The sequence below is a fragment of the Bradyrhizobium yuanmingense genome, from assembly GCF_025200905.1.
Lineage (GTDB): Bacteria > Pseudomonadota > Alphaproteobacteria > Rhizobiales > Xanthobacteraceae > Bradyrhizobium > Bradyrhizobium yuanmingense.
This window is the reverse complement of record NZ_CP104173.1, coordinates 901975-1016061: the sequence shown is the minus strand read 5'-3', so window position 1 is coordinate 1016061 and position 114087 is coordinate 901975. Positions and strand designations below refer to the sequence as shown.

Below are 114087 nucleotides of genomic sequence, written 5' to 3'. Positions count from 1 at the left end.
ACCAGAACGCCGGTAAAGAAGCCGAACAGGGTGCGAACAGCACCTCCGAAAAAAGTAGTCCACGTAGCCCCAAGATCGGCGGTACCGTGTTTAAGGATCGTTAGGGCAAGGAGTCCACCAGTGACAGCGGTGATCACCCAGGCGCACTTCGTATCTACCCGCAATATCAGCGCCGCCCAAAGTAAGTTGACGGCGATTTCAAATGACAACGACCACATCGGGGTGTTGGTGGGGAATGTCGTGTCTGTGGGAGCCTGACTTACCCAGGGCTTAGGCAGCAAAGCCGCGTTGAAGGCCGTCCCGCCGAGGATGTCAGAAAGTGCGTACTGCGAATGTTTCTGAAACGCCAAACGGAGTAAGAAATACCCTGTTCCCAATAAGAGTCCCAACAGACTAAGCGGCAATAACCTCTTCATGCGAATTTGCAGGAATTTGGCAACTGTTAGCCTGCCAGACTGAAGACGCATCGCATACGAGTGCGAAAGTACGAACCCGCTAAGCATGAAGAAGAAATCCACCGCCAGATAGCCATGAGGTGCCAACTGCGGCGCACCGACGATTGAAAGGTGAAAGAACAGGACGCCAATGGCTGCGAAGCCGCGAAGCGCGTCTAGCACTTCAAACCTCTCTTCTGGCAATCGACACCTAAGTATTTTGCGTGACTATGCGCGCCCGCGGTCAATTAACGGAATTAAGCGATTAAAATCGAGGCAGCGTGAGACCCGACGTCGGGGTCAAGAAGGCATCTTCAACTCGGACAGTATGCATCCGCTCCCCCGAAGGGGCCACGCGATATAGTAGGCGCTCACGCACAAAATTGAACCATCTCCTCGGCGGTGGTCCAGACACCACGCTGCTGCCCCCCGTAACAAGCAGCCCTCCTTCTTGCTCCGACCGCATAACGACTGCGCACTGAAAGGGACGAGGGAGTGGACAGTCATTTCAGGCTGTGGTTGGCTGCGCGCTTTGGACCAAAAAAAGACATTCCCGGTTATGAATAGCGTAAACTCAAGTCGCACGTGGGCGCCCGAAGATGATAACGCGCTGAGATCGGCAATCATCAATGGCCAGTCCATCCTAGAAATCGCCGCGACCCTCTGCCGAACTGAAAACGCCGTGCGGCGGCGGCTCTATCAGCTTGGCCTTTCAACCGCTCGGCTTGGCTCTAGGCGTCGTCCAAGTCAAAGGTTCGGATAAGCCTCTACTTGAAGGGACGCTGGCCGAAGCTCCCTGAGGAGCGGACGGGGCTCGACTTTTGGTTGCGGAAGGTCAGAATGACCGGGAATTTTGCGAATCCGATATTAAGCCTTTCGGACCCGTAGTACGGACGCTGCAACATGATCTACGAAGCATTTTTAGCGCCTACCGAATGTCCGAATTCCTCTCATGAACTGAGGCGAGCACTTCTTACTTTTTGATAAGATTTACGTTGCTGATCCTAACGACCGCGATCTATTTCCACCCCAAGCCTTTTTGATGGCGATCGGCATGCCCCCAATATTTGGATTCAAATCGGGCTCGGTTAGGCCGCTTGGTAAGCTACCCGGCTACGACGATGGCTTCGATAAACTGATGACCCCGACGTCAAGGCTTGATCGACGTGGTGTCGTCCTATGATCTTAGTACGAGCCAGCAATTACGCTCGGGGCTGTACAACTTGGCGACTATCCCTTGAACTTCGGTTTTCTACTTCAGGGACCGAAACATTGGTCGCGACATCGATACCCTTCGTGTTGCCGTCAAGGGAGACGCAGCGCTTTCTCGATTCGGAGATGAAACAATCGCCGCTACAGCATCAAATCAAGCTGCTGCGGATGGTAGCATACATGATGGCCCCGCACTGCCGTTCTTTGACGAAGAACTCGCCCGCGATCATTTGCGGTTACAAATCTCCCATATCGCCCGGGCGCGGATTGCTTCTGTCATGAAAACAATTGGTTTCAGCGTGTCCAAACAGATGGTTCCGCTATTGGGAATGCATGTTACGGCGCGGTCGCTAAGCAAATTGCCACGAGAGCGAACGCGGTCATAGACGCTTCTTCAGTCTCGGCGAACTGATAGTTTCGAGGGAAATTTCGAAGCAGCTGCGATCTTTCGCACTTGCGATCTACGGCAATCATCTTACTGTCGTTTCATAGGCCCAACCGGCTGCGCAAATGGTCACGCTCCTCGAGCAGTTCTCGGAGTCTTTGAGCATTGTCAGATTGTATCTCCTGCCACTCGATGCGATCCTCTGCAGTCCACAAGTAAGACTCGCGATTGAAACGATCTTTCTCGTTTGCATCAAACTCCATGTATAACTTTATGTCGCGTTCGACCTGATCCAGTTGTTCTTGGAGAGTAGTTGGCATCAGCCGTTCCTTCGGCTCGCCTCCAGCCCGCTCCGATCTACGACGCAATCGGTATGGCGATCAATAGGCGTTGTCCCTCGCGGCTGATATATCCATCCCATTTGAACTCGTTCGCCTCAAAGTGCCGCGTCAGCAATTTTACAAAAGTACGTAGCTCAGATCGACTGGTCTCCCTCCATGAGATTATGCAGACAAGCTAAACTCCCGGAGGAAGCGGCAAAGCACCCTCCAGTGCGTCAACTGCACTCTCGGAGAAGTTGTGGCCGCAATCAACCGTTGAGTTTTTCCTATCAATCCACGCACGAACTTTGGGAGCGCCTGGTCCGGTGCCGACCGGCACCGTCGGTCTCGTTACCACCACGGTCGCCGGTGTGAGGCTGCGCTATCGAGAGAGCGTGCCGACCGCGATGAAAACGGCATCGGTCGCGGCGGTCGGCTTAGTCAGGTCAATGGTCAAGGCGCTTAGCTTTGACAGTGTCCGCCACCATCTCGTCGAGACCCATGTTAGCAGATCGGGATCGCGGCGATCTCCTCGTCCTTGTGGACGCAGATCACGTACTGACCGAAATCCGCAAACAGTCGCGGGACATCAGACTCACATACTCGGGCCGATCATCGCAATGCGCACTTCGGGTGTTGCTTAGGTTCTTTGATAGTCGTCTTCAATCCGGATGATGTCGTCTTCCCCCAGGCTGAAGCTCCAGGCCAACTTCAATTCACAAATCGTACAACATTCATAAGGCCAGAACTTCACCGTTGAGAACACAAATTCGAAATAGCCTTAGCAGGACTCTGTTGCCTATTGCGCAGACGTCAACGCTGTTAATCTAAGCTTGCTTTTTTGACCCAGCCCATCTCCCTATTCTCTTCGTTTTCGAGTACGAACGGCCTACCGAACCTTGAGATTATTATGACAAAGAAACGAGCACTTATTACCGGCGTCACCGGGCAGGACGGCGCCTATTTGGCTGAACTTCTTCTGCAGAAGGGATACGAGGTCCACGGCATCAAGCGCCGGACCTCCCTCTTCAATACCGACCGCATCGATCATCTCTATCTCGACCCGCACGAGCCCGACCCGCCCTTCCGGCTTCACTACGGCGATCTGACCGATTCTTCGAGCCTGATCCGGATCGTTGGCCAAGTGCAGCCAGACGAAATCTATAATCTTGCGGCGCAGAGCCACGTTGCCGTTTCGTTCGAAGAGCCCGAATACACAGCCAATTCCGACGGTCTCGGCACCCTGCGCATCCTCGAGGCCATGCGTATTACCGGCCTGGAGAGGAAGGCGCGCTTCTATCAAGCGTCAACATCCGAGCTTTACGGATTGGTCCAGGAGATCCCACAAAGGGAGACGACGCCGTTCTATCCGCGCTCACCGTACGCGGTCGCCAAGCTGTATGCTTACTGGATCACGGTCAATTACCGCGAAGCCTATGGGATGTATGCCTGCAACGGCATCCTCTTCAACCACGAATCTCCGGTCCGCGGCGAGACCTTCGTGACCAGAAAGATCACGCGTGCTTTGGCGCGCATCCATTTGGGACTGCAGGAAAGGCTTTATCTGGGTAATCTGGATGCCTTGCGCGATTGGGGACACGCGCGGGATTACGTCGAAATGCAATGGCTAATGCTGCAGCAGGACAAGCCTGAAGATTTCGTGATCGCTACTGGCGTGCAGCATTCTGTCCGAGACTTTGTCAATGTCGCTGCAAACGAAGTCGGCATGACGGTCCGCTGGGAAGGAAGTGGCGTCGACGAGAAAGGATATGACGCCAAGACCGGCAAGTGTGTCGTCTCGGTCGATCCCCGCTATTTCCGCCCCACCGAGGTCGCGACGCTTCTTGGTGACCCGTCAAAGGCCAAGCAGAAACTTGGTTGGGAGCCCAAGACCTCGTTCGAAAGCCTGGTTCGAGAAATGATGAAGGAAGATCTCGAGTCCGCAAAACGCGACGAACTCATCAAGCAGCACGGGTTTAGATACTATCCGCGCCACGAGTAGTTCTTGTGGGACGGCCAGCAAGGCGACCAAGCCTGGCCAAATGAGCGCCCATCAGGGCGCTCACGCCTTTCGGACCGCATCCAACTGCTGTCGAATGCCTCAGGGCTGCCCGTCACTACCTTGGGGGTGCGGACAGGCGCAGGGTGCTCGTTCTCGCCGACGATCAGGACAGCGACGTCGACGGCATGGACGGCAGAAGGTCCCGACTTCACGCCGCAGCAGGTCATCGCCGTACCTTACAATCCGATATTCGACCTCACGAGCTTTATGCTGGTGGCCGTAGTTAAGCTCGACAGCATCTCAGGCACCCGGCAAATCATCACGCGCAGCGACGCGATCGGATCGCCGCAGCATTTCCAATTTCGTCAGACTGCCGGAGTGTTGCAGTTCGTCAACGGCAATGGAAATCAGGTGCTAGCTGCATCGTCCGCGACGCTGACGGCGGGCGCTTGGGCTCTGGTCGTGGCCAAGATGGACGGCATCGCTGCAACTGCGCCAAGCAGGGGCATCGGTCGGGACCGGAACCCTGACGTCGTCCATCAACTCGTACAACCCCACTAGGACGATGCTCGGAGCTAGGTGGACAACGACCGTGGCCGATGGCCTTGACGGAAAAATCGCTTACGCTGCCATCTATTCGCAGATCGACGACAGCCTGATCCCTGCGGCCGAACAGAGGGCTCGAACAGCAGTCGCGGCCAAGGGAATAACGGTCTAGATCATCTTGCGCCTTCCGGCAGGAAACGTTCGCTCTTGCGGAAAAAACGGCCGATGGCGTTCTTTAGGATCGGCTCAAGATAGATCGCGATGGCCCAACTCACCCCGACCATCGTTACGCTGACATAAAATATCGCCGCTGGATAAGAAAGCCCCGCGCTGATTAGACGGCCCAGGAGATAACCTCCGACGACGCTGTGGATTAGGTAGAGCGGATACGTCATCAGGCCGATCGGCCGCAGAGCTTTATGTTCGAGCCGGCGCGTCATCAGCGTCCAACAAATGAACGCGACGGCCGAAAAGAACGTGACAAGCGGGACGACGTAGCTGATCTGCATGGACACTTTAGAGGCCATCACGCTCGCGGCATTAATGATTTCGAGTGCGCATCCCAGCGAGAAGAATGCGAATAGCAAGAGGCGCATCAAATTGCGGCTCTGGAAACGCAACAGCCAAATCGTTACGCCCAGCCCGAAAAAGCAGCCGTGGTGGATGAGGAGTAGATCCAGCAACCTACTTTCCGCTCCGATCTTTAGACCGAAGGTAAAAAGCGTGATCCAGTAAATGCAGCTCAGCAAGCCAATGCCTGAGGCAACGACCTCGATTTTGCTGAAGCGTCCGAGGAGCAGCAAAAGCCAGATGATACCATAGAAGGCGATCTCAATGCCTAGGGTCCAATAAACTGAATCGATCCATGGCCCGAAGGGCCAAAAAACTAACGTTCGAAACAGGACGAATAGGTTGTGCTGAATGGTTTCGATCCCGCAAAATGCGATCACCGCAAACGTCACCGGCGCACAAATGATGACGGCCGGAACCAGCCTCTTCACCCGGGCTTCGAAAAACTTAGTCGGCGTGGAGTATTGAGCGCTGAAGGCGATGATAAAGCCGCTGATTACGAAGAAGATTTCAACGCCAATCCAACCATAGCTGAAGAAGGAATTCGTCGATGGCACCGAACCCGCGGCTTTCGCAATTTGGCCTTTTGGATAAGCCCATACCCAAAAGCCATAGTGGAAAAGCATCACCATCGCTGCCGAAAGGAACCTGACGAGGTCGACGCCGCCAAAAGTGCGGGGTTTGGAAATTTCCATAGGTCTACCGTTAATTCGAAATTCAACCGATCCTAAGGTAATGCCGGGCTCGGTCCCAGATTTCCGGGGTACGTTCTGGAATTAGGGTAACTCAGATGCGAGAGCGTTGAAGCCTCTGTCGCCTGCGGCGGTACCGCCCTCTGGCGCCACCCACAGCGAAACCGACCCCAAAAATGCAAGAAGTATAAGCAGTGCAGATATCGTCCAGAATTGATATCTCATGGCTGACGTCTCGGCAATGTAGTCGCATAGCATCGGAGATTCAGTGTTAATGTCCACTCCTCTTAGGCGGGCCGCCGCTCCCGGCTACTTCTCTCACGCTAAGGAGGATACGGCTCCGACCATTCAGCCTTCGCCAAAACGACTCCCGTCCTAGATTTCGCGATGACTTCGTAAGTATAGAGATCCGGATTGCATGGTCCCCACGTCCGCAAGCTCTCTGCCTTTACGATCCCATTTTCTGGAAGCGGGATCTCCTGACCGCCCAACTCGGAACTCGTCCCTCTGCGAAATCTGACGAGAATCGAGCGCGTATCCGCCGGAATATGCGTCAGTTTGATTTCTGGATTGGGAAAAACGGTGCTGCAGGCGCGGGGCGGTGCGAACGAGAAGCGGACCTGCATTTCCTCGGCCTCGCTGGTTGAGGTACGGGTCAGTGTGAAGAATGAAATGGCTAATATGAAGGGCAGTCTGAACACGCGGTCTGCTCCCCTAAAAGACGCGAGATATCGGCGGGGCGGGCCGATGCCAAGATGCCAGAGGCGATCGTCCACTCCCTCAGGGCGACCGAACGGCATCCTCCACCGGAAGCCCAATGTCCTTGGCAGCGCCCGTCAGGCCGGCATTCGTCTGCCCTGCCGCAATACCCTGCCCTGTCATGGCCTCCGACCACCGACGGACGATCGTGCGTCGATCCCAGCGATCAAGAGCTCGCCTTCTTCCTTCTTCGCCGTAATGCTCACGCAGGGCGGGCGCGTCGCTGAGCTGGCAAATTGCGATTTCGAGAGCCGACGAATCTCCTGGCGGAATCACGAGGCCCGCGTTCGTGACTTCCGCCGCGAGGCCGGTGCCTTCTTCGGCCATCGCAATGACCGGCCGAGCGGATGCGAAGATCGCCCCGAGCTTCGAGGGCAACACTAGATCGGCGGCCTCGGCCTTCTGCGGAATCAGATGGAAATCGGCCGTGGCCATCAATTGATTGAAGCTGTCATTGGGCTGAAGCCCCAGGAAGTAGATATTGCGATGCCCGGCTGCAAGCTGCTCGAGCCTCATCTTGTGAGGCCCTTCGCCTGCAAGGATGAAGTGGATATGCGGATGACTTCGCTCCAGGCCAATCGCGGCTTCGATCACGAGTTCAAGGCCCTGCTTGTTGGACATCGTGCCGGAATAAAGTCCAACGATATCGCCCTCGGCCAGGTTCAGCTGTTGACGGTATTTGGTCGCTCGAGATCCCGGGCAGATCGCAGTGGTGTCGATCCAGTTTCTCACTTCCGCGGTTTTGTCGGGCCGCAATCCCTTGATCCTCAACCGCTCTACCATCGCTTGAGAGATGGTTGAAACGTTGTCGAACGATTTGAGGATCGCCGCTTCGATTCGAAGCATCCATTTTCGCAAAGAGGGATTGCGCAGCAAACCAAGATCGAACGCCGCATCCACCTCGAAATCCTGCACGTGAAGCCATGATTTGGCGCCGACGCGACGAGCGACGAAAGAGACGAAGGCTGCCGACATCAGCGACGGCGCGACAGCGATCATGACGTCGGGCCGCCAGGATAGCGCCTCAAGAAGAACCGGGGCCGAGCTCGTGAGCGCGAATGAAGCGTGATGAACCAGCCGTCTGACGCCAGAGGGATGTTCGGGCACATAAATCGGCGTACGCGTTACTCGAACTCCATTGATATCTCTCGATCTGAAGTACGACGATTTGAATGCAGGAGGGATCTTCCAGGCGGGGTAATAGGGAGGCGCCGTAATCACTCTGACTTCATGGCCTTCGGCGACCAGACTTTCGCAGAGCTCGGCGTTGTATTTCGCCACACCGATCAGATCGGGAGCATAATTGATGCCGACCAAGAGAACACGCATAAAGCCCGCCCCAGTTCAAACTTCAGAATAAAAAAATCTCTAGCAATCTAACTAGTCTACTCAGCGCGTTGCGCCGACTTCCAGATGACGCCCGTAGCCATGAAGATAATCTGCGTAGGCGGCTGCAAGGCCGGTCCGCAAGGCAACTTTCGGCTGCCAACCAAGTGCTCGGATTCTCGAGCTATCCAGCAGCTTGCGTGGTGCCCCGTCAGGTTTGGATGTATCGAACGCGAGCTTGCCCCCGTAGCCCACCACCTCCGCGACTGTGGTCGCGAATTCGGCAATCGACAATTCGTCGCCCGTGCCGACATTGATGGGCTGGTCACTCGAATAGTTCTTCAGAAGGAAAACGCAGGCATCCGCAAAATCATCGACATTGAGGAATTCGCGCAGCGGCGTGCCGGTGCCCCACACCGAAACGCTGGGTGCATTGGCGAGCTTGGCTTCGTGGAAACGTCGGATCAATGCGGCCGGCACATGACTATGGTCCGGATGATAATTGTCGCCGCGGCCGTAGAGATTGGTCGGCATTACCGAGATGAAATCGTCGCCATATTGCCGACGATACGCCTGGCACATCTTGAGGCCGGCAATCTTGGCGATTGCGTACCACTCATTGGTCGGCTCTAGCGGCCCGGTCAGCAATTCGCTTTCGGCGATCGGCTGCTTGGCGTGCTTGGGATAGATGCAGGACGAGCCGAGAAACAGCAGGCGCCGAACACCAACCGCGTGACTTGCGCGGATCACGCTCAATTCCAGCGCAAGGTTGTCGCAGAGAAAGTCGACCGGGAAATTGTTGTTGGCTGCGATACCGCCAACCTTTGCGGCGGCATGAACCACGACGTCCGGGCGATTGGCCTCGAGCCATCTGAGCGTGGGCTCTTCCTTCGTCAGGTCCAGCTCGCGCCGATCAGCCGTGAGCACGGTGCAATTCTCCGACGTCAGCCGGCGGACGACAGCTGATCCCACCATGCCGCGGTGACCCGCGACGAAGACACGTTTGCCCGTGAGATCGTAGGTTGAAACCCCTGTCATCGTAATCCTCAGTCAGTATCCGGTTGGCCGGATCACCATTGCTCTGGAAGATCCGGTGACCCGATCACATTACGCAATCACGCTGCCAATGCAGCCGCGCCAATCTGCTAACACAATCTTCACCATGCGACAGCCTGCCCCGGCCCGACAAAGATATTCATGGTGAACCTGCGTTGCGCGCACAAATGATCAGCACAAAATGAACCAAAAACGAGCAAGGCAGCCGCATCACGGCTGCCTTGAAGAATCGTTGAAAAACGGCAGCCGCCGCCCGATTTAAGTCGACCTCAGTATGCTCGGCGCAGGACCGGTCCGACAGGCGCGCAAACGCGATCCATGTACCAGCCATAGGGCGTCTCGACCCGCACCAATGGACATTGGCGCCGCGGCACATATCGATAGGGATACGGCTGCGCCCAGAACGTAACGGGCGTCACCTGGCTCTCGCCTGCGAGCAGGGCGGCCGGCGCGGGCATCTGCATGGCGGCGCTCGCTCCGCTCGCTGCGCAGAAGGTAACAGTTGCAGCCAAAAGACCTGCTCGCATCAATGTGTTAAACATCCAAAAAGCTCCTCGCCCCTGCGGATTTGATCCCCGACCCGCGCTCGTCAGACCCCAGCCGACCAACGTCACGATCCGTAAAGCCACTCCGCGACTAGCCCAAATAGTGAACCGAACTTTACCAAGCCCACCGGCGGAAATGCAACCGATGCCGGGGCGGCCGGGCGCCTTTTGGGGCGATATAGCGCGCAAGTGTGGCTTCTTGGTCCTATTTTTTTATCCTATTTGTCCTGGCTCCACGCGCCTGGAGCCGCGAGGTCGGGTGAACGGCGGTACACATCCCGCAGGAACTGGTAGCTGACCGTCTGAGCCAAAGGCACGTCTTCCTCGCCCAGCTTGGCGAAGAGAAGGATATCCCGGAGCGTCCGCCAGCGGCTTTCGTCGTAGTCGCCGATGCGGCCGCCCGTTGGCAATACCAGCGGGCGCTGCTGCTGCAGCTCGAATTTCAGCCGCTCCGGGTTCAGGCCAGCCGGTCCGGTACCCGTAAGAACGGGCACGCTCCGTGCATAGTCCGCGTAGGTGAATTGCCATCCTCGAATGAGGCCCTGGAGGACATCGGCAATCATGGATGGCTGTTCATGGACGAGAGTATTGCTCGCGAAGTAGACTAGGCCAGGAACATGGATACCATAGTCTTGCGGTTTGATGACGTTCAGCTTCACGAAGGTCGAGCTGGTGGGATCCGGTTGCGCGTCGATGACGGCAATGATCGCATCCACCTCCCCGGCCCGCAGGGCTTCGAAGCTGTCGCGGTCAGGGACCTTGGTAATCTGGCTTCGCGGCAGGCCGAGCTGTGCCATCATGGCATCGAAGACGACGTCTCCCTCACTCGCCCTGCGGTATCCGACCCGCTTTCCGACCAGATCGGCCGGCCGCCGCAAGCCGGAGTTTTCGAGCGTGAAGATCGCGACAGAGGTATCGAGGAAGCTTGCGGCAAACGCAGTCACGGGGATGCCGCGCCAGCTCGCCAGCAGGAAGTTCTGGCCGCTCGTCACGCCGATGGCATGTTGGCGTGCAATGGTTTGGACGAAGTCAGGACCTTCGGGCTGAGCCGACACCTCGATGCGGGAGGAGAAATATCCCTGCCTGGATGCAGCGAGCTCGCCGGCAAACCGCGCGCCATAGGGCCCATCAAGGAGGAGCTTGATGGCGACGGGCCTGGACGCTGTTGGAGCTCGGATGGGCGCCGCATCGGGGCGCAGAAGGAGAAGCACGAGTCCCACCAAAGCGACGGCCGCAAGGCCAATGGCGAGGTAGCGCTTCCCTCTCGGCCGGGTCCGCCGCCGGGACTGGGTGCGAGGCAACGAGGACTTCCTAACGGGTTGCGAAATTTAGCATATCAGTCGAGGCGAGATGGGCTACAATGCAGGCTTGTGCGGTAAGGTTAATTTTTCCTTCGCCTTGTTCTAACAGCGATTTTGCCCGATAGCACGGCTTGTTTGGGCTAAATAAATTTTGCGTCAATGGGTTTGGCAGGATGACAATTGTTTCCACTCGGCCGGTGCCCGTCGCTGATTCTGCGACGGAAATTCGTGTGGTCGAGCCGGTCGCGCCCACATCCGGAGGCTTTGCGCCGAGCTGGCTGCGACCTGTGGTGGTCGAACGGCTGCTGGCGGTGGTGGATGCGGCGCTGATCGTGGTCAGCGGCATCGGCTGCGCGGTCGGGTATCACGTCGTCACGGCGGGCACGCTCGGCAAGGCGGACGTGTATGCGGCCGCCAGCGTGCTGGTGGCGATCAACTTCGTCCTGCTGACCATCGTGCAGCAGGGTTATCGCCTCAAGACGGTCACCCACCTGCCCCGCACGTTCCGGATGACGCTGGCGACGTGGACCGGCCTGTTCGGCGCGCTGCTGGCGATCGCCTTCACGATGAAGGTTAGCGACGAGTTCTCCCGCGGCACCACGATCTCGTTCTATTTGGTGGGCCTTGCCGCCCTGCTCGCCTGGAAGATCGTGGCGGCGCGCTGGACCGCGCATGCCTTGCGCACCGGCGCCTTCGCCAACGGACGGGCGCTGCTGATCGCCGAGTTCGGCCTTGCCACCTCGTCCAACGCGGTCGAGGACCTCGGCCAGCACGGCTACCGCCTGATGCGCGTGATGGAGATCCCGGCCAAGGAGCTGGCTTCGCCCCTGCTGCTGTCCTCGCTGGCGCCGCGCTTCGAGGAGCTGATCAATTACGCCCGCGAGCACCGGATCGAGCATGTCTTCCTCTTGATCAACTGGAGCAGGCAGCATGCGATCGACAGCATTCTGGATGTGCTGAAGATCCTCCCCCTCCCGGTGCATCTGGTGCCGGACCCCAACACCGCGCGCTTCTTGCGCTATCCGCTTGTCGGCACCGGCAACACCTTCACCGCCGAGCTGCGCCGGGCCCCGCTCACCTGGCGCGAACGCGCGCTCAAGCGCGCGCTGGACCTTGCCGGCGCCAGCCTTGCGCTGCTCGTGTTCGCGCCAGTGATGCTGGTGACCGCGCTGCTGATCAAGCTGACTTCGCCGGGGCCGGTGTTCTTCCGCCAGACCCGCCACGGCTTTGGCGGGCGCGCGTTCAGGATCTTCAAGTTCCGCACCATGCGCGTGCTCGAGGACGGCCCGACAATCCTGCAGGCGCAGAAGAACGACCCGCGCGTCACGCCCATCGGCAAATGGCTGCGCAAGACCTCGATCGACGAGCTGCCGCAGCTCCTCAACGTGCTCAAGGGCGACATGTCGCTGGTCGGCCCCCGCCCGCACGCGGCCGCCCACAACACCGAATATGAGCAGATCATCGGCAACTACGCCTTCCGCCACCACGTCAAGCCCGGCATCACCGGCTGGGCCCAGGTTAATGGTTATCGCGGAGAAACCCGCACGCTCGACCTGATGCAGAAGCGCGTGGAGTATGATCTGTGGTACATCAATAATTGGAGCTTGTGGTTGGATGTGAGGATCATGCTGGGGACGATCGTGCTTACTCTCGCCAAACCCACCGCGTATTGAGAAATCGTGCGCCAACACAAGCCCTACTTCAGCGGGAAAAAGCAGGCCGGATTAGATTATAAGAATCCGTCCTCCAGCAACTCCCGGGATACCTGATCTGCGGGAGTATGAATGAAGACTCTTCGTTGCGCCGCTAAGCTACTTCTGATGGCCGTGACAACGGTTGCGTTGAGTGGTTCGGCCGCCAGGAGTGCAGAGCACCACGTAAGCGTTCAGCTTGATGCTAACAGCGATTTCTCGGCGGCATTTTCAGACGCTTTGCTGCGTGCTCGCCAGCACAGGTCAAATCATCCTGACGATACGATAATAGTTGATATGCCGCCGGGAGTGTTTCGATTACAAAATTCGATAAGTTTGGATAATCGAGATTCGGGCAAAGACGACGCCCCGTTAATCATTCGTGGAGCTGAACGACCGGCAACGACAACGCTGCGGGGATCAATAGTTGTTTCGGACGAGAAATTGCCCCAAGCAGACACGCTCGAATATTTTAGCGATCAGATCCAAACTCAAGTCCGTCAAATTTCCACCGACCTACCTGGCATCGACATAGGCATTACCCCTCGTGGAATGCTCCACGTAGGCGCCTCTAGTCGGATTGATCTATATAGAAATGGAAAAAGATTAAGACTGGCTAGATGGCCAAAGAAGGGATTCAGTCGCGATATATTGGGATTCAGGAGAGCGAACTCCTCATCTCGCGACTTCCGAATAAAGCTCTCAAACGAACTTTTTGATCACATAAAAAGAGAGCCCGAAGCCTGGATAGGTGGCTTTTGGAGCGCAGACTATAAATACGAAACATCCGCTATAAAACTTGCATCGGAGCAGCTTGGTGAACTCGCGCTGGCCGTCGAAGTGAGTTCAAAAAAATCCGATGCCTTTCGCTATTTTCTCTTCAACATTTACAGCGAATTGAATGACACCGAGAGCTACGCAATTGACAGCCGCAACAAGCGATTGTTCCTATTGAATGGGAGATCGAGCGATGTATTCGAACTTGCAGTGGCGAAGGGCCTACTCAAGATCGAAGACGCGCGAAACATTCGAGTAGAGCGCCTCGCCCTAGAACAGACCCTTTCAAATACCGTAGAAGTATTGAACTCCACAAACATTACCTTAGAAGATTGTTTTGTCGGTCATTCGGGCTCGACGGGCATAGTCGTGAAGGACGGCGGCGACGTTTCTATAAAGCGATGCTTGGTAACAGACAGCTCAGAAATTGGCGTCTCGTTGATTGGAGGCGACCTTGCTGACTTAAGGAGAGCGAATCATCAAATTGACAACTCTCTCATAGCGAACTTCGGAGTGGATAGCTTGAGCTATCGACCGGGTGTACAGGTACGCGGCGTCGGAAATATAGTGCAAAATTCAATTATTTCGAACGGACCGCATTCGGCGATTTCTCTTCAAGGAATAGAACACAAGCTGTTAGGGAACCACATCCGAAATGTCGTTCGCGCAACGGACGATGCTGGCGCCATTTACATGGGGCGCAATTGGGCCAACCGAGGAAATCTCATCGAAGGCAACTATCTACACGATATTGGCGATCCCAATGTTGCCCAACGCTTAGCAGCAGGCATTTACTTGGACGACCAATTCAGTGGTGTCACGATCCGAGGAAATTTGTTCAGCCGGTGCAGCATCCCTGTGTTGATTGGAGGAGGTCGCGATAACTTAGTTCAAGGAAACAAATTCTTCTTGGATGGTAACGTCGCTATACGAATTGACGACAGGGGCGCGACTTGGCAAGGCCCGTCTTCCGAAGCGGGCCGAAGTCTCATTTCCAGCTATGAAGAAGCTTTATCTCATCCCAAAATCCGGGAAACGTATCCAGAAATCCAGAGAGCAGCTGATCCGCCATGGCTTCCGAGAGGTAACGTATTCGAAGCAAATGTTGCTTTTGGTGGGCAGCTTCTCTTCGGCTCGTCCGCAGCCGCCTTGGCCTCTTCAGTTGTCAAAGAGAACGAAGAATTGGTGACAAATACCTCCTCGTCACACGACTTAGGAGAGATTCTACAGATGGTACGTACGGTTGACAGCAAATTCGTTGCGCTAAAACCTGAAGGCGAAATACTCAACCGGCTGCATTACAAGGCAGTAGCCGAATAGTGATTGCGCTTACGCCGCGTTCCTTTTCAGCTCCTAGTTGCAGATGAAATCAAAGTCGTCATGTATGAAACCGGATGTAAAGAAGCTCCCGAAGGCTGTGGTTCACGTGGTTCCGTCGCTTGACGTGAGTTATGGAGGGCCAGCGGTTTCTGTACCATCGTTAGCGGCCGCGTTAGATAGGAGGGGGATAAGGGGGATCTTGGTTAGCATTGACGCGAACCCATTGAATGCGCTTATCGAGTCCACAACGCTCCCATGGCTGAAGGCACGGCCTGGTCCAATCAAAAAGGGCTATTACTCCCCAAATCTTACCTCAATGATCTCGGCTGCCGTTCAGGAAATAGAAGCTGACACAATACACGTCCACACTGTATGGGGTTATCCACTCGTGGCGGCGCATCGTGTCGCACGAAAAACCGGCTGCCGCTTGGTGGTATCTCCCCGCTCAGAGCTCTACGTCGAGTCAATGAGAAAAAGCCGGCTGCTTAAGGCACTTGTTTGGCCTCTTGGCATCAGCGCAGCGCTCGCAAAAGCCAACCTCCTACATGCGACTGAATCTCGGGAAGAGTCCGCCATCTCCTCACTTGGACTGCCCAGCCCCGTTGCCACCGCTGCAAACGGAATCGACCTCTCGATCTCCGAAAAACTTATAGATCGCCACACGGCGTGTGAGAGCATTGGTATTGACCCCCAGCGCTATTGGGTTCTGTTTCTGTCACGTTTGCATCCCCGGAAGGGTCCCGATCTATTGATCGAAGCATGGGCAAAAGCCAAAATTTACGAGTTGGGCTGGGGATGTCTTATTGCTGGCGCATCCGACGATTCAAGGTACGAACGACAATTGCGCGATCGAGCGTCGGCGCTGGGTTTGGAACCGTCAATCGTGTGGCTTGGACATATTGAAGGCGGGCGCAAAATCGATACTCTTGCGGCCTCCGATGCTTTTGTCTTGCCTACTCAATTCGAGAACTTTGGCATGTCGATCGCGGAAGCCATGGCATGCTCGCTTCCAATCATAACCACCGATCAGACACCTTGGCAGTCTATCGCTTCGGCTTGCGCTGGCTGGATCATTCCAGCCAACGACGTAAACGCCATTGAAAAAGCACTGGCTAAGATGGCGAAGACTCCCAGTGAAATGCTTCGGACGATGGGAACGAACGCTAAGCAGCTCGTCCAGCCGTTCAGTTGGGAAATGGCTGCTGAGCAAATGATAGTCGCCTATGGGATGATGTCGCCCCTCAATGAGCAGATGACAAAGCCCATCCGGTATGACGCTCGACTCAGATGAAATCTACAAATCACCCTATCGGTGTGCTTCTCGATCTCGGTGCGGCTTACCTAGGCTATGCTTTCCGGTTTGTTTCGCCACTTATTCTGTATCCATTCCTGACCCGAAGCCTTGGGCTTGAGAGTTTTGGAATATATGCAACCGCCTACTCCGCCGCTCTAGTGCTCTCAGTAATCACAGAGTACGGCTTTGCTCTCACGGCCGCTAGAGAGGTTGCGGCTGCCCCAGATGTGAAGGCTCGCGGAACATTGGTCATGCGGGTTATCTTCGCGAAGGCGCTGCTTGTCCCGATAGCAGTTGCTGTCGGGATATTCTTGACAGCCACAAGTCCGATACTTCGATCAAACCTTGCGGTCGCGGCGGCTGCAATCTTACTCGGCCTCGGCCAAGGGGCGACCGTCTCCTGGTTCTTCCAAGGCCTGAGAAAGATTGGCCTATCGGTTGCACTTGAAATTACGGGCCAAGTGATCGCCATGGTGGTCATCATCCTAGCCGTACGACAGCCGTCGGATGTAGTGCTGGCAATATCGTTGCAAGCAACCGGCATCTGGAGCGCCGTTCTGGTTGGCCACCTCTTGATGTTTCGGAACGTACCTATCGTGCCCTCCAGCATGAGCGCTGCTATCCGTACGTTGCAGGAAGGATTCTCGATATTTCTCTCCCGCAGTGCCATTGCAATTTACACTAGCGCCTCGGTTTTGTTGGTTTCGGCTCTTGCAGGAACAGCCGAAGCGGCGCTTTACAGCGCGGCCGAAAGAGTATCTTCGGCGTCAACAATGTTGTTTAGGCCCCTCGGGTCGGTAATCATGCCTCGAATTGCCGAGCAGCTTACTCGAGATCGGGTTTCTGCCTTCAGACTGTCGCGCATTGCACTTATTCTCACGACCTCCATTTTTTCGGTCTTTGCGTTCGCTCTAATCTTCTGGGCTCCATGGATTGTTATCCACGCCTTCGGAGACCGGTTCTTTCAATCGACGCCAATCCTGCAGACGTTATCAATAATGCTACCCGTCATTGCGGTGAGTCAGGTATTGGGGAACAATCTGATGGTGCCATTAAGGTTAGATCGGCACATCGCTTTCATATTCATACTGGGCGCCATAGTAAATCTTGCACTGGCGGCAGCTTCGATCCCGATATTTGGCGCACTTGGCATGGCACTATCAAGAGTAGGAACGGAGCTTGTCATCTCCGCTGCTCACGTTATCCTCCTTCGGCCCTACTGGACTGAGATTTTAGGCAGATCGAGCAGATCGAACAGTCGTGCCAACACCGAATAGCTGAGCAACACTGCCTGCCTATTATTCGGGATCGAACGAAATGTGCTTCGATTGCATATCTTGTTGCCTGGTGCGCTAAAGGAGAAAGTCGTGCAGTTTCGATCAGTGTCAGATCTTCAGAAGCTAATTGTGTCTTCATTGCACAGACTGCCAGACGATCTGGACATCGTCGTCGGTATTCCACGTAGCGGATTGATGGCGGCTGCCCTCGTTGCCCTAGCTAAACAGTTGCCTCTGGCAGATGTACAGGGTTTCTGCGAAGGTAGAGTACTTTCCGCTGGACGTACCCGCCGCGTGCCATCATTGGACATAACCGTCGCGGACTGCCGTCACGCTCTCGTTTTCGATGATAGCGTTGCATCTGGCGGCTCGATGGCAGAAGCTAGGGTGCTTCTTGAGCGGGCTTGGCCCAACAAGCGTTTTACCTATTGTGCAGCTTATGGTGAAGCGGGATTGGATTTTTCCGTCACAATCCTTGAGCAGGTTCCTCAACCCCGCTTCTTTGAATGGAATATTATGAATCACCCGCTGCTCGCTGAAGCATGTGTCGATATCGATGGGGTGCTATGTCACGATCCAACCGATAGACAGAATGACGATGGCGCTAACTACATCGAGTTTTTGCTTTCAGCGCCCGCATTGCATACGCCGCGTAAGCGTATCGGAGCATTGGTCACAAGCCGGCTTGAAAAGTACAGGAGCCAAACGGAGACTTGGCTAGCCCGGCATGGAATACAGTACGATAGGCTGATCATGTTGGATTTGCCGGACATGAAGACGCGGCAGCTTCTCGCCTCTCACGGCTCGTTTAAGGGCAACTTCTATAAAGAATCCAGTGCTCGGCTATTTATTGAAAGTGAGTTCAGCCAAGCAGTTCAGATCGCTCGGATCAGCGGCAAACCCGTTTTCTCAATTGAGCAAATGCAACTGGTCCGCCCGGATCAATTGTCGATCACAAGCCTGACCAACAATGCTCGCTCGCAGTTTCGCAGCATAACGCGTCAGAACTTGCTCAGACTATTGGGCAGGAAGCGGTTTGAACAGCTGAAGCGGTTTGTGCGGGGTCAGGAGCTCTCAAGGAACTGATTATCTTTTTGAGCATATGACTAATTGGAAGATGTTTGACGTCACTTAGTTCTGCCCTCGAGCCAGAAAACGGCTCGTGGCCATTGATCGAAATGGGGATGGCGCAGCGCGACGCGAACGCACAAAGCTGAACTCGACAACCGAAAATAGAATGCCGATATATGGGCTACTAAAATAGGTAATCGATGCCGAGCTCGAGTAAGTGATGCAGACAAACAGATAGATGAAGCCAAACGTGGGAAACCGACCCATCCGGTGAAGCGACAGGTGAAACAAGTACCGCGCCACCATAGCCCACATGAATGCGTGAGCCATGATCCCGACGACTCCGAATTTATGAAGAAGCGCAAACAATAGGAAATGAATATTGTTTACCTTGTCGGCGCCGGTGATGGACGCTCCCTGCACAGATTCGTCAAGCGAAGAGGACATGTTGATTGTCCGACCCAGTCCAAGTCCGAATATATAGGATGGATCTCCTTGATCATCGAGATCTTCGAGCACCTTATCAACTTCGTAGAAGCGCTGCAGAGTAGCAACATGGTGTGATATGTCATCCCCTTGGATCAAAAGGATTGCTTCTCTAATATTGCGCGAAGAGATCCCATTGACCACGGAGCGGTCGAGCGACAAAGCCGCGATATAGAAGACAACTGGAATTAAGGCCAGGGGCACTAAACGCAGATGCTTTCCTCGACACAAAGCCGCGACTGTCAGTCCGACGTAGATCGCTAAGAAGCCGGCTCGATTGCCTTCGAGACGAAAGTTGCCTTCGCTCGTGAAGCCAACCAGCGAGGAAACCAGCAACAAAATTCCAAAAAGCCGATAGGATAAGGGTACCGATGCGGCAAGAAAAAAAACCGCCATGGTCAGCAGCATCACGTTATCGACTGATGCCGACATATCCAAAAACTTAGTGGAAAGCTTTCCAGCTACAATGAGAAGTGAAACGATGCAAAGAACATTAAGAAAGTGACGTTCGGAGACTTCGTAACGATTCATAGATCCTTGAATCAGCAATGACACCACATTGATGAGGAAATAGCATGTCCAGGCTAAAATATGTATCAGACTGTTTTCGTAGAGTAGCCCGATGATCAGCGCTAGGATCACGAAGGCAAAATTGAGAACATAGACGAAGCCCAAAGGGCCATGCAGGTTACCGCTTAGCCGACGAAAATAGTACGCCTGCACGAGGATCGCTGCGAATGTCGTGCTCAGATTGACATATGGTATCGCCGCAAAACCTTTTATGCTGGTTCCCACAGTAAGAACCACGTTTGCTGCTAATCCAGAGAGGGTAACACTCAAAAGCATGACCAGAAGATAGGATGCACCGTCAAAGCTTCTAGTTGGGGAGCGAGCGTTCGGATGATGCATTTATCTAAACCATACTAGATCGGCGCTGAGACTCACTCACGACGAGTGAGTTGAAGCATTCCCTTCTTCAAATCCGATAGAGCTATTTCTGCGAGATCGTGTATCTGAAGAAACCAACCTTAGACATCGTGCCTAATATGGTGTCTACCCTCTGGTAAGGTCCGACATTAAGCTCATTGCAGCGGTCCGAACCGGCATAGCACGCTCGAACGGTTATCGATCTCGAACATTCGTTCTTAACACTCACTATGTGGTCAATCATGTTCGGATTGACCACATGCGCCTTCCCCGCAGCCTGTATTCGCAGACACACGCGTCCTAGAGAGTCACGAACTACCGGGCTATTTGATCTCTCGGCCGGCCCAACATTCGTGATCCTTGAGAAATCACTCTGAGCTCGGCATTGGCTGTTGCCGACTAAGAACACCGCCAAACCAAGCATGAAACACCTGAAAAACTTCCTTCGATAGATTAGATCTGGCTCGTTCATCTCAACTGCTTGCGCAATCACCGCCAAGGCCGGTACTCCTCTTCAGGAACGCCGGGAACGGTGATCTGAACACCCTCTCGGCTGAATTGCCTCGACAGAGCCTGCCGAGATGCCAGATCGACTTGAGCTAGCCCGGCCAACAACCGATCCTTCGTTACCCAACCCGGACCAGCCAAGTTAAGAGCGGCGGTACGGAAGAACCCTGCATCTACCATTCCAGCGTATTCTGCTACGATCGTATTTTGGATATTTTCACTGAGCTGATCGAACACCATCAATGCCATCCGATTGCGCCGGAGCGAGATCCAACCCTCGCGCGGACCTGCAGCATACGACCGCTCCAAGAAGGCAAGATGTGAATGTTCGTATCCTTTGCGATCGTTGTCTAGCCGAAACAGCCATAGCCAAAGCAGGGCGTCCGCCGGATTACGTGTCAACGAGAAGCGAACCGCATCATCCGCCGCAGCGAGTTCGCGATCGCCGCTCGCTGTTGCGGCACGCTGCAACGACTCTTCGCTATCGCGCAGCTTAATGATCGCCGTCGCACGGGCAAGAGTTGCGAGGACGGTCGGCCGGTCAGCCGAGAAGTCTTGCATTGTTGGCAAGTTAGCCAGGATCCCCGACTTGAACTTATCGTCGCGGAGGATTCGGTTAGCCGCGCTGCTCAAGGGGTGGGCCCTCGCGATCTCTGGCCAGACCGTCGCAGCCCACCACGAAGCGGTTATCCCACACAGCAGCAGGGCGAAACGCAGGCAGAAATTCCACGCCCGCCAATCGCTATTCCAGTCACTCCACATACCCATACCGGGCATAGTATTTCTGGTAGTAGTAACGCCCGTGATAGGACTCGTAGCGCGACAGCGCCTTAGTATCGGCCTTATTCAAGACGACGCCAAGAAGCTTATCGTGAATCTCAGGCGCGCTCATCAGATTGTGCTTCACAACGTCAATACCCGTCTTGCCCCACTCCACAACAAAGATATAGGAATCGACGAACAATGAGGTAACGCGTACATCCACGACCGGGGCCATCGGTGGCATGTCCAGCACGACGTAGTCATATTGCGACCGAAGCAGCGTCACCAACGCATGCATTGCCTTTGACGCCAAGATCTCATTCGTGTGCAGCAACTTGGAGGTGCCGCCCGCAGGCAACACGGCAAGTCCGGTCTGCGGATCGACAGTAATGGCATCTATAAGCCGCGCCTTCTGTGCGATCACGTCGACCAAGCCCACCGCACCTGTCGGCACCAGCGCGCGCGAGAGTGACGGGTTGCGCAAGTCGGAGTCGATGAGAATCACCTTAGAGCCGGAATGCGCGATCAGCTGCGCGAGATTGGTGGAGAGCGTGCTCTTGCCCTCATTGGGGAGCGTGGAGGTAACCGCCAGCACTCGGTTCTCGCGCACGACGGAATTAAGGTCAACTGCGACCTTCAGGGAGCGTATGCCTTCAGCAAACCGCGACAATGGATGCTCGACGACGTGTCGCAGAAGATCAGGCTGGGGATTGCCTTTGCGACGGCCTAGCTTAGCGCCAGCAGGTACGGTCGCCCCGAGGGCCGGCAGGATGCCGATGCAGTTGGCACGCAATAGATCTTCAACCTGACTAGTGGTGCGAAACACTCTGTCGGTGAACTCGCGCACAATGGCAACGCCGAAGCTCAACATCAACCCACCGAGTAGGCTAGCCGCGAGGATGATCAGAGGCTTTGGATAAGTGCTCTTGAGTGGCGTCGTTGCCGCGCTGATCACCCGCGCTTCCGTGATCGGAAAAGACTGCTGCTGCACGCTCTCCATGTAGCGCTGCAAGAAGTTGTCGTACATGGCTTGATAGGATTGCGCGTTGCTTTCCAGTTCACGGAGCTGGACCTGCGCCTGACTCGTAAGCTGAGATTCTGAGACAACGTTGGCGAGACTTCCCTTGACACTTTCCTCGCGTGTTACGGCGATATCATAATCGCTTTTGTAGGACTCCTGGATTCGCTTCAGTTCGTCCGTAATATTCTTCTTGATCTCGGCCATCATGCGTCGCAGGTTGACGGCTGCCAAGTGGTCATGGCCGTACTTCGCTGCCCAGATCGACTCCTTAGAGGCCATATCGACATATTGCGCGCGCAGCTTGACAATCGTTTCGTTCTTCAGCGCGTCTGCAACGTTTGCATCAGGAATCTCTTGCTTCAAGATGTCGTTCATGCGGTCAAGCCGTGCCTTGGCCTCAGCGGTGGCCGCACGCGCTATTACGAGCTGACTGTTGACCTCAGCTAGCTGCTGTTCATTCATCAGCCGCCCGCCGCTGTCCACGATGTTGTTAGCAATCTTGAAATCCACGACTGCTTTCTGCGCAGCGGAGGCTTGGGTACGCAGCTCCTTGATGCGGTCCTGCAGCCAGACACTGGCACGGCGAGTTGCCTGGTATTTCGCCTCAAGTTGGTCAACGATATATGCATCTGCGATCGCGTTGGAGATCCTGGCAGCCTTCACCGGATCAAGAGATGTGAAACCGATCTCCATTACGTAGGTCATACCCAGTCGTTTTATGGTACGGTTCTTTTCAAATCGCTCCAACGCTTTGCGAGTCAGTTCAAACTCAGAGAGTGGGCGGCCATCGGATATCAGAGCCGAGACGAAATCGAGAGTGGCACCGAGCACCCCCCCGCCGTTACGTGTGAATTCGGGATCCTCGATCAAACGAAGGTCGCGGATCACAGCGAGACTGATGTTCTCTGATTTGAGAATCTCGACCTGAGTCTCAACAGTGGCCGCATCAACCGCAATGTCTCCGAGCACGGATTGTTGTTGGAACAGCTGTACCTTACGAGTGTCGATCACCATCGAGGCGTCGGAGGTGAACTGCGGCGCGGCGGTGAAGAGATAGAGTAGCGCCAGGATCACGCAGGCCGAGACGATCGCGACCATGGTCGGAAACTGGCGGCGGATGATGTCGAGATAGGAGGTCAGCGTCTCCGACGCAGAGCCGTCGGCCTCGGCGAAATCATGGTTGATCTCCGAGGTCGGCTTGTTCACCTGCAACATCTATCGATTCCTGAAATCAATCCGGCGATCTGCATATTTAGGAATAGAGGCTTGATTGGAGGCTTGGCCATTGCCTCCAGGCCTCGGAAGCAAGCCCCCTGCTCCGTCGCTGTACGTAAAGTAGCACAGGGTCATCTGAACTTGAACGCCGTTGATGCAGCGCAACGCGGCTTTCACCGGACAATTCGCGTGAACGTTAACGACCCCGAACGTAAAAGCGGCGCTCGATGGCGCCGCTCTGCTACAGGAAGTTTCACAAGGACTTCACTGATCCACGGCTCAGCGTGGACTTACCTGATTGACAGTGGTGCCGCCAACGGACCCACTGCCGATGCCGGAGCCGTTGTTGGGCGTCGTGTTGTTGCCGAACACGACAATACCGCCGCCCCCACCGCCGGTGGGGAAGCCGTTGCCCGTCGGTCCGCCTGAACCGCTGCCACCGCCTGCGCCGCCGCCGGCTGCGGCGATTGCGACGTCGCCGGTCGCTGCCTGGTAGGCGGCAATCACGTCGGGGTTGCCGGTACCGGCAATCGCCGTCTGGATCTCATTGGCATAGGCTTGGTCCTGCTGCGCGGCCATACGGGCGACCTGTGCAAGGCCGGCGACGATCGCGTTCATCTGGTCCTTGGTGGTCGCAGGATCCTTCAGAAGAGCGATCAGGCCGGGCAGCGTGGTCGGATCGGAGGCGCCGAGGTCGCGCACGCGCGAGATCAGCTGCGGGCCGCCGGTCGGATATTGCTGCAGCAGGCTATTGGGGGAAGCCTTGAACTCGGAAATTACGATGGCCGGCAGTTGGCGCTGCGGCGGGTAAATGGCGGCGTTGGCGGCCGATGTGATCGTGGCGGCAAGCGCCGCGGCGGCAGCCATGCGAAGCGCATTTCTGATAACGCTCATAAAACAACCTCCAAAAAATCAGCTGCCCCGATCTGCTTCCTCGGCCCGGGCAAAATGGCTGTGCAGTGCAAGAACCTAGCGAAAGAAAGAAGGGCTGTCTATTTATACTAAAAACTTCGTAAACAGCGCAACTGCTTCAAATCTAGACAGTTTTGTAAAGCTCGGGCTGAGCGCGCGGGGCTGGAGGCACGGTTGCGGAGCGGCCCTCGCCTCGCGGCGCCACGGCGCCGGCGTCCGCAATGGCAGGGGCCTCCCGGCTTGAGAAAGACTGGGCCAAGCCGACGCCGAAAAGCGCAAAGAACGGAATGCTGTAGCCGGGCACCTGGAGCGTGAAGTCGAGGCACGAGTGCAGCAGGGATAGCGTCGCGGTCGCCGCTGCCGCTAGCGGGATGATGGCATCGCGCCGCCTCCCGAACACGCCCATGGCCAGAACGAGCAGCATGATGACCCAGCCGAGCGCCACGAGCAGCGCCATGGGGATGCCTACCTCGGAGGCAAGCTCCAGCGGCGTCGAATGCGCGGCATCCCAGACACCGCGAATCGAGATGTTGGGGCTGCGGTACGGCGGGAAGGCCCATTGGAAGGTGCCCATGCCGGTGCCGAACCAGGGATTGTCGGCGATGATCCGCAGCGTCGATTTCCAGGCCTCGATGCGGCCCTCGTCGACCAGGCCCTGGCTGTCGAAGCGGCTGGAAACGCGGCCGCCGAGCAGCTGCAACAGGCCGAGCGCGACGGCGGCGCCGGAGCTGAGCGAGATCCAGATGCCCGTGCGCGGCGGCAGGTCCTTGCGCAGGAACAGCGTGAAGGCGACGATCATCGCCAGCAGCGACAGGCCGACGCCGGCGCGCGAGGTCGTCATGAACATCGCCATCAGGCAGATCAGCAGGCAGCTAAGCTGCGGCAGGATCTCTCTTGGCGGGATCGCGCGCAGGTCGAGCGACAGGCGCCGCCACTCGATGTGCCGCTCCGGCAGGCGGCGACGGACGTCCTCCAGGATCAGCAGCATCCAGATCACCGCGCAGGAGCCGAAATAGGCCGCCGCCGTGTTGCGGTTGATGAAGGTGCCGGTGACGCTGCCGAGATAGGCCGTCTTGTCCCGCCACAGGATCATGGTCGGCTCGATCAGGAACGAGGCTACGCCATAGAGCGCGTAGGCCGCGCCCGAGATCGCGATCACCCAGAGCAGGCGGCGCGCGCGCATCCGATCGGCGCCGACGGTGATGCCGAGCACGATGGCGAGGATGTTGGCAAGCGGCGCGCCGAGCGCGAAGAACGCCTCGTTCTTGACGATGGAAGCGGACGGGGCGATCGGCACGCCGAGCAGATCCGAGGCCTGCTTCCAGATCGGCTGGAACGGCGCGAGGAAGGGATGATCGGAAAGCTGCTCGTGCAGCACGAAGGCATAGGCGGCAACGATCACGCCGATGCCCGCAAGCAGCCAGAGATGCGGCCTGCGCAGATCGCGCGTCGGCGCGAAGATCACCGCGATGCCGAGACACAGGCACCAGAACGCGATCGACAGATCATTGGTCGAGCCGAACGGAAACGGCGCGCCGGCGGCCACGAAGAACAGGATGAAGACCGCGGGTAGGCTCCATGACCAGCGAATCTTGGGAAGCCGAAGGCGCATCGTTATGTCTTGCGAGCTTTGCTCTTGGGCTTAGAGGAAGCAATCGATCGGATAGATCTTCAGATCCACGTTGAGGCGGCTGTTCCGGCTCTGCGCTCGGAATGCGTAGAATAATCCAAAGCTATCACTCCCCTGATCGAGTTTTATTCCGGGGGTTAATTCGTCTGGCGGGACCAGGACGCCGATGTGCCGGTTGATGGCGGAAATCTCGATCCGCCCCTCCCCTTGCGCAAAATGCCCGCCGAGTTGGGTCACGGTAACCTTCGGCAGGCCGCGGCGCTGATGGCAGACATCCTCCTCCCAGAGCTTGGTCTGCTGCACCAGTGGCTTGCCCGGGCCATCGGGTACGACGATGTCGGGGAAGGACGGGCGCAGCATCCCGAAGAACTTGCTCTCCTTGGAGTTCGCCGAGAGGCGAACCGTGAAGGACAGCTCGCCCCTGGCGCCCTTGAGGCGCGACAGGACGGGAGCATCCGGCTCAGCGGAAACCATCACATCGATGCGATGGCGGACGCCCATCTCTGCGGCAGCGCCGAGCACCGGCCCGACCGGTGCAAGCGCGAAGGTAAGCGGGACGAGAGCCAGAAGACGGCAAAATGTTCGAAAGCGCATGAAGCCCCTTGCAAAGCCGCGGGGTGACCGATGACCGGCGCGCCCGTGCCGAGTGGCGCCTTGATCCAGATCCCGGGCTTGTCGGCGCAGCAGAACCGCCTCGATTCCTAAACGAAAATGGCACCGGGACAAAGCCCCGGTGCCATCGATTTGGTCGATCAAGTCGGCGTCTTACGGCGCCAGCTTGATGTTGTTGCGGAAGATCAGCGCATCGTTGCTGACATTGATGGCATCCGAGCCGGTCGCCATGATCACACGCAGGTAGTTCAGGAACTTGGCAACTTCGACGTTGCGCGAGTTCGAGACGTAGATGATGTCGCCATTCTTCATCATGACCTTGGTGGCGAGGAAGAAGCCGCCGGGATCGCGGAAGTTCACGTTGAAGATGACCGGGATCGTCTCCGAGGTGTACTTGCTCACGTCGATGCCGAGTTGGGCCGCAACCTCGCGCGGCTCGCGGCGATAGAGATAAACGGCCGCCGGATCGGCCTGGCCGTCCAGGAGACCGCCAGCCTTGCCGACCGCTTCGCCGAGATTGATGCGCCAGGCGTCGAAGTTGAACTCGCCGCTCTGGCCGCTGGCGCCGAACGCCAGGAACTTCTGCTGCTCGCGATAGACGTAGATGCTGTCGTCGGGCCGCACATAGACGTTGTTCTCGGGCGCCATCACGAGATTCTCGAACGGCACGGTGGCCCGCCGTCCGCCACGCTCCAGCATGACCCAGGTCTCGAAGCCCTGGCCCTTGATGCCGCCGGCGCGGGTGATCGCATCGAGCACGCGATCCTTCGCGCCCGCCGCGCTCGCGGGATAACGCGCGGGCGAATTGACCTCGCCGAGCACGCTGATCAGCTGGGTGCGCTGCGAGGACATCGCCACGACCGCTTGCGGCTCGATGGCGCGGTTGCCGATCCTCTCGACGATCGCGCGCTGGATTTGGACCGCGGTCAGGCCTGCGGCCTTGATCTGGCCGGCATAGGGCACGGTGATGAAGCCGTCATTATCGACCGACTGATCCGGGATCGTCACATAGTTACCCGGGCGGACACCGGCTTCCGCCGGGATGAACAGACCGCCCGCCGCGGCTTCGAAGATGGTGACGCTGACGACGTCGCCGATGCCGAACACGATGCTGGCAGGCGGGCGGCGGTCGGTGAACACGCCTGCAAGGCCCTTGGGCTCATGGGTGTGCAGGATCTTCACGGTCGCCGGATTGAGCGGCACCAGCTCGTAGGCCGGCGCGTTTTCCGTCTGGATCTTGTTGTTGACGTCGTCGGTGAGCGGTCCCGAGCCGGGATTGGTCGAGCAGGCCCCGAGCGCTAAAGCGGCCAGCAGAAAAGCTGGCTTCAACACATAGGTCTTGGCAATAGATGACATGAATCGCGCCCGTGGGTCCTCAAGTGACGTGAATTGGTACGGCCTAGGGGGTGGTGCGACAAGGGTTCCCGGTGGTTAACGGAGCGATCCGTCGGCCAGTGTTGCGTGCAGGCCACTCTTTGGGGCTTGGTTTAAGTCTTTGTGACCATTTGTTGTATTTCGTGTGCCCGGTCAGAGGGCAATGAGCCCCTGTCGAGGCGTAGTGTGTCGAGTGCAAGGCTTTTGTTAAGGATAGGAACCCCGTGTCTGGCCTCCTTCTGATCCCGCTGTTGGCGGGCTCCCTCTTTGGCGCCGCCGATCGCGCCGCTGTCCCCTGCCTTGGCAGCGCGGGGTCGTTGTGCCGCGGCGCCGTTATTGAGGTCGCCGCCCCTGCATCCACGTCCGTCTGGAAATTCACCCGGACCCAAGGGGCCAAGGACGGCGAGAGCTTCGCGGCCATCATGAAGACTGCCGACACCACCCAATCGGACCCGGACTTCGCCGGCCTGATCGTGCGCTGCGCCCCGAAGGGCAAGGTCGATGTGCTGGTGGCCTTGATCCGGCCCTTCCCGCCCCGGAGCCGCCCCAAGGTGACCATCGCGGCGAGCGGCGGCGGCACCCTGAGCTTCGAGGGAAGCATGGCGGCCGCGGGAGCAGCCGTGCTGTTGCCCGACGAGGTCTCGGCCTTTGCTGCCGGAAAGTGGCAGACGACGGCCTCCCTGTCCGTGGTGGTCAGGGAAGGCGACAGCGAGATCAAGGGTATGGTGGCGCTCAACGGGCTGCGGGAGGCCTATCATGCGCTGCTGGCAAATTGCGGCCAATAGGCTAAATTTAGCCATACAACTTAAGGGTCTTTTTAGGCGGGGAATCTAGGGTCCGGAGCACGGAGAGTGTTTCGGATGACCGCCTTTTTGATTTTCAGCTTTCTCACAGGTGCCGTGCTGGGCCAACGCTTTCGCGTGTTCGTGCTCCTGCCGGTCACATTTGCGCTGGTGCTCACCATGCTGCCGGTCAGCATGATGACCAGCCTGGGCTTCCTTGACGGCATAAAGGCTGCGGCGTTCGCCGCCATCGCCCTCCAAGGCGGTTACCTCTTCGGCTCGGGGGCGCGCTTTGCCCTTGCCGCCGCACGCGCCACCCGCGTCTTCGGTCGGCCGGTCAAGGCCACGCGCTGATCGCAACGCAAGCCTCTGTTTGAAAACGCACCGCCCGCTTGTATGGTGACCTGACCGTTTCAGGATTCGCTTCGAGCGCGCCGTTTGTCCCTCGCTTATTTTGCCCTCATCGTCTCCATCGTTTCCGCTTCCGCTCTCGAAATCGCCGGCGCCTCATTGGGCGCGCAGCTGGGGTCGATCGCCGCAGCGCTAGGCCTGCTGGCCGCGGCCTCGAGCTCGCGCAAGGCCGACTACGAGCACTATCTTCGTGCGACCTCCTGGGGCCGCTGGATTCTGCTCGCCATTCCGCTGTGCATCGCGGCCCAGCTCGCTCCGCTTCCGCTGCGCGTTGCGCATCCGATCTGGGCCAGCGCTCACGAGATAATCGGTGGCCTGTCGCTCGGGCCGATCACGGCCGATATCGGCTTGACGGTGAATGCGCTGCTGCTGGCGCTGGCCGCGATCTCATTGCTTGGCGTCGCGATCCTGGTGGTCCGCAACCGCGGCCGTGCCGAGCTGGTTCTGTTCGTGCTGAGCGGCGTAACCGCGATCTCCGCCTTGATGTTGGACCTGCATCGGCTCTCGCCGGCGCTTGCCGGATCCGTCCCCCATGACCTCACGACGAGCCTGGCCGGGCTCGGCCTCATGCTCAATCTGGCGGTGATGCAGCTCGCCGCTGAACGGGCGGAGACGCATCATTCGATCGTTCGCTCGGTCGCGATCGGACTTTGCGGTCTGGTCGGAGCCTTGGTCAGTGCCGCCGCGATCTTTGGGCTGTCCGGGACCAACAGCGCCATCGCGGCGACCTTTGGCGTCGTGCTGATCCTGCTGATCCTCGTGATCCGCAGACTGGATCTGTCGCCATTGGCCGCGAGCGCGTTGTCGGTGGCAGCCCTGATCGGCGCGGCGATCGTGCTGACCTTCCTCTTCGAAAAGAATTCCGGACCGATCCTCCTACGGCTCGTTCCGGAGATGGGGACCGAGACCAAGGCCGCCCTCGAGCGCATGCTGGCCGATACACGCTGGTTCGGCGCCGGTGCCGGGACTTTTCCTGCGGTGGGCAGGATCTATCAGAGCGATGCCGGCGCCGTCCTGACGGCGCCCTCGGCGGCCACATCGGTGTTCGCGGGGATGGGTTGGGTCGGCTTGGTCGCCATGATCGCGGTGAGCCTGCTCGCTTTGGTCCGCCTGTTCGTCGGCGCCCTGCAGCGCGGACGCGACTCGTTCTTTCCGGCGGCGGCCGCGGCCTGCGTCCTGTTTGCGCTGGTTCAGAGCTTTGCCGGTCCCGGATTGCTGCACCCGGCAGCAATCCTTTGCCTTTCGGTGATCTTGGGACTGGGGCTATCGCAGAGCGTCAGCCAATCCGGATCACGATAGCGCGCGGGTGATCAGACCGCGCGGTCGCCGAGCGAGGCCCAGTAGTTCGGATTCTTGGGCGACTGAATGCGGACCCAGCGATAGGGCTTCTTCGACCACGGCATGATGTGGCCGGAGAGATTGTCCAGCACGAGATCGCCGGAGAAGGTGCGCACCACGACCACGAGATGATGCTCGCCCCAGCTGGTCACGACCTCGCTCAGCAGCACCGAGCGCGCCGGAAAGCCCTTGGCGATCAGATCGTGGCGTTTTGTCACGGCATAGTCGTTGCAGTCGCCGCTTGCCGGATGCAGCAGCCATTTCTCGCCGCGCAGCCCTTCCAGATTGGCCTCGGGACGGATCGCGGTGTTGACCCGCTGGTTGACCTCTTGCATTTGCGCCATGCGCTCGGCCGTCAGCTTCAGGCGGCCGCCCCGGAAGACGATCCGCTGCGGCCGCGGCCTGCACTCGTCCTTGTACTTCAGGCAGAAGAGCGTGAACGCCATCGGCGGCAGCGTCGGCTGGTCGAACTTGATGTAGTGGATGGCACCACGCAGCCCCAGGGGCGCCCCGACGAAGGCGGCTTCCGCTTTCTGCTGCACCCCCGCAGCAACGACGATGGCGGCGACGGCCGCCAGGAACTTCACAACTTTGCGCATGTCGCGCTCCCCGTTCTTGTTGGGGAGACGCTACGCGAGACCTCTTGAAATACGGCTCAAAGGCCACGCGAGGCTTTAATCAAAATGCGGGCTCATCGATTGGAAACAATTAAGAATACCGATGTGTGACTTGTTCTGCTAAGAGCGGTCACGACTTCCGCTCGTGACGCTGGATGCGATTCGACCGACCCGATGGGCCTTTCCTCCCGCTTTCGCAAGAAGACCAAGCCGCGGCTTCCCGATGGCGTCCGCGTCTATGCGATCGGCGACGTGCATGGCCGCGCCGACTTGCTTCAATCGCTGTTAACCGTGATCGACGCCGACTTGGCCCGCTCGGCGCCGCAACGCGCCATTCAGGTCTTTCTCGGTGACTATGTCGACCGCGGCCCGGACTCACGCGCCGTTCTTGATCTCCTGATCGAACGCTCGAAGTCGCACGAGACGGTCTGTCTGAAGGGCAATCACGAGGTCTTCCTGCTCGAGGTGCTCAAGGACCCGACCCGCCTGCAGGAGTGGCGCCACTATGGCGGCCTGCTGACGCTGGTCTCCTATGGCGTCACGCCGACGATGAACCCTTCCGCGGAGCAGCAGGTCGAACTGATCGAGGGACTGAGACGTGCGCTCCCGCCGGAGCATCTCGCCTTCCTCCAGCAATTGCCCTCGTCCTTTACCTGCGGCGACTTCTTCTTCGTCCATGCCGGCGTCAAACCGGGCGTCCCGCTCGATCGCCAGAAGGATGAGGACCTGCTCTGGATCCGCGAGGAATTCCTCGCCTCCGAGGAGCGCTTCGGCAAATATGTCGTGCACGGCCATACGCCGGTCAGCGCGCCCGATATCCGGTCGAATCGCATCAACATCGACACCGGCGCTTATGCGACCGGCAACTTGACCCTGTTGACGATCCAAGGCGATAGTCTTCTCGCAATTTGAAAGCTCAGGCCGCAACTTCGGTGATCACGCTTCGCGCCATTGGCATCTTGACCGCGATCGCGCTGGCGCTCCACGCCGGCATGACGTTCTATGGCGATCTCGTACGGCCGAACTTTCGCGCCAGCGACTTGTTCTCGGGCGAGATTCCGCCGGACAAGGCCAAGCTCGCGGCGGCAGGCAGCCTGGCATCCTTTTCGTGGGATGGCGACCTCCTGGCAAATCATGCGGCGGCAATGGCCGCCGACGTTCTGCATCGTCCGTCGGCCGAGGCAGGCGGAAGGGCCAGCGAGAACAAGACGGCCCAAGCCGCTGTCGTGGCAGCCTTGAAAGTTTCGCCGATCAGGCCGGCGCTCTGGCTCACGCTCGGCACGCTACAGGCCCAGGCCGGCGAGGCGGTCACGCCTGCGGTGAAGATGTCGTACCTGACCGGGTCGGTGCCGATCGACGTTGCCTTCTCACGCGTCCGCACCGTGACCTCGAGCGCCGCGGCAACCGACGAGGAGATCAAGCTGCTGGCGCAATCCGACATCCGGTCGGCGCTGGCCAACCGCTCGCGCTACGAGCCGCTGCTGATCGCGGCCTATGTGCAGGCAACGCCGCAAGGCAAGTCGCTGCTGCTGGAGACGACGAAAGTGACCGATCCCAGATTCAACGAGATCTTGCGGCGGTACTAAATCAGCGGACCGATTTCGGATTGACCGGCACGAAGTCCTGATCGCGGCGCGGCTGATCGGATCGCCCCTGGTAGACGAACATGCCCTTCTTGGTGGCGACGATGTCGCCTCGCTGCAGGCTGTCGTCGCGAAGCAGACGTTCGGTCGCGACGATATCCGGATCTTCCGGAATCGGCTTGTAGAGCTCCGGATGCTCGCGCCGCTCGCGCGCAACCCCCTTGGCACGGCGCCGCGCATCCTCGATGCGCTGCCGCCATTCGTCGCGCGAGACTTCCGGCTCGCTCGGCGGAAGATAGTCGTTGATGGACGGCTCCGGCTCGGTCTGCGCACGGCACGAGAGCGGGCAGGCGTAAAGAGCCAATCCGACAGCGGCCGCCACGGCCGCCTGAACCGGCGCACGCGCCGGTCTCCGGCGGTCTGACAGGGACTTGCAGCGGACGGGTCGCACTCCGATGACTCCAATGGGGCCGAGCGGCAGCCGCAACTTCAGCTGATGCGGCTGCCAATTGCAACATTTTCGGAACGCAGCGGCCGTCCCTTCAAAAAGCGAAAAACAACCCCATGCACAGTAGCCGGCACCAACCGAATCAATGACTTACGTATTTCCCGAAATCCGGCTTGATCCGTCGGGCAAAACAGGTCTAGTATGGCATGATCCGGAGAGAGGCCGAGCGATGATCGACCTATCTGCGATCGGCATCGGATGAGCGCCGCAAGGACAATAGCGTCGTTCTAAGGCCTCGTTAGACCATCGCTGCTAGACTTCGGCATCTGTCGATGGAGTTGGCGAGAATGCGTGCAAGCCTGGTATCGTTGTTGCGTGTTGCCGTTGCGGCGTATGCCATGTCCGCCCTCACGGCTCACGCCAGCCCCATCTGCATCAAGGAGCGGACACCGTTCGCGCTGTCGCACGACACGGTGAAATGGACGATGTCGATCGCGCCTGGCGCCGACTGCATTCAGGGACTGCGTTGGTCTTATATGCAGATCTTCAGCGTGTCGGTCGTGAGCGGGCCATCGCGGGGACAATTGGCGGTGGTCGGGTCCGGCTTTCGCTATTCGGCAGAAAGGGAAGCGCGAGGCGCCGACAAGTTCACGCTGCTGATTTCGGGCAAGAACCGTCATGATCCCGGGACGTCGACTCTGGAGGTCGAAGTCAACCCGCAATAGGCAGGCCCACGACGCGCGAAGGGGTATCTACTTCGCTCGAAAACGCTTTAGTAACGGCGGCTCGACCCGCTGCCCCGGGTTGTATTCCCGTGATAGGGCCGGGCCCGTCCGTAAGTCGTCACGGGAGGCTCGATCCGGCTCGGGATATTCGGCGTCGCGTTGGGACGCGCGGGCTGCGACGGGTTGACGATGATCACATTGCGGTTGGGCGTCGACGGATCGCTGACGCCCTGGGCCCAGGCGCCCGCAGGCACCACAAGGGCGAGTGTGATCAAGACTATTCGTTTCATGCGATATCTCCCGAGCAAGAACGTCAGGGAGGCGAAGACCGTTCCTTCACGACGGCATCACGGTTCGTTGCGCGACCTCACCGCGGTACGGGTGACCTCAGCGAGGCACCGCGATCAGCTTGCCATTCCTCCAGACACCTTGGGCCGCCTGTCCGGTAGAACCGCTACCCACGTTCCGGACAGCCGTAGGCCGCGAGGCAGTCTGGGTGGTCTGCTTCTTTTTGTCGGTCGTCGTCACGATGCTGGAGCTAGTCGTGTTGGCCTGATCCTTGGTCCCTTGTGCAGAAGCAGACTGAACCAGAAAGGCCAAAAACATGATTGCTGTCAAAATGCCGCGCATGGTCACACACCGGAGGAAGGAGCCGGTCGAAATGTCACAGGTTTCCGCCCAAAAGCAAGCGCTACGAAACGACCGCGCAGGACCTTTGCGGCCGGAGCATCAGCGTGTTTCACCGCAACCGACGCGATCCGGGTGAAAAAGCCTAGCGAAACAGCACTATCCGGGCTAGTTGATCGCTCTTGATGACCGAGACCGGCGACACCGCAGCCAACGCCTCGCAGGCGCAAGAGATCAAGGCCGGGCTCGTCCGCCTGTTGTCAGAGCGGATCCGCGAAGTCTCCGGCGACCCCAGGCAGATGCGGGATGTCGTCTACGAGCTGGCTCGCGTCAAGCTTCTGGAACAATTCACCCACGCCGATGCGCGGGAAGCGCGAGAGCTCCAGCAAGTCCTCGAACGCGCCATTCGAGAGGTCGAACGCGCCTTTGAGCGAAGCGAGAAGTCTTCACCGACCAGGGATGCCTCGGTCCCCGTGGCGAATTCTCCACCGGCGAACGTTCCCGTCCCCCCGCCCATTCCGACGCTCGCTGCCTCGGCGTCATCAGCCATTCCGATGGCTGCCGAGACGCCGCGGCGTCCTGCCGCACCGCCAGGATCGCCCGACCAACCCAAACGGAGCGGCGCTTTCAAGTCTCTCGTTCGATTGACCGCGATCCTCCTGCTCGTTGCTGGCGCCGGCACCGCGGTCGTTTATTGGCCGCGGCTGAAGGCACAACTGACGGCATCGTCGCAGATGGCGCAGCCCGAACGTTCGGCCAAGAGCCCGGAGCCTCAGCCGGCCGCGATTCCGACTCCCTCGGCCAGCGAGACCGCTGAACGAACCCCGGAGGGCGCAAAGGAGCCGGCGCCGGCGGCGCACCCCTCGATGCCCCTGCCGACGACGTTCGGCGTCTACGCCTTGAGCGAGGGCCAGCTCCACGAGCTGAAGCCGGTTCCCGGAAAAATTCCGGACCGGCGGGTCGCGATCTCGGCCGCCATCAACACGCCGAGCGCGACCACTTTGATGGACGGCGACGTCAAATTCATCGTGTTCAGGCCCGACGGGGGTATCGACGCCAGCGGGACCGAAGTTCGGGTGATCGCAAAAGTCTCGCGAGCGATGGGCGTCGATGCCAGCGGGAAAGCCACCATGGTCAGCGCCGGCGATTCCTGGGTCATCCGCAGCATGTCCTACCCCTACAAGGTAGGTCCGATCGACGACCAGTCGAGAATGCTGTTGCTGCAACCGGAGCAAGACGGCTTCACGCTCGCGCCCGGCCGCTACATCGTGGTGGTCAGGGGCATGGGCTATGACTTCACCATCGCTGGGACGATCACCGATCCCAACCAATGCGTCGAGCGCATCAATGCGGCGAACGGCGCGTTCTACTCGCCCTGCCCGCCGCCGCGGCGATAACGCAGCCTTTGTTTCCTATTTGGCCGGCTTGCTGTCCTTTGGCGCATCCGCCGGCATGTCGTCGACCTTGCCGTTGTTGGCGACGCATTTCTGGAAGTACTCGCGCTGGTCTTTGCCCGTTCCCTTGGCACTCCCCGCTGCGGGGTTGCCGATCTGCCTGGGCGGAAAGGCCTTGGCCACCGCGGCGTCACATGCCCGCGCCACTTCGGCAGTGATGGCCGACGCCGTCGCCGGCACGGCCAATGTCAAAGCGAATGCCAGCCCAACCAATGTCCGCAAATTCTTGACCGGCACGTCGTTGCTCCTTCACTCGGTGAATGCTTGCCGGACCATACCAAAAAGGAACGAGGCGCCAAACGGCAAAGCGCGCTGAATTGTGACTGCGCACTTGTTCGGACCATGCTCCAGAGCCGCGTCTCGAAGCACGGCCGCAGAGCGCGCAGAAATATCACCGCTCCTAGCTGTTCAGCTGCGGCGGCTTGAAATCCGGAAAGCGCGTGAGCATTGCCGTCTTGACGAACTTCAAGTGGGCGATGCTGCTCGCCAATTCCTTGAGCCGGCGCTGGCCGTTCGAGATGTCGGCCGCGAAGAGATCCTGATGATGATTGTCGAGCGGCTCCCGCTCGAGATATTCGTCGGTGCCGTTCCCGAAGGTGACGGAGGCACGGGCAAGCGCATCGTCGACACGCCGGTTGAGCCCGGCCTGCTCCCTCTCCGCCTCCTGCAAGGCGGTTTCGATCGCGGCCAAAACGGCACCGATCCGCCCGCGGTCGGTCTCCGCGTCACGCTCGGCCGAGCGGGCCTTGAAGGTTTTGTCCTCGCGGCGGGAGCCGAGAAGATTGTGTGCGCGCGCTCTCAGGAACAGCTGAAACATCCGGGCCATCCCACATACGAGATCCAGGCGGGTACCATCGGTCAGACGTAGTTAACAAATCCTGAATCCGGCGCCCGTGCGGTCTGGCTTTGTGCAATCCATGCCCGCCAAGCTCCCGCGTGCTTGGAATACAGCTCGTGCCAGCGGATCTCGCCGTCGGCAGCGGCTCCTTTTCGCACGCGGACCTCGGATGTAAATTGCCCTGTCTCGTTCGATGCAAGATCCAGCGCTTCGAACTCCGCCGTCTCTTCCGGAGACAGGCCGATCAGAACGCGATGCCCTTGGGCATCGACGAAGTATCTGCGCGGCGCGTTGTGCCTTTGATCAGTCATTCGCAGGGCCCTCGTTCATGATCCAAGGCCCCGGACGATCCTTCAGCCGCCGCTCAAAGCCACGAACAAACGCGATCAAAACGAGGACGCAAGTCGCGCCCAGCAAAGCAATCAAATACGCCATTCACGCCCACCTATGCGAGCCGCGAAAATACAGGCGGCTAAACTCTCACCATGAATTGCTACGTTCTAGGTTGCCTTTCCAAAGCTCTCAAGCGCCGCACCACGTTAACCTAACTGCGCATGGTTATCCGACCCGGCCGCACGGCAGGATCAGTGTGCGCTCACATGGCTGTGCGCCTACGACGGATGCTCACTCTGCTTGGCGCCCATCGCCGCCGGCGTGTAGGGCGCATAGAGACGATATCGTGCCGATCGCCTGCGCGAGCGCCATGCCCGCACGCCGTAGCCGCAGCAAAAGCCAGCTGCAAAAATCGAAATCAGAACCAGAATTGCAAACATTTGGAATGTTCCCAATGATCGGAACGCTCCTCCCGGTACATTTCAACGTGATGTTCTGACGACTTCAAGATCATCGGCGCTGAAAGTTTTGTCAGAGGAAGATGAAGTTTGTGCAACGTGATGCTTGAATTTTGGCCGTCGCGAGAACCACGAGCCCAGAGGATGACGAAATCTCTCATCGTTCGAGGGCGATATCCAGCCCGCGATGTTAACCCGTGTTCACTGCGGCAGCCGCCTCGGACGAAGCGGCCGGATGCGCTGCCTTCGGGCACAGCTGCGATATGCACGAGAGGCCGATATGTTTCTCGAACGTTTCGGGCGGCCGTCGCAGACAACAATTCTGACGAAGCATCCGTGCTTCTACGGAGCGCCATGCACCAACTTCATCGCGGTAAGGTTGAGAGGTTAGCTTAACCCGCGTTGTTTGTTGCGAACTTTCGGCGATTGCTTATCCATCTCGCACCGGGCTCCCCCAAGCCCGGCCCCACCCAAGCAAAGCCGTCGAGCGAACATGGGTCCGCTTGGCGGCTTTGTCGTTGTGTCGACGAGAGGATCATTTCGGTTATGGCGCGCAGGCCCTGGTCGTTCAAGGAAGATCGCCGGCTCATCGAGCTGGCCAAGTCTTCAACCTCGCTGGAGCAGGCAGCGAAAGCTCTCGGGCGCTCGCCCGATGCGATCAAGCGCATGGCGTTGCGGCTTGGTCTTTCCTTGAAGTCGAAGCCGGCAAAGAAGAGCTGATCTTGGAAGTGCCGGCGCTCGCCTCGGCTTCATGTACGGCCGCTGCAGTCCAACGGCCCCGCATCGATAGGGCCAGCCGCCCTTATCCCGGGGTCGTTCCGGTCCGCCATCGTCTTGGACGGTGAGGTGGATTGAGCGGGTTGCCGGCGGTGCCCCGCCAGCCGCCACACTTAATTCTGCGTCCTCTTCTGGGACCCCATCCCTGGGCTGGTTCCGTAGCTGGGCGTCCCCGTTCCCTTGAAGGCGCCGCCCATCGTGTCGGATCCGGAATTCGTGCCCGTGCCACTGCGCGTCGCGGAGGTGGATTGCGTGCCCGATGGCGTGTCTTTGGTCCCCTGCGCCGAGGCCAGAGAGCTCCCGATTGTCAACGCCATCACGAGACTTAACGTCCTGATCATACTGCTCAACTTTCCATGCTTGTTTCTGACCCCGAGCCGCCAGACCATTGGCCGGGCACTGCTCAGGTGGGGCCCTTCGGGCCGGTCTTTCCGTTAAACCCTATCTTAGCCCCCGCTGGCTAGGATCAATCTCCACGCCTTGCTTGAATTTCCGCCCCGCCCTGTTTTCGCCTGAGCCGGATGAGAGTGCTGCGACCAGACCTCCCGTTTGTGGCACTCGTGCTTGCGAGCACGATGGCGTTCGCCTTGGCGGGTCATTTCGCCGCTGGCGCCGTTATTCGCCAGCACCAGGCGCATCAGCTCAATGAGCTCACCGAGGTGGTTCTGCGCCGATCGGAGCTTGCGGTCGATTTCGCTGCGGGCAGCCTGGACGAGCTCGCGCGGCGCAATTTCGCCAGCTGCGAGCCGGCGGCGCTGCAAGCCATCCGCCTGCACGTCTACCAGCGCTCGGCGATCAAGGACGTCCGCCTCGTCAAGCCGGACGGCTCGGTGATCTGCTCGGCCTATTCCGAGACGCTCGAATTCGACAAGGGATGGGTGGATCGCCGCGACATGCTGCCTTCGCGCGACAAGACGCTTTCCCTGTTCCGCGTGGAGCAGTTCGGCGGCGACGCCCTGGGCGTGCTCAGGGACGTCAATGGCAACTCCGCCCTGGTCGCCATTGTCGGTGTCAATGCCAGCCTGTTCGACATCATGCCGGCCGAGCTGCGCGCGCACAGCCAGGTGATCCTCGCCTTGAGCAATGGCGAGAAGCTTGGCGAATTCCAGACCGAGGCCGGCAAGTCTCTGCCGGCGCCGATCGGCTTCGAGCGAGCGTCCGCTCGGCTCCCGCTTCATGCCACGATCCGGCTCGAGGACGCGGTGCTGTCGAGCTGGAACAACGAGGCCTATTGGCCAACGCTTGCAGTGGCGCTCGGACTTGGCGCGATCTTCGGCATCCTGCTGGCACGCAACCGCCGCATGGAGGGGCCAGTGGCCGATCTCGACCGGGCGCTGACAGCCGGCGAATTCATGCCATATTACCAACCGATCTTCGACCTCCGGACAGGTCGGATCAAGGGCTGCGAGATTCTGGCGCGCTGGCTGCGCCGCGATGGCTCGGTGGTCCCGCCGATGAATTTCATTCCGCTCGCCGAATCCAGCGGACGCATCCAGGCGATGACCTGGCAGATCCTGGGATCGGCGCTCACCGAGCTCAGGCCATTGCTCAGGGCCGACAAGAATTTCAAGCTGTCGCTGAACGTCGTGCCCAAGCACCTCCTGAGCGCCGGCTTCGTCGAGACACTGCGGCGCACGGTTCTGACGGCACGCGTCTCCGCGCGCCAGATCGTGGTCGAGATCACCGAGCGCGATGAATTGGATGATCTCGCGCGCGCCGCTTCGGTCGTGGCCGAGCTGCGGGACCGCGGCTTCCGCGTCGCCATCGACGATGTCGGCGTCGGCCATAGCGGACTGTCGCGGCTGAAGGGCCTCGGCGCCGATACGATCAAGATCGACAAGTTCTTCGTGGACACGATCACGGTGGACGCATCGACGACCACGATCGTGGAGATGCTGGTGGCGCTCGCGAAAGACCTCAATATGAGCGTGGTCGCCGAAGGCATCGAGACGGAGGAGCAGCTCCGCGCGTTGCTCGCCTCCGGCGTCGAGGAAGGTCAAGGCTATCTGGTTGCGCCGCCCCTGCCCGCCGCCAAATTCAATGAGCTCATCAAATCGCGTCGGGCTGCGCAGCCGGATGCGGCGACATCCGGTGCTAAGGCTTTGGTGGCCTGACGGGTCGGCCCCCAGAGGCTTTAACGATACTTTCTAACGATGTTTTCGGCTTTCGAACCGGAGCGGCGACCAACCTTGTATGTTGGCGCCATGCGCAGGAACCACCTCATAGCAGCCGCAAGCATCTGTCTGGCGCTGATCGCCTATGCCACGCTGGCGAAGCTGTCGGGCCGGCCTGCGCTCATGGGTCACCACGAGGCCTATTGGATCGTCGTGATCGAGCGCTTCAGCGCCTATGGCCTGCTCGGCTTCCTGCTGTCGTTCCTGCTGCCGGGACGGTTTAGCCTGGCTTGCTCGCTCGTCATCGCAGTCGCCATGGGGTTGGAGCTGATGCAAGCGTTGATACCCGATCGCGATCCAGGCTTTCTCGACGTGCTGCAGAAGGCGGCGGGCGGCACCGTGGGCGTCATGCTCGCCCAGATGATCCTGGCGTTCCTGCCCAGACCACCTGCCTGAAACGGCGAGCATGGCCTCGGCGGAGCGACCGTGCGACCCGGTCCTTACTTCATCATCTGGCCGCGCAACTCACCGCCTGGGTTGGCGGCCGTGTGAATGTTCGCGTACCATTTTCCGCCCAACAGATCCGCCGCCTGCGCCTCGGTGAGGGTTGCACTGCCTTCGATCGGGCTTTGCGCCGTCTTGAACGGCAGGGCGATGCCGGCATTCTTCCCGGCCTCGCCGGGGCCGTGAAAATGCGCCCCTATCGCCGGTCCCGTCAACCCGGTAAAGGTGACGAGGTAGGTCAGGACCTTCGTTTCGGTGTTGTAGCTCGCCTCCGCCTTGCCCGACCCGGTCGAGCTATTCGGCGGCACTTCATTGCTTCCCTTGAGCTCCGCTCGCAGCTTCACGACCTCCGCACCTGCCGTTCCGCTCGTCGCGCTGACGCCTCCGACCAGCGCCAATGCCCCCAACAGTGCCACGGACCGTCGACACACGGCTTTGCTCATGCACTTCCTCCTGCGGATTTCGTTGGTCCCGCGATGAAAACACCGAGGACTGCCGGACATTCCACCGCAGAGCTTATGCTGATTCGGGACAACGCTCGCGGGAATTAGCCATCGCAAGCGCATCACGCGCCGGCTCAGGCCGCCCCGCGCCTCGTGTGACGCTCGGAGGGAACCAGGAGCTCGGCCATCTTCCGGTGGGTGTCGTGCAGCGCTTCAATGGCGCAGTCGAGATCGAAATCCGCCTCGCGGACGGATGCAAAGAACTTGGCCGTCAGCGCCAGATCGAGCTTGACGCGCGTGGCACCGTCGCGACTCCTGCGACGATCGAGCGACAAATGGATCGCGCGGTCCCTCGCCTCCACAGCATCGCAGCCGCAAAGCGCGCCGAGCTCGTCATATGTCATCCAGATTTGAGGCATGTTCTTCCACCACGCTTGATCTATCGCAGACTAGATAGCTCTCGCTTCTGAAGGCGGAGTTTCTGCAGCGCGAATTCGAGCCAACAACGTCAACGCAATCCTAAGCGCGGCGCAGACGTGAGCCGGGTGGACTGGCGCAGCTTGTTGCCGATCCACTGTCACTTGGGCGCGCCCGTCGTGAACGGATGCCGCGGCCGTGAACGACTGTCGAGCCTCTTGGGCAGCTTGTCGGCCTTGAGCTTCACGACCGCGCCCCGGGGGTCAGGAGCCGGCGCCTCTTCCTGGCTGTAGATCAGCGTCGCTTCGAATCTCACGTCGGGCGCTTGGCGGGCCGTTCCCGAACAGGTCGCCATCGCCCCGCTATAAACGCCGGAGAGCTCGACCTCGACCTCGTCCAGCCCGAACACGGTCGGCGGCCCGTCGGCATGTCGCCGTGTGGTCAGGACGGCCGTGAAATGCCGGTCGTTGTCGAACTGATAGGAGCCGCCATAATTGAAGAAGCTGTCGCTGCCCGAGATCCGTCCCTGGGCCAGATGCACGATGCCGGTGCCTTGCGCGTGCGCTGTTCTGAACCACGCCGCGTATTTGCCCTCTTTCAGCATGGAAACATCCACCCGTAATTTCCACGTGTATTTGCAACGAAGCTTGAGGCGCGACAATGACCGACACGACGAGCATTCCGCCACGGTTAACGCCCTGCAAAATCAATCCGTTAAATTTCTGCGGCCGCACGCGGCGGCGGCGACGTCAAAACAATTCGATGCCGTCGTCAGCCGTTTCCACGACTTCGACGCGACGCGACGGCCGTACAAGGAGCCAATGCCGCTCGAGGCCGCGCGCGGCTACCTGGTCGAGAACGCCGGGCGACAGTTCGATCCTGGCTGCGTCGAGGCTTTCCTGTTGCGCTGGGACGAGGTGGTCGAGATCGCCGGCGGTCAGCGGACAATTCCTTTGCCGGGCGCCGCGGCCCCTCCCGCTCCCGATATAGAGCGTGCAGCAGCGAGCTCGTCAGGCGCGCGCCATCCCGCGTCCCGACCGCCTGACCCGATCGATCCGCCAACATCTTGCCGCGGCACCATTTTTCTCCGGTCGCCGGTTTGAACCTGTTCCTGCTAAAGTGGCACCAAGACCTGAGAGTGATTCTGGTCACACTTGCCCCGGCGCCCTGCTGCTAGGCATCGAACCAGGACGGGCACCAGAGCATCGTCGAATTGGATGAGAATTCCCATGAAAAGCCTGATCGGCGCCTGTGTCGGCGCATTCTGCCTTGCGGCCCCCGCTTGGGCGGAGACTCCCGCTGCGATCGTCGAGGACGTCCAGGGCAAGGTCGACGGAATCGCGTTCATGGATTACGTGGCGCCAGGCAAGATCATCAAGCTCGGACCAAAGGCCAGCATCACGCTCAGCTACCTGAAATCCTGCCAGCGCGAGACCATCAGCGAAGGTGTCGTCCTGGTCGGCGCCGAGCAGAGCACCGTGCAGCTGGGCGAGGTCAAGCGGGAAAAGGTGCCCTGCGATACCAATGCGGCAAAACTGTCCGAGCGCGAGGCGAACCAGAGCGCCGCAACGACCTTCCGCACCGTGCGCTCGGACGCCAAGGGCGGACCGGCCAAGCTGCCGACGCTCTACGGCGTCTCGCCACTGGTGCAGGCCAAAGCCGGCGGCACGCTGGTGATCGAGCGCACCGACGGCAAGGAGCCCACGATCAGCGTGCCGCTCAAGCGCGACGCCATGACCGGCGGCGGCAAGTTCTATGATTTCGCCAAGGCCGGAAAGACACTGACCCCGGGCGGCAGCTACCTCGCCATTCTCGGTGCCAAACGCTACACCTTCCAGATCGACGCCAGCGCCACCTCCTCGCCGACCCCGATCATCGGCCGCCTGCTGCGGCTCGAATAGGCGGACTCGAATAAGCGGAGTTGGCGACGGGGCGATGCGGCGGATCGGGGGACGGGACATCGTTGCGGCAATCCTGATCGCGCTCCTTGCGGGCGCGATCTTCACGTCCCCGCCGCTGCAGACACTGCAAGGCCTCTCGCTCGACATCCTCACCGCACTGCGTGGGAAAGTTGTCGGCGAGCGCCGCGATCCCGCGACGTCGCCGGTCGTCGTCGTGGCGATCGACGGCGAAACCTACGAGACCCCGCCCTTCAAGGGATCGCCGACGCAGACCTGGACGCGCGAGATCGGCCGGGTGCTCGGCAGTATCAGCGACGGCGGCGCCAAGGTGATCGGCTTCGACGTCATCTTCAAGAACTCGATCGAGCAATCCGAGATTCCCTTTGGCGACGCGCCGCTCGGCGCCCGCATGCGCGGATTTGACCGGGACTATCTGATCGCGCTGCGGCAGATCTCCGACAACGGCAAGCTCGTGCTCGGCGAGATCCTGAGCAACGACCATCCGGAAATGCCCTACCGTGCGCAGCGGCTGGCGGTGCGAAACAACGTCCGCGCGCTCAATGTCCACACCGACGCCGACGATGTCATCCGGCGGATGCCGCTCAGCTTCTCGATCGAGGGCAAGCCGGTGCCCACAATGGCGGCCGAGCTCGCCGCCCGCGCGCTCGGCGCGAAGGTCGAGATGGCGCCATCCGGCGCGGCTGGGCTGTCCGGCTACGCAATCCCGAGCACTGTACCGAACACGCTGACGCTCAACTTCCGCGACCTCAGTCGCGACGTTCCGACCTTCTCCTTTGCCGATCTGCGCGCCTGCGTCGAAAAAGACGACCGCGATTTCTTCCGGCGCGCCTTCGAGGGCAAGGTCGTGCTGCTCGGGACCGTCCTCAACTTCGAGGACCGCAAGCTCACCTCGATGCGCCTGTCCGGCGGCTATGACGGAACGCCGTCGGCGCGATGTGCCCTGCCCGCGGCCGCCGGCACCGCGCAAAAGCCCCGCAGCGACGTCGCCGGTGTGTTCGTGCACGCCGCTGCGGTCCGAAACCTGATCGAGCGCGATGCCGTGACCGAGCTCGGCTTTCCCTCGCGCACCCTTCTCACGATCGCGTTCGCGGCCGTCATCGCCTGCGCGGCCGGCGTGTTTGCGCCGAGTGGCGCCCTGATCGCCTGGCTCGGCCTCACCATCGCCTACGCGGTCGTTGCCGTCGGAGCATTCGTCCATGCCTTGGCGCTGCCGCTGACCGAGCCGGCGCTCGCCAGCCTTGCCGCGCTCGCGATCATGATCGGCTATCGCTTCGTGCTGGCCGACCGCGACGAGCGCTTCCTGCGCAAGAGCTTTGCCTTTTACCTCGCGCCCGAGGTGATCGAGACCATGGTGGCCTCCGGCAAGATGCCGGCGCTCGGCGGCGAGATGCGCAACGTCACCATGTTCTTCTCCGACCTAAGCGGATTCTCGTCGATCGCCGAGACGATGACGCCGGTCGAGCTGGTGACGCTGATGAACGAATATCTGTCCGCCATGACCGACATCATCGAAGGCCATGGCGGTTACGTCGACAAATATATCGGCGATTCCATCGTCGCCATGTTCGGCGCCCCGGCTGACGATCCCGCCCACGCGCGCAATGCGGTGCGGGCCGCGCTGAAGTGCCACGAGACGCTGGCCGAGCTCAATGAAGGCCATCCCGCCTTCGCCGGTCACGGCCTGTCGCACCGTATCGGGCTCAACAGCGGCGAAGCCGTGGTCGGCAACATCGGCTCGCGCCGCCGCTTCAACTACACCGTGATGAGCGACACCGTGAACGTCGCCTCGCGGCTCGAAGGCGCCAACAAATATTACGGCACGGCGATCATGGCCTCGGAAACCACGATGGCGCAGACCGGCGATAGCTTCGCCTGGCGCGAGCTCGATGCGATCAGGGTGCAGGGCCGCGGCGAGGCGATCAGGGTGTTCGAGCCGCTGGCGGAAACCGGCGCGGAAAGCGCCGAGCAGGCCAAGGTCGCCGCAGCCTATGCGGAAGGGCTGGCGTGCTGGCGGGCACGGGAGTTTGCCAAGGCGGCCGACGCGTTCGGGGGCGTCGCGAAGATCGATCCTGCGTCAGCCCGGTTCGCCAAGCGTGCGAACGTACTGACGCAGACTCCGCCGCCGCCGGACTGGATTCCGGTCAATACGCTGGAAGGAAAGTAGCGGCTTCTTACCCTCCCCTGGAGGGCCCTCCAGGGGAGGGTTAGATCGCCTAAAACGGCAGCCCCGTATAATTCTCCGCAAGCAGACGCTGCGCCGTCTCGGACGAGAGCAGGTAGTCGAGCTCCGTCTGCTGCAGACGATCCTCATATTCGATCCGGTCGGGGAAGCGGTGCAGCATCATCGTCATCCACCAGGAGAAGCGTTGTGCCTTCCAGATTCGCGCGAGCGCCTTGGCGGAATAGCCCTTGAGACCGGCATCGTCGCCGCTCTGATAATGCGCGAGCAGCGCGTGATAAAGATAGTAGATGTCGGACGCGGCGCTGTTCAATCCGCGCGCACCGGTCGGCGGCACGATGTGCGCGGCATCGCCGGCGAGGAACAGGCGGCCATAGCTCATCGGCTCGGCGACGAAGCTGCGCAAGGGCGCGATGCTCTTCTCGATCGACGGACCCGTGATCAGACGGCCGGCGACCTCGTCCGGCAGGCGGCGCTTCAGCTCGGCCCAGAACGCGTCGTCGCTCCAATCCTCCACCTTGTCGGTCAAAGGCACCTGGATGTAGTAGCGGCTCAGCACCTGCGAGCGCAGCGAGCACAGCGCAAAGCCGCGCTCGTGCTTCACGTAGATCAGCTCGGGCGATACCGGTTTCGTGCGCGACAGCACACCGAGCCAGCCGAACGGATAGACCTTCTCATATTCGCGCAGCACGTCCTTCGGGATCGACTTGCGGCTGACGCCATGGAAGCCGTCGGCGCCGACGATGTAGTCGCAATCGACGCGGAGCGTCTGCCCGTTCGAGCGATACGTCACATAGGGCCGATCCGACGTCAGATCGTGCGGCGTGACGTCCTCGGCATTGTGCACGACCTTGCCGCCGGCCCGGTCGCGTGCCTCGTAGAGGTCGCGCGTCAGCTCGGTCTGGCCGTAGACCAGGACCGAATTGCCGCCGGAATGCTTGTGCAGGTCGATGTGGGAGAGCACGCCGTCATGGGCGATCTCGAACCCGTTGTGGATCTCGCCCTCGCGGTCCATCCGCTCGCCGCATTGCGCTTCGCGCATCAGCTTCGCAAAGCCGTGCTCGAGCACGCCGGCGCGGATCCGGGCCAGCACGTGGTCGCGGCTGTATTTCTCCAGCACGATGGTGTCGATGCCCTTGAGGTGCAGGAGCTGGGACAGCAACAGCCCGGACGGCCCGCCGCCGATGATACAGACCTGAACTTTCATTTTTGCGTCCTCCCGTCGGCATTTTTTTGCATACGTTAAGGCGCAAGCCGATGGAGGGTTTCGCCTTTGTCTTGTACTATTCGAACATGAGAAGCGCGGCCCCCGCCCCGGCCATCCGGGTCTACAATCTGTTCGGCGAGTCCGGCGATCTGCCCGATGTCGTGCATTGCGAGACGATCGCCTCGCGTTCGGTGCTGCACGACTGGACGCTGGCCGTGCACCGCCATGCCCGGCTGCACCAGGTGCTGCTGATCGAGCGCGGCGGCGGCGAGGCGACGCTCGACGGGCGCGTGGTGCCGCTGAGGCCGATGCAGATCGTCAACGTGCCGGTCGGCCACGTCCACGGCTTCCGCTTCGAGCCCGACACGCAAGGCTGGGTGTTGACCATCGCCGCGGAGATCCTCGACGAAGCGCTGCTCGCCGCCGAGGGCCTGCGCGGTGCGCTGTCGCGGTCGGCGGTGGTGCGCGGCACGCCGCAGATCCGCGCCACGATGAAGCAGATTTTCGCCGAGCACGCCGCGCGCGACTTCGGCCGTGCGCATGTGCTCCGCGCCTTGTCGTCGGCCATGATCGGGCTCGTGGCCCGCGCGCTCACGGGCGAGAGCGGCGGCAACGGCACCGCGGAAAGCGGGTTGTTCCGCCGCTTCGAGGCGCTGCTGGAGCAGCATCATCTGGAGCGCTGGAGCGTCGCCGACTATGCCGAGGCGCTGTCGGTGACACCGACGCATCTCAACCGGATCACGCGGGCGGCGACCGGCGACACCGCCTCGCATCTGATCCTCAACCGACTGATCCGGGAGGCGCGGCGCAACCTCGTCTACACCAACCTGCCGGTCTCGACCATCGCCTACGCCCTCGGCTTCGAGGACCCCGCCTATTTCAGCCGGGTCTACGCCGCCGCCACGGGGGTCTCACCGCGCGCCTTTCGCGCCCGGCTCCATGGCGGCGAAGGCTGAACCACCGGACAAAGGATCAGGGCACGTCTGATCGACGCGCCTGGGATCCGCGATGTCTCTCGTTGCCACTTACCTTCGTATATAGCGCCCCATCCTTTGGATAGAGGCGCTTTACCTCCGTACAATTGAGCGGGACACGCCCTCGCCCTAGCGTCACAGCATTCGGCGCCCTGGCGCTGGTGGCATGGAACCTCCCTAACCTCGGCGCAAGGCGGCCACCCCTGTCCGGTCGTCTGCGCCGCCTTTTCAGCAAAGCCATCGGCGCCTTCAGTTATTCCCGCCGATACGCCGCGCCATTTCGGCTGGACGGTCGGCTTTCGTGCCGAACCTGGGGAGTTGTGCATAATGTCTTCGCTTGGGAAGAGCGCGCTCTTTATCGACGGCTCCAATTTCCATGCCACCGCCAAGGCGCTCGGCTTCGAGATCGACTACAGACGCCTGCTCAGTGAATTTCAAAGCCGAGCTACGCTGTTACGGGCCTTCTACTACACGACCATCATCGAGGATCAGGAATATTCGTCGATCCGCCCCTTGATCGATTGGCTCGACTACAACGGCTTCACCGTCGTCACCAAACTCGCCAAGGAGTTCGTCGACCCCGCTACCGGCCGCCGCAAGGTGAAGGGCAGCATGGATGTGGACCTCGCCGTAAGCGCGATGGAGCTTGCCCAGCACGTCGATCAGATCGTGTTGTGCTCGGGCGATGGGGATTTCCGTTCGCTGGTCGAAGCCTTGCAACGCCGCGGCGTCCGCGTGACCGTCGTCTCCACGCTCTCCACTCAGCCGCCCATGATCGCCGACGACCTGCGCCGGCAGGCGGACATATTCATCGATCTGGTGGAGTTGAAACCAAAAGTGGGGCGCGATCCACCCGATCGACCGATATCGCGCGAAATGCGGCAGCCACCGCACTTCCTCGCGCGCGGAACGATCAGGCGCGACGACCGGGTGGAATGATCGAAGGACGGCGGCCCGACACCTCACACGTCGAAGAACACCGTCTCCTCCGGCCCCTGCAGATTGATCGTGAAGGAATACACGATCTTGCCGGCGCGCTCGCTGCGGGTTGCGATCAATGTCTTGCGGCGCACCGGCTGCTCGATGAGGTTGAGCACGGGATCGGCGGCGTTTGCCGCCTCTTCGTCCGAGAAATAGAGCCGCGTGTTGAGGCCGATATTGATGCCGCGCGCGACGATCCAGACGTTGACGTGCGGCGCGCATTTGCGCCCCGTCCTCTCGGTGATCGCACCCGGCTTGATGGTCTCGAAAGTGACGAGGCCGCTGTCGAAGTCGGAGCCGGCGCGGCCCCAGCCGCGAAACTCGTCATCCGGCGCGCCGGCGGAGCGATCGGCGGGGTGGTTGTAGCGGCCGGCCGCATTCGCCTGCCAGATCTCCAGCAGCACGTCGCGCAGCGGCGTGCCGATGCCGTCGAGCACCTTGCCCTCCAGCGTGATGCGCTCGCCTTTGGTGTTCGGGCTCACCAGCACGTTGGAGAAGTTCTTCTCGAAGATGTCGAAGCCGGCCATGGCCGGGATCAGGCCGATATGGACGTAGGGCCCGGCGGTCTGCGAGGCGGTTTCCTTGAGATAATTGAGCGGCTGCGGCATGGGCTCTAATTCCCCGCGGTACGGTTTTCGAAATAGGTGGAGCGCTGGCCGCGCAGCACGATGTCGAAGCGGTAAGCGAGCGAGTCGAACGGCGTCGAGGCGTTGAGGTCGAGCGGCGCCACGAGGCGGTCGAGCGCGTCCTTGTCCGGGATCGTCGTCAGGATCGGGCAGACCGGGATCAGCGGATCGCCTTCGAAATACATCTGCGTGATCAGCCGCTGCGCAAAGCCCGAGCCGAACACCGAGAAGTGGATGTGGGCGGGGCGCCAGCTGTTGACGTAGTTGCGCCAGGGATAGGGGCCCGGCTTCACGGTGCGGAAGTAATAGTAGCCGGTGTCGTCGGTGAGCGCGCGGCCGCAGCCGCCGAAATTGGGATCGATCGGCGCCAGATAGGTGTCCTTCTTGTGCCGGTAGCGGCCGCCGGCATTGGCCTGCCAGAACTCGACCAGCGTGTTCGGAACGCCCCGGCCGGTCTCGTCCAGCACGCGGCCGTGGACGATGATGCGCTCGCCGACGGGATCGCCGTCCTTGGCGTAGTTGCGGATCAAATCATTGTCGAGCGGGCCGAGATCGTTGTGGCCGAACACCGGCCCCGTGATCTCCGAGATCGAGTTCTCCAAGGACAGCAGCGACTGGCGCGGCGAGCGCAGCACCGAGGACTTGTAGCCTGGCGCATGCGCCGGCGGATGGATCGCGCGGTCGCGCTGGAAGAAGCCGCCGTCGCCGAGCGGCGGCGTCAAGGGCTCGGGACGATTAAGGCGGGGATCCCGCAAGGCTGGCGCCTGGGCATTCATCGGCGTTGTCTCTCCCTGGGAGCCCGGGGTCGGGCGGCTTATCGGAAGAGCATGAGCCAGCCTATTCTCAAGATAAATAGATGAATTATAATGAATTGCATGAAGGAAATCGATCATTTGGCCCTCGACGGCCATGCCCTCGAGCTGTTCCTGGCGGTGCTGGAGGAAGGCTCGGTGACGGCGGCAGCGACGCGGCTCGGCCTCACCCAGTCTGCCGTCAGCCACGGGTTGAACAAGCTGCGGCGGATCGCCGGCGATCCGCTGTTCGCCAAGTCCGGCCGTGGCATCGTTGCGACGGCCCATGCGCAGGCACTGGCCGGCAAGGCACGCGCGCTGATCGACGAGATGCGCAGCTTCGCCGGGGGCGTCAGCTTTGAGCCGCCCCGCGCACAGCTGTCGTTGACGATCGCGGCCAACGATTTCCAGCGCGACCTGCTGCTGCCGCGGTTCTTCGATCACGTCGCCGCACAAGTGAAGGGCCTGAATTTGCGCGTGATCCCCTCGCAATCGCCCTCGCCCGCGATGCTGCGCGAAAACCGCTGCGACCTCCTGATCACGCCGCTGCCGCCGTCCGGCGTCGACATCGTGCAGAAGCGGCTGCTGAGGGATCACTACGTCTGCTACTACGATCCCAAAGCGCGCGCAGCGCCGGCCAGCCGCAGCGCTTATCTCGCGGCGCGTCACATCACCGTGGTCTATACCGACAATGAGCGGCTCGACTTCGACCGCCGGCTGGCAGCGAACGGGCTCCACCGCGACATCGCGATCTCCGTGCCGAGCTTCTCCGGCGTGCCGTCGTTCCTGCGCGGCTCACAGATGCTGGCGAGCATGCCGAGCCTGCTCGCGTCCGGCGTAATGCGTGGCTTTACGCAAACACCGATCCCGCTGGCGTCGCGCACGAAGACCCTGGCCGAGCTGCCGATGTTCATGGTCTGGCACCAGCGCTACCAGAAGGACCCGGCCCACCGCTGGGTCAGGAGCCAACTCGAGGCCGTCGCGGCGACGGCCGCCACGTTCTGACCTGCCGTTCTCATGCCCTGATAGCAGGCGCCGCGCTCCGCAAGACTGCCCTTCCCAAACCCACTGGTTGCGCAGGGGGAGCCGCGCTAAAATCCCCCCATGACAGTGACTGACATTGCGAACCGGACCTACAATCACAGCTGGCGGCTGGATCCCATTATCCGCAGCCTGCTCGATACCGACTTCTACAAACTATTGATGTTGCAGATGATTCGGGAGGATTACCCGAGTCAGAATGTGACCTTCTCGGTCATCAACCGCTCGCGCCATGTGCGCCTTGCCGAGATCATCGACGAGGGCGAGCTGCGCGCCCAGCTCGACCATGCCCGCACCATCCGCTTCACCAAGAAGGAGCTGATCTGGCTGGCCGGCAACACCTTCTACGGCAAGACCCATATGTTCTCGGCGGATTTCATCCGCTGGCTGGCGGAATTCCGCCTTCCCGAATACGAGCTGCGCAAGGTCGAGGGCCAGTACGAGCTGCATTTCCACGGGCCCTGGACCCACACCACGATGTGGGAGATTCCGGCGCTTGCGATCCTCAACGAGCTGCGTTCGCGTGCGGCCATGAAGGGCCGCGGCCGCTTCGAGCTCGACGTGCTCTACGCCCGTGCCAAGGCCAAGCTTTGGACCAAGGTGGAGCGGCTGCGCAAGCTCGAGAATCTGCGGCTGTCCGACTTCGGCACCCGCCGCCGTCACGGCTTCCTGTGGCAACGCTGGTGCGTCGAGGCGGTGAAGGAAGGCCTGGGATCGTCCTTCATCGGCACCTCCAACGTGCTGCTCGCGATGGACAACGATCTCGAAGCCATCGGCACCAACGCGCATGAGCTGCCGATGGTCGCGGCCGCGCTCGCCAGGGACGACGAGGAATTGCGCTGGGCGCCTTACCGCATTCTCGACCAGTGGCGTCAGACTTACGGCGGCAACCTCCTGATCGCGTTGCCCGACGCCTTCGGTACCAGAACCTTCCTCCGCGATGCACCGGAATGGGTCGCCGATTGGACCGGCTTCCGCCCCGACAGCGCGCCGCCGATCCAGGCCGGCGAGGAGATCATCGCCTGGTGGCAGAAGCAGGGTCGCAACCCCAAGGACAAGCTGCTCGTCTTCTCCGACGCGATGGACGTCGGCTCGATCGAGGACACCTATCGCCACTTCGCAGGGCGCGTGCGGCTCTCCTTTGGCTGGGGCACCAACCTCACCAACGATTTCGTCGGCTGCACGCCGGACGGCTCGATCAGCCTCGATCCGATCTCGCTGGTCTGCAAGGTCTCATCAGTCGACGGCCGTCCGGCCGTCAAGCTCTCCGACAATCCGGAGAAGGCGACCGGCCTGCCCTCGGAAATCGAGCGTTATCTGCGCGTGTTCGGCGACGCCGGTCGCGTACGCAAGCCGGTGCTGGTGTAGGACACACGTCCACGGAGAGCGTGTAGCGCCCGTCCGCCGCTACGTCGTCATTGCGAAGAGCTCTTGCGACGAAGCAATCCAGAATGATGCCGCGGAGGCAGGCTGGATTGCTTCGCTGCGCTCGCAATGACAAGGCATTGGTTCGCGATATCACATCAGCTCCGATTTCGCGGCATTTGAAACGATCTGCGCGCATCCACGTCACATTACCTTCACCCTCCGTCACAATCCCTCGCACTTTTCAGGTCCAGTTAAGCAACCATCTCGTCTACTTTGCGTTGCAGGCGCAACGCCCCTGCCGGGCGCGTCGATCGACTTGGGGACTGGTGTGTTTCGCAGAACAGCGGCGTCGGCGGAGGGCGGCAACCTCCTTCACGTCATCAAGCTCGTCTCGCCTTTCGTGATGGTCGTCGTGCTGCAGGCGGCGATCGCCGGATTCAGTCTCGAGGTGATGTCGTCGGTCCGCGCCTATGTCGCCGGCGAAGCACTCTGGTCGCGCTCGCAGAAGAACGCGGTCTACTTCCTCAATCTCTATCTGCATTCGGGCGAACCGAGCCAGTTCGCGCAATATCAGGCTTCACTCGCCGTCCCCATCGGCGACGAGTTCGCGCGCTGGGCGCTGGAACGCGATCCGGTCGACGTCGAGGCCGCCCGCGTCGGCTTTCTCCAAGGCGGCAACCATCCCGATGACGTCCCGGGACTGATCTGGCTGTTTCGCTATTTCAATCGCGTCAGCTTCCTCCAGGACGCGATCAGGGAATGGGCCGCCACCGATCCCATGCTGCTGGAGCTCAGCGTGTTCGGCGAGGTCATCCGATCCGAGCTGAAGAAAGGTCCCATTCAGGACGACGACCGCCTGCAATTCCTGTCGTCGCGGCTATCGGAGCTCAATGCCCAGTTCACGGTGCACGCCAAGCAATTCTCCACCGTCCTCGGCGAAGGATCCCGGGCGATCAAGCTGACGCTGACGGGCATCAACATGCTCACGGCCGCGGCGCTGATCCTGCTCCTGATCTGGCATACGCGGCGCCTGGTGCGGCAACGGCAGACCTTCGAAGACGCCTTGCATGCCGAGAAGGAGCGCCTGGCCTGGCAGGCATCGCATGATTGGTTGACCGGCCTCTCCAACCGCCGCGCCTTCGAGGCGCGCCTGCAAGCCGAGTTGGACAATGCCGCAGCGGGTGCGCTCGCCCTCATCCTGCTCGACCTCGACCAGTTCAAGAGCGTCAACGACAGTTGCGGCCACCTCGCCGGCGACCGCCTGCTCTGCCAGGTCTCGCGCCTGCTGCAGCAGGACCGGCATGCGCATGATCTGGTGGCCCGGCTCGGCGGCGACGAATTCGGCCTGATCCTGCCGCGATGCTCGCCCTTCGATGCTGTCGACATCGCCGAGCGTCTGCGCCGGTCGCTGGAGCTGTTCAATTTCACCTGGGACGACCGTTGCTTTGCCGTGACCGCCAGCATCGGCGTCGCCTGCATCGCCGACGGCAACATCACGCTCGAGGATGCGATGCGACGCGCGGATGCGGCCTGCTACCGCGCCAAGGAAAAGGGCCGCAACCGCGTTCAGGTCGAGAACGGGCGATCGGACGTTGTCGTCGTTGCGCCACGCCCGCGCGAAGCGGTCGCTGCACGAGGGTAATGGCATCGTCACCGCAGGGGCGGAATTCCAAGTCCTGCGAGATGGGTGTCGACGAATTGTTCGATCTGCTGGCGCAGCATCTGCGACGGCACGGCCACCATGCGCTCCTCGAGGCCGAGCGAGATGATGCCATGCACGGCGGAAAACAGCGTGCGCGACAGCAGCGCAATCTTCACGTCGTCCGCATCCGGCAATAGCCGCACCAGGGGCGGATGCATCAGCGCGAACGCATCCATCACCATCTGGAGGATGTCGTCCGGATAGGGGCGATCGTCCTCCATCCGATGCTCGAACAGGGAACGCAGCAAATTGGCGTGTGCGGCGAAGAAGTCGAGATAAGTCTCGGCGAGCCCATAAAGCTGGCGGACCGGATCCTCGGCGGGAACAGCACGGAGCCGGGCCGTGAGCGCCTGAACCGTTTCCCGGTTCACCGTCAGAATGACCCCGTCGAAGTCGCCAAACTCGTTATAGACGCTGCCGACCGAGCAGCCGGCCGCCTCGGCAACATCCCGAACCTTCAATGATCTCAGCCCCTTAGCTGAGATGATGCCGCGGGCAATTTCGACGATCTGGAGCCGGCGCCGAAATTTTTTCTGGTCGCGCAGCGATTCTTCTTGAACATTGTTCATTTTCAAGCTACTCATGTGAACATTGTTCAATCTAACCCGGAGACCTGGAAAATGCAAACCCTTGCTGTCGATATCGCCACCACCTTCGTCGATGACGCCGCCGCCCTCGTCGCCGGCTTTGGCCGGGCCCTGCTGCGGCTGGCCATGGCCCCGGTCAATCGCATCGCCAACGCCTGCGACGTTGCCGGTGTGCTCGCCGAACGCCGGGCGACTCTTCGGATGTGGCGGGCGAGCCGTGCCCGTGCCCGTCACGAGGGCCGCCGGTTCAGCCTGCTCGGCCGCTTCTCGCCGTTTCGCCACCTCGCCCATCTCACCTGAGGCGCGCACGCGGGTCGGCTCGAATGCAAGCGCCGGCTGCAAGGATGGACTTAACCATGTCCGGACGGGCGTGGCCGATCCGGCGGATTTCGACGATGCGGTTCAGTCTTTCCTTCATCGCCCGGCGCCATATCCGGGCGAGCGAGGCCGCTCCGCCCGGCCTCGACCGGATATTTGCGAACCTAACGATGCCGATTGGAGACCAACAGGATCGGAGGAACCGAGGGGACAGAGCAGGCCAGCAACTTCGTTGCCGCGCAATCGTTCGCCCTATGCTTCCGGTCGTGACGTTTCACAGACAACGTAACAACCTCAGTCTGCCTTGCCAAAACAGGACCAGTCATGATCAGGGAATTGATGTCGTCACGCCGCTTTGCGCCGCTGTTCTGGGCGCAATTCTTCTCGGCGCTCAATGACAACGTGCTCAAGAATGCGCTCGTCATCATCCTGCTCTACAGCGCGGCAACGAGCCACGGCGATGCGCTGGTGACGGTGGCAGGCGCCGTCTTCATCTTCCCCTACTTCATCCTGTCCGGGCTCGGCGGCCAGCTCGCCGACAAATACGTCAAATCCGTCGTCGCAAGGCGGCTCAAATTCGTCGAGATCTTTGCAGCCTGCTTCGCCGCTGCCGGCTTCTTCCTGCATTCGGTGCCGCTCTTGTTCGCAGCGCTCGCACTGTTCGGTACCATCGCCGCGCTGTTCGGCCCGGTGAAATACGCGATGCTGCCGGACCAGCTCGAGCTCGGCGAACTCGCGACCGGCAACGCGCTGGTCGAAGGCGCGACCTTCATGGCGATCCTGCTCGGTACCGTCGCGGGCGGCCAGTTCGTCGCCGGCTCCGCGCATATGGGCTGGGTCGCATCCGCCGTGGTCGTGCTGGCCGTGTTGTCCTGGGCGTTCGCGTCCCGCATTCCGCAGACGACGCCCTCCGCGCCTGAGCTGCCCGTCGACGCCAATCCCTGGACGTCGACGGTGAGCCTGCTCAGGACGCTTCGTGCCGACCATCGCCTCTGGGACGGCACCGTGATCGTCTCCTGGTTCTGGCTGGTCGGCGCCATCGTGCTGTCGCTGCTGCCGGCGCTGATCAAGGAAGTCGTCGGCGGCACCGAGGGCGTCGTGACGCTGTGCCTTGCCATCTTCGCGATCGGCATCGCCATCGGCTCGCTGTTTGCCGCCAGCCTCAGCCACGTTCGCCCGAACCTCGCGCTGGTGCCGATCGGCGCCATCATCATGGGCTTTGCCGGCCTCGATCTCGCCTGGGCCATCGGCGTCACCGCAAAGGGGCACGAGATCACTGCGCTCGGCTTCGCGACTTCGTTCGGTGGCCTGCGCATGCTGGCCGACTTCGTCGCCTTCGCCTTCGGCGGCGGCCTGTTCGTCGTTCCGTCCTTTGCCGCGGTCCAGGCCTGGTCGCAACCTTCCGAGCGCGCCCGCATCATCGCCGCCGGCAACGTGCTGCAGGCCGCCTTCATGGTGGTCGGCTCGCTGTTCGTCGCGCTGTTGCAGGCGGCAGGTCTGCATATCGGCTGGATCTTCTTCGGCCTCGGCGTCGCCAGCTTCGGCGCGGTGTGGTTCGTGCTGACCAAGTGGGGCAAGGAAGGCGTGCGCGATGCTGGCGGGCTTCTGTTCCGCGCCCTGTTCCGTACCGAGGTGCGCGGGCTGGAAAACCTGCCGCCTCCCGGCACGCGCATGCTGATCGCGCCGAACCATGTCAGCCTGATCGACGGCCCGCTGCTGCACGCCGTGCTGCCGATCGACGCGAGCTTTGCGGTCGACACCGGCATCGCCAAGGCCTGGTGGGCCAAGCCGTTCCTGCGCGCGATCAAGCACTACACTATGGACCCGACCAAGCCGCTGGCTGCGCGCGACCTGATCAAGCTGGTGGCGGCGGGCGAGCCTGTCGTGATCTTCCCTGAGGGACGCATCACCGTCTCCGGCTCGCTGATGAAGGTGTATGACGGCACCGCGATGATCGCGGACAAGGCCGACGCCGTGGTCGTGCCGGTCCGGATCGAAGGTGCGCAGCGCTCCTATCTCAGCTATCTCAACTCCAGCCAGATCAAGCGGTCCTGGTTTCCGCGCGTGACGGTGACGATCCTACCGCCGGTCAAGCTTCCGGTCGACGAAACGCTGAAGGGCAAGGCCCGCCGCAACGCCGCCGGCGCCGCGCTGCAGGACGTCATGATCGACGCCCTCGTCAAGAACGCCATGCTCGATCACACGCTGTTCGAAGCCCTCGGACACGCCTATCGCGACCGCGACACCGGCAAGGTCATCATCGAGGACGCGCTCGGCACCAAGCTGACTTATCGCAAGCTGATCCTCGGCGCGCAGGTCCTGAGCCGCAAGCTCGAGAACGGCACCGCAACCGGCGAGAATGTCGGCGTGCTGCTGCCGAACTCCGCGGGCGTCGCCGTCGTCTTCATGGCGCTGCAGAACAGCGGCCGGGTGCCGGCGATGCTCAATTTCTCGGCCGGTCCGGTCAACGTGCTCGCCGCCATGAAGGCCGCGCAGGTCAAGACCGTGCTGACGTCGAAGGCCTTCATCGAGAAAGGCAAGCTCGACAAGCTGATGACTGCGATCTCCGCGGAGGCACGCGTCGTCTATCTCGAGGACGTCCGCGCCTCGATCGGCATCGCCGACAAGATCAAGGGCCTGCTCGCGGGCACGACGCCGCGCGTGCCCCGCCAGGCCAACGATCCCGCCGTCGTGCTGTTCACGTCGGGCTCGGAAGGTACGCCCAAGGGCGTGGTGCTGTCCCACCGCAACATCCTCGCCAACGCGGCGCAGGCGCTGGCGCGGGTCGATGCCAATGCCAACGACAAGGTGTTCAACGTGTTGCCGGTGTTCCACTCGTTTGGACTCACGGGCGGAATGATGATGCCGATGCTGGCGGGCATTCCGATCTACATGTATCCCTCGCCGCTGCACTACCGGATCGTGCCCGAGCTGATCTACCAGACCGGCGCTACGATCCTGTTCGGCACGGATACGTTCCTGACCGGCTATGCGCGCTCGGCGCACGCTTACGACTTCCGCACCCTGCGCCTCGTTATCGCCGGCGCCGAGGCGGTCAAGGACCGCACGCGGCAGGTCTTCATGGAGCGCTACGGCATTCGCATCCTCGAAGGCTACGGCGTCACCGAGACGGCGCCGGTGCTGGCGATGAACACGCCGATGGCCAACCGCCCCGGCACCGTCGGCCGTCTCTCGCCGCTGATGGAAAGCCGCCTCGATCCGGTCCCCGGCATCGAGGAAGGCGGACGCCTCTCGGTGCGCGGCCCGAACGTGATGCTCGGCTACCTCAGGGCCGAAAATCCCGGCGTGCTCGAAAAGCTCCCCGACGGCTGGCACGACACCGGCGACATCGTTTCGATCGACGCGGCCGGCTTCATCACCATCAAGGGCCGCGCCAAGCGCTTTGCCAAGATCGCGGGCGAAATGGTCTCGCTGTCGGCGGTCGAAGCCATTGCGACGGCGTTGTGGCCGCAGGCCGCATCGATCGCCGTGTCGATCCCCGACCAGCGCAAGGGCGAGCGCATCGTGCTGCTGACGACCGAGAAGAACGCCGAGCGCAGCGCGATGCAGGCCCAGGCCAAGGCGATCGGCGCCTCCGAGCTGACCGTGCCCGCTGCGATCATGGTGGTCGACAAGGTGCCGTTGCTCGGCACCGGCAAGACCGACTATGTCACGGCCACGACGATGGCCCGCGAGCAGGGATCCCCGCCCGAGCGCGAGGTCGCGTAAGAGGTTGCGAGACGGGCGGCGCGGGGTCACGCCGCCGTCCGCCGCTCCTGCGCGTAGCGCACCAGCGCGGCAAAGCGATAGATGCCGTGCATGAACTTGCCGTAGGGCATAGTGATGAACAATGCGAACACCGCGCCGAGATGCAGCGCCAGCAACGGGCCCATCGCGGCAGTCTCGCGCAGCACCAGCAGCAGCATTCCGGTGAGGCCGGTCAGGAACAGCATGGCGATGAAACCGACGTCCATGCCGTAGCTGTATTCGTCGAGCAGCGCGGGATCGCGCCGCATCTTGGCCGCGAACAGGCCGATGGGCCCGACGATCAGGCCGACGCCGCCGAGCGTGCCGAGCACCACGGGCAGGTCCCACCACGGATACGGCGCCTCGCGGCCGAGCAGATAATGATAGAGCGTCGCCACCGAGGTCGCTGCAAAGCATAGGAGGAAGCCGTAGAAGGTCAGGTGGTGATATAGCTTGCGCCGGTCGGTCGGCTTGTCGTCCTCATTGTAGCAGCCGACGCCGCCGCCATGGAGATAGCGCAGCTCACCGGCGTCGCGGATCGCCTGAAAGATCGAGCCGCCGTCGGCGCGGTCGCCGATCGGCGGGCTGATGTCGCGCCAGAAGGCACGCACGCTCATGACAAGGGCAAGGATCGCGTAGAGGAATGCGGCGCCGAACAGCGCGACCATCGCATTGTGCGGCATCAGCTTGTAGAAGGCGCCGGGGCCGGTATGCACGCCGAACAGCACGCTGCGGTCGTTCAGGGCGACGAAGCCGAAAATGAATGCCGCCATGCTGAGCGCGGCGGTGAGGCTGATGACGAGGCCGTTGCGCGCGAAGGCGCCGGATAGCGGCCGCGGCCAGGCATAGGCCGCATAGGACTCCGCGCGCGCAACCGCCAACGTCTTCGGGACGTTGACGTTGAATTCGTGCGGCGGCGAGAACTGGCAGTCGACGTAGCAGGCGCCGCAGGAATGGCAGAGATTGGCGAGATAGTTGAGATCGCCGTCGGAGAAGGCGCGCCGCATCTCCATGGCCGGAAACACCGCGCACAGGCCCTCGCAATAGCGGCAGGAATTGCAGACCGTCATCAGACGGTCGGCTTCGTCGAGAATTCTAGTTCCGTGCATGTTTCGCCGCTTCCCGTCCTGCGATCCGCCCGAACACGCTGCCGATGGTCATGCCCATGCCGGCCGCATAGCCCTTGCCAAGCACATTGCCGGCCATGATCTCGCCGGCGGCGAACATGTTGGTGGAGGGCTTGCCGTCCTTCATCAGCATTCGCGCCTCTTTGTTCACGCGCGTGCCGAGATAGGTGAAGGTGATGCCGGGCCGCACCGGATAAGCGAGAAAAGGCGGCGTCTCGATCCGGCGCGCCCAATGCGTCTTGGGCGGCGTGATGCCTTCCGTCACGCAATCATCCAGAATGGTGTGGTCGAAGGTCCCGGGCCGCACTGCCGCGTTGAACTCGGTCATAGTCTTCTCCAACACGACCGGATCGAGCGCGAGCTTGCCGGCGAGTTCGGCGATCGTCTGCCCGGCGATCGGCGGAAACAACGTCGGCATGAAGCTGGTGACCACGGTGGAGTCGAAGATGATATAGGCGATCTGGTCGGGCTGCGCCGCGACCAGCCGGCCCCAGATCGCGTACCGCTTCGGCCAGAGGTCCTCGCCCTCGTCGTAGAAGCGCTGGGCATGCTTGTTGACGACGATGCCGAACACCACGGAGTCGTGCCGCGTGATGATGCCGCCGTCGAATTTCGGCGCGCGGGCATCGATCGCGACCGCATGACACTGCGTGGGATCGCCGACCTCCTGCACGCCCTTGTCGAGCAGCATCTTCAGGATCGAGCCGCGGTTATAGGGCGTGCCGCGGATCAGGAAGTTGTCGGCGGCCTCGCCCCAATATTGCTTCAGCCATTCGATGTTGGCCTCGAACCCGCCGGCGGCGGCAACCAATGACGTCGCGCGGATCTCGGTCTCACCCCTGACCGGCCGCTTGAGGCGCGCGGCGAGGAACATGCCGTCCTCGATCACGAGATCGATCACCTCGGCGTCGTATTCAACGTCGACACCGAGCCGCTCCGCGGTGAGATAAAGCGCGTTCAGCATCGCCCGCCCGCCGCCCAGGAAGAAGGAGTTGGTGCGGCCGAGGCTCAGCGTGCCGCCGAGCGAGGGCTGCCAGCGCACACCCTGTTCTACGATCCAGTTCAGGATGTCCTTGGACTCCCGAATCATGTGACGCGCCAGCACCTCATCGGTCTGTCCGCCCGTGACGCGCAAGAGATCTTCCCAGAACTCTTCCTCTGTATAGGGTCCAGTCAGGATCTCGGTGGGGGCATCATGGGCGCAGCGCATGTTGCGGGTGTGGCGGGTGTTGCCGCCGCGATAGAATTTTGGCGCGCCTTCGAGCACCAGCACGGAGGCGCCGGCGCGACGTGCTGCTATCGCCGCGCATAGCGCCGCATTGCCGCCGCCGATCACCAGCACGTCGTATTTGCTGCTCATCCCGTCTGCCCGACGGCATGCGAGATTGGAGAAATTCTGTCCATCAGTGGCATGCTCGACCTTCCAGCGTTGCGCATTCTGTCGACAACTAGCGCCTCGCCCTGCGCACTGGACGCGCGTCTTCAGCCGACGCCGATAAGGCATTGTCGAGGATCTCGGTCGGACCGCCCAGCGTGCGCGTCAGGCGGATGGCTGCCTTCAGCAACAGCGACGCCATCGTCTTGATATTGTCTCTCGTGAAGCGCGGCTTCGGCCCCGAGAGCGACAAGGCGCCGACGCACTTGCCGCCGGACCCGAACACGGGGCAGGCCAGCCCGGCACAATCCGGATCGCGCTCCCCGAACGACACTGCGATGCAGCCCTCGCGAATCGCGTCATAGGTCGCGCCTTTCTCACCGTCGAAGGCGAGAATAACCCGGCCCGCCGCCCCGCGCTCCAGCGGCAGCAGCATGCCGGCCTCGACGCGGTCGAGCGTCGAGTGTTGGGAATCGACGCGGAACACGCAGAGCCGGCGCTTGGCATCATGCCGCACGTGGTACGACGGACTTTCGGTGCCGTCGGCCACGAGCTGGCGCAGCAGCGGCATCACCCGATCATGCAGATTGTTGTTGCGCTGGTACACCGCACCCAGCCGGAACGGCGTCGGCCCGAGATGGTAGCGGCCGTCGGCGAGTTGCACGAGGTAGCCGAATTCCTGAAGCGAGGCCATCAGCCGCAACAGCGTGCTTTTGTACATCTTGGTGCGCTTGGCAAGCTCCGCCAGCGTCATCGGCTCCGGGGCATCCTCGAACGCGGCAAGGATCGTCAGAGCGCGGTCGACGGCGGCGACACCGGGCGAAGGCATGGCGTTTCCTATTGGGGGAATCCGGAGGGATCGATGAGCTTAGCGATGATGGGAAAGTAAGCATCCCCCATCCCCTTGTCGATCGTCTCCTGGAAGATGGTGCGCATAAGCGCGGCACCGCGCAGGTTGAGCTCAGCCTGCGCGCCGAGCTCCAGCGCATAGGAGAGGTCCTTCATTGCATATTCAGTGGAGAACGCCCGCAGCGGAAACTCCCCGGCGACGATCGCCTTCATGCCGTGATTGCGCAGGGCAAAACTGTCCGCCGACCCCTTCGACAACGTCTCCAGCAGCAGCTTCGGCTCGACGCCGCTGTGCTTGGCAAGCGCGACGGCCTCCGCCAGCGCATTCACCGTCTCGAACAGCACCATGTTGTTGAGGATCTTCGTCACTTGGCCTGCGCCGGTTCCGCCACAGAGAGTGACGTCGGTCGCAAAATGCCGGATCAGCGGCTCGACCGCGGCGAACTGCTCGGCTGTCGCGCCGACCATAACGCTGAGCGTGCCGTCCTGGGCTGCCTGGCGGGTGCGCGCGATCGGCGCATCGATCCAGAGCGCGCCCTTCTCCGCGAGCTGCTTCGCGAATGAACGGGTCAGGCCGACGTCGGACGTGCCGAGATCGATCACAGTCTGGTCGCGCTTGACCGCCGGCAGGATGCTCTCGAAGACCGACATGACGTGCTTGGCGCTGGGCAGGCACAGGAAGACCGTCTGTGCGCCGGCGACGACATCCCCGATCGACGTCGTCGCCGTCGCTCCGTCAGCTGCGACCCGAGCCAACGGCTCCGCAGCAAGGTCGAAGGCAAGCACCGGCCGGCCGCTCTTGCGCAACAGGTTGCGGCAGATCGGCTCGCCCATGACGCCAAGACCGATGAACCCAATCGAACCAGACATTCCTTAACTCTCCCTCGAAGTCGTGTGGCCGGGCGGACGCCGGTCCCGCCCGGCCGGCGCAGTTACTTTACCAGCGGGCAGCCGCCTTCGCTCAACGGCCGGAATACCTCGTCGCCCGGCTTGGAGCCGACGATCCGGTAATAGTCGAACTTGTACTTGGACTCCTCCGGCTTCTTCACTTGCACGAGATACATCGTGTGCAGCACGCGCCCGTCGGGGCGGACCGCAACGTCCTTGTTGTACATGTCGTTGACCTTCAGCTCGTGCATCTTGGCGGCAACGACCGTTGCATCGGTGGTGCCCGCTGCCTTGACGGCGGCGAGGTAATGTCGGACGCCGCTGTAGACGCCTGCCTGCACCATGCTCGCGACCTTGCCGTCCATCAGCGTCGAGTAGCGCTTCGACCAGGCCCGGGTCTGCTCGTTGAGGTCCCAGTAGAACGAGGTCGTCACCTGCAAACCCTGCGTGACCTTCAGGCCAAGCGAGTTCACATCCGTGATGAAGACCAGGAGGCCGGCGAGCTTCTGGCCGCCCTCGACGATGCCGAACTCACCAGCCTGCTTGATCGCGGTCTGCACGTCCGCGCCCGACGTCGCGAGGCCAACGACGTCGGCCTTGGATCCCTGCGCCTGCAGCAGAAAGGACGCAAAATCCGCAGTGCCGAGCGGATGCGCGGCCGAGCCGATCACTTTGCCGCCGGCGACGTCGATGAACTTCGTGGCATCGCGCTGAAGCGCGTGACCGAAGGCGTAGTCGGCTGTCACGAAGTACCAGGTCTTGCCGCCAGCCCGCGTGATCGCGTCGCTGGTCAGCTTCGACAGCGCGTAGGTGTCGTAGTTGAAGTGGAAGCTGATCGGCGAGCAGGACTTTCCCGTGAAATCGGACGAGCCCGGACCCGAGATGACGAAGATCTTGTTCTTCTGCTTGGCGACTTCCAGGATGGCAAAGCCGGCCGAGGAGGCTGCGCCGTCCGCGATCATGTCGACGCCCTCATTTTCGAACCATTTGCGCGCAGTTGCCGATGCGATGTCCGGCTTGTTCTGATGGTCGGCCGAAATGATCTCGATCTTCTTGCCGAGGAGTTCGTTGCCGAAATCCTCCGCGGCGAGCTTTGCCGCCGCGACCGAGCCCCGCCCGCCGTTGTCGGCGAACACACCGGACTGGTCGTTGAGAACGCCGATCCTGATGACATTGTCGGCCGCGACCGCGGCACCCGTCTGCGCGGCCAGAACGGCCGCCATCATCCAATGCAACTTCATAACATACGCCTCCCGTTTACGAACTTTGCTTGTCGAGAATGTCTTGCAGCACCGGCGCGATGTAGCGGCGGAACTGATCCGGGTTCTCACTCATCGGAAAGTGGCCGAGCCGCTCCATGACGACCGCCTTCGCACCGGGAATCCCGGCGGCGGTCCGCAGCGTGTCCTCCGGCGTGCAGGAGAAATCGTACTCGCCGGTCAGCAGATAGAGCGGGCACTGGTTGACGTCGATGTTGCCGGTGCGACCACGCAGATCGCCATCGACGCGATAGAAATAAAGATCGCCCTTGAAGATGCCGGGTCCGCCCTGCTTGTAGCCCCACAGTGTCTCGTTGCGCGCACCCTCAGGACCGCCAGGCGCGATCAATCCCGATACCAGCGCGGCGCAGACCTCGCCGCCATGAACATCGGGCCGGTTCAGCCAGGTCGTTTCGTACCAGGGCTGCTGGAAGTCGGCGGCCTCAAGGCCGATCAGAGCGCGAAACTCGTGAGCATGCGCAATGGCGAGATTGAGCACGATGCGGCCACCGATCGAGCAACCCATCACCACCGGCCGCTCCAGCCCAAGCGCGCTGCAGAAGGCGCGGATCGTCGCCGTGTAGCTCGCGGTGGTCAGCCGGTATTCGCTGCCATATCGGCTGTCCGGGGGATTGGACTTACCATGCCAGGGCATGTCGAAGGTGATGACTCGGAAATGCCTCGTGAACTCGTCGTCCACGAGCAGATGACGCCACTGCCGCGCGTCGGAGCCGGCGGTGTGGAGGCAAACCAGGGGAATGCCGCTGCCGTTCTCCTCGAAATAGATCCTGTTGACCTCGCCATCGATCTCGACGTGCACGTAGCGCCCGACAATCGGCTCGATGAAGCCGTTCATGACGCGCCTCCGAACCCGCTGCGCCGCGGTAGCGCCAGAAGATCCTTGAAATACTGAAGGTACGCCATGAACGGATGCAGATCGCCTTCGAGCGTCGCCTGCCCGCGCTTGGTCAACGCCAGCAGATCGTGCCATCCCGCCGGCGGCATTCGTTGCCAATATGCGGCGAACGCGGCCGGCGTCGCGCGATAGGAGAAGCGCCAGGAACGCATCAGCACTGGCGCCGGCGCCATGTCGACGATCCGACCGGCCCGAATGGCGAGGTGGAATGGCTGCGTGCTCGGCCCGAGCAGGCAATCCACATCGAGCCAGCGACCACGGGCAGTGAGGGCCTCGTCGCGGATCAGCAAATCGGGAATCGCCTTGAAGGCTTCGATGACGGCATCGGGCGTGAATGGCACCGGTGAGCCGTCGTCCTGCCGGACGCGTTCGAATTCCATTGTCTCGTCCCTCAATTGCGTTCGTTCTATTGTACAGAACGATATTCTATTTCTATTCCAGTTTCTATACAGGGCTTGTGAGCGAACTCAAGTGCGCAGGAGCCGTGGGGCCGCGCGCCGTGGCGGAAGCAGGCCGACCGCGCGAGAGAGACCGCTTGATTTCAAGCTTCGAAGACGCGCGCGACCAGCCAATAGCCGCCGAGCAGGCCGATCATGGCAGAGAACGTGTAAACCAGCGCCGCCGCCCTCACCGGTTCGGACCGGTCCCCTCCGCTCCATCGATCGGCGAGACGGAGGGTCGGCAACGCGACCGCAACGATCGCGACCTGCCCGATCTCGACGCCGATGTTGAAAGCGGCAAGCGCCGGCACGGCTGTGTTTGGCGGTAACCCGATGTCACGCAGCACCCCCGCGAAGCCGAAGCCGTGGATCAAGCCGAACAGAAAAGCCACGCGCCAGCGCCTGTCGACGTCGCGCGAGAAGAAGTTCTCCACAGCCACGAAGACGATCGAGGCCGCAATTGCAGGCTCCACGATGCTGCTCGGAATCACGAGAACATCGAGCGCGGCCAGCGACAAGGTGATTGAATGGGCAATGGTGAAGGCCGTCACGATTTTGACGACGGGCATGAGCCGTCGCGCCCACAGCACCACCGCGATCAGGAATGCGATGTGATCGTAACCGAGGAAGATGTGCTCGATGCCGGTGATGACATAGCGCTGCATCGTCGACCACAGCGACGGCGGCGCGGTTGAAAGCGTGACCGTCGTGTTGCCGGCGTCGAGCAAGGCCTGCGTTTCCGACCGCCCCTGCGCAATCAGCACGACTTGTCGAGCAGCCTTGTCCTTCTCGGTCAGCACGGTGGAACGATAGATGAGATCGCCGGCAGCGTCGGCGCAGGCAAAGCTGTTGCGATAGACGACGCCGTCGCCGTCGGCCAAGATCGCGGCATCTCCGGCAACACAGGCCTTGGCACCACCTGTGACAGCCAGATGCGTGCCCATATAGGCAAGGATCGCGGGCTTGGCCGCTTCGACCGCGACAGGATCGACCGCGTCCCGTCTCGGATCATAGATCTTCGTACCGATCAGGCGATCGACATCGCTGCCCTTCAACCCGAGCTCGACGCTCACCGAGCGATCAGGGCTCAGCCCCACGCGCGCGGTGACGAGATTGACCTCATGTGCCTCTGCCGGAAGAGCGATGCCGAGCAGCACCCAGAACCCCGCCAGAAGCAGCCGCCTCATGATCCCGCTCCATGCGCTCACGCCAGCACATCCGCCACCACGGCCTTCAGGACGTCCCGCGCATCGGCCGGCTTCAGCCGGACCTGCAAGCCGCGCTGGCCTCCATTGAGATAGACGAGATCATGCGCAAGCGCGCTCTGCTCGATCACGGTGCGCACAGGCTTGCGCTGCCCGAACGGGCTGATGCCGCCGACCTTGTAGCCGGTGACGCGCTCGGCCTCGGGCGGCTTCATCATCTGCGCCGACTTGCCGCTCGCCGCCGCCGCCAGCTTCTTCATCGAGACCTCCTGGTCGGACGGCACGACCACGCAAACCGGCTTGCCGTCGACCAGCGCCATCAGCGTCTTCAGGACGCGCGCCGGCTCCTCGCCGAGCGCGGCCGCCGCCTGCAGCCCGATGCTCTCGGCGTCGGGATCATAGTCGTAGGTGTGCACGGTGAAGGCAACACCGGCGGCCGTGAGTGCGCGTGTCGCGGGGGTGACTTTGGACATGCGTCACATGTAGCACCGTCATTGCGAGGAGCGAAGCGACGAAGCAATCCAGAATCTTGCCGCGGAGGCAGTCTAGATTGCTTCGCTTCGCTCGCAATGACGGTGTGGGCACCATGCGCCCCACCCATGACGTCCCCTACTCCGCCGCGTCACGCATCTCGGCGCGCTCGGCCCGGGCTGCGCAGAACTTGAACTCCGGGATCTTGCCGAACGGGTCCAGCGCCGGGTTGGTGAGCAGGTTCGCCGCCGCCTCGGCGTAGCAGAACGGCATGAACACCATGTTCTCCGGCACGTCGCGGTCGGAGCGGACCTTGACCTCGACGGCGCCACGGCGGGTCTCCAGGCGAATGAAATCGCCGGGCACCAGCTTCTTCTTGCGCATGTCCTTTGGCGACATGAACGCGACCGCCTCGGGCTCGATCTGGTCGAGCACCTGGGCGCGGCGCGTCATCGAGCCGGTGTGCCAGTGCTCCAGCACGCGGCCGGTCGAGAGCACCATCGGATATTCGTCGTCGGGAATCTCGTCCGGCGGGATGACCTTGGCCGGCACGATCTTGCCGCGGCCGCTCGCGGTCGGGAAGCCCGTGGTGAAGATGATCTCGTTGCCCGGCTTGTCCGGAGCGTCGACCGGATAGGTCACCGCGCCTTCGCGCACCAGCCGCTCCCAGGTGATGTTCTTCAGCGACGGCATCAGCTCTGCCATCTCGGTGAAGACGTCGCCGGGTCCGGCATAGTTCCACGGCAGGCCCATGCGCTTGCCGATCTCCTGGATGATCCAGAGATCCTGGCGCGCATCGCCGGGCGGCTTGATCACCTGACGCGCCAGCTGCACGCGGCGGTCGGTATTGGTGAAGGAGCCGTCCTTCTCGGCGAAAGCCGAGGCCGGCAGGATCACGTCGGCATGGAAGGCGGTCTCGGTGACGAAGAGGTCCTGCACCACGAGATGATCGAGCATCGCCAGCGCATGGCGCGCGTGCTGCAGATCGGGATCGGACATCGCGGGATTCTCGCCCTCGATATACATGCCCGTGATCTCGCCGGCATGGATCGCGTTCATGATCTCGACCACGGTCAGGCCGCGGACGGGATCGAGATCCTGCTGCCAGAGCTTTTCGAAGGCGCCCCGCAAATCATCGCGGCCGACCGGCTGGTAGTCCGGCAGGAACATCGGGATCAGGCCGGCATCGGAGGCGCCTTGCACGTTGTTCTGGCCGCGCAGCGGATGCAGGCCGGTGCCGGGACGGCCGACCTGGCCGGTGATCAGCGCGAGCGCGATCAGGCAGCGCGCATTGTCGGTGCCGTGGACGTGCTGGCTGATGCCCATACCCCAGAAGATGATCGACGATTTCGCGCGCGCATAGGTGCGCGCCACCTCGCGCAAGGTCTGCGCCGGGACGCCGCAGATCGGCTCCATCTTCTCCGGCGTGAACTCCTTGATCTTCTCCTTGAGGTCCTCGAAACCCTCGGTGTAGCCGGCGATGTACTGGTCGTCGGTCAGGCCCTCAGTGATGATCGTGTTGATCATCGCGTTCAGCATGGCGACGTCGGAGCCGGGCTTGAACTGCAGATGCTTGGTCGCATGCCGCGACAGCGACTGCCGGCGCGGATCCATAACGAACAGTTTTGCGCCGTTCTGCTTGACCGCGTTCTTGATGAAGGTCGCCGCAACCGGATGGTTCACAGTCGGATTGGCGCCGATCACGATGATGACCTCGGCGTCCATGGCGGCAGAGAACGGTGCCGACACCGCGCCCGAGCTGAGGCCTTCGAACAGCGCCGCGACCGACGAAGCGTGGCAGAGGCGCGTGCAGTGATCGACGTTGTTGGAGCCGAAGCCGGTGCGCACCAGCTTCTGGAACAGATAGGCCTCTTCGTTCGAGCCCTTGGCCGAGCCGAAGCCGGCCAGCGCCTTCACGCCCTTCTCGTCGCGGATCTTGACGAGGCCCTTGGCGGCGATGTCGAGCGCTTCCTCCCAGCTCGCCTCGCGGAAATGCGTGAACGGATTGGCCGGATCGACCTGATCGTTCGCATCCTTCTTCGCGTTCGGCAACCGCACCAGCGGCTTCGTCAGGCGATGCGGATGGTGGATGTAGTCGAAGCCGAAGCGGCCCTTCACGCAGAGACGATTGTGATTGGCGGGGCCGTCGCGGCCTTCCGCATAGATCACCTTCTCGTCCTTGACCTCATAGGTGACCTGGCAGCCGACGCCGCAGAACGGGCAGAGCGAATCGACCTTCTTGTCGGCATAGGTGACGCGCGTCTGCTTGTCGTCGAGCATCACGGCCGGCATCAAGGCGCCGGTCGGGCAGGCCTGCACGCATTCGCCGCAGGCAACGCAGGTGGACTCGCCCATGGGGTCGTCGAAGTCGAACACGATCTTGGCGCCGGCATTGCGGTAGGCCATGCCGATGACGTCGTTGACCTGGACCTCGCGGCAGGCGCGCACGCACAGGCCGCACTGGATGCAGGCATCGAGATTGACGCGCATCGCCGGATGGCTGGCATCAGTGGCCCAGCGCTCGGCGGCGGGAAAGCGGCTCTCGGTGACGCCTGTCGTCTCGGCCCAGTGCCAGAACTTCGACTCCGGGTCGTGGCTGGTTTCGCGCGCCGGCTGGTCTGCGACCAGCAGCTCCATCACCATCTTCTGCGCAGCAGTCGCGCGGGCGCTCTCGGTCTTCACCTTCATGCCGACCGACGGCGTGCGCTTGCAGGACGCAGCCAGCACGCGCTCGCCCTCGATCTCGACCATGCAGGCGCGGCAATTGCCGTCGGGGCGATAGTCCGGCGCCGGCGAATAGCAGAGGTGCGGAATGTCGCGGCCCTGGCGCTTTGCGACCTGCCAGATGGTCTCGCCGGGCTTGGCCTCGACCTGCTTGCCGTCGAGTTCGAACGTGATCTTGGTCATTCGGCGGCTTCCTTGAACTCGTCAGGGAAATATTTGATCACGGAAGACAGCGGATTCGATGCCGCCTGTCCGAGCCCGCAGATCGAGGCATCGCGCATCGCCTGGCTCAATTCTTCCAGCAAGGCACGGTTCCAGACCGGCCTTTGCATCAGCAGCGCCGCCTTCTGGGTACCGACGCGGCACGGCGTGCACTGGCCGCAGCTCTCGTCCTCGAAGAACTTCATCAGGTTCAGTGCGGCCGACCGCACGCTGTCCTTGTGCGACAGGATCACGATCGCAGCCGAGCCGATGAAGCAGCCGTATTTCTCCAGCGTGCCGAAATCGAGCGGGATGTCGTCCATCGCTGCAGGCAAAATGCCGCCGGACGCACCGCCCGGCAGATAGGCGTAGAACTGGTGGCCGTCGGCCATGCCGCCGCAATATTCCTCGATCAGCTCGCGCACGGTGATGCCCGCGGGCGCGAGCTTCATGCCGGGATTCTTGACGCGGCCCGAGACCGAGAAGCTGCGCAGGCCGTGACGCTGGTGGCGGCCATGGCCCTTCCACCAATCGGCGCCCTTCTCGATGATGTCGCGCACCCACCACAGCGTCTCGATATTGTTGATCAACGTCGGCAGGCCGAACAGGCCGACCTGGAACGGGTAAGGCGGCTTGTGCCGGGGCAGGCCGCGCTTGCCCTCGATGCTCTCCAGCAGCGAGGATTCCTCGCCGCAGATGTAGGCGCCGGCGCCGCGCCGCAGGTGCAGCGTCGGGCCGCCCGGCGGAAGCTTGGCGATCTCGCGCTGGAGGATCTCGCGAGAGGCCGGATATTCGTCGCGCAGATAGATGTAGACATCGCTCGCCTGCACCACGTGGGCGCCGATCAACATACCCTCGATGAAGCGATGCGGATCGGTTTCGAGGTAATAGCGGTCCTTGAACGTGCCGGGCTCGCCCTCGTCGCCGTTGATCGCCATCAGCCGCGGCCCGGGCTCGCCCAGCACGGCGCGCCATTTACGCCCGGTGGGGAAGCCGGCGCCGCCAAGGCCGCGCAGCGAAGCGTCGTCGAGCGCTTTCAGGAGATCGTCCTTCGACAATTCGCCGGAGCGCAGACGATTGAGCAGCTTGTAGCCGCCACCGGCGACGTAGGCATCGTACTCGGTATATCTGGGCAGATGCGTATGAGTATCGCCGGCCTTTGCCGCCGCCATCACATCGGCGACGGTCGCGTGGTCGACGAAATTGTGCCCGACCTCGGCGGCCGGCGCCGTGTCGCAGCGGCCGACGCACGGCGCGCGCACGACGCGGATGCCAGGACCTGACGCGCTCTGCAGATCTTCGAGCAGGTTCTCGCCGCCAAGCATCGCGCAGGTGAGCGAATCGCAGACGCGGATCGTCAGCGGGGGAATGTCGGGCTCGCCTTCCTTCACCACGTCGAAATGCGCGTAGAAGGTCGCCGTCTCGAACACCTCGGCGAAGGCGAGCTTCATCTCGTCGGCGAGCGCAGCCAGATGCGCCGCCGAGATCTGGTGATACTTGTCCTGGATCAGGTGCAGATATTCGATCAACAGATCGCGCCGCCGCGGCCTGTCGCCGAGCAACAGCTCGATCTCGTGCGCGGCCGTGGGATCGACCTGCCGCCCCTTGGGGGTCGCCTTGGCGCGTCGGCGTCCCTCACCGGGATGCTCGAAGGAGCGGACCTTGTGCACGTCCTCGTGGCTCATCGCTTCGTCTCGATCTCGTCCTTATCAGAACTCCACTTCTATCCTCTGGCATGCCAGATGCCAAGAAAATTATCACGCTCGCGGAAGTGGTTACGCTGCACGGCTCAACAGAGCCCAGCACCGGCCCTGCGTTCTTGAGCAAGGCCGAGCCAAGCCCGAATTGGCCGGGAGATCAATAAAGGCGTCTCATGCTGCGATAGCGAAGTCCTATCGACGTCGCTTGAGGCGCGGCGGGAGCGCAAAGGCCGTCGCCGTGAACATTCCCCTTTCTACGGGGCGTCGCTCTTTTCGACCAGGAACACGATGCGTGTCTCGTTGCGCTCGGTGATCTCGACCTTGTCGCCGGTCTCGCGGATGAGATTGGGAATATCGATCACAGAGAGCGGATCGGTGCAGTGAACTTCGAGCTGGTCCCCTGCCTTGAGCGGCTTGAGCGCCTTCCGCGTCTTGAGGGCCGGCAACGGGCATTTCAACCCGGTGAGATCAAGTGTCGTCCTGGTCATGGCCGCACCATGGCGAGGCGCAGCGGCTGCGTCAACGTTAGGCGGCATCAGATCAGGCTGGCGTAGGGCAGGAAGCCGACATCCTGCCCCGGCTCGACATTCGTGATGTCCTCGCCGAGTTCGACGAGGCCATCGGTCTCGACCACCGAGGATAGGAGCCCTGCCCCTTCGCGCGGGAACTTGATCGCCTCGAGCCCGCCGTCCTGCGCGCGCCGCAGCGAGGCGCGCACATATTCACGCCGGCCGGCCTTCTTCTTGTAGGTGAACGCCGCGCGCAGCGGGATCGCCAAGAGCGGCTCCGGCAAGGCGCCCGACAGCGCCAACGCCGTCGGTCGCACCACATGGACGAATGTCACGAAGCTCGCGACGGGATTGCCGGGCAGTCCGATCAACGGTGTGCCGCCGATGATGCCCATCGCCACGGGACGGCCGGGCTTGATCGCCATCCGCCACAGCACCAGCGAGCCGATGCTCTCCACCGCCGCCTTGACGTGATCCTCCTCGCCGGTCGAGACGCCGCCGGTGGTGAGGATCAGGTCATGGCCGCCTGCGACCTGCTTCAGGCCGCGCGCCAGCGACGCTCGCTCATCGCGCAGAATGCCGAGATCGCTGACCTCGCAGCCCAGCCGCCGCAGCATCGCCATCAGCATGAAGCGGTTGGAATCGAACAATTGCGAGGCGGCGCGCGGCTCGCCGGGCGAGGCGAGCTCGTCGCCGGTCGAGAACACGGCGACACGGATGCGCCTGACGACGTCGAGCCTTGTCAGGCCGAACGCGGCGGCAAGGGCGACGTGCTGCGGCCGCAGGCGCTGGCCGGCGCGCAGCGCGACCTGACCTTGGGGAATGTCCTCGCCTGCGGGCCGCACATTTGCGCCGGGCTTCAGCCCCGGCGGCAGCACGATCCTGCCTGAAGCATCGATGCGGACGTCCTCCTGCATGAAGACCGTCTCCGCATCCGGCGGCATCGGGGCGCCGGTGAAGATGCGCGCGGTGTGGCCGGGCTTGATCGGCGCTTGCGCAAGGCCGCCGGCCTGGATGCGGCCGTCAAGCGGGAAGGCCTGCTCTGCGCTTGCCGGAAGGTCGGCATTGCGCACGGCGTAACCGTCGACGGCGGAGTTGGTGAACGGCGGCAGCGGCAAAGGCGCGGCCAGATCGCGCGCGAGCACGCGCCCGTCGGCATCGACCAGCGCCACCGTCTCGAGATCGACGATGGCGTTGACGCGCGTCGTGATGAGGCCGACGGCTTCGTCGACCGACATCATCGGGCCGCCGAAGGCAAAGCAATCGTCCGACAGTTGCGCCATGGTGCCTCGTCAGCGTGTCGCTGCGCTTCTTGCTACCGCTTCCTCGACCGGCATCGCCGCCCGTATCATCAATGCCGCCGCGCCTTCGATATCGTCGAGATGGACAGTCGGCAGCCTCGTGTCAATCGCGACGTCGGTCGCAATCCCGGCAATTCCGGGATCGTCCGGAAACAGCAGCGGCTTGCCATTGGCGGCACGATGCACCTCGATCTTGCGGTGCGGCTCGCGCTTGAATCCCTCGACCACGACGAGATCGACCGCGGAGAGCTTGTCGAGCAGCTCCGGCAGCCGCGGCTCCGCCGCCCCGCGCAGCTCATGCATCAGCGCCCAGCGTTTCGACGAGGCCACCAGAACCTCCGCCGCGCCGGCCTCGCGATGGCGCCAGGAATCCTTGCCGGGCACGTCGACGTCGAACTGGTGATGCGCATGCTTGATCACGGAGACGCGCAGGCCCTGCGCGTCGAAATGCGGGATCAGCCGCGTCAACAGCGTTGTCTTGCCCGCACCGCTCCAGCCTGCAAGGCCGATGACTTTCATTCCAGCTCTCTTTTCCAGCAACCAGCGCTCGCCGATGGAACCACCATCCCCTCCCCTCATTGCGAGCGCAGCGAAGCAATCCAGACTGCCGCTGCGGAAAGATCCTGGATTGCTTCGCTGCGCTCGCAATGACGACAAGGTGGCATTTCGCTCTCTCCCCGCCATGCTTATATCGGCTTGACCCGAATGTCATGCTAACCTCGCCGCCATGATGAAGATCGACAAAGCCCCGGTGCCCCTGATCGTCCCCAATCCGGACGACCCGCGCCTGACCCAGAGCGTGACCGGTACGGACCAGACCGGCGCCAGGGTCGAAATCAAGGTGCCGATGGAGCGGCCGCTGACGCTCTATCTGAACGCGCAGGAGATCGTCACCATGATGACGATCGGCGACTACCCGGAATATCTGGCGCTCGGCTATCTGCTGAACCAGAACATGCTGAAATATAACGACGTGGTCACCGAGGTCGAGTACGACGACGACCTCCGGGTGGTCGTCGTGCGCACCTCACACCACACCAATTTCGAGGCCAAGCTGAAAAAGCGCACGCAGACTTCCGGCTGCGCGCAGGGCACCGCCTTCGGCGACCTCTTGGAGGCGGTCGAGAGCGTCGCGCTGCCCAAGGCGGAGCTGCGCACCTCCTGGCTCTACCAGATGACGCAGACCATCAACACCATGCCCTCGCTTTATCTGGAGGCCGGCGCGATCCACGGCTGTGTGCTGTGCAAGGAAGGCACCCCGCTCTGCTACACCGAGGATGTCGGCCGCCACAACGCCGTCGACAAGATCGCGGGCTGGATGTACCGCCACGGCGTCGACGCGTCCGACAAGATCCTCTACACCACGGGGCGCCTCACCTCCGAGATGGTGATCAAGACGGTGCGCATGGGCATTCCGATCCTGGTGTCGCGCTCCGGCTTCACCGCCTGGGGTGTCGATCTGGCAAGGCAGGTCGGCCTGACGCTGGTCGGGCGCACCCGCGGCAAACGCTTCATCGCGCTCGCAGGCGAAGAGCGTATCGTCTACGACCAGAACCTCGCTTATGTCGAAGAGGAATCGGTCAAGCACAAGCGCAAGGGTGAGGGCGGTGACGACTGACCTGTCCGCGGCGCATGTTCCGCCGACTCTCGGCGTGCTGCTCGCCGGCGGGCTCGCGCGGCGCATGGGCGGCGGCGACAAGCCGATGCGGACCATCGGCGGCCGCACCATTCTGGAGCGCGTGATCGCGCGCCTTGCGCCCCAGTGCAGCGGACTGATCCTCAACGCCAACGGCGATCCCGCCCGCTTTGCCGCGTACGGCTTGCAGGTCGTCGCCGACGACGTGCCCGGCTTCCCGGGTCCCCTCGCCGGCATCCTCGCGGCGCTCGAGTGGACCGCGGCGAACCGGCCGGAGATCGAATGGGTGCTCAGCGCCGCCGGCGATTGCCCGTTCCTGCCGCGCGATCTCGTCGCGCGCCTGCACGAGGCGCGCGCGAGCGAGAACGCGCAGCTAGCGGTCGCAGCCTCAGGCGAGCAGTCGCATCCGGTGATCGGCCTGTGGCGCGTCGCCTTGCGCGAGGAGCTGCGCCACGCGCTCGTGGTCGAAGACCTCCGCAAGATCGACCGCTGGACCGCGCGCTATCCGCTTGCGACGGTGACGTGGCCGACCGAGCCGCTCGATCCGTTCTTCAATGCCAACACGGTCGAGGACATTGCCGAGGCCGAGCGGCTGGCGGCGCTGGATGACGCGTCTTAGCGACTCTATGATTTCGGAAACTCGTTGAGGAGCTGCGCCCAGATGATCGCGAAGGCGATCAGGCCGCAAATGCCGACGGCAGTGGTGAAGCGCGGCAAACGGCCGATCGCAACCAGCACCCAGGCCGGCAGGAAGAACGCCCCGAAGACCATGCCCAGCGGAAACACCGCGAGCCATTGAAAGCCGCTGCCGTCTCCGGGCGGGACATTCGCGATGTAATGGAAGGTGTAGAGCCAGAACAGCGTTCCGGCCGCCGCGACGAGAGCAGCGATCTTGCGGAAATTGAGGGGCGTCGATGCAGTCATGACCTGGCTCATGTTCCTTGGTCGCTGCGGCGCCCCGCCAAGTTCATGACGTCTTGAACCGGACCTGGAACGGGAGCGACCACAGGTCTGGACATTCCCCGGACGAAGCCATGGCCGCCCCTCTCTTGAATACTATCTTCGAATTCGTCGACTTCGTCTTCGATCTCTCCGAGACGATCGATCGCACGAGGCAGCTGAGCAAGCCTGACATCGTCGAGGTGCCGCCGGATCCAAAGCCGCTGCCACCCGCCGCGCGGCGCGCGCTTGCCGAGGCCGAGGATCGTGAGCGCAAGCGAGAGCAGGCCGCTCAGGCCGCCAGCCGTACCGACCAGGCATCGTAGCCGTAGACCTCTCATGGCTCGAACGCGTCGTGGTCCCTCGTCTATGCGGGCCGGAAGCCCGCTCGCGCGAGCGACGCGCGTACCTCGTTCGAGCCGAGTGCGTCGAGAAACGCCTGCACTGCCGGCCGTTGCTTTCGCGCACTCACCACCGCGAAGTCATAATGCTCTTCCGCGAGCGGAATGAAACCGAGGCCGACGGCGTGGGCGACCGGCGCAATGGTCATGCCCCAATCGGCCCGGTGCTGCGCGACGGCCGCCGCCACCGCGTTGTGCGAACGCGGCTGGTTCCAGTAGCCTTCCGGCCGCGCGCCGCCGAGCAGCCGGTCGATCAGGATGCGCGTGCCGGCGCCCTGGTTGCGGTTGACCATGATGCAGGCGGGATCAGCGAGCGCCGCCGCAACGGCGTCCTTTCCACCAAGACCTTCGAAACGTTTGTCGTCCTTGCGGAAGACGATGCCCTGCATCCGCCGCCAGCCTGGCACGAGCTCGAGACCTTCGACGAGATAGGGCGTGTTGTAGGTCTCGCTTCTATCGTCGAACAGGTGGATCGGCGCGAGATCGCATTCGCCACGTTTGGCTGCTGCAAGCCCGCCGAGGCTGCCGACCGCGATCGAGCGCACGGTGAGACCAGCATGCGCGAGCTGTGCGGTGACGAGATCGAGGCCGGTGCAATGGCTGCCGACGATGACGAGATCCGGCACGCGCACATGCGGCGTGAACAGCGTCACCTCGGTCTCGGTGCCGGCCGGCATCTGGTCGGCAAGTGCGTCGATGCGCAGAAAGCCGTCCGCCTGAGCAAAGGACGTGATCGCACCAGACCCCTTGCCGGAGGGATAGGCGATGAGGCCCTCCCTGCCCTCAACCAGCGAGACCATGACGAATTCGGTGCGGCCGAGCTCGGAAGCGATGCGTACCGGCACGGTCGCGTTCACCTTGGCATCGGAGCGCCGCGGCAGTCCGGCCATCCTGCGCAGCACCGGCACGATCATGTCGTGGAAGGTGAACATCGCCGAAGTCGGAAAACCCGGCAGGATCACGACAGGCTTGCCGTCGCACACCGCAAGACACAACGGCTTGCCGGGCTTGAGCGCGACGCCATGGGCGATGATGCCGGGTGCGCCGAGCCGGCTGATGATGCGATGAGAGAGGTCGCCCGCGCCTTTCGACGTGCCGCCCGAGAGCACCAGCATGTCGGCTTCCGCAAGCGCGTTGCGCATGGCGGCTTCGAGCCTGGCTTCGTCGTCCGGAACAGCGCCGAGGAAGACGGCCTCGCCACCGTTTTCGTCGACCGCGGCCGCGACGATGGCGCCATTGGTATCGTAGATCTCGGCGGGCCCGAGCACCTCGCCGGGCTGAACCAGCTCATCGCCGGTGGAGATCACGGCAACCCGCGGCCTGCGCGCGACACCCACCTCGGCGATGCCGCAAGCCGCCAGCATGCCGATCTCGCGCGAGCCGATGATGGTGCCGGCGCGCAGCAGCGCCTCGCCCCGCGCGATGTCGGAGCCGGCATACGAGACGAATTGCCCCGGCGAGACGGCGCGACGGACATCGATCGCATCCTGGCCGGCCGGCTGGGTGTGCTCGACCATCACCACGGCATCGGCGCCGCGCGGCAACGGACCGCCGGTGGCGATCGCCGTTGCGGTTCCGGCCGCCACCTGCAGCGTCGGCGCGGTCCCGCAATGAACGGTCTCGCCATTCAGCGCGAGGCGCACGGGCGCGCCCTCGCCGGCCGCCGCAAGGTCGGCGGAGCGCACGGCAAAGCCGTCGACATTGGAGCGGTCGAACGGCGGCACGTCGATCGTTGCCGTGATATCTTCGGCGAGGGCAGCGCCCAGCGCGGCTGCGAGCTTGCGCGTTTCAGTTCGAAGCGCGCGCGGGAACAAGGCCGCCTCGAAGCGCGCCAAGGCCTCTTCGCGCGACAGGATCTTGAGGAACTGCTCCTGCTCGAGCGCGCTGCGGTCCGGTGATTTCGGGATCATCGTCATGCCAGAACCCTTATCACGCCCGCATCAGATACGCATCGATCGGCGTACCTGCCGCAAATCCCTCGTCGCTGGCGGAAATGAGCAGCCATGCGTCCGCACGGGCGATGGCCTGAAGCGGCCATTCGCCCACGGCAAGCGGCATCCAGGCACGATGTTCCTCAGCCAGCAAAGCGATCTCCGTGATGCCGACGCTGGAGGCGATCTTTCGCGCAAGCGGCAGCGACACTTTTCGACGCGGCCGACGCGCCGACAAACGGTCCGCGAGCGGCAGCGCGAGTGCAAGCCAAGCTGCAAGCGCGGAATCGGGCGAGCCGGGCAAGGCGACGACGGGAACCCGTCCCAGCCGTCCGACCGCAGCGGTGCGTCCCGGCTGCAGCGCAAGGCCGTGCGCCATCACCTCGCCGCGCCGGGCGAGGGCGGCGATGGCGGCGTCCTGGCGGCCGACGCCGCTGCCGCCGATGGTCAGCAGGACATCGCAGGAGGACGCATCGAGCGCATCGGCAATCGACGCTGCATCGCGCGCACGCGCTGGACGCGTTTCCACATCCAGTCCCGCTGTGTGCGCGATCCCGGCAATCGTCTGCGCCGCGACCGTCCCACCCGGCACATTGACTATGCGCAGCCGCGGCCGCCTCACGGCGAGTTTGTCCCCGCCCGCCGCACGCGCCAGCAACAGGTCCGCCGCACGGATGGGATGGCCGGCGTCCCCCACGGCCCTACGCGCGGTGATGTCGCTGCCTGCGCGCCTGACACCCTGCCCCGGCGCGCCCTCTGCGAGCACCTGGGCAAGCGGCCCCGACGTCTCCACGGCGTCGGCATCGAGCACGCAGTCGCATCCCGCCGGCATCGCCTCGCCCGCCTCGACCCATGCAGGAGCCATTGCCAGCGGCACGGGCGAGTAAGCGGACGCCCCGACGAGATCGTTGGCAGATAGCGCCCAACCATCTACGGCCGCAACATCCCGGGAAGGATAGGCGGCAAGCAGCGGCGCACCCGCCGCGATGCAGCCGATTGCGTCCGCCAGCGGCACCTCCATCGGCGCGACGGGATCAACGCCCCGTAGCAGCGCGGCGAGCGCGGTGTCGAGCGGCGTGAGCGAAGGCGGCAGGCGCTGGGTCATGCGCCATGAGGACCATGCATCGTCCGGTTTGGCAACCGCCGGCGGTCCCGGCCTCAACCCTCAGCCGCCCGACCTGTCCGAATTGGGGAAGAACAATTGCTGCCCGTCCACCTTGTAGCCGGCAATCGCCGTCTGCCCCTCCGGCGATGTCAGCCAATCGACGAAGGTCTGCGCGAGGTCCTTCTTCACGTTCGGGAACTTCGCAGGGTTCACCAGCATCACACCATATTGGTTGAGCAGCCGCCGGTCGCCTTCGACGACGATGTCGAGATCGCCGCGATCGCTGAACGCGATCCAGCTGCCGCGATCCGCAAGCACATAGGCATTGGCCGCGCGCGCGGCCCCGAGCGATGCGGCCATGCCGGGCCCGGCCTCGCGATACCAGGCGCCCTTGGCGCTCGCGATGTCGATGCCGGCAACGATCCAAAGCGCGAGCTCCGCGGCATGAGTGCCCGACCGATCGCCACGCGTCACGAACGGCGCGCCTTTGGCTTCGATCGCCTTCAGCGCCGTCGCGATGTCCTTGCCCTTTACGCCCGCGGGATCGCTCTTCGGCCCGATCAGCACATAGTCGCTGTACATCACGTCGTATCGCTTCACGCCAAAGCCGTCGGCGACGAACTTCTCCTCCTGAGGCCGCGCGTGCATCAGCACGACGTCGACCTCACCCCGCCGCGCCCCATCGAGCACTTCGTCGGCGCGCCGCGCGATCACGGTGACGTCGATGCCGGTCTTGTCGCGGAAGATCGGCAGCAGATAGTCGAGCAGCCCGGATTCCTGCGTCGCCGTCGTCGAAGCGAGGACAATGCTGCGGTCCTCCGCGGCCGAAGCCGCAACGCCTGCGGCAAGGCCGCAGAGAAGCGCAAGTGCAACGGACAGGCGGCCCATGATCGGATTCCCTCAGGTTTGACGCCGTCATGATGATGATCGATTGCGCCGCACTCGTGACGCGTTTTGCGCTGCCGGCCGGGAAATTTCGGCAAGTTCATCGCGGCGCACCGGGCGCGCGATCTCTTTAGGATCGTTCACCAAAGCAGAGATCGCGCGTGCGGATGTGTTGCAAAGCAGCGAGATGATCGGGCATGGTTCCCTGCGACAAATATCTGAAATGCAGAATTCCACCTGCGTCGGACGTCAAAAAGAAGCAAGAATTTGCATAGGAATGCAGGATGGAATTCCTGACCACCAGCGAAGCCGCCGATTACCTTCGGCTCGGCGAACGCAAGCTTTACGAGCTCGTCACCACCGGTGCGATCCCCTGCAGCAAGGTGACGGGGAAATGGCTGTTCCCACGGCACGAGCTCGACCTCTGGGTCCTGTCGGGCCTCGCGCGCCCGGCCGGCATGTTGATCGCCGAGCCGCCGCCGGTCGTGGGCGGCAGCCACGACGAACTGCTCGATTGGAGCCTGCGCGAGTCCGGCTCCGGGCTCGGATCGATGAGCGAGGGCAGCGCGCGCGGGCTCGAGCGCTTGCAGCGCAATGAGGTGATGGCTGCGGCGGTGCACTTCCACGCGCTCGACGCCGGCGACAATTTCTCTAGCGATGCCAGCATCGAAGCGCTGCGGACCACGCCGGACCTGCATGATGCGGTGCTGATCGCGTTCGTGCGCCGCGAAGAGGGTCTCCTGCTGCCGCACGGCAATCCCAAGCACCTGCACAGCCTGACCGACGTGCTCGCAGCCGGGGCCCGGATGGCGATGCGGCAACAGGGCACGGGCGCGCAGATGCTGCTCGACGTGCTGCTCAAGCGCGCCGGCGCCTCGATGCGGGACTTGCGCCGGATCGAGACGCCGGCGCTGACCGGCCCGGATCTGGCCGAGCTGGTTCGCGCCGGCCAGGCCGATTGCGGCATCGCGACGCGCGCCGCGGCGCGCTCGGCCGGTCTCGATTTCGTGCCGCTGGTCTGGGAGAATTTCGACCTCGCGATGCGGCAGCGCAGCTATTTCCGCCCCGCCATGCAGGCCTTGCTCCGCTTCCTGAACGAGCGGCGGCTGCGCCAGCGCGCGGAGGAGCTGACCGGCTACGATCCCTCCCCCGCAGGACAGATCCGCTTCGCAGCCTGACATTGACGCCAGCCCCCTAATAGTTGCAAAAGAAACCAATTCGACCGGGCCATACCCGGACAAGTAACACCGGCCAATGAGCCGGATCAGGGAGGACAAGCGTGAACCCAATCAGATTTGGAGTGCCCGTCGCGGCCGCCTTGCTGGCGACCCTGCTGTCCGGCGCGGCGTCGGCGCAGGTTTCCGACGACGTCGTCAAGATCGGCGTGCTCACCGACATGAACGGCCCGGCCTCGGCGCCGACCGGCCAGGGCTCGGTGACCGCGGCGCAAATGGCAATCGACGATTTCGGCGGCAAGGTGCTCGGCAAGCCGATCAGCGTCGTGATCGGCGACCACCAACTCAAGGCCGACATCGGCGCTTCGCTGGCGCGGCGCTGGTTCGACGTCGAGCAGGTCGATCTGATCGTGGACGTGCCCGTCTCGGCGGTCGGGCTCGCGGTGCAGACCATCGCCAACGAGAAGAAGCGGCTGTTCATCACCCACTCCACCGGCACCGCCGATTTCCACGGCAAGTTCTGCTCGCCTTACGCCATCCAATGGGTGTTCGACACCCGCGCGCTCGCGGTCGGCACCGCGGACGCCGTGGTCAAGCGCGGCGGCGACAGCTGGTTCTTCATCACCGACGATTACGCCTTCGGCCATTCGCTGGAGCGCGACGCTTCCGCCGTCGTCACCGCCAATGGCGGCAAGGTGCTGGGCTCGGTGCGGCCGCCGCTGGCAACACCCGATCTCTCCTCCTTCGTGTTGCAGGCGCAGGCCTCCAAGGCCAAGATCATCGGCATTGCCGCCGGTCCCCCCAACAACATGAACGAGATCAAGACCGGCGCCGAGTTCGGCGTGTTCAAGGGCGGCCAGCAGATGGCGGCGCTGCTCGCGCTGATCACCGACATCCACGGCATCGGCCTACAGGCGGCGCAAGGCCTGCTGCTGACCACCTCGTTCTACTGGGACATGGACGACAAGACGCGCGAATGGTCGAAGCGCTATTTCGCCAAGATGAACCGGATGCCGTCGATGTGGCAGGCCGGCGTCTATTCCAGCGTGATGCACTATCTCAACGCCATCCAGGAGACCGGCAGCGACGATCCGCTGAAAGTGGCGGCCAAGATGCGCGAGAAGCCGATCGAGGATTTCTTCGCCCGCAACGGCAAGCTGCGCGAAGACAATCTGATGGTGCACGATCTCTGGCTGGTGCAGGTGAAGACGCCGGAGGAGAGCAAATATCCGTGGGACTATTACAAGATCCTCACGACTATTTCCGGCGACAAGGCGTTCGGCCCGCCGGACCCGGCCTGCCCTCTGGTGAAGAAGTGAGATTGGCGAATATGAGGCCGCGATGACGGTGTACCCTCTCCCCTTGTGGGAGAGGGTGGATTCGCGAAGCGAAGCCGGGTGAGGGGTTCTCACCGCGAGCCCAAGTCTCATTTGAATGCGCGGAGACAACCCCTCATCCGGCGCTTCGCGCCACCTTCTCCCACAAGCGGAGAAGGGAAGTAAGAGAGCTACTTCACCACCCCTATCTCGCGAAAATACTTCATCACGCCCGGATGGATCAGCTCCGGCCTCGGCGCGGCCGCGACCGTGTTCGGGGCGGTGGTCTCGCAGGCCTGGGCGAGCTTCTTGCAGAACGTCGCCTCATTGCCGTGCAGCGTCTTGGCGAGGCGGTAGGCGACGTCGTCGGGCAGATCCTCGCGCGTGAGGATGAAGCTCCAGGAACCGAGCGAGGCGATCGGCTCGGTCTGCTTCGGGTAGGAGCCGGCCGGCACGGTCAGCGGCTTGAGGAACGCATGTTTGGCGCGGATGCGGGCGATCTCGTCAGCACTCGGCGCGATGAAGCGCGCGCCTGATGCGCTCGCGGCGACCGCGGCAAAGCCGGGCCAGCCGATGCCGGCGCCCCAGAGCGCAGCGACGCGGCCGTCCTCGACCATCGCGGGGCCGTCGCCGGCGCGGTCGAGATAGACAGCCTTGAAGTCCTCGTCCTGCTTGAGGCCGAGACCATCGAGTACATAGCGCGCCAGGATCGGCAGGCCGGAGCCCCTGGCACCGAATGCGACGGGCTGACCGACGAGATCGCGGATGGTCGTGTAGGGGCTGTCGGCGCGCACCACGAACATGCCGGGGTTGGAATAGATCGCGGTGAGGATCTTCAGCGCTACCTTCGCACGGCCGATGCCGGCGAAAGCCTCGTAGGCCGGCTCGCCCGCAACCAGTGCGAGATCGAGCTCACCCTTCTCTAGAAGCGGGATGTTCTCGTTGCTGCCCTTGGTGTTGCGCGGGACGATGATGAGTTGCGGATCGGCCGCGTTCATTACCTCCGCGAAGGCGTTGCCATAGAGCGGGAAGCCGCCGCCGGGCGTGGCCGTTCCCAAGCTGAGCGTCGAGCTGATGGTCGTGGTCGGAATGGCCGTGCCTCCGGTTTGGGCGGCGGCGGGGCTGGCGAGCAGCGCCGCACTGATGAGGATCGTCGCGAATCTCATGGTCGTCCCTGGCGGAGCTGCGTCAACACCGACTTGCGGCGAAGTAGGCAGCCGCCGGTTTTTGTGAAAGCATGCAGCCAACGACAATAGAACAATGGGAGGTGTCATGTTGCGAATTTTGCGTAAGAGTGTTTTCGGGCTCGCAGTCCTGTTGGGTCTTTTCAGCGCCGCCCCTCCCGCCGCCGCCGCATACCCCGACCGTCCGGTGCACTGGCTGATCGGCTTTTCCCCCGGCGGCCCGGTCGACATCGTGGCGCGGATCATGGCGCAGTGGCTGTCGGAGCGGCTCGGCCAGCAATTCATCGTCGAGAACCGCACCGGCTCCGGCGGCAACATCGCCGCGGCCGCGGCGATCAACGCCCCGCCGGACGGCTACACGCTGCTGTTCGTCGCGCCCAACAACGCAATCTCGACCTCGCTCTACAAGAAGCTGCCGTTCGACTTTTTGCGCGACACCACCCCGGTTGCGAGCATCATGCAGCTCACCAACATGCTGGTCGTCTCCAACGCGTTCCCGCCGAAGTCGGTCAAGGAGTTCATCGACTACTGCAACGCCAATCCCGGCAAGATCTCTTATGCCTCCTCCGGCAACGGCACCTCGGTGCACATGTCGGCGGAGCTTTTCAAGGTGATGACGAAGTGCGACATGGTGCACGTGCCCTATCGCGGCTCGGCCATCGCCTTCCCCGACATCATCTCCAACAAGGTGCAGCTGATCTTCGACAACCTGCCCTCGGCGATGGAGCAGGTGAAGGGCGGCAACGTCCGCGCGCTCGGGGTGACCTCGCCGCAGCGCTGGCCGAGCGTGCCCGACGTGCCCGCGATCGCCGAGACCGTGCCCGGCTTCGAATCGGTCGGCTTCTACGGCATCTCCGCGCCGAAGGGCACTCCGCCCGAGGTGATCGAGATCCTCAACAAGGCCGTCGGCGAAGCGCTGAAGGACCCGAAGCTGGTGGCAAAGCTCGCCGAGACCGGCGGCATCCCCAAGCCGATGACGCCGGCCGAGTTCGGCAAGCTGGTCGCGGACGAGACCGCGAAGTGGCGCAAGGTGGTCGAGTTCGCCGGGGTCTCGGTGGACTAGGCAGCGGCCGTGCCGCCGAGCGCAGCCGCACGATGCTCGAGGGGGCCAACAGGCCCTCTCAAACAAAGTTGCGAAAACAACCCCATGCACAGTAGACGAGGCCAGTGATTTCAATGGGTTACCCCCCACGTCGAAAAAACCTGCGAAAACGCGGTTTGCTTCGTCGGGCAAAACAGGGTTATACAGGCATCATCGCCAATTTCGGTTATTCGAAATTTATCAATGATGCCGTGCCGGCGTTCCCATCCACCAGCGCCAGCATTGCACCCCCGCCTCAGGCCCTGTAAACGAACCGCGCACCGTTGCCGGCCGCGCCTCGCGGCCGCCTCGCGGCGGGGCCTGTAGCTCAATGGTTAGAGCCGGCCGCTCATAACGGTCTGGTTGCAGGTTCGAGTCCTGCCGGGCCCACCACGCTTCGCCCTGCGGGCTACGCGTGGCGCAGCCGAGCAGCGGCCCGAAGGGCGAAGCGTGGTGTCCGGCGTAGCTGAGCGCAGCGGAAGCGAAGACGGACTGTTGAGGCGAGTTCGGCCAAGCAGGCCAACGCTACAGATCAAAGTAAGCATGCGAAGGCTGCCGCCCCGGAGCTGACGGTCGAAAGCCGTTCGTGCTTGCAACTCCAAGGACCTTCTCGATAAATTCGCGACCATGACCACCTTTGCTGAAGCCCCGGAGAAAGCGGCTCGTAGGCTACGGTGGCTGCCCCTTATTGCAGCTATCGCCACGGTTACGACTGCGACCCCCCTTGCTTGGGACAGTAAGAACTTCGGCACGTTTCTGTTTGTCATCTCAGTCTACTTGCCTGCGGTGGCATTAGTTGGCCTCGGCCTTTGCATCTGGGCAGGAGTCGAGAGGAAATCACCCCGAGCGCGTCCGATCGTACTCTCGCTGGTGGTCATGCTCGCGCTGATCGGCGGAACATTTTGGGCAGTGCCGTCGGCGAAGGATGAACTTCGGTTTCTGACTTGGTCTCTCACTCACAACGACGCACTGCGAGCGTTCGCCGACAGGGACTCGGTTGTGCTGGATTGGGAAAGCTGGGGGATGGCAGGCATGGAGAACGACGCTTACCTCGTCTCGAACCCGAGCGATAACCTCACCCAAGACGGCGGAGTTTCGGAATGGCTCCGCCACGTCGGATCAAGTTGCGAAATCGTTGCTTCGAAGCGGATGCGTCGTGGAGTCTTTATCGTCACGACTCACAATTGTCCGCTCCGATGAACAACGGCCAAGCGAGAAAGTCAGATCACGAGCCGGAGCTGAGCACCACCATCGCGAGGCGAACCATTGCAAGCTTCCGACACGCCTGCTGGCTGCGGCGCCGCTATCAAGCCCGAACACCAACTTTCGGCGCTGAGAGGTCCTTGAGTCGTCACGGTCGGTCTGCATCGGCCTTTCGGGATCCACGAAGGGATCGATTGCGCGTCCGTTCATTCGATGGTGCACTCTCGATCTTTCGCGAGCAGTCGAAAGCGCTCCCCGCTCGTTCAAGGTGAAACCAGCCGCTTGCGGACAGCATACCGAACCAGCTCGGCGGTGGAGGACATCCTGAGCTTGCGCATGGCCGAGGCGCGGTGGGTCTCGACCGTCTTGACGCTCAGATTCAGGATCGCGCTTATCGACCTGTTGGTGTGCCCCTCTGCGATCAGCTGGACCACGCTCTCCTCGCGCGAGGTCAGCAGCATGTCGGCCCGGTTCTGCTTGTTCGCCTGGTAGTCGCGGAGCAGCTTCTCCAGCAGAACACTCGTGAAGTAGGGTCTGCCGTCGAGCAGCGCTTCGACCGCGGAAATGAGATGGTTGCGAGCGTCGGACTTGAACAGGAAGCCGCGGATTCCGGCCAGAATGGCCTCTGTCAGCAACTCCTCGCTTTCATGCATCGTGAGGATAAGCACCTCGGTTTGAACGTGAAGCGCTCTGAGGCGGCGGCTGACCTCCAGGCCGTTGATGATCGGCATGGAATAATCGACGATCACGATGTCTGGCCTGGTTTCCAGCGCAAGCGTGACCGCCTGCTCACCATTGGTCGCCTCGCCGCTCACGATCCAGTTGGACCGCGTTTCAACAATCGCACGAAGTCCGGAACGCACGATTTCATGGTCGTCCGCAATCAAGATGCGTTTCACGGGTCGTTCCCGTTTGCCTACCCTCGGCCAAGCCAGGTGGACTAGAGCGGTCATCGGCCGTCAGGTCGAACGATCATACGGCGTCCCACAAGAACGGTTATCCAGCAAAACCCTGAGAGATGCAGGCGAAGGTACTGACAGCCACGGATCGCCACGGCTTGCGATCAGGCCTCGACGAGTCCGCTCCGCACCGCGTATCGCACGAGGCCCGCCGTCGAGTTTACCTCCAGCTTGCGCATCGCCGCTGCACGATGTGCCTCCGTCGTCTTAACGCTCAGGTCGAGGATCGCGCTAATTCCCTTGTTGCTGTAGCCCTCGGCAACCAGCTTGACGACGAGCTGCTCGCGCGCGGTCAGCCCATGGTGGTGTCGTTCGCCGTGGGGGCCCGGCTCGCCGTCGTATTCGACAATGCTATTCGTACAGAAGAACGGCCTATGCATCAGCAGCGACTCGACAGCCGCCAGCAGCAGCTTGTTCGCATCAGACTTCACCAAGAAAGCGCGGGCGCCGGCCTCGAACGCCTGCTGCGCTATCAGACCCGAATTGTGCACGGTGAAGATCAGGATCTCGGTTTGCAGCCGATAGTCCCTCATACGCCGCGCCACCTCCACGCCGGTCATCCTCGGCATCGAGAAATCCAGGATGGCGACGTGGGGCTGGCTCTGGATCGCCGCGGCGACCGCCTTGCCTCCGTCAGTGGCCTCGGCCACCACTTCCCAGTCCGCCCGCTGTTCGAGGACCGCCCGCAAACCCGATCGCACCGCTTCGTGATCGTCGGCTATGAGGATACGTTTCATGCAGCACACTCCCTATTCTTGACGGCGGTTCGGGTCACACTTTCGACCCGCCGCCGCTGGCTAGTGTTCTTTCGCTGATTGTGTGCCGGTATCGGCCCTCGTATTGGTCGTGGTCCTTCGTCGATTGCGCCGATTCACTGCAAGGACGTGCGGGAAGACCGCGGACAGAACGGTACCGGAATGCGGCGCCATCCCGCTGGACTGGATGGCCAACGTACCTCCGATCCCGTGCAGTCTTGCTCGCATCGCGGGAATTCCGACGCCGCTCGATAGCGTCCCGGCACCCGGCCTGCCAGGGTGGGGAAGACCGCGTCCATTGTCGCTGATCATCAATTGGAAACGACTGTCGACAACATCGATGACGATTGCCACCTCCGTCGCTTTTGCGTGACGGAAGACGTTCGTCAGAGCCTCCTGAACAACGCGCAGCAGCGAGCGTTGGGCCTCATAAGGTAACCCATCGACCTCCGGCACGATGTTCACCCTCACATGCAACGAGGTGCGCGCCGCGAACCCTTCCGCGTAGCCTTCGATCGTGGCCTTCAATCCGTCACCCGTCAGATCCCGCGGATGCAGCAGATAGGCAAAAGCCCGGAGCTCCCGGAGCGCTTCATCAATCGACGCGTCGATTTCGTCGCAGATCCGTTCGGCGGCTTGTGTGCCGTCAAGCTGGCCGCGGATCCGCATCAAGCCGAGACTCGCGGCAATCAGATGTTGACAGGTCGAATCGTGGAGATCGGAAGCGATCCGCTGCTGAATGCTCTCCTGAAGCGACAGCAGGCCAGCTTCGACATCCAGCCCGTTCCCCCATGTGGTGGGGTCCTCGAAGCGAACGTCGCGCGCCTCGCGATGGCAGCCGATCAACCGGACGACACCGCGGGTCGCGGGATCCAGGATCGGCGTGACCGTCGTTTCCTTCGTGCGGGATGAACCACCAAACGCCAGCCGCTGCCGGATCCTGATCTCAGCCTTCTCCGCGAGGCTCGCCCGAAGTGCTTCGCAGACAGATCTCGCGTCATCCGCGCTCAGGCAATCGGATACATCCATGTCGAGCACGTCTCGCGACGATACGCCGAGCCGGGACTCGAATGCCGGATTGATGCTCTCGTAGACGAAATGTCCGCAAAAGGAGGGGCGCGCGACGAAGAGGAGATCTGCAGAAGAGTTCCAGTAAAGCTCCTCGGTCGATGGTTGCAAACCTACGCGCAGCCAGCGCTTGGGACTGGTTTGCCTCGACTCTCTGGCGGGGGAGCCATGTGGCTTCACTGTACTACTCACTCTATTCCGGCGACTCCCGATATTGGCCACGACGACAATAGCGGGGTCTCTCCCCACCCTGCCGGCGAGAAATCCTCCACCGAATTCGGAATAGCGCACCTGCGGGGTCAATCAACTATACACCCAGCGAACCGCTCATTCAACATGAGGTAGTATTCGTGAGGGATTGAAATCTTGGCCTTCGTCAAGGGCCGCCGAATCTCAAATCCGATGCAATAGAGAGTAAAAATGGCGATGCGCGGCGAACGAGCCCGAATGGCATCGTCGCGCCGCCATTCCGTGGTCGCCGGGCGTCCTCCACCGTTCCCCCGCCTAATGCGCTGACAGGTTCGCCAGGGCTATCGGCTACTGCTCGTGTCCGACTTCTTCTTTCTGGTCGCCTTCGCGGGCGGTGCCGCCGGGGCCGGCGCAATTGCGAGCGGGTGAGATGGTTGCTCCAGACGGCGCGTCGCGGCATCATCCCGAAGTGCATCGGTATCGAGTCGATGGCTACGATCGACCGCATCGCGAGGATCGGCCAGCACGACCGTCGTCATCATGCTTGAGATGATGAGGCAGGTCAGCATTAGAAGGCGTCTTGCCGGCATCTCTCGAGCACCTCTAAAAGGCAAAGTCCAGGCGAGGCCCGATCCGAACGTCCCTGTATCGCCGCAGCGGGACGTTCGAGGTTCGTGCCTCGTAGAGCACGGTCGTCGTGAGCGACACGTTGTTGGCAACGTTGTACTTCAGGCCGAGGTCAACCGAATAGAGCTGATCCTGGCGACCGGTATTGAGTCCATCGGTGAACCAATAGGCTTCGAACAGGGGCGTACTGACGATCGACCATCTGGGATCAAGCTTGACCTCGATTCCGAGCACGGCGTCAAAGCGCCAGCGGCGCGCCTCGGCCAGATCGGAGAAACGGTAGGTCAAAAGCACTAGTGGCGAGAACGTCGCGTTGCCAACGCGGAAATCGCGCGCGACTGAGCCCATCACGTCGTGGGACGTGAAGGCGAGATCGCGGTAGATGCCATCGAAATCATATCGATTTTCGTAAATGCCAGACAAGCGCCAGCCGTCCCAGTTCTCGGTCAGACGCGCGCCCATACGCGCGACGGCGAAATTGCCGTCCTTTTCCCGCGAAAAGGCTTCGTATTGAGCCCGCGCATAGAGCCGGTATGACAGATCGTTGGTGAGGTTCCCGTCAAGCCTGACGCTCACGTCTGGCGCGTAATAGACGTCGGACCTGCGGTTATCGCGGGTGAAGAGCGCGTTGTCGGTGAAAGTCGGCGAGATGGAACCAACGACGCTCCAGGACGGGGCTTGGTAATAAGGAACCGCGTAGGAGGATGTAGCGGCTCCGCTCGATTTGAAGTCAGTGAGATCGAGGTCCGCCGCCCAAGCCGTACTACTGCCGAGCAGTGCGGCAACCGGCAGAAAAAATCCAGACGGTCGCATAGGTCCCCTCCGATGCTGCAGCCGGACACCGGGATTCGTGTCACACTGCGCGCCGATTGTGGCGTGTTAATGTTCAGATGATAAATCACAGGTTGATCTGGGTCGATTCCTCCGCCGGCTAGTAGTCGACCGGATCCCTGGTAATCGGGCAGGTCATGCAGTGACCACCGCCGCGGCCGCGGCCGAGCTCCGCGCCGACGATGGTAATCACTTCGATTCCCTCCTTGCGCAGCAGCGTATTGGTGTAGGTGTTGCGATCGTAGGCGAAGACGACGCCTGGAGAGGCGCAGACCAGATTGGCACCGCTGTCCCACTGAGTTCGCTCTCGCAGATAGGCGTTGCCGCCGGTCTCCACGACGCGGAGCTTCTTCAGGCCGAGCGCTTCAGCTACGACGTCCACGAAAGGCTTCTCGTCCTTCCGCAGCTCGATACCAGCGGAATTGTCCGCCGGCCGGTAGGAGTACGCCGTGATGTTATTGACGATATCGGGGTAAAGCAGCACGCAATCCCGATCGGCGAACGTGAAGACCGTGTCGAGATGCATCGCCGCACGCAGCTTGGGCATGGCCGCCACGATGACGCGCTCGGCGGCCTTTTTCCTGAAAAGAGCGGCGGCAAGCTGGCTGATCGCCTGTCTCGATGTCCGTTCGCTCAATCCGATCAGGACGTTTCCCTTCCCGATCGGCATCACATCGCCACCTTCCAGAGTGGCAAGGCCGTGATCCTGAGTCGGATCGCCCCACCAGACGTGGACCTTGCCGGCGAAATCCGGATGGAACTTGTAAATGGCGGCGGCGAGGATCGGCTCCTCGTGACGCGCCGGCCAGAACAGCGAATTCAACGTTACGCCGCCATAGATCCAGCAGGTGGTATCGCGCGTGTACAGCGTGTTCGGAAGTGGCGGCAGCAGATACTCGGTCATGCCGGCCGCCTCCCGGATCAACCGGAGCATTTCACCGCCATGTGCGTCGGGGAAATCGTGGGTCGACAATCCGCCGATCAGGGTTTCCGCCAGCGCGCGGGGGGCGAGGCTTTCCAGATAGCCGCGGAGCTCGTCAATCAGGCCGAGACCGACCTGGTTTGGGACCACCTGATTGTCGAGGATCCATCGCCTCGCCTCCGGGATGGCGACGGTGTCCGCGAGCAGATTGTGCATCTCGACGACCTCGATGCCGCGGTCGCGCATCTTCTGCACGAAGTCGAAATGGTCGCGCTTGGCATTGTCGACCCACAGGACGTCATCGAACAGCAGCGTGTCGCAATTGGTCGGAGTGAGACGCTGGTGAGCGCGGCCCGGCGAGCAGACCATTACCTTGCGCAACTGACCGACTTCCGAATGAACGCCAAAAGGAAGCGCTCCGTTTGATGTCTGTTGTGTCATGAGCGCAACCTCCGCAATCGATCCGCCTAGATCGTGATGTAGCCGGTGGCGAGGCCGTGAATGCCGACGGCCGCGCCGATCGCAGCCACGATGAAGATGCCCCACTCCCACGGTGCAAAAATCCGCGCCTTCTGTTGGACCCGCGCCCAGACATACAGCGCCGTGCCGGGCACGTAGAGCAGCGCGGATAGCAGCAGGTATTTCATTCCGGCCGCGTAGATCAGGAAGAGTGTGTAGATGACGGCGATGCCGGTGAAGATCAGGTCTCGTCTGTGCTCGCCCGCGCTCTTCTCGTACGTCTCGCCGCGCTTCACCAGCAGCAATCCGTAGGCGGCGACCAGGAAGAACGGAATGAGGTTCATGACGCTCGTGAGATTGAGCATCAGCGAGAAGGCATCACGGGACCAGTAGGTGCTGATGACGAAGAGCTGCACCACGATATTGGTCAGCCAGAGCGCGGCAGCCGGCACCTTGTTGGCGTTTTCGGTACCGAACACGCGCGGCATGTCCCGGGTCCGACCGGCCGCGGAGAGCACTTCGGCGCAGATCAGCGACCAGGCGAGATAGGCGCCGAGCACCGAGACCAGGAGCCCGATGCTGACGAAGACGGCACCCCAATGTCCGACCACTGCCTCCAGCACCGTGGCCATTGACGGTTGCCGCATGTCTGCAATCTCCGCACGCGGCAGCACGGCATAAGGCAGCATGGTGACGAGCACCATCAGGCTCGTGACGACCAGGAAGCCCATGATCGTCGCCGCGCCGACGTCGGACCGCTCTTTGGCGTAGCGGGAATAGACGCTGGCCCCCTCGATCCCGAGAAAGACGAACACCGTGACCAGCATGGTCGCGCGGATCTGCTCGAAGAGTCCCGTGTCCGGCATGCCCTCGCCGCCCCAGAAATTGGCACGGAACAGGTCGGCCTTGAAGGCAAGGATCAGGATGACGATGAAGATCAGGATCGGCACGATCTTGGCGATGGTGACGATCGTATTGATCGCGGCGGCCTGCTGCACCCCGCGCAGGATCATGAAGTGGAACAGCCAGATCCCGATCGAGGCTACGACGATCGCGATGACCGTATTGCCGTCGCCGAACACGGGAAAGAACGCGCCCAGGGTCGATTTGATGAGGACCCAGTAGGACACGTTGCCGATGCAACTTCCCATCCAGTAACCGAGCGCCGACAGGAAGCCGGGATAGTCGCCAAAGCCCTCTTTCGCATAGGCATAAACACCGGCATCCAGACCAGGCTTTCGCTCGGCCAGAGACTGGAACACGCGCGCCATGGTGTACATGCCACCGCCTGCGATGCACCAGGCGAGGATGGCGCCGAAGGGACCGGTTGCGGTGCCGAAGGTTCTGGGCAGCGAGAAGATGCCGGAGCCGACCATGGAGCCGACGACCATTCCCGTCAGTGCGAACAATGAGAGCTTCTGGGCCGATGTCGTCGCAGTCATTGAATGGCCTCGAAGAGCGAGCGAAGACCGACGCCGTCATCGATGTCTCGAACGATGCGTTGCCGACCTCCTCATTGCGAGATCGAACCATGCGCCGTGGCCTCGGCCCGGCCCATCAGGTGATTACCTAGTCGCTGTCCGGGATTACCCTCGCGCCGGGCTGGAAGCATCGGAAGCTGGCGCCATTTCTTTCCCGCCGAACCAGGCGACATACAAGGTCGGCAGCAGCACCAGAGTTAGAACGGTTGCGACGAGCAGGCCGCCCATGATCGCAAAGGCCATCGGCCCCCAGAAGACGGTCGGCGCTATCGGGATCATGCCGAGTACGGTTGAGACGGCCGTCAGCATGATCGGACGAAAGCGGGAGCTGCTTGCATCCACTGCCGCCTGCCAGGGCCCCTTCCCTTGCAAGCGCTCCGCCTCGATTTGCCCGATCAGGATCACCGCGTTCTTGCTAATCATGCCAAGCAGCGCCAACACGCCGAGGATGGCGACGAAGCCCAGCGGCCGCCCGGACACGAGCAGCGCCGCGACGACGCCGATCAGGCCGAGCGGCGCGACGCTAACGACCATCAATAGTCGCGGGAAGCTCTGCAGCTGCACCATCAGCACCGTAAACATGACGAACAACATCATCGGTACGACTGCCATCACGGACGACCTCGAATTTCGGCTCTCCTCCACCGTGCCGCCGACCACGACATCGTAGGAACGCGGCAGAGTGGCCTTCAGCTTGGCGATAGCGGGAGCCAGCCGATTGACCACCGTCTCCGGCGGCATCTCGTCGGGAACGGCGGCCCGCACCGTCAGGGTCGGCATGCGATCGCGCCGCCAGATCAGCGGAAACTCCTGACCGTATTCGAAGGTGGCAAACTGGCTTAGCGGAACGGTCTGCCCTCCCGGGATCGGCACCTGCAGCGTCCGCAAGCTCGGCAGCGAGACGCGCTGCTCGTCCGTTGCGCGGGCCAGCACATCGACGAGGTAGATATCGTCCCGCACCTGGGTCACGGGCAGGCCGGAGATCACGGTGTTCAGAACGATTGAGATCGCCTGCGAGCTCAGGCCGAGACGGCGCGCCTCATCCTGGTTGACGCGAACGCGGATCTGGCGATCCGGCTCCATCCAGTCGAAATTGAGGCTCTTGGCCCTCGGATCGGAGCCGACGATCCGCGCGACTTCGACCGCGATGTCACGCACGAGCTCGACGTCGGGACCGCTGACGCGATACTGCAGCGGCCATCCCACGGGGGGACCGAGCCCAAGCGGCGAAACCGAGGAGATGGCGTTCGGGAATTCTTCCACAAGGAACCGTTCCAGCTTGGCATGCAGGCGCTCGCGTGCCGCGACGTCTTTGGCCACAACGACCGCCTGGGTGAAGAAGTCATTCGGCAGCTCGACGCTGAGCGGCAGATAGAAGCGGATCGCACCGCGCCCGACATTGGTACTCCAATGACCAACGTCGGGATCACCGGTCAGTACTTGATCGAGGCGCTTGGCCGCCGCCTCGCTGGCGTAAATCGATGCATTCTGCGGCAGGCCGATGTCCACAAGAAGTTCCGGCCGGTCGGACAATGGAAAGAACTGCTGCGGAACCAGCGGAAGCGCGAGCACAGAAGCGAGAAAAAGCGCAACCGTCGCGCCGATCGTCAGCCATTTGGCGCGGATCGCCAGGACCAGGAAGCGCCGGTACAGGCGAAAGGCCATTCCCGGCGCATCGGCTGTGGTCTTGGGCGGCGCGAGGATAGCGACGCCGAGCAGCGGCGTGAAGATGACGGCGACGAACCACGACGCCAGGAGAGCGATCGTAACCACCACAAACAGCGAGAACGTGTATTCGCCGGCCGCGCTGGCTGCAAAGCCCACCGGAATGAACCCGGCGATCGTTACGAGTGTGCCCGTGAGCATGGCGAATGCATGCGTGCGAAAGGCGTAGGCCGCGGCCGCGAGCTTGCCGTCGCCCAGCGCCAACCGATTAAGCGTGGCGTCCGTCGTCGTCATGGCATCGTCGACCAGCAGCGCGAGCGCGATGATGAGAGCGCCGAGTGAAATTCGCTGCATATCGACGCGAAGAAGTTCCATGCTGGGAAACACGATCGCGAGCGTAAGCGGAATAGCCAGTGCGATGATGAGGCCCGGCCGAACGCCGAGGCTGATGAAGCTCACGACGAGGATGATCGCGATCGCCTGCACCAGCGAGGTCATGAACTCGCGGATCGCTTTGTCCACCACGACGGCCTGGTCGGCCACGAGGCTCGGTTCGATTCCGATCGGCAGATCGGCCGTGATCTCTGCCATCACCGCCTTGATGTTCCTGCCGAGAACGAGAATATCGCCGCCCTCGCGCATCGCGATCGCGAGCCCGATCGCTGGACGACCGCCGACCCGGAACAGCGGTTGCGGCGGATCGGCATAGCCTCGCCGTACCGTCGCGAGATCGCTCAGACGTAGCGTGCGACTGCCCGCGCTGAAGTTGATGTCGGCAATGTCCTGCTCCGACTGGAACGCCCCGGACACCCGAAACGAAATTCGCTCGGTCCCGGTCTGGATGGTGCCGGCCGGGCTCACGACTTTCTGTGCCTGCAGGGCGGCGATCAGAGCCGTGCGATCGACCCCGAGACTTGCGAGTTGCCGTTTCGAGAACTCGACGAAGATCACTTCGTCCTGCGCACCCAGCAGTTCGATCTTCGCGACATCGGGCACGTCTAGAAGACGCGAGCGGACCGCCTCGACCCGGTCACGCAGCTCGCGCTGGGTAAATCCATCACTGGTGAATCCATAGATGATCCCGAACGTGTCGCCGAAATCGTCATTGAACGCTGGTCCCACGATGCCCACCGGCAGCGTGTGACGGATGTCCCCGATGGATTTCCTCACCTGGTACCAGGTATCGGAGACGTCCCTTGCGTTGGCGCTCCCCTTCAAGTTCACGAAAATAGTGGTGAGACCGGCCCGAGTGAAGCTGCGCAGGAAGTCCAGATGTGGCGTCTCTTGCAACCGCCGCTCGAGCCGTTCGGTCACCTGCTTCATCGTCTCTTCGGCCGTCGCTCCAGGCCAGGCCGCTTGAACAACCATAGTCCTGATGGTGAATGCAGGATCTTCGTTCCGGCCCAGCCGCAGATAGGACAGCACGCCGGCGATGACGGCGGCAATCATCAGATAAATGACGAGCGAGCGGCGCCCGAGCGCCCATTCCGAGAGGTTGAGCCCGGTCATGGCTCCGACCCAAGGACGCGCACCCGCTGACCCGGATGAAGTGCCTGGACGCCCGCGGTCACCACGACCTCGCCTATGTCCAAACCTTGCGAGATGATCACCTGCGCCTGATCGAACCTCAAGACGTCGACATTGCGGATGGCGACCGTCTTCGTCGCGGGATCCAGGATCCAGACCGCCGGCTGGCGATTCATCCTGGTCAGCGCCGTTGCCGGAATGTCGATCATTGGTCCGGCGCTCATCTCGACGCGCCCCGTGACAGTCGCCCCCAGCCGCATCGCGGCAGGGGGATCACGAAGTCCTATCTTGATCTCAAAGGTTCGCGTAACCGGATTGGCCTGCGCGGCAACCTGCCGGATACGCCCTTCCGCGGTCACCGCTGGATCGTCGGTCAGACTGACGCTCACCAGCAGATTGGCCGGTGCCGCGCGGACGAATTGAGCCGGCATGTCGAAGACCGCGTCTCGGCCATCCTGCCGCGCGATCCGCGCAATCGTCTGTCCGGCCTGGACGACCTCTCCGGCGGCGGGCCCCGTTTCGGTTATCTTGCCCGGTGCATCGGCCCGCAGCTCGGTGAAGCTGACCTGGTCGTGGGCGGAATTCAACTGAGCTTCGGCCATTTCAACATTCGATTGCGCAGTCTGTTGCGCCTGCGTCGCGGCCTCGAAGTTGGCGCGCGTGGTCCATCCCTGCGCCAACAGAGTCTGCTGGCGTTCGAAATGATTGCGTGCCTGAGTGAGCTGGCCCTGAGCTGCGGCAAGGGCGGCCTGCGCCTGCCGCAACGCGCTGAGTTGGTCCTGCGATTCAAGCTGCGCCAACAGCTGGCCGGCCTCGACGCGCTCACCGAGCCGGATGTCGCTCGAGTGCAGCCGACCGGAAATTCGAAATGCCAGATTCACTTCGTCTTCGGCTTCGATGCGGCCGGAAAATGTGAGGGGCGTGAGTTGATCCCGCTTCTCGACTGTCATGGTGCGGACGGGACGCGCCGGCGTCGGCAGGGAGACCGTCGCCGCCTCCCTCTCACAGGCGACCAGCAGCAGCGCAGAAACCCCTGCAACAAGCGTCGTGCTCAGTGACCGCAGCTGCATGAATCGACCCATCCGTGCCGCTGAGGATTTTGCGGAGAATTCATCCCGCTTGTATCGGTAAATCTACTGAGCATCCGCGGGTGCAATCGTGAACGAACATCCGGCGGAGCCGAAAGATTCCGGCAGCGAAGTCAGGCGATCACCCGATAGCCCAAGCGCGCAGACGGTGCATAAGCCTGCAGCTGCCGCCGTTGCGGCGCATGCGATCCCTTCGTCAAAGCCGCGGCGCGGGTTTGACGAGCCTGCGATCCGCGGCTCGACGTGATTGCTCAACGACCAGGAGAAACCAAGATGACAAAGCTGGCTTTGCTCTCCGCTGCCGTCTTCATTGCGCTCAGTGCCATGGGCTCGTGGACGCCAGGACAAGCGCAGGATCTGGCATGGTGCAGAAAGTTCAGGGGAACGCTGACCTGTATGTATGACACTCGTGCCCAATGCCGCGCGTCGGTGAGCGGGCGGTCCGGCACCTGCGTCCCCAATCCGCGCCGCTAGATGCCGCAATTGATCGCCGAGGTCGCATCGATCGGGCGGCGCCAGCAATTTCACTTTGCGCCGCCCCTTCGGGACGCAGTCTACAGCGTCCAATCTCATTCGGAACATTCCCCACCGGGACCGAGGGTTTTCTCCGATCCCCTGAGGCAGCTCTCGCGCGGTAGCTTCCTCGGGTCCGCTTGCATGCTCCAACGGGAGGTCTTCATGTCAGATCTGGTCGCCATCGTATATCCGTCCGAGGCGAAGGCCGAGGAAGTGCGTCAGCAATTGCTCAGGCTGCAGAAGGAATATCTGATCACGATCAGTGACGCCGTGATCGCCGTAAAGACGGACCAGGGCAGCATCAAGCTCAACCAACTCGTCAACACGACCGCCATGGGCGCGGTGACGGGAAGCTTCTGGGGCCTTTTAATCGGTGTCCTCTTTCTCAATCCGATCCTCGGAGTTGCCGTAGGCGCAGCGTCGGGTGCACTCGGCGGCGCTCTTTCGGACGTCGGAATCGACGATGCCTTCATGAAGAGTCTCTCCGCCAGCCTTCAGCCCGGCAACGCCGCCCTGTTCGTCCTGATCAAGCACATGACCGCCGACAAGGTGATTAGGGAGATCAAGGACGCGGGCGGCGTCGTACTCAAGACCTCCCTCGACGAGACGAAGGAAAAGGCGTTGCGCGATGCCCTCGCCAGCACGGTCGAGCGGCCGGCGGCCTGAGCCGCCGCCCTTCCCTTCTCAACGGCGGCCGCCCGCAAGACGCAGCAGCATCAGGAACAGGTTGAGGAAATTGAGATAGAGCGACAGCGCGGCAAGGACCGACTTTCGCCCCGAAGCGGTTTGGTCATCCGCGCTGTCGTACATCGCCTTGATCCGCTGCGTGTCATAGGCCGTCAAGCCGGCAAACACGCCGACTCCTACGATCGAGATCAGCCAGTCGAGCGCAGTCGACCACAGGAACAGGTTGACGACGCTCGCGAAGATGATCCCAATCAGCCCCATGAACAGGAAGGTACCCAGTCCCGAAAGGTCGCGCCGGGTCGTGTAGCCGAAGATGCTGAGCCCGCCGAACATTGCAGCAGCGATCACGAAGACGCGGGTTATCGACGAACTGGTGTAGATGTGTAGTAGGATCGAGAGCGAGATACCGACCAGGGCAGCATAGAGGAAGAACAGCAGGCGCGCGGTTGGCACTGACAATGTCTCGATGCGCGAGCTGAGGAAGAACACCAACCCAAGCGGCGCCAGGATGAAAACCCACATCAGCGGGCTCTGCAGCAGCGCGGGGCCGGTGACCTGATAGGTCAGGCCGGCGGCGACGGCGGTCAGGGCGACACCCGCGGCCATATAGCCATAGATCCGCAACATGTACTGGCGCAGTCCGGCATCCACGGTGATCCGGCCGCCGACGACGTCTGTCGCCGCCAAGTTCTGATCGAGATTCGACATCGCATCCTCCTGTGCAGCCCCCTAAAGCGCGACCACGCTAGGCTCTGCTTCGACGGAACAACATCGGACAATCACCCGAAGACATCAGGTGAAAACCACTCTTGCCTGAATGGGGACGGCATGGCGCTGATTGCCGATCCGTAAGACTGGAACCTGCTTCGGGGTCGTAAGACTTTTGACTGAGGCACCTTGCGCTTTTGTCACTGGAGACCGGAGGCGCGATGACCTAACCGGAGGCATGCGCTTCTTCTTCCATATCACCGATCGCTACGGCGTCTCGCCCGACACGATCGGATGCGATCTTAGCGAGCAGGATGCGGCCGTCCTACATGCCAGGCGCCTGGCCGCCGAACTCGCCAAGTCCGGCGAGCTCTTCCGTGGCAGCGTCGTGCTGGTCGCGCGGGATACGTTGCCGACGTCCTGGCACAAGGGCGAGCACGACACCGCCGCTTCCCGTGGCGATATCTGAATCGGCGGCCACCGATTTCCTGCCTCTCTTCCTACAGACAATCCCTGATGTGCGCACGCGGGAGGCGGCTCTAAGGTTCCGGGAGGGAGGCCGCGAATGCAGCCGCCTCGGATCGGAAGGCATCCATCATGGCTGCTTCGACAAGCGAGGCCGATCAGAAGCTTTCGCGCAATGCGCTGATCGCCCTGGTGATCGGGTCGATGGTCGGCTCCGGCATCTTCGCATTGCCGGCTCAGTTCGGGCGCACCACCGGCGCTTTGGGAGCGATCATTGCCTGGATGATTGCTGGCACCGGCATGCTGACTCTGGCCTTCGTGTTCCAATCGCTATCCCGGCGCAAGCCGGAGCTCGATGCGGGCATCTACGCCTATGCCAAAGCCGGTTTCGGTGACTACATCGGCTTTGCGTCCGCCGCCGGCTACTGGATCGGCTGTTGTCTAGCCGACGTCGCCTGCCTCATCCTGATCAAGGCCACGCTCGGCCAATTCTTCCCCGCGTTCGGCGACGGCACCACGCCGGTAGCCATCGCTTCGGCCTCCGTGCTGCTGTGGAGCGTCCATATTCTGGTGCTGCGCGGCATCAAGGGAGCTGCCGCGCTCAACACGGCCACGACGTTCGCGAAGATCATCCCCATCGTGCTGTTCATCGTGGTGGCTGCGGTCGCCCTGAACCGCGGGCTTTTCTCCGACAATTTCTGGGGAACGACCGAGCCCGACGCCGGGCAGGTGTTGAGCCAGGTCCGCAGCACGATGCTGCTCACGGTGTTCGTCTTCGTCGGCATCGAGGGCGCGAGCGTGTATTCGCGTTACGCACGAAGGCGCGACGACATCGGTATCGCGACGGTCACCGGCTTTCTCACCGTTCTCTGCCTTCTCGTGCTCGTGACACTCCTGTCCTACGGCATCCTGCCGCGGAGCGGGCTCGCGGACCTGCCGACACCATCGATGGCAGGCGTGATGGAGGCCATGGTCGGCCGCTGGGGCGGCGTGTTCATCAGCGTCGCTTTGCTGATCTCGATTCTCGGCAATTACCTGTCATGGTCCTTGCTTGCGGCCGAGATCCTGCACTCGGCGGCCATTCAGCGCACGATGCCCGCCTTTCTGGCTCACGAGAACGTTCACAAGGTTCCTGTCGGTGCGCTTTGGCTCACGAATTGCGTGATCCAGACGTTTCTCCTTGTGAGCTGGTTCGCCGAATATGCCTTCACGCTCGCCCTGAAGATGACGAGCGCAATGACGCTGGTCCCCTATCTTCTCGTGGCGGCCTACGGCCTGAGGCTCGCATGGACCGGTGAGGCCTATGCTTCCGGCGAGCGCGCCCGTACCCGCGAAGGGATCTTCGCGGCCGTCGCGACGCTCTACGCGGCGGGAATGATCTACGCCGGCGGGGCGAAATTTCTCCTGCTGTCCGCGATCCTCTATGCACCGGGAACGCTGCTGTTCCTGATCGCCAGGCGCGAACGCAAGGAACGGCTTTTCAAGCCGGCCGAGTCCCTCCTGTTCGGCGCCGTGGCCATCGCCGCAGGAATCGGAATCTACGGCCTGGCCGTCGGAGCCATCTCGATCTGACCGATTGTCGCTGACCGCATGGAGGCGAGGATGAAGATGTGGATCAACTATCGTACCCTGTTCCTCACCGCAGTCGTAGCCGCCACTCTGCCGTCAAGCATTTCCCCGGCTCAGCCGAAGGACGATACCCTGGCCGCGCCGAAGCAAACCGGCACGGCCGCCCCGGGCGATGCGAGGCCCAACATCAACACCAACACGAATCCATTCAAGCATCGCTATTGGCGTCATCGCGGCGGCAAGCATCCGCATTTTGGCAGCCGCCGCGTTCGCTCGTGAGGCGTGACCACATGACGGCGGACCGATCGATGAGCGACGCCAGGGTCGGATCCGAGCGGGTCCGCGGCCTCGTTCGGAATGAGAGCCCGATCGACGATTCGGTCCAATCCGGACGACCGAGCCTGCTTGCGATCGGCCTCACTGTGCTCGTCGTGGCCGTGGCCCTCTTCCTGGTCTGGCAAACGGTATCGAGTCTCTTGATCGTGTTCGCTGGCGTGCTTTTCGCAGCCTTTCTCGATGCCGCAGCCCGGGCTCTGGCGCCGGTTCTTCCTCTCAGCCGCGTCTGGCGTCTGACGCTCGTTCTCCTGCTGCTGTCGGCGCTGGCAGGCTTCGGGCTGGCCTGGGGGACCGGTAAGCTGCCGGAGCAGACGCGTGTGCTGCTGAAAGTCATGGATGCCCAGGTCGACATCCTGCAAGAGCATTTGTTGTCTTATGGCGTGGATCTGCTCGGCCCGGAATGGGGGCGTGACTTCGCGCAGTGGCTGTTCGCCGACCAGGGTCGGTTCCTCAGCCATGCGCAATTCCTGCTCGGCGGCGCCTCGAGCCTTTTGACCGCCGTGCTCGTGATCTTGTTCCTCGGCATTCTCTTCGCCTTCGATCCCATCAGCTACCGCGACAGCGTGGTCGTGCTGGTCAGGCAATCTTACCGGGCCCGCGCGCGCGAGGTGATGGACGAGATGGGCACCGTGATGCGGCTGTGGTTCGTCGGCCAGTTGATCCGCATCATCCTGATGACGCTCTTCGTCTGGCTTGCCCTTTACCTCATCGGCCTGCCTGGCCCATTCGTTCTCGGATTGCAGGCAGGATTGTCGAACTTCATCCCCTATCTTGGGCCAATCGTCGCCGCGATCCCGATCGCGCTCGTTGCGATGCCGCTCGGAGCCTCGCCGCTGATCTGGGCGGTCGCGGTCTACACCATCATCCAGTCGATCGAAGGTTACGTCATCGGCCCGCTGATTCAGCGGCATGCGGTCGAGACCCCGCCAGCCTGGACCCTGGTCGCCATCGTCCTGCTGGGCGCCTTGTTCGGCGTCATGGGCATTGCGCTCGCGATGCCGCTCGTCGCGGTCGGACGGGTGGCGATCATCAGGTTGTATGTCGAGGATTATCTCGGAGACAGGATCGAACCGGCAACGACCGATCCCCCAATCCTGGGTGAGCAGCCATGAGCGAAACGGATGCACAGCAGCGTGAAGACCACGTGCCTCAACAGGCTCGCTCGGGAATGGGGCGTCTTGTCTGGCAGCAGCTTCCGTACGCCGTCGCGCTGCTGCTCGCCATCGCAGGAGTTGCCTATACCAACGTCTCGCACCAGCCGCTGATCGGCTATTGGGAATTCCTGGCGCTGGCGATCGGGGTGGTCTGCGTCATCACCAAATGGCCGGAGATCGGAGGCAGGGAGGGCCAGATTCGTCTGATCTGGACCCAGGCGCTGCACTGGATCGCCGTCCTGATCACGATGAACATCATCCTGGTCTCCGGCGTTCAGCAACTGCTCCCGACGCCGGCAACCGGTCTCGTCCTGCTGACGCTGCTCGCGCTCGGCACATTCCTCGCAGGCATCAGCCTGTTGTCATTGCAGATCGCTTTTCTCGGCCTTGCAATGGGCGCAGCCGTCCCGGCGATCTCGTGGCTGAAGCAATCCATCTTCTTCTTCCTGCTCGGCGCCGTGCTGCTGATCGGGCTGGCCATTTCGTTCTGGCTGCGCCGGGACGGCGGCCCGCCGCGGGCGCCGACCGAAACAAAGCACCAGGCGGAGGCTTGAATGCGACAATTGCCATATCTCGCGGCCGTCGGCGCAGTGGCGGTGCTGTTGACGATTCCCTCGCCCGCAGGAGCCGAGAGATTTAGAATAGGCAGGCTGCTATGCTTCTCGGAGCCACGCGTTGGACTGGTGCTCGGATCGACGCAGTCGCTGCGCTGCGTGTTCGATGGGGTGCGCCCTGCCCGCCGCTACATCTACGAGGGACGGATCAGACGCCTCGGCCTTGATCTCGGCGTGACCAGCGCCGGCACGCTGTCCTGGGCCGTGTTCGCCAGGACTTCGCGGATTGGTGCCGGCACTTTGCGCGGCAGCTATGTGGGCGCGAGTGGCAACTTCGCTCTAGGCCCCGGCCTCGGCGCCAACGTCCTGATTGGCGGCTCGCGCAGGAGCATCATGCTCCAGCCGATCTCGATCGAACGCTCGATCGGGCTCAATCTCGCGGCCGGCGTGACCCATCTGACACTGGGCCCGCGCGGACCGCGATGAGCCGTGTCCGCTCAGGAAAGGTCGCAACAAGTTGGAATGAGAATATTCCCGCCCCTCAACTCCGGGTTTCGTCCGATGTTGGACCTGCTGGTTCAAGTCTAGGATCGAAGGCGTGTCGATCGGAGCGTGAGCACCCAGGAGGTTCGCATGACCGTCTACGACAGCCGCGACGATCTCAACACGCTGGGTGCCCCACCGCTATGGGCTTGCGCTCTCCTCGGAATTGTCCTGATCGCCGCCGGCCTCCTCGCCCTCGGCGATCTCGCCTTCGCCACGATCATCAGTGTCAAGTTCATTGGGCTCACCGCAATCGCTGCCGGCGCCTTCGAGATCGCGCATGCGTTCTGGACAAAGGGTTGGGGCAGTTTCCTGTGGCGGATCATTCTCGGTGCGCTCTACCTCGCATTCGGCCTGATCCTTCTCACCCAGCCGGTGTCGGGTGCACTGATCCTGACCTATTTCCTCGGCGCGCTGCTATTCGCATCCGGCGTCGTTCGATGCGTGCTGAGTTTCGCCTATTGGCGACAGAACGGCTGGATGATGCTGATCTCTGGCGTCTTCGCCATCGTCGCCGGCGTGCTCATCCTGTTCGGCTTCCCGGACATTAGCGTCTGGGCGCTCGGCTTCCTGCTCGGCGTCGACCTGATCTCACATGGCCTCGCATGGCTGCTCTACGCCCTGCAATCGCTGCGATCGACTACGTGACAGAGGAGGACGACACATGGTTGGTTCCAGCCGCCGAGCCTTCCTAGGCTTTGCAACGAGCGCCCTTGCCGCTGCCGCGATCGGCGCCACCGGCGTGCGCTTGATCGACGTTGCCGAAGCGCTGCCGATCGATCCAGATCCGCGACGCGCCACCACGTCATCAGAACTGATCAAGACGCAGTGGGGACCGCCTCCGCGACCCGGCTGGGGCCCTCCACCGCGCCGTCGCCGCCACCGGCGCTGGGTCTGCTGGTGGCATCGCGGCCGACGCCGCTGCGGATGGCGTTGGGTCTAGGCGGGTCTCCGAAGCCTTGCGAAGCTGATGGAGGTAACGATGCGCGACAGGAACCAATGGGCGATCGCCGCCTTGCTGGCCGGTCTGCTGGTCGGGGCGAGCTGGTTTTGCGTGTCGGTCTGGCGATCGACGCCGATGCCCCTCTATGGAAACGTCATCCTGACCGGAGCCGTGATTCTCATCCTGATCTTAGGCTGCGGCCTGATCGCGCTGATGTTCTACAGCCATCGCAAAGGTTACGACGAACCAGCCCGCAGCAACAGGACGCAGCGCGAGTAATGCAGTCCGCCAGACGCCGAACGAAGTGACGTCGGCGTTCGGAGCTCTGGAACACGGAGCGGACCATGAACCTTGCTGACGTCGCGACCAGATTACTGGCGGCAGGATTGGTTACGGTCTCGATCGGCGGGACTGTCCGGACCCAGCCGACGCCTTCCACGCCTGCCGTCGGCGTTGTGGAGGCAACGCGCCGGCTGATCACCGAAAGCAACGAGTTCCTCGGCCGAGTTGAGGCGGTCAACCGGGTCAACGTGACGGCCCGTGTCACCGCCGCTCTGGAGCAGCGGCTGTTCAACGAGGGTGCCGAGGTCAAAAAGGGCGACCAGCTCTATCGGCTGGAGCGCGGCCCATTCGAGGCCGATCTCGCAGCCAAGCAGGCGCAGGTGGCGCAACTCGAGGCGATGCTGGAAAACGCCAGGCTGACGACGGAGCGCGCGCACACCCTTCTCGGCGGGCCGGCCGGGCAGCAATCGACCTATGACGCCGCGCTCGCCACCCAGCGCAGCTTACAGGCCCAGGTCCAGGCTGCCCAGGCGCAGGTCCAGGCCTCCCAAATCAATCTCGACTACACCGTCATCAATGCTCCGATCGACGGCAAGATCGGTCGCACGGCGGTAACCGAAGGCAACATCGTCGGGCCCTCCTCCGGCGTGCTGACCACGATCGTCAGCCAGGACCCGATGCACGTCACTTTCCCGGTGCCGCTGCGAGAGGGGCTCGAGCTGCGCGAGCGGTACCTCCCACAAGGCGGTCTCGAGGCGGTGACGATCAGGCTGCGGCTGCCGGACGGCCGTATGTACGGTCAGTCCGGCAGACTGAACTTCGTCGACAACAGCATCGCCCAGAATACCGACACGATCATGGTCCGCGGCGAGATTGCCAACCCGATCTTGCGCGCCCCGTCTGCCGCAGGCGTGACCGCGCACGAGCTGACCGACGGCGAGTTCGTCACCGTTCTGCTCGAAGGCGTCCAGCCGATCGAAGTACTTGCGATCCCACGCGCGGCGGTGTTGTCCGACCAGCGCGGCGACTATGTTCTCGTCGTCGGCAAGGACAATAAGGCAGAGGAGCGGCGCGTTCAGCTCGGACAATCGACCGCAACAATTGCCGCCGTCATCGGCGGGCTTGCTGCCGGCGACAAGGTGATCGCCGAAGGGTTGCAGCGGGTTCGCGCGGGTCAGACCGTCGCTCCGGATGCAGCAAGCGCACTCCTGCGGTCGAGCATGGACGGCGCAGCGAGCGAGGCGCCACCGCGGAGCGGCCGCGGCACTCCGATCCGGCCCCACGCCGCGGACCGCACTCCATGATATCGGGCGTCTTCGTCGATCGTCCGCGCCTTGCGATAGTGATCGCACTTCTCATCACCATTGCCGGCGCGTTGGCACTCACGCAAATTCCCGTGGCGCAATTTCCGGATATCGTGCCGCCGCAGGTGACCGTCTCCGCGACCTTCCCAGGCGCGTCCGCCGAGGTCGTGGAAAGCAGCGTCGCCCAGCCTCTCGAAGCGCAGGTGATCGGCGTCGACCGCGCGCTCTACATGAAATCAACAAGCGGCAATGACGGCAGCTACACGCTCACCATTTCGTTCGCGCATGGCACCAATGCCGACATCAACACGGTCAACGTCAATAATCGCGTGCAGAGCGCCCTGTCGCAGTTGCCGACGGAGGTGCAGCAGCAAGGCGTGAGGGTGCAGAAGCGATCCTCGTCGATCCTGCAGTTCCTCGTGCTCTACAGCGCCGACGGCCAGCAGGATCCCCTCTTCATCACCAACTACGCCATCATCAACGCGCTGGACGCGATCGCGAGCACGCCGGGTGTCGGCCAAGCGAACCTGTTCGCAAAGATGAACTATTCGATGCGCATCTGGTTCGATTCGCAGCGGCTCACCAGCCTCAGCTTGACCCCGTCGGACGTGATTGCCGCGATCCGCGCGCAGAGCGTCCAAGCTGCCGTCGGCCGCATCGGCGCGCGGCCGATCAGCGACGATCAGCAGTTCCAATTCAACGTGCAGACCCTCGGCCGACTCGCCAGCGCCGATCAATTCGCCAACATCGTGCTACGCGCCAATCCCGACGGATCCTCGCTGCTGGTGAAAGACGTCGCGCGCGTCGAGATCGGTGCGCAAAACGTCGACAGCGAGGCGCGGATCGACGGGCGCGCCGCCGTTCCAATCGCAGTCTACCTTGCGCCGGGAGCGAACGCGGTGACCACGGCGCGAGCGGTGGCCGAGACGATGCAACGGCTGTCAACGCGATTTCCGCCTGGACTGAGCTATCTCGTCCAATACGATTCCACGAGCTTCGTTCGGGACACGATCGCGGAGGTCTTGCGGACACTGGCCGAAGCCTTCGTTCTCGTGATGCTGGTCGTCTATATCTTCCTCGGTAGTCTCCGTGCGACGGTGATCCCGGCCATCGCAGTACCGGTGAGCCTGATCGGCACGTTCGCAGTTCTGCTCGCGTTCGGCTATTCGGCCAATACGGTATCGCTGCTCGCGATGGTCCTCGCCATCGGCATCGTCGTCGACGATGCCATCGTCGTCGTGGAGAATGTCGAGCGCGTCATGGCGGCGGAACCAAGCCTGGCTCCAGCCGAAGCCACCAAGAAAGCCATGACCCAGATCACCGCGCCGATCATCGCGATCACTCTGGTGCTGCTCTCCGTGTTCGTGCCGATCGCGTTCATTCCCGGCATTTCGGGCACGTTGTTCCGTCAGTTCGCCGTGACGATCAGCGCCGCAATGTTGATTTCGGCGCTGAACGCCCTGACGCTATCCCCTGCACTGTGCGCGCTGCTGATGCGCCACGGCAGACGGCCCCGCGGCATCATCGGACGTGTACTCGGCGGCATCGACTGGTTGCGCGAGCGCTACGGCAACGGCGTCCGCTACCTCGTGCGCCGGGCCGCGCTCTCGCTGCTGCTGGTTGCCGTCTTCGCCGCCGGCGTCTTCGGTGTCTCGATCATTACTCCGACGGGATTCCTGCCGGAGGAGGACCAGGGCGCCTTCTTCACCTCGGTGCAGCTCCCGGACGGCGCGTCGGTCGCACGCACCAGCCAGGTTACCCGCCAGATCGAAGACGTCCTGAAACAGATGCCGGCCGTCGATCACGTGCTCGCGGTGATCGGCTTTTCACTGCTCGATGGCGTCTCCCAATCGAACAGCGCACTGGTGGTGGCGCGGCTCAAGCCATTTTCCAACCGGACAGCGGCCGCAGACTCGGCGCAGGCGCTAATCTCCAGGACATTCGCAGCCGGTGCCCAGGTACGACAAGCCAATGTGCTGCCGTTCAACCTGCCGCCGATCATCGGCCTCTCCACCGGCGGCGGATTCGAGTACCAGCTTCAAGCTCTGGAAGGACAGGGCCCAGCCGCGATTTCGAGCGTGACAAACGCCCTGATCGGCGCCGCCAACGCCGATTCGCGGCTCACGCGGGTGTTCTCGACCTTCACCGCGACCAATCCGTCGCTCTATCTCGACGTCGACCGGCGAAAGGCCCAAGCGCTAGGCGTCGCGGTCAATGACATCTTTATTGCGCTGCAGGCGACGCTCGGCGGCGTCTACGTCAACAACTTCAACCTGTTCGGACGCACCTGGCAGGTCAACATTCAGGGCGACGCATCCGATCGCGCCCACGTCTCGGATATCTGGCGGATCTACGTGCGCAACAACAAAGGCGAGATGGTGCCGATGCGGGCGCTGGCCGACGTCATGGTCGTAACCGGGCCGCAGGTCATCACTCGCTACAACAATCATCGTTCCGTGACGGTGAACGGCAGCCCTGCGCCGGGGACCTCTTCGGGCACCGCGCTATCCGCGATGGCGCAGATCTCCGACGCCGTTCTGCCGTCCGGCTACGACTTCGCCTGGACCGGCACCGCCTTTCAGGAGCAGGGAGCGGCAGGTCAGACCGGAATCGTGCTCGCGCTGGCCGTGATGTTCGCCTATCTGTTCCTGGTCGCACTTTACGAGAGCACGGTGATCCCGATCCCGGTGCTGCTGTCGGTGGTCGTCGGTGTGCTCGGATCTTATTTCGGCATCATGATTGCGCGCCTCAATCTCGACCTCTATGGCCAGATCGGCCTCGTTGTGCTGATCGCTCTTGCCGCCAAGAACGGCATCCTGATCGTCGAGTTTGCGAGGGAACAGCGGGAGGCGGGTATCCCGATCTGTGAGGCCGCGGTTCAGGGTGCCCATATGCGTTTTCGTGCGGTCATGATGACGTCACTTGCGTTCATCCTCGGCCTTCTGCCGCTGGTCATTGCGACCGGAGCTGCCGCGCTGAGCCGCAGAGCAGTGGGCACCGCTGTCTTCGCTGGTATGCTCGCAGCAAGCTCGATCGGGATCTTCCTGGTGCCGATGCTCTACGTCACCTTCCAGCGCATACGGGAGCGCGCGAAAGGCACAATCAAAAGCGGCTAAGAATGCCCGATCCTAACAAAAACATAGAACGTAACGAAAGAATGTCGTCTGGCTTAGATGAGCTACTTCGATGATTGAGGAGTACGCTGCCGGATTACGAGAGATTATTAGTAAGCTGCGCAGAAAATTGAACCAAGTTTACCCGGGTAGAGCTTTCATAGAGCGCTATTTCCACAGTTGGCACCCCGATTCCTGCTCCGCCGGTGTACAGAGAATCCCTAATGTACGGGACAGACGGCGTCTCTAAGCTGGCGGACTGGAAGGCTCGGGGATCCCGTTCAATCCGCGGAACGTACTTCTACGCGGGTCCTTTGGTGCAACGGAGCTCACATCAAGCGGAAGCTGGCGCAAGTCGAATGTAACAGCATAGGGACCCGACCTTGCCACGAATATTCTGATGAATGGCTCTCGCCAAATGGTCACGGTCCGATGGTCGTCGGTCGAGCGAATCGGAACGAACTCGTGTGCGGCGTGACAACTCCCGCCGGGCTCCGCGCCGCTGGCGAGAGAATACGACATGCTAGGAAGGAACACTGCAAATGCGGATAGCCGAGTGTGCCACGATCATTGTTGCGACGTGCACCTTTCTCACGCCGGCAGAGCCGCAAGAGCGGATTGCAGTCACCGTCTTCGAGAACGTGCGCATCTTTGACGGGAAGAGCCAGACGCTTTCCGTCCCATCGAATGTCGTCATCCGCGGAAACATCATCGAGCGGATCGTGACCGCTCCCATTCCAACCGATCGTCGCGTGGACGCCCGCGTCATACAAGGCGGTGGACGCGTGCTGATGCCCGGGCTCAGCGACATGCATTGGCACGCGATGATGGTCCGTCCGACACCCGCGCAGATGCTGTCGAGCGACCTCGGATATACGACGCTGCTGGCGAGCGCGGAAGCGACAGCGACACTGATGCGCGGATTCACGACAGTCAGGGACATGGGCGGCCCCACCTTCTCACTCAAACGCGCGATCGATGAAGGTCTCGTCCCGGGTCCTCGCATCTATCCATCGGGAGCCGTCATCACGGTCACCGGCGGCCATGGAGACTTCCGCGAGCTTTGGGAGCTGCCGCAAAGTCAGGGCGGAACAAGCCGCGTCGAACAGCTCGGCGGAAGCATCATCGCGGATGATCCCGACGAGGTCCGCAAGCGCGTGCGCGAACAGCTCATGCAGGGCGCGTCCCAGGTCAAGCTGACGGCAGGGGGAGGCGTCGCCTCGCCTTTCAGCCCACTTGATGTGACCACATTCAGCGAAGCGGACTTGCGCGCGGCCGTCGAAACCGCCACCGATTGGGGGACGTATGTTGCAACACACGCATATACACCGAGCGCAATTCGACGTTCCATCGCCGCGGGCGTCAAAGTGATCGAGCATGGTCATCTCATGGATGAACCGACTGCACGCCTCATCGCCGAAAAGCAAATCTGGCTGAGCACTCAGCCGTTCGTAGACCTCGGCGGCGCAGCCATGCTCCCCCCCGCCCAACAGGCGCAGATGCGCCAGGTTGTTGCGGGAACGGACACCGTGTACGGGTTCGTCAAGAAGTTTGGGATCAAGACTGCCTTTGGAACAGATATCCTCTTCTCGAAGCCACTGGCCGAGCATCAGGGTCAGGGCATCGTAGACCTCACGCGGTGGTTCACGCCGGCGGAAGCGCTGACGATGGCGACCTCAACCAATGGAGAGCTGCTCGCGCTTTCCGGAGCGCGGAATCCTTATCCCGGCAGGATCGGAGTGGTCGAGGAAGGCGCATTGGCCGATCTCCTGCTCGTCGATGGCAATCCGCTGGAAGACATTCGCCTCATCGAGGACCCCGCAAATAAGCTTGTCGTCATCATGAAGGACGGGATCATCTACAAAGACACCAATCCCAAGTGACCTATTCTCACGGCTGCGCCTGTGACCGATAGTGATGGCCTGTCACCCTGCCTGACGGACATCAAACCGGATATTTCAACAAACAGCGCAGACCTTTCGCTTGGGTAAGCCGAGATTGATCGACTCCAAGGGCCTGACCGACTTCATGATCTCCGAGTCCACGAAGTGCGCCGGGATCAAAGAAGGTCGGCATCGAGCCGATGTAGCGATGCTTGGCGAAGACCTTCCGTTCCAATCCGCTTGGCGCCTCCAACCTGACCGCATCATGATCTAGATGCTGCGCGGTTGCGTTCCTCTGCATGCCGGCCTCGCAATACGCGCCCGGCACCGTCGTCGCCATCGATGGCGGCTTTCTGGCAGGATAGTCAGCCGTCTCCGATCGGCCGCAGATCGTGCCAGAGTTGAAGATGCGGAAGCTCGACAAGGATGCGGTGCGTGGTCCTCTCGCCGCCCTAGGAGTGAGGAGGCCCGGACGGCGCCACATCCAAGCGGACCGCGATCCCGTCCAGATCCGGGGTCGGCGCTGGATAATGCATCATGACGAGCGGATCGTGACCTGGAACGATGTGGTCCGCATCCGGCGCTGCGGCGCGCAGTTTGTCGAACCCCGCCAGCATGTCGCCGACATGAAACGCCGTCGTAAAAGGACGCTCGCTGGTCAGGTTTTCGTAGAAATGACTGACGTCGGAAGCGAGCACGACCGGACCGCGGCGCGTGTTGACCCGGACGAATTGAAGCCCGGCGGAATGTCCGCCCGCCGCATGGACCGTTAGCCCGGGAGCGATCTCAGCATCGCCATCGTAGAACAGGACTCGGCGCGCATAGTTCAGCCGCACGATGCCGCAGACGTCCTCGACCTCGAAAGAATGCGACAACCTCGGATATTGCATGTAGCGGCCGGTGGCGTAGGCAAGCTCGCGCTCCTGGAGATGAAATCGTGCGTTCGGAAAGCGGTCGAAATTGCCGGCATGGTCGTAGTGCAGATGTGTGAGGATCACGTCCTTGATCTCGGCCGGCTTGATATCGAACGCAACAAGAGTCTCCACCGGGCAGCGCAAGAATGTCCGCCTGCGCTGCTTCGCAATTTCGGCGTTAAATCCGGTATCGATGACGAAGGTGCGCCCACCTCCCCGCGCCAGCCACATGAAATAGTCCATCGGCATCGGCCCGTCATGCGGATCGCCGCCGATGAAGTGGTCGCTCCGCTGCGCATCCCGCGTTGCGTAGCGGATGGCGAAGAGTTCGTAGATCGGGTCAGCCATGGATTTGCTCAGGAGCCGGCCGCGTCGACCTCGTTGAAGG

Annotated in this window: 106 protein-coding genes and 1 tRNA gene (2 of these 107 cut by a window edge); 48 read left to right on the top strand and 59 right to left on the bottom strand. The window is 62.2% G+C overall.

Annotated features, from left to right (window positions below):
• A protein-coding gene (locus N2605_RS04860) for an acyltransferase family protein (protein WP_225135117.1) crosses the window boundary here: on the bottom strand, positions 1-617 show its 5' portion. It extends 406 nt beyond the left edge of the window; the window shows 617 of its 1023 coding nt (coding positions 1-617); it begins with the start codon at positions 615-617; its stop codon lies beyond the left edge, outside the window.
• Between the two features lie 2644 nt (positions 618-3261).
• Between N2605_RS04860 and gmd the strand changes: the two genes are divergently transcribed.
• Entirely contained in the window at positions 3262-4353 is a 1092-nt protein-coding gene (gmd, locus tag N2605_RS04855) for a GDP-mannose 4,6-dehydratase (protein WP_225185652.1), read from the top strand.
• A 3-nt stretch (positions 4354-4356) separates the two neighbouring features.
• The gene (locus tag N2605_RS04850; RefSeq protein WP_225185653.1) at positions 4357-4914 is read left to right on the top strand and encodes a hypothetical protein; all 558 of its coding nucleotides are present in this window, start codon (positions 4357-4359) and stop codon (positions 4912-4914) included.
• A gap of 158 nt (positions 4915-5072) precedes the next feature.
• On the opposite strand, the gene N2605_RS04845 is transcribed toward N2605_RS04850, so the two are convergent.
• The 5 genes from N2605_RS04845 to N2605_RS04825 form a co-directional block, all read right to left on the bottom strand.
• The gene (locus N2605_RS04845; RefSeq protein ID WP_225185654.1) at positions 5073-6164 is read right to left on the bottom strand and encodes an acyltransferase family protein; all 1092 of its coding nucleotides are present in this window, start codon (positions 6162-6164) and stop codon (positions 5073-5075) included.
• Positions 6165-6941: 777 nt separating this feature from the next.
• Positions 6942-8249, bottom strand: coding sequence for a WcaI family glycosyltransferase (locus N2605_RS04840; protein WP_225185655.1), 1308 nt, complete (start codon positions 8247-8249; stop codon positions 6942-6944).
• Between the two features lie 60 nt (positions 8250-8309).
• Positions 8310-9284 carry a GDP-L-fucose synthase family protein gene (locus N2605_RS04835; protein WP_225185656.1) on the bottom strand — a complete coding sequence of 325 codons (975 nt, stop codon included), beginning with the start codon at positions 9282-9284 and terminating at the stop codon, positions 8310-8312.
• Positions 9285-9571: 287 nt separating this feature from the next.
• Positions 9572-9844, bottom strand: coding sequence for a hypothetical protein (locus tag N2605_RS04830; RefSeq protein ID WP_225185657.1), 273 nt, complete (start codon positions 9842-9844; stop codon positions 9572-9574).
• A 221-nt stretch (positions 9845-10065) separates the two neighbouring features.
• Positions 10066-11058 carry an ABC transporter substrate-binding protein gene (locus N2605_RS04825; RefSeq protein WP_225185658.1) on the bottom strand — a complete coding sequence of 331 codons (993 nt, stop codon included), beginning with the start codon at positions 11056-11058 and terminating at the stop codon, positions 10066-10068.
• A gap of 320 nt (positions 11059-11378) precedes the next feature.
• Here N2605_RS04825 and N2605_RS04820 point away from each other — a divergent pair, with 320 nt between their 5' ends.
• From N2605_RS04820 to N2605_RS04800, 5 genes are all read left to right on the top strand, one after another.
• Positions 11379-12821 (top strand): undecaprenyl-phosphate glucose phosphotransferase, encoded by a 1443-nt coding sequence (locus N2605_RS04820; RefSeq protein WP_225185659.1) that lies wholly within the window; start codon positions 11379-11381, stop codon positions 12819-12821.
• Between the two features lie 111 nt (positions 12822-12932).
• Positions 12933-14936 carry a right-handed parallel beta-helix repeat-containing protein gene (locus N2605_RS04815; protein ID WP_225185660.1) on the top strand — a complete coding sequence of 668 codons (2004 nt, stop codon included), beginning with the start codon at positions 12933-12935 and terminating at the stop codon, positions 14934-14936.
• A 43-nt stretch (positions 14937-14979) separates the two neighbouring features.
• Positions 14980-16227, top strand: coding sequence for a glycosyltransferase (locus N2605_RS04810; RefSeq protein ID WP_311735355.1), 1248 nt, complete (start codon positions 14980-14982; stop codon positions 16225-16227).
• Positions 16224-17507 (top strand): oligosaccharide flippase family protein, encoded by a 1284-nt coding sequence (locus N2605_RS04805; RefSeq protein WP_225185661.1) that lies wholly within the window; start codon positions 16224-16226, stop codon positions 17505-17507. Before N2605_RS04810 ends, N2605_RS04805 begins: the two co-directional genes overlap by 4 nt.
• A gap of 90 nt (positions 17508-17597) precedes the next feature.
• Positions 17598-18593: a phosphoribosyltransferase gene (locus N2605_RS04800; protein ID WP_225185662.1), complete on the top strand. Its 996-nt coding sequence runs from the start codon at positions 17598-17600 to the stop codon at positions 18591-18593.
• 45 nt (positions 18594-18638) lie between these two features.
• On the opposite strand, the gene N2605_RS04795 is transcribed toward N2605_RS04800, so the two are convergent.
• The 7 genes from N2605_RS04795 to N2605_RS04765 form a co-directional block, all read right to left on the bottom strand.
• A complete protein-coding gene (locus tag N2605_RS04795) occupies positions 18639-19973 on the bottom strand; it encodes a hypothetical protein (protein ID WP_225185663.1) in 1335 nt (444 codons plus the stop codon).
• Between the two features lie 507 nt (positions 19974-20480).
• Positions 20481-21131: a hypothetical protein gene (locus N2605_RS04790; protein ID WP_260345952.1), complete on the bottom strand. Its 651-nt coding sequence runs from the start codon at positions 21129-21131 to the stop codon at positions 20481-20483.
• A gap of 118 nt (positions 21132-21249) precedes the next feature.
• Positions 21250-23496: a polysaccharide biosynthesis tyrosine autokinase gene (locus tag N2605_RS04785; RefSeq protein WP_225185665.1), complete on the bottom strand. Its 2247-nt coding sequence runs from the start codon at positions 23494-23496 to the stop codon at positions 21250-21252.
• A 279-nt stretch (positions 23497-23775) separates the two neighbouring features.
• Positions 23776-24363: a hypothetical protein gene (locus N2605_RS04780; protein ID WP_225185666.1), complete on the bottom strand. Its 588-nt coding sequence runs from the start codon at positions 24361-24363 to the stop codon at positions 23776-23778.
• 169 nt (positions 24364-24532) lie between these two features.
• Positions 24533-26020, bottom strand: coding sequence for an O-antigen ligase family protein (locus N2605_RS04775; RefSeq protein ID WP_260345950.1), 1488 nt, complete (start codon positions 26018-26020; stop codon positions 24533-24535).
• 30 nt (positions 26021-26050) lie between these two features.
• On the bottom strand, positions 26051-26794 hold the full coding sequence (locus N2605_RS04770; RefSeq protein WP_260345949.1) for a hypothetical protein: 744 nt from the start codon (positions 26792-26794) through the stop codon (positions 26051-26053).
• Positions 26795-26803: 9 nt separating this feature from the next.
• The gene (locus tag N2605_RS04765) at positions 26804-28006 is read right to left on the bottom strand and encodes a polysaccharide biosynthesis/export family protein (protein WP_225128234.1); all 1203 of its coding nucleotides are present in this window, start codon (positions 28004-28006) and stop codon (positions 26804-26806) included.
• Positions 28007-28248: 242 nt separating this feature from the next.
• On the opposite strand from N2605_RS04765, the gene N2605_RS04760 reads away from it, so the two are divergent.
• The 3 genes from N2605_RS04760 to N2605_RS04750 all read left to right on the top strand — a co-directional run bounded on the left by N2605_RS04760 (position 28249) and on the right by N2605_RS04750 (position 30516).
• Complete coding sequence (locus N2605_RS04760) at positions 28249-28809, top strand: hypothetical protein (protein WP_225142437.1); 561 nt, start codon at positions 28249-28251, stop codon at positions 28807-28809.
• 75 nt (positions 28810-28884) lie between these two features.
• Entirely contained in the window at positions 28885-29160 is a 276-nt protein-coding gene (locus tag N2605_RS04755) for a hypothetical protein (RefSeq protein ID WP_225112347.1), read from the top strand.
• Positions 29161-29244: 84 nt separating this feature from the next.
• The gene (locus N2605_RS04750; RefSeq protein WP_225142435.1) at positions 29245-30516 is read left to right on the top strand and encodes a hypothetical protein; all 1272 of its coding nucleotides are present in this window, start codon (positions 29245-29247) and stop codon (positions 30514-30516) included.
• An 11-nt stretch (positions 30517-30527) separates the two neighbouring features.
• Here the strand turns inward: N2605_RS04750 and N2605_RS04745 are convergent, their stop codons facing one another.
• Complete coding sequence (locus N2605_RS04745) at positions 30528-31154, bottom strand: transglutaminase-like cysteine peptidase (RefSeq protein WP_057026184.1); 627 nt, start codon at positions 31152-31154, stop codon at positions 30528-30530.
• A 192-nt stretch (positions 31155-31346) separates the two neighbouring features.
• Here N2605_RS04745 and N2605_RS04740 point away from each other — a divergent pair, with 192 nt between their 5' ends.
• Both N2605_RS04740 and N2605_RS04735 read left to right on the top strand, forming a co-directional pair.
• Complete coding sequence (locus N2605_RS04740) at positions 31347-32084, top strand: metallophosphoesterase family protein (RefSeq protein ID WP_057026183.1); 738 nt, start codon at positions 31347-31349, stop codon at positions 32082-32084.
• Positions 32085-32104: 20 nt separating this feature from the next.
• Positions 32105-32758 (top strand): hypothetical protein, encoded by a 654-nt coding sequence (locus tag N2605_RS04735; RefSeq protein ID WP_036035501.1) that lies wholly within the window; start codon positions 32105-32107, stop codon positions 32756-32758.
• Position 32759: 1 nt separating this feature from the next.
• Here the strand turns inward: N2605_RS04735 and N2605_RS04730 are convergent, their stop codons facing one another.
• The gene (locus tag N2605_RS04730; RefSeq protein WP_225185669.1) at positions 32760-33137 is read right to left on the bottom strand and encodes a hypothetical protein; all 378 of its coding nucleotides are present in this window, start codon (positions 33135-33137) and stop codon (positions 32760-32762) included.
• A gap of 413 nt (positions 33138-33550) precedes the next feature.
• On the opposite strand from N2605_RS04730, the gene N2605_RS04725 reads away from it, so the two are divergent.
• Positions 33551-33928 carry a hypothetical protein gene (locus N2605_RS04725; protein WP_225142431.1) on the top strand — a complete coding sequence of 126 codons (378 nt, stop codon included), beginning with the start codon at positions 33551-33553 and terminating at the stop codon, positions 33926-33928.
• A 47-nt stretch (positions 33929-33975) separates the two neighbouring features.
• Here the strand turns inward: N2605_RS04725 and N2605_RS04720 are convergent, their stop codons facing one another.
• Complete coding sequence (locus tag N2605_RS04720) at positions 33976-34218, bottom strand: hypothetical protein (RefSeq protein ID WP_128262894.1); 243 nt, start codon at positions 34216-34218, stop codon at positions 33976-33978.
• Positions 34219-34315: 97 nt separating this feature from the next.
• A complete protein-coding gene (locus tag N2605_RS04715) occupies positions 34316-34558 on the bottom strand; it encodes a hypothetical protein (RefSeq protein WP_225185670.1) in 243 nt (80 codons plus the stop codon).
• Positions 34559-34740: 182 nt separating this feature from the next.
• Here N2605_RS04715 and N2605_RS04710 point away from each other — a divergent pair, with 182 nt between their 5' ends.
• Positions 34741-35952, top strand: a complete 1212-nt coding sequence (locus tag N2605_RS04710; RefSeq protein ID WP_260345946.1) for a hypothetical protein — start codon at positions 34741-34743, stop codon at positions 35950-35952.
• Between the two features lie 15 nt (positions 35953-35967).
• Here N2605_RS04710 and N2605_RS04705 read toward each other — a convergent pair whose 3' ends face one another.
• The 3 genes from N2605_RS04705 to N2605_RS04695 all read right to left on the bottom strand — a co-directional run bounded on the left by N2605_RS04705 (position 35968) and on the right by N2605_RS04695 (position 37158).
• Positions 35968-36246 carry a hypothetical protein gene (locus N2605_RS04705; protein ID WP_225112340.1) on the bottom strand — a complete coding sequence of 93 codons (279 nt, stop codon included), beginning with the start codon at positions 36244-36246 and terminating at the stop codon, positions 35968-35970.
• Between the two features lie 163 nt (positions 36247-36409).
• On the bottom strand, positions 36410-36826 hold the full coding sequence (locus N2605_RS04700; protein ID WP_036011274.1) for a hypothetical protein: 417 nt from the start codon (positions 36824-36826) through the stop codon (positions 36410-36412).
• Between the two features lie 41 nt (positions 36827-36867).
• Positions 36868-37158 carry a hypothetical protein gene (locus tag N2605_RS04695; RefSeq protein WP_036011277.1) on the bottom strand — a complete coding sequence of 97 codons (291 nt, stop codon included), beginning with the start codon at positions 37156-37158 and terminating at the stop codon, positions 36868-36870.
• A gap of 1026 nt (positions 37159-38184) precedes the next feature.
• On the opposite strand from N2605_RS04695, the gene N2605_RS04690 reads away from it, so the two are divergent.
• The 3 genes from N2605_RS04690 (at position 38185) to N2605_RS04680 (ending at position 40985) form a co-directional block, all read left to right on the top strand.
• Complete coding sequence (locus N2605_RS04690) at positions 38185-38358, top strand: hypothetical protein (RefSeq protein WP_167361675.1); 174 nt, start codon at positions 38185-38187, stop codon at positions 38356-38358.
• A 578-nt stretch (positions 38359-38936) separates the two neighbouring features.
• Positions 38937-40529, top strand: coding sequence for an EAL domain-containing protein (locus N2605_RS04685; RefSeq protein ID WP_425248835.1), 1593 nt, complete (start codon positions 38937-38939; stop codon positions 40527-40529).
• A gap of 90 nt (positions 40530-40619) precedes the next feature.
• Positions 40620-40985 (top strand): VanZ family protein, encoded by a 366-nt coding sequence (locus N2605_RS04680; protein ID WP_036011287.1) that lies wholly within the window; start codon positions 40620-40622, stop codon positions 40983-40985.
• Positions 40986-41029: 44 nt separating this feature from the next.
• Here the strand turns inward: N2605_RS04680 and N2605_RS04675 are convergent, their stop codons facing one another.
• The 3 genes from N2605_RS04675 to N2605_RS04665 all read right to left on the bottom strand — a co-directional run bounded on the left by N2605_RS04675 (position 41030) and on the right by N2605_RS04665 (position 42497).
• Complete coding sequence (locus tag N2605_RS04675) at positions 41030-41476, bottom strand: CHRD domain-containing protein (RefSeq protein ID WP_036026578.1); 447 nt, start codon at positions 41474-41476, stop codon at positions 41030-41032.
• 134 nt (positions 41477-41610) lie between these two features.
• Entirely contained in the window at positions 41611-41895 is a 285-nt protein-coding gene (locus N2605_RS04670; RefSeq protein WP_036011293.1) for a hypothetical protein, read from the bottom strand.
• 158 nt (positions 41896-42053) lie between these two features.
• Positions 42054-42497 carry a hypothetical protein gene (locus N2605_RS04665; protein WP_036011297.1) on the bottom strand — a complete coding sequence of 148 codons (444 nt, stop codon included), beginning with the start codon at positions 42495-42497 and terminating at the stop codon, positions 42054-42056.
• Here N2605_RS04665 and N2605_RS36450 point away from each other — a divergent pair.
• The 3 genes from N2605_RS36450 to N2605_RS04650 all read left to right on the top strand — a co-directional run bounded on the left by N2605_RS36450 (position 42496) and on the right by N2605_RS04650 (position 45979).
• Entirely contained in the window at positions 42496-42996 is a 501-nt protein-coding gene (locus N2605_RS36450) for a hypothetical protein (protein WP_425248834.1), read from the top strand. The two genes, N2605_RS04665 and N2605_RS36450, sit on opposite strands and share 2 nt — an antisense overlap.
• A 126-nt stretch (positions 42997-43122) precedes the next feature.
• Positions 43123-43794 (top strand): hypothetical protein, encoded by a 672-nt coding sequence (locus N2605_RS04655; RefSeq protein ID WP_036035538.1) that lies wholly within the window; start codon positions 43123-43125, stop codon positions 43792-43794.
• Positions 43795-43828: 34 nt separating this feature from the next.
• Complete coding sequence (locus N2605_RS04650) at positions 43829-45979, top strand: adenylate/guanylate cyclase domain-containing protein (RefSeq protein WP_260345943.1); 2151 nt, start codon at positions 43829-43831, stop codon at positions 45977-45979.
• 49 nt (positions 45980-46028) lie between these two features.
• On the opposite strand, the gene pobA is transcribed toward N2605_RS04650, so the two are convergent.
• Positions 46029-47201 (bottom strand): 4-hydroxybenzoate 3-monooxygenase, encoded by a 1173-nt coding sequence (gene pobA, locus N2605_RS04645; protein WP_036026588.1) that lies wholly within the window; start codon positions 47199-47201, stop codon positions 46029-46031.
• Positions 47202-47251: 50 nt separating this feature from the next.
• On the opposite strand from pobA, the gene N2605_RS04640 reads away from it, so the two are divergent.
• Together N2605_RS04640 and N2605_RS04635 are read left to right on the top strand one after the other, a co-directional pair.
• A complete protein-coding gene (locus N2605_RS04640; protein WP_109145101.1) occupies positions 47252-48157 on the top strand; it encodes a helix-turn-helix domain-containing protein in 906 nt (301 codons plus the stop codon).
• Between the two features lie 345 nt (positions 48158-48502).
• The gene (locus N2605_RS04635; RefSeq protein ID WP_260345941.1) at positions 48503-49114 is read left to right on the top strand and encodes a LabA-like NYN domain-containing protein; all 612 of its coding nucleotides are present in this window, start codon (positions 48503-48505) and stop codon (positions 49112-49114) included.
• 23 nt (positions 49115-49137) lie between these two features.
• Here N2605_RS04635 and pcaG read toward each other — a convergent pair whose 3' ends face one another.
• Together pcaG and pcaH are read right to left on the bottom strand one after the other, a co-directional pair.
• The gene (gene pcaG / locus N2605_RS04630) at positions 49138-49764 is read right to left on the bottom strand and encodes a protocatechuate 3,4-dioxygenase subunit alpha (RefSeq protein ID WP_260345938.1); all 627 of its coding nucleotides are present in this window, start codon (positions 49762-49764) and stop codon (positions 49138-49140) included.
• Between the two features lie 5 nt (positions 49765-49769).
• Positions 49770-50558, bottom strand: coding sequence for a protocatechuate 3,4-dioxygenase subunit beta (gene pcaH / locus N2605_RS04625; RefSeq protein ID WP_036026596.1), 789 nt, complete (start codon positions 50556-50558; stop codon positions 49770-49772).
• Positions 50559-50648: 90 nt separating this feature from the next.
• Here pcaH and N2605_RS04620 point away from each other — a divergent pair, with 90 nt between their 5' ends.
• The 3 genes from N2605_RS04620 to N2605_RS04610 all read left to right on the top strand — a co-directional run bounded on the left by N2605_RS04620 (position 50649) and on the right by N2605_RS04610 (position 54624).
• Positions 50649-51578 (top strand): LysR family transcriptional regulator, encoded by a 930-nt coding sequence (locus tag N2605_RS04620; RefSeq protein WP_036026598.1) that lies wholly within the window; start codon positions 50649-50651, stop codon positions 51576-51578.
• Positions 51579-51677: 99 nt separating this feature from the next.
• Positions 51678-52982 (top strand): nicotinate phosphoribosyltransferase, encoded by a 1305-nt coding sequence (gene pncB, locus N2605_RS04615; RefSeq protein ID WP_225148885.1) that lies wholly within the window; start codon positions 51678-51680, stop codon positions 52980-52982.
• Between the two features lie 328 nt (positions 52983-53310).
• Positions 53311-54624 (top strand): GGDEF domain-containing protein, encoded by a 1314-nt coding sequence (locus N2605_RS04610; RefSeq protein ID WP_260345936.1) that lies wholly within the window; start codon positions 53311-53313, stop codon positions 54622-54624.
• Between the two features lie 8 nt (positions 54625-54632).
• On the opposite strand, the gene N2605_RS04605 is transcribed toward N2605_RS04610, so the two are convergent.
• On the bottom strand, positions 54633-55253 hold the full coding sequence (locus tag N2605_RS04605; RefSeq protein WP_225147065.1) for a TetR/AcrR family transcriptional regulator: 621 nt from the start codon (positions 55251-55253) through the stop codon (positions 54633-54635).
• 660 nt (positions 55254-55913) lie between these two features.
• Between N2605_RS04605 and N2605_RS04600 the strand changes: the two genes are divergently transcribed.
• On the top strand, positions 55914-59318 hold the full coding sequence (locus N2605_RS04600) for an acyl-[ACP]--phospholipid O-acyltransferase (RefSeq protein ID WP_260345935.1): 3405 nt from the start codon (positions 55914-55916) through the stop codon (positions 59316-59318).
• Between the two features lie 26 nt (positions 59319-59344).
• Here the strand turns inward: N2605_RS04600 and tcuB are convergent, their stop codons facing one another.
• From tcuB to mobB, 14 genes are all read right to left on the bottom strand, one after another.
• Positions 59345-60445, bottom strand: coding sequence for a tricarballylate utilization 4Fe-4S protein TcuB (tcuB, locus tag N2605_RS04595; protein ID WP_225146973.1), 1101 nt, complete (start codon positions 60443-60445; stop codon positions 59345-59347).
• Positions 60432-61823, bottom strand: a complete 1392-nt coding sequence (tcuA, locus tag N2605_RS04590) for an FAD-dependent tricarballylate dehydrogenase TcuA (protein WP_260345934.1) — start codon at positions 61821-61823, stop codon at positions 60432-60434. Before tcuA ends, tcuB begins: the two co-directional genes overlap by 14 nt.
• A gap of 88 nt (positions 61824-61911) precedes the next feature.
• Positions 61912-62667, bottom strand: coding sequence for an IclR family transcriptional regulator (locus N2605_RS04585; protein WP_225146971.1), 756 nt, complete (start codon positions 62665-62667; stop codon positions 61912-61914).
• Positions 62668-62675: 8 nt separating this feature from the next.
• The gene (locus tag N2605_RS04580) at positions 62676-63557 is read right to left on the bottom strand and encodes an NAD(P)-dependent oxidoreductase (RefSeq protein WP_260345932.1); all 882 of its coding nucleotides are present in this window, start codon (positions 63555-63557) and stop codon (positions 62676-62678) included.
• 62 nt (positions 63558-63619) lie between these two features.
• The gene (locus tag N2605_RS04575) at positions 63620-64816 is read right to left on the bottom strand and encodes an ABC transporter substrate-binding protein (protein ID WP_260345931.1); all 1197 of its coding nucleotides are present in this window, start codon (positions 64814-64816) and stop codon (positions 63620-63622) included.
• Positions 64817-64832: 16 nt separating this feature from the next.
• The gene (locus tag N2605_RS04570) at positions 64833-65690 is read right to left on the bottom strand and encodes an alpha/beta fold hydrolase (protein WP_225172632.1); all 858 of its coding nucleotides are present in this window, start codon (positions 65688-65690) and stop codon (positions 64833-64835) included.
• On the bottom strand, positions 65687-66130 hold the full coding sequence (locus tag N2605_RS04565) for a hypothetical protein (RefSeq protein WP_036011397.1): 444 nt from the start codon (positions 66128-66130) through the stop codon (positions 65687-65689). The genes N2605_RS04570 and N2605_RS04565 overlap by 4 nt, the downstream gene beginning before the upstream one ends.
• A gap of 161 nt (positions 66131-66291) precedes the next feature.
• Positions 66292-67377 (bottom strand): HupE/UreJ family protein, encoded by a 1086-nt coding sequence (locus N2605_RS04560; protein ID WP_260345930.1) that lies wholly within the window; start codon positions 67375-67377, stop codon positions 66292-66294.
• Positions 67378-67394: 17 nt separating this feature from the next.
• Positions 67395-67868, bottom strand: coding sequence for a Cys-tRNA(Pro) deacylase (ybaK, locus tag N2605_RS04555; protein ID WP_036011401.1), 474 nt, complete (start codon positions 67866-67868; stop codon positions 67395-67397).
• 136 nt (positions 67869-68004) lie between these two features.
• Positions 68005-70773, bottom strand: a complete 2769-nt coding sequence (gene fdhF, locus N2605_RS04550; RefSeq protein ID WP_225175076.1) for a formate dehydrogenase subunit alpha — start codon at positions 70771-70773, stop codon at positions 68005-68007.
• Complete coding sequence (locus N2605_RS04545) at positions 70770-72476, bottom strand: NADH-ubiquinone oxidoreductase-F iron-sulfur binding region domain-containing protein (protein WP_260345929.1); 1707 nt, start codon at positions 72474-72476, stop codon at positions 70770-70772. Before N2605_RS04545 ends, fdhF begins: the two co-directional genes overlap by 4 nt.
• 269 nt (positions 72477-72745) lie before the next feature.
• On the bottom strand, positions 72746-72979 hold the full coding sequence (locus tag N2605_RS04540; protein WP_225112323.1) for a sulfurtransferase TusA family protein: 234 nt from the start codon (positions 72977-72979) through the stop codon (positions 72746-72748).
• A gap of 47 nt (positions 72980-73026) precedes the next feature.
• On the bottom strand, positions 73027-74283 hold the full coding sequence (locus N2605_RS04535) for a molybdopterin molybdotransferase MoeA (RefSeq protein WP_260345928.1): 1257 nt from the start codon (positions 74281-74283) through the stop codon (positions 73027-73029).
• Between the two features lie 9 nt (positions 74284-74292).
• Positions 74293-74820 carry a molybdopterin-guanine dinucleotide biosynthesis protein B gene (gene mobB / locus N2605_RS04530; RefSeq protein WP_225139053.1) on the bottom strand — a complete coding sequence of 176 codons (528 nt, stop codon included), beginning with the start codon at positions 74818-74820 and terminating at the stop codon, positions 74293-74295.
• A 208-nt stretch (positions 74821-75028) separates the two neighbouring features.
• Here mobB and N2605_RS04525 point away from each other — a divergent pair, with 208 nt between their 5' ends.
• The gene (locus N2605_RS04525; RefSeq protein ID WP_260345927.1) at positions 75029-75919 is read left to right on the top strand and encodes a formate dehydrogenase accessory sulfurtransferase FdhD; all 891 of its coding nucleotides are present in this window, start codon (positions 75029-75031) and stop codon (positions 75917-75919) included.
• 64 nt (positions 75920-75983) lie between these two features.
• Entirely contained in the window at positions 75984-76556 is a 573-nt protein-coding gene (gene mobA, locus N2605_RS04520) for a molybdenum cofactor guanylyltransferase MobA (RefSeq protein ID WP_260347408.1), read from the top strand.
• Positions 76557-76561: 5 nt separating this feature from the next.
• On the opposite strand, the gene N2605_RS04515 is transcribed toward mobA, so the two are convergent.
• On the bottom strand, positions 76562-76861 hold the full coding sequence (locus N2605_RS04515; protein ID WP_109145958.1) for a hypothetical protein: 300 nt from the start codon (positions 76859-76861) through the stop codon (positions 76562-76564).
• Between the two features lie 110 nt (positions 76862-76971).
• On the opposite strand from N2605_RS04515, the gene N2605_RS04510 reads away from it, so the two are divergent.
• Positions 76972-77202 (top strand): hypothetical protein, encoded by a 231-nt coding sequence (locus tag N2605_RS04510; protein ID WP_036011421.1) that lies wholly within the window; start codon positions 76972-76974, stop codon positions 77200-77202.
• A gap of 41 nt (positions 77203-77243) precedes the next feature.
• On the opposite strand, the gene N2605_RS04505 is transcribed toward N2605_RS04510, so the two are convergent.
• From N2605_RS04505 to N2605_RS04495, 3 genes are read right to left on the bottom strand one after another with little or no spacing between them, the layout of a single operon-like run.
• Positions 77244-79193 (bottom strand): molybdopterin biosynthesis protein, encoded by a 1950-nt coding sequence (locus N2605_RS04505; protein ID WP_036026617.1) that lies wholly within the window; start codon positions 79191-79193, stop codon positions 77244-77246.
• A gap of 13 nt (positions 79194-79206) precedes the next feature.
• Entirely contained in the window at positions 79207-80313 is a 1107-nt protein-coding gene (locus N2605_RS04500) for a molybdopterin-binding protein (protein ID WP_036026618.1), read from the bottom strand.
• 60 nt (positions 80314-80373) lie between these two features.
• Positions 80374-81201, bottom strand: coding sequence for an ABC transporter substrate-binding protein (locus N2605_RS04495; RefSeq protein WP_036026620.1), 828 nt, complete (start codon positions 81199-81201; stop codon positions 80374-80376).
• 281 nt (positions 81202-81482) lie between these two features.
• On the opposite strand from N2605_RS04495, the gene N2605_RS04490 reads away from it, so the two are divergent.
• Positions 81483-82376, top strand: coding sequence for a helix-turn-helix transcriptional regulator (locus tag N2605_RS04490; RefSeq protein WP_036011436.1), 894 nt, complete (start codon positions 81483-81485; stop codon positions 82374-82376).
• A 101-nt stretch (positions 82377-82477) separates the two neighbouring features.
• Positions 82478-83692: an ABC transporter substrate-binding protein gene (locus N2605_RS04485; protein ID WP_036026621.1), complete on the top strand. Its 1215-nt coding sequence runs from the start codon at positions 82478-82480 to the stop codon at positions 83690-83692.
• Between the two features lie 188 nt (positions 83693-83880).
• On the opposite strand, the gene N2605_RS04480 is transcribed toward N2605_RS04485, so the two are convergent.
• Positions 83881-84855: a TAXI family TRAP transporter solute-binding subunit gene (locus tag N2605_RS04480; RefSeq protein WP_260345926.1), complete on the bottom strand. Its 975-nt coding sequence runs from the start codon at positions 84853-84855 to the stop codon at positions 83881-83883.
• Positions 84856-84961: 106 nt separating this feature from the next.
• Between N2605_RS04480 and N2605_RS04475 the strand changes: the two genes are divergently transcribed.
• From N2605_RS04475 to N2605_RS04465, 3 genes are all read left to right on the top strand, one after another.
• Positions 84962-85936: a Bug family tripartite tricarboxylate transporter substrate binding protein gene (locus N2605_RS04475; RefSeq protein ID WP_260345925.1), complete on the top strand. Its 975-nt coding sequence runs from the start codon at positions 84962-84964 to the stop codon at positions 85934-85936.
• A 335-nt stretch (positions 85937-86271) separates the two neighbouring features.
• Positions 86272-86347 (top strand) — tRNA-Ile (locus N2605_RS04470).
• Positions 86348-86581: 234 nt separating this feature from the next.
• A complete protein-coding gene (locus N2605_RS04465) occupies positions 86582-87154 on the top strand; it encodes a hypothetical protein (protein ID WP_225144730.1) in 573 nt (190 codons plus the stop codon).
• Positions 87155-87420: 266 nt separating this feature from the next.
• On the opposite strand, the gene N2605_RS04460 is transcribed toward N2605_RS04465, so the two are convergent.
• From N2605_RS04460 to N2605_RS04420, 9 genes are all read right to left on the bottom strand, one after another.
• Complete coding sequence (locus N2605_RS04460; protein ID WP_036035698.1) at positions 87421-88056, bottom strand: response regulator; 636 nt, start codon at positions 88054-88056, stop codon at positions 87421-87423.
• Positions 88057-88220: 164 nt separating this feature from the next.
• The gene (locus N2605_RS04455; RefSeq protein ID WP_057026149.1) at positions 88221-88853 is read right to left on the bottom strand and encodes a response regulator; all 633 of its coding nucleotides are present in this window, start codon (positions 88851-88853) and stop codon (positions 88221-88223) included.
• Positions 88854-88913: 60 nt separating this feature from the next.
• Positions 88914-90050: a sensor histidine kinase gene (locus N2605_RS04450; protein ID WP_225144729.1), complete on the bottom strand. Its 1137-nt coding sequence runs from the start codon at positions 90048-90050 to the stop codon at positions 88914-88916.
• Between the two features lie 419 nt (positions 90051-90469).
• Positions 90470-90697 (bottom strand): hypothetical protein, encoded by a 228-nt coding sequence (locus tag N2605_RS04445; protein WP_141697668.1) that lies wholly within the window; start codon positions 90695-90697, stop codon positions 90470-90472.
• Between the two features lie 34 nt (positions 90698-90731).
• The gene (locus N2605_RS04440; protein WP_036011475.1) at positions 90732-91568 is read right to left on the bottom strand and encodes an outer membrane beta-barrel protein; all 837 of its coding nucleotides are present in this window, start codon (positions 91566-91568) and stop codon (positions 90732-90734) included.
• A gap of 118 nt (positions 91569-91686) precedes the next feature.
• Positions 91687-92949 (bottom strand): arginine deiminase, encoded by a 1263-nt coding sequence (gene arcA / locus N2605_RS04435; RefSeq protein WP_225144728.1) that lies wholly within the window; start codon positions 92947-92949, stop codon positions 91687-91689.
• Positions 92950-92975: 26 nt separating this feature from the next.
• The gene (locus N2605_RS04430) at positions 92976-94409 is read right to left on the bottom strand and encodes a basic amino acid/polyamine antiporter (RefSeq protein WP_225128682.1); all 1434 of its coding nucleotides are present in this window, start codon (positions 94407-94409) and stop codon (positions 92976-92978) included.
• A 144-nt stretch (positions 94410-94553) separates the two neighbouring features.
• Complete coding sequence (locus tag N2605_RS04425) at positions 94554-97622, bottom strand: efflux RND transporter permease subunit (protein ID WP_260345924.1); 3069 nt, start codon at positions 97620-97622, stop codon at positions 94554-94556.
• The gene (locus N2605_RS04420; RefSeq protein WP_260345923.1) at positions 97619-98710 is read right to left on the bottom strand and encodes an efflux RND transporter periplasmic adaptor subunit; all 1092 of its coding nucleotides are present in this window, start codon (positions 98708-98710) and stop codon (positions 97619-97621) included. The genes N2605_RS04425 and N2605_RS04420 overlap by 4 nt, the downstream gene beginning before the upstream one ends.
• A 291-nt stretch (positions 98711-99001) precedes the next feature.
• On the opposite strand from N2605_RS04420, the gene N2605_RS36445 reads away from it, so the two are divergent.
• The gene (locus N2605_RS36445; protein ID WP_081494582.1) at positions 99002-99202 is read left to right on the top strand and encodes a DUF3551 domain-containing protein; all 201 of its coding nucleotides are present in this window, start codon (positions 99002-99004) and stop codon (positions 99200-99202) included.
• Between the two features lie 204 nt (positions 99203-99406).
• Positions 99407-99910: a DUF1269 domain-containing protein gene (locus N2605_RS04415; RefSeq protein WP_260345922.1), complete on the top strand. Its 504-nt coding sequence runs from the start codon at positions 99407-99409 to the stop codon at positions 99908-99910.
• 18 nt (positions 99911-99928) lie between these two features.
• Here N2605_RS04415 and N2605_RS04410 read toward each other — a convergent pair whose 3' ends face one another.
• Positions 99929-100639 carry a Bax inhibitor-1/YccA family protein gene (locus N2605_RS04410; RefSeq protein WP_225128689.1) on the bottom strand — a complete coding sequence of 237 codons (711 nt, stop codon included), beginning with the start codon at positions 100637-100639 and terminating at the stop codon, positions 99929-99931.
• A 238-nt stretch (positions 100640-100877) separates the two neighbouring features.
• On the opposite strand from N2605_RS04410, the gene N2605_RS04405 reads away from it, so the two are divergent.
• The 12 genes from N2605_RS04405 to N2605_RS04355 all read left to right on the top strand — a co-directional run bounded on the left by N2605_RS04405 (position 100878) and on the right by N2605_RS04355 (position 112785).
• Positions 100878-101108, top strand: a complete 231-nt coding sequence (locus tag N2605_RS04405; RefSeq protein WP_260345921.1) for a DUF6894 family protein — start codon at positions 100878-100880, stop codon at positions 101106-101108.
• A 128-nt stretch (positions 101109-101236) separates the two neighbouring features.
• Entirely contained in the window at positions 101237-102676 is a 1440-nt protein-coding gene (locus N2605_RS04400) for a basic amino acid/polyamine antiporter (protein ID WP_260345920.1), read from the top strand.
• A 30-nt stretch (positions 102677-102706) separates the two neighbouring features.
• Positions 102707-102952 (top strand): hypothetical protein, encoded by a 246-nt coding sequence (locus N2605_RS04395; RefSeq protein WP_225144724.1) that lies wholly within the window; start codon positions 102707-102709, stop codon positions 102950-102952.
• A gap of 29 nt (positions 102953-102981) precedes the next feature.
• Positions 102982-104121 carry an AI-2E family transporter gene (locus N2605_RS04390; RefSeq protein WP_192893330.1) on the top strand — a complete coding sequence of 380 codons (1140 nt, stop codon included), beginning with the start codon at positions 102982-102984 and terminating at the stop codon, positions 104119-104121.
• Positions 104118-104717, top strand: a complete 600-nt coding sequence (locus N2605_RS04385; RefSeq protein WP_225189094.1) for a hypothetical protein — start codon at positions 104118-104120, stop codon at positions 104715-104717. Before N2605_RS04390 ends, N2605_RS04385 begins: the two co-directional genes overlap by 4 nt.
• On the top strand, positions 104718-105203 hold the full coding sequence (locus N2605_RS04380) for a DUF992 domain-containing protein (protein WP_128262852.1): 486 nt from the start codon (positions 104718-104720) through the stop codon (positions 105201-105203).
• A 147-nt stretch (positions 105204-105350) separates the two neighbouring features.
• The gene (locus N2605_RS04375; protein WP_260345919.1) at positions 105351-105908 is read left to right on the top strand and encodes an HdeD family acid-resistance protein; all 558 of its coding nucleotides are present in this window, start codon (positions 105351-105353) and stop codon (positions 105906-105908) included.
• On the top strand, positions 105856-106203 hold the full coding sequence (locus tag N2605_RS36440; RefSeq protein WP_425248833.1) for a twin-arginine translocation signal domain-containing protein: 348 nt from the start codon (positions 105856-105858) through the stop codon (positions 106201-106203). Before N2605_RS04375 ends, N2605_RS36440 begins: the two co-directional genes overlap by 53 nt.
• Positions 106204-106242: 39 nt before the next feature.
• A complete protein-coding gene (locus tag N2605_RS04370; RefSeq protein ID WP_063822473.1) occupies positions 106243-106482 on the top strand; it encodes a hypothetical protein in 240 nt (79 codons plus the stop codon).
• A gap of 65 nt (positions 106483-106547) precedes the next feature.
• Positions 106548-107789 carry an efflux RND transporter periplasmic adaptor subunit gene (locus tag N2605_RS04365; RefSeq protein ID WP_074448100.1) on the top strand — a complete coding sequence of 414 codons (1242 nt, stop codon included), beginning with the start codon at positions 106548-106550 and terminating at the stop codon, positions 107787-107789.
• Positions 107786-110905, top strand: a complete 3120-nt coding sequence (locus N2605_RS04360; protein ID WP_225189091.1) for an efflux RND transporter permease subunit — start codon at positions 107786-107788, stop codon at positions 110903-110905. The genes N2605_RS04365 and N2605_RS04360 overlap by 4 nt, the downstream gene beginning before the upstream one ends.
• A gap of 539 nt (positions 110906-111444) precedes the next feature.
• Positions 111445-112785 (top strand): metal-dependent hydrolase family protein, encoded by a 1341-nt coding sequence (locus N2605_RS04355; RefSeq protein ID WP_109145134.1) that lies wholly within the window; start codon positions 111445-111447, stop codon positions 112783-112785.
• A gap of 61 nt (positions 112786-112846) precedes the next feature.
• Here N2605_RS04355 and N2605_RS04350 read toward each other — a convergent pair whose 3' ends face one another.
• The 3 genes from N2605_RS04350 to N2605_RS04340 all read right to left on the bottom strand — a co-directional run.
• On the bottom strand, positions 112847-113125 hold the full coding sequence (locus N2605_RS04350) for a hypothetical protein (RefSeq protein WP_260345918.1): 279 nt from the start codon (positions 113123-113125) through the stop codon (positions 112847-112849).
• Between the two features lie 112 nt (positions 113126-113237).
• Positions 113238-114047 carry an N-acyl homoserine lactonase family protein gene (locus N2605_RS04345; protein ID WP_260345917.1) on the bottom strand — a complete coding sequence of 270 codons (810 nt, stop codon included), beginning with the start codon at positions 114045-114047 and terminating at the stop codon, positions 113238-113240.
• An 8-nt stretch (positions 114048-114055) separates the two neighbouring features.
• Positions 114056-114087: the 3' portion of a carboxymuconolactone decarboxylase family protein gene (locus tag N2605_RS04340; protein ID WP_036011521.1), read on the bottom strand. It continues 358 nt past the right edge of the window; only the last 32 of its 390 coding nucleotides appear in the window; its start codon lies beyond the right edge, outside the window; it ends in the stop codon at positions 114056-114058.

What these genes read in the sequence shown, in the direction of transcription:
- gmd (WP_225185652.1), top strand. Translation starts at nt 3,262, where the DNA reads ATGACAAAGAAACGAGCACTTATTACCGGCGTCACCGGGCAGGACGGC.
- N2605_RS04845 (WP_225185654.1), bottom strand. Translation starts at nt 6,164, where the DNA reads ATGGAAATTTCCAAACCCCGCACTTTTGGCGGCGTCGACCTCGTCAGG.
- N2605_RS04840 (WP_225185655.1), bottom strand. Translation starts at nt 8,249, where the DNA reads ATGCGTGTTCTCTTGGTCGGCATCAATTATGCTCCCGATCTGATCGGT.
- N2605_RS04835 (WP_225185656.1), bottom strand. Translation starts at nt 9,284, where the DNA reads ATGACAGGGGTTTCAACCTACGATCTCACGGGCAAACGTGTCTTCGTC.
- N2605_RS04830 (WP_225185657.1), bottom strand. Translation starts at nt 9,844, where the DNA reads ATGTTTAACACATTGATGCGAGCAGGTCTTTTGGCTGCAACTGTTACC.
- N2605_RS04815 (WP_225185660.1), top strand. Translation starts at nt 12,933, where the DNA reads ATGAAGACTCTTCGTTGCGCCGCTAAGCTACTTCTGATGGCCGTGACA.
- N2605_RS04810 (WP_311735355.1), top strand. Translation starts at nt 14,980, where the DNA reads ATGAAATCAAAGTCGTCATGTATGAAACCGGATGTAAAGAAGCTCCCG.
- N2605_RS04805 (WP_225185661.1), top strand. Translation starts at nt 16,224, where the DNA reads ATGAAATCTACAAATCACCCTATCGGTGTGCTTCTCGATCTCGGTGCG.
- N2605_RS04795 (WP_225185663.1), bottom strand. Translation starts at nt 19,973, where the DNA reads ATGCATCATCCGAACGCTCGCTCCCCAACTAGAAGCTTTGACGGTGCA.
- N2605_RS04785 (WP_225185665.1), bottom strand. Translation starts at nt 23,496, where the DNA reads ATGTTGCAGGTGAACAAGCCGACCTCGGAGATCAACCATGATTTCGCC.
- N2605_RS04780 (WP_225185666.1), bottom strand. Translation starts at nt 24,363, where the DNA reads ATGGCTGCCGCCGCGGCGCTTGCCGCCACGATCACATCGGCCGCCAAC.
- N2605_RS04775 (WP_260345950.1), bottom strand. Translation starts at nt 26,020, where the DNA reads ATGCGCCTTCGGCTTCCCAAGATTCGCTGGTCATGGAGCCTACCCGCG.
- N2605_RS04765 (WP_225128234.1), bottom strand. Translation starts at nt 28,006, where the DNA reads ATGTCATCTATTGCCAAGACCTATGTGTTGAAGCCAGCTTTTCTGCTG.
- N2605_RS04755 (WP_225112347.1), top strand. Translation starts at nt 28,885, where the DNA reads ATGACCGCCTTTTTGATTTTCAGCTTTCTCACAGGTGCCGTGCTGGGC.
- N2605_RS04745 (WP_057026184.1), bottom strand. Translation starts at nt 31,154, where the DNA reads ATGCGCAAAGTTGTGAAGTTCCTGGCGGCCGTCGCCGCCATCGTCGTT.
- N2605_RS04740 (WP_057026183.1), top strand. Translation starts at nt 31,347, where the DNA reads ATGGGCCTTTCCTCCCGCTTTCGCAAGAAGACCAAGCCGCGGCTTCCC.
- N2605_RS04725 (WP_225142431.1), top strand. Translation starts at nt 33,551, where the DNA reads ATGCGTGCAAGCCTGGTATCGTTGTTGCGTGTTGCCGTTGCGGCGTAT.
- N2605_RS04720 (WP_128262894.1), bottom strand. Translation starts at nt 34,218, where the DNA reads ATGAAACGAATAGTCTTGATCACACTCGCCCTTGTGGTGCCTGCGGGC.
- N2605_RS04715 (WP_225185670.1), bottom strand. Translation starts at nt 34,558, where the DNA reads ATGCGCGGCATTTTGACAGCAATCATGTTTTTGGCCTTTCTGGTTCAG.
- N2605_RS04710 (WP_260345946.1), top strand. Translation starts at nt 34,741, where the DNA reads ATGACCGAGACCGGCGACACCGCAGCCAACGCCTCGCAGGCGCAAGAG.
- N2605_RS04700 (WP_036011274.1), bottom strand. Translation starts at nt 36,826, where the DNA reads ATGTTTCAGCTGTTCCTGAGAGCGCGCGCACACAATCTTCTCGGCTCC.
- N2605_RS04695 (WP_036011277.1), bottom strand. Translation starts at nt 37,158, where the DNA reads ATGACTGATCAAAGGCACAACGCGCCGCGCAGATACTTCGTCGATGCC.
- N2605_RS04690 (WP_167361675.1), top strand. Translation starts at nt 38,185, where the DNA reads ATGGCGCGCAGGCCCTGGTCGTTCAAGGAAGATCGCCGGCTCATCGAG.
- N2605_RS04685 (WP_425248835.1), top strand. Translation starts at nt 38,937, where the DNA reads ATGAGAGTGCTGCGACCAGACCTCCCGTTTGTGGCACTCGTGCTTGCG.
- N2605_RS04680 (WP_036011287.1), top strand. Translation starts at nt 40,620, where the DNA reads ATGCGCAGGAACCACCTCATAGCAGCCGCAAGCATCTGTCTGGCGCTG.
- N2605_RS04675 (WP_036026578.1), bottom strand. Translation starts at nt 41,476, where the DNA reads ATGAGCAAAGCCGTGTGTCGACGGTCCGTGGCACTGTTGGGGGCATTG.
- N2605_RS04670 (WP_036011293.1), bottom strand. Translation starts at nt 41,895, where the DNA reads ATGCCTCAAATCTGGATGACATATGACGAGCTCGGCGCGCTTTGCGGC.
- N2605_RS36450 (WP_425248834.1), top strand. Translation starts at nt 42,496, where the DNA reads ATGGAAACATCCACCCGTAATTTCCACGTGTATTTGCAACGAAGCTTG.
- N2605_RS04665 (WP_036011297.1), bottom strand. Translation starts at nt 42,497, where the DNA reads ATGCTGAAAGAGGGCAAATACGCGGCGTGGTTCAGAACAGCGCACGCG.
- N2605_RS04655 (WP_036035538.1), top strand. Translation starts at nt 43,123, where the DNA reads ATGAAAAGCCTGATCGGCGCCTGTGTCGGCGCATTCTGCCTTGCGGCC.
- N2605_RS04650 (WP_260345943.1), top strand. Translation starts at nt 43,829, where the DNA reads ATGCGGCGGATCGGGGGACGGGACATCGTTGCGGCAATCCTGATCGCG.
- pobA (WP_036026588.1), bottom strand. Translation starts at nt 47,201, where the DNA reads ATGAAAGTTCAGGTCTGTATCATCGGCGGCGGGCCGTCCGGGCTGTTG.
- N2605_RS04640 (WP_109145101.1), top strand. Translation starts at nt 47,252, where the DNA reads ATGGAGGGTTTCGCCTTTGTCTTGTACTATTCGAACATGAGAAGCGCG.
- N2605_RS04635 (WP_260345941.1), top strand. Translation starts at nt 48,503, where the DNA reads ATGTCTTCGCTTGGGAAGAGCGCGCTCTTTATCGACGGCTCCAATTTC.
- pcaG (WP_260345938.1), bottom strand. Translation starts at nt 49,764, where the DNA reads ATGCCGCAGCCGCTCAATTATCTCAAGGAAACCGCCTCGCAGACCGCC.
- pcaH (WP_036026596.1), bottom strand. Translation starts at nt 50,558, where the DNA reads ATGAATGCCCAGGCGCCAGCCTTGCGGGATCCCCGCCTTAATCGTCCC.
- N2605_RS04620 (WP_036026598.1), top strand. Translation starts at nt 50,649, where the DNA reads ATGAATTGCATGAAGGAAATCGATCATTTGGCCCTCGACGGCCATGCC.
- pncB (WP_225148885.1), top strand. Translation starts at nt 51,678, where the DNA reads ATGACAGTGACTGACATTGCGAACCGGACCTACAATCACAGCTGGCGG.
- N2605_RS04605 (WP_225147065.1), bottom strand. Translation starts at nt 55,253, where the DNA reads ATGAACAATGTTCAAGAAGAATCGCTGCGCGACCAGAAAAAATTTCGG.
- N2605_RS04600 (WP_260345935.1), top strand. Translation starts at nt 55,914, where the DNA reads ATGATCAGGGAATTGATGTCGTCACGCCGCTTTGCGCCGCTGTTCTGG.
- tcuB (WP_225146973.1), bottom strand. Translation starts at nt 60,445, where the DNA reads ATGCACGGAACTAGAATTCTCGACGAAGCCGACCGTCTGATGACGGTC.
- tcuA (WP_260345934.1), bottom strand. Translation starts at nt 61,823, where the DNA reads ATGAGCAGCAAATACGACGTGCTGGTGATCGGCGGCGGCAATGCGGCG.
- N2605_RS04585 (WP_225146971.1), bottom strand. Translation starts at nt 62,667, where the DNA reads ATGCCTTCGCCCGGTGTCGCCGCCGTCGACCGCGCTCTGACGATCCTT.
- N2605_RS04580 (WP_260345932.1), bottom strand. Translation starts at nt 63,557, where the DNA reads ATGTCTGGTTCGATTGGGTTCATCGGTCTTGGCGTCATGGGCGAGCCG.
- N2605_RS04575 (WP_260345931.1), bottom strand. Translation starts at nt 64,816, where the DNA reads ATGAAGTTGCATTGGATGATGGCGGCCGTTCTGGCCGCGCAGACGGGT.
- N2605_RS04570 (WP_225172632.1), bottom strand. Translation starts at nt 65,690, where the DNA reads ATGAACGGCTTCATCGAGCCGATTGTCGGGCGCTACGTGCACGTCGAG.
- N2605_RS04565 (WP_036011397.1), bottom strand. Translation starts at nt 66,130, where the DNA reads ATGGAATTCGAACGCGTCCGGCAGGACGACGGCTCACCGGTGCCATTC.
- N2605_RS04560 (WP_260345930.1), bottom strand. Translation starts at nt 67,377, where the DNA reads ATGAGGCGGCTGCTTCTGGCGGGGTTCTGGGTGCTGCTCGGCATCGCT.
- ybaK (WP_036011401.1), bottom strand. Translation starts at nt 67,868, where the DNA reads ATGTCCAAAGTCACCCCCGCGACACGCGCACTCACGGCCGCCGGTGTT.
- fdhF (WP_225175076.1), bottom strand. Translation starts at nt 70,773, where the DNA reads ATGACCAAGATCACGTTCGAACTCGACGGCAAGCAGGTCGAGGCCAAG.
- N2605_RS04545 (WP_260345929.1), bottom strand. Translation starts at nt 72,476, where the DNA reads ATGAGCCACGAGGACGTGCACAAGGTCCGCTCCTTCGAGCATCCCGGT.
- N2605_RS04540 (WP_225112323.1), bottom strand. Translation starts at nt 72,979, where the DNA reads ATGACCAGGACGACACTTGATCTCACCGGGTTGAAATGCCCGTTGCCG.
- N2605_RS04535 (WP_260345928.1), bottom strand. Translation starts at nt 74,283, where the DNA reads ATGGCGCAACTGTCGGACGATTGCTTTGCCTTCGGCGGCCCGATGATG.
- mobB (WP_225139053.1), bottom strand. Translation starts at nt 74,820, where the DNA reads ATGAAAGTCATCGGCCTTGCAGGCTGGAGCGGTGCGGGCAAGACAACG.
- N2605_RS04525 (WP_260345927.1), top strand. Translation starts at nt 75,029, where the DNA reads ATGATGAAGATCGACAAAGCCCCGGTGCCCCTGATCGTCCCCAATCCG.
- mobA (WP_260347408.1), top strand. Translation starts at nt 75,984, where the DNA reads ATGGGCGGCGGCGACAAGCCGATGCGGACCATCGGCGGCCGCACCATT.
- N2605_RS04515 (WP_109145958.1), bottom strand. Translation starts at nt 76,861, where the DNA reads ATGACTGCATCGACGCCCCTCAATTTCCGCAAGATCGCTGCTCTCGTC.
- N2605_RS04510 (WP_036011421.1), top strand. Translation starts at nt 76,972, where the DNA reads ATGGCCGCCCCTCTCTTGAATACTATCTTCGAATTCGTCGACTTCGTC.
- N2605_RS04505 (WP_036026617.1), bottom strand. Translation starts at nt 79,193, where the DNA reads ATGACGATGATCCCGAAATCACCGGACCGCAGCGCGCTCGAGCAGGAG.
- N2605_RS04500 (WP_036026618.1), bottom strand. Translation starts at nt 80,313, where the DNA reads ATGACCCAGCGCCTGCCGCCTTCGCTCACGCCGCTCGACACCGCGCTC.
- N2605_RS04495 (WP_036026620.1), bottom strand. Translation starts at nt 81,201, where the DNA reads ATGGGCCGCCTGTCCGTTGCACTTGCGCTTCTCTGCGGCCTTGCCGCA.
- N2605_RS04490 (WP_036011436.1), top strand. Translation starts at nt 81,483, where the DNA reads ATGGAATTCCTGACCACCAGCGAAGCCGCCGATTACCTTCGGCTCGGC.
- N2605_RS04480 (WP_260345926.1), bottom strand. Translation starts at nt 84,855, where the DNA reads ATGAGATTCGCGACGATCCTCATCAGTGCGGCGCTGCTCGCCAGCCCC.
- N2605_RS04475 (WP_260345925.1), top strand. Translation starts at nt 84,962, where the DNA reads ATGTTGCGAATTTTGCGTAAGAGTGTTTTCGGGCTCGCAGTCCTGTTG.
- N2605_RS04465 (WP_225144730.1), top strand. Translation starts at nt 86,582, where the DNA reads ATGACCACCTTTGCTGAAGCCCCGGAGAAAGCGGCTCGTAGGCTACGG.
- N2605_RS04455 (WP_057026149.1), bottom strand. Translation starts at nt 88,853, where the DNA reads ATGAAACGTATCCTCATAGCCGACGATCACGAAGCGGTGCGATCGGGT.
- N2605_RS04445 (WP_141697668.1), bottom strand. Translation starts at nt 90,697, where the DNA reads ATGCTGACCTGCCTCATCATCTCAAGCATGATGACGACGGTCGTGCTG.
- N2605_RS04440 (WP_036011475.1), bottom strand. Translation starts at nt 91,568, where the DNA reads ATGCGACCGTCTGGATTTTTTCTGCCGGTTGCCGCACTGCTCGGCAGT.
- arcA (WP_225144728.1), bottom strand. Translation starts at nt 92,949, where the DNA reads ATGACACAACAGACATCAAACGGAGCGCTTCCTTTTGGCGTTCATTCG.
- N2605_RS04430 (WP_225128682.1), bottom strand. Translation starts at nt 94,409, where the DNA reads ATGACTGCGACGACATCGGCCCAGAAGCTCTCATTGTTCGCACTGACG.
- N2605_RS04425 (WP_260345924.1), bottom strand. Translation starts at nt 97,622, where the DNA reads ATGACCGGGCTCAACCTCTCGGAATGGGCGCTCGGGCGCCGCTCGCTC.
- N2605_RS04420 (WP_260345923.1), bottom strand. Translation starts at nt 98,710, where the DNA reads ATGCAGCTGCGGTCACTGAGCACGACGCTTGTTGCAGGGGTTTCTGCG.
- N2605_RS36445 (WP_081494582.1), top strand. Translation starts at nt 99,002, where the DNA reads ATGACAAAGCTGGCTTTGCTCTCCGCTGCCGTCTTCATTGCGCTCAGT.
- N2605_RS04415 (WP_260345922.1), top strand. Translation starts at nt 99,407, where the DNA reads ATGTCAGATCTGGTCGCCATCGTATATCCGTCCGAGGCGAAGGCCGAG.
- N2605_RS04410 (WP_225128689.1), bottom strand. Translation starts at nt 100,639, where the DNA reads ATGTCGAATCTCGATCAGAACTTGGCGGCGACAGACGTCGTCGGCGGC.
- N2605_RS04405 (WP_260345921.1), top strand. Translation starts at nt 100,878, where the DNA reads ATGCGCTTCTTCTTCCATATCACCGATCGCTACGGCGTCTCGCCCGAC.
- N2605_RS04400 (WP_260345920.1), top strand. Translation starts at nt 101,237, where the DNA reads ATGGCTGCTTCGACAAGCGAGGCCGATCAGAAGCTTTCGCGCAATGCG.
- N2605_RS04395 (WP_225144724.1), top strand. Translation starts at nt 102,707, where the DNA reads ATGAAGATGTGGATCAACTATCGTACCCTGTTCCTCACCGCAGTCGTA.
- N2605_RS04390 (WP_192893330.1), top strand. Translation starts at nt 102,982, where the DNA reads ATGAGCGACGCCAGGGTCGGATCCGAGCGGGTCCGCGGCCTCGTTCGG.
- N2605_RS04385 (WP_225189094.1), top strand. Translation starts at nt 104,118, where the DNA reads ATGAGCGAAACGGATGCACAGCAGCGTGAAGACCACGTGCCTCAACAG.
- N2605_RS04380 (WP_128262852.1), top strand. Translation starts at nt 104,718, where the DNA reads ATGCGACAATTGCCATATCTCGCGGCCGTCGGCGCAGTGGCGGTGCTG.
- N2605_RS04375 (WP_260345919.1), top strand. Translation starts at nt 105,351, where the DNA reads ATGACCGTCTACGACAGCCGCGACGATCTCAACACGCTGGGTGCCCCA.
- N2605_RS36440 (WP_425248833.1), top strand. Translation starts at nt 105,856, where the DNA reads ATGGCCTCGCATGGCTGCTCTACGCCCTGCAATCGCTGCGATCGACTA.
- N2605_RS04370 (WP_063822473.1), top strand. Translation starts at nt 106,243, where the DNA reads ATGCGCGACAGGAACCAATGGGCGATCGCCGCCTTGCTGGCCGGTCTG.
- N2605_RS04365 (WP_074448100.1), top strand. Translation starts at nt 106,548, where the DNA reads ATGAACCTTGCTGACGTCGCGACCAGATTACTGGCGGCAGGATTGGTT.
- N2605_RS04360 (WP_225189091.1), top strand. Translation starts at nt 107,786, where the DNA reads ATGATATCGGGCGTCTTCGTCGATCGTCCGCGCCTTGCGATAGTGATC.
- N2605_RS04355 (WP_109145134.1), top strand. Translation starts at nt 111,445, where the DNA reads ATGCGGATAGCCGAGTGTGCCACGATCATTGTTGCGACGTGCACCTTT.
- N2605_RS04350 (WP_260345918.1), bottom strand. Translation starts at nt 113,125, where the DNA reads ATGGCGACGACGGTGCCGGGCGCGTATTGCGAGGCCGGCATGCAGAGG.
- N2605_RS04345 (WP_260345917.1), bottom strand. Translation starts at nt 114,047, where the DNA reads ATGGCTGACCCGATCTACGAACTCTTCGCCATCCGCTACGCAACGCGG.